109 protein-coding genes and 6 pseudogenes (1 of these 115 running past the window's edge) are annotated in these 115,343 nt (G+C 41.0%); 65 read left to right on the top strand and 50 right to left on the bottom strand.

The window, feature by feature from the left end; genetic code table 11:
- The 10 genes and pseudogenes from lysC to SANK73390_RS12415 form a co-directional block, all read left to right on the top strand.
- Nucleotides 1-1,165: the 3' portion of a lysine-sensitive aspartokinase 3 gene (lysC, locus tag SANK73390_RS12460; protein WP_462766318.1), read on the top strand. Its footprint begins 182 nt before the window's first position; the window shows 1,165 of its 1,347 coding nt (coding positions 183-1,347); its start codon lies beyond the left edge, outside the window; it ends in the stop codon at nucleotides 1,163-1,165.
- 182 nt (nucleotides 1,166-1,347) lie between these two features.
- A pseudogene (locus SANK73390_RS12455) lies at nucleotides 1,348-2,671 on the top strand (sodium-dependent transporter).
- A gap of 475 nt (nucleotides 2,672-3,146) precedes the next feature.
- The gene (locus tag SANK73390_RS12450; protein ID WP_462766317.1) at nucleotides 3,147-4,517 is read left to right on the top strand and encodes a DASH family cryptochrome; all 1,371 of its coding nucleotides are present in this window, start codon (nucleotides 3,147-3,149) and stop codon (nucleotides 4,515-4,517) included.
- A complete protein-coding gene (locus SANK73390_RS12445) occupies nucleotides 4,514-4,663 on the top strand; it encodes a DUF2256 domain-containing protein (protein ID WP_462766316.1) in 150 nt (49 codons plus the stop codon). Before SANK73390_RS12450 ends, SANK73390_RS12445 begins: the two co-directional genes overlap by 4 nt.
- Nucleotides 4,660-6,231, top strand: coding sequence for a cryptochrome/photolyase family protein (locus tag SANK73390_RS12440; RefSeq protein WP_462766315.1), 1,572 nt, complete (start codon nucleotides 4,660-4,662; stop codon nucleotides 6,229-6,231). The genes SANK73390_RS12445 and SANK73390_RS12440 overlap by 4 nt, the downstream gene beginning before the upstream one ends.
- 168 nt (nucleotides 6,232-6,399) lie before the next feature.
- Nucleotides 6,400-7,215 carry a hypothetical protein gene (locus SANK73390_RS12435; protein ID WP_462766314.1) on the top strand — a complete coding sequence of 272 codons (816 nt, stop codon included), beginning with the start codon at nucleotides 6,400-6,402 and terminating at the stop codon, nucleotides 7,213-7,215.
- A 52-nt stretch (nucleotides 7,216-7,267) separates the two neighbouring features.
- Nucleotides 7,268-7,882 (top strand): LysE family translocator, encoded by a 615-nt coding sequence (locus SANK73390_RS12430; protein ID WP_462766313.1) that lies wholly within the window; start codon nucleotides 7,268-7,270, stop codon nucleotides 7,880-7,882.
- A gap of 23 nt (nucleotides 7,883-7,905) precedes the next feature.
- The gene (locus SANK73390_RS12425; RefSeq protein ID WP_462766329.1) at nucleotides 7,906-8,724 is read left to right on the top strand and encodes a helix-turn-helix transcriptional regulator; all 819 of its coding nucleotides are present in this window, start codon (nucleotides 7,906-7,908) and stop codon (nucleotides 8,722-8,724) included.
- Between the two features lie 96 nt (nucleotides 8,725-8,820).
- Nucleotides 8,821-9,372 carry a YbhB/YbcL family Raf kinase inhibitor-like protein gene (locus SANK73390_RS12420; RefSeq protein ID WP_462766312.1) on the top strand — a complete coding sequence of 184 codons (552 nt, stop codon included), beginning with the start codon at nucleotides 8,821-8,823 and terminating at the stop codon, nucleotides 9,370-9,372.
- Nucleotides 9,373-9,500: 128 nt separating this feature from the next.
- Nucleotides 9,501-10,580: an MBL fold metallo-hydrolase gene (locus SANK73390_RS12415; RefSeq protein WP_462766311.1), complete on the top strand. Its 1,080-nt coding sequence runs from the start codon at nucleotides 9,501-9,503 to the stop codon at nucleotides 10,578-10,580.
- A 170-nt stretch (nucleotides 10,581-10,750) separates the two neighbouring features.
- Here SANK73390_RS12415 and SANK73390_RS12410 read toward each other — a convergent pair whose 3' ends face one another.
- Both SANK73390_RS12410 and SANK73390_RS12405 read right to left on the bottom strand, forming a co-directional pair.
- Nucleotides 10,751-11,800 (bottom strand): helix-turn-helix domain-containing protein, encoded by a 1,050-nt coding sequence (locus SANK73390_RS12410; RefSeq protein WP_462766310.1) that lies wholly within the window; start codon nucleotides 11,798-11,800, stop codon nucleotides 10,751-10,753.
- The gene (locus SANK73390_RS12405) at nucleotides 11,800-12,708 is read right to left on the bottom strand and encodes a GGDEF domain-containing protein (RefSeq protein ID WP_462766309.1); all 909 of its coding nucleotides are present in this window, start codon (nucleotides 12,706-12,708) and stop codon (nucleotides 11,800-11,802) included. The genes SANK73390_RS12410 and SANK73390_RS12405 overlap by 1 nt, the downstream gene beginning before the upstream one ends.
- Before the next feature lie 323 nt (nucleotides 12,709-13,031).
- On the opposite strand from SANK73390_RS12405, the gene SANK73390_RS12400 reads away from it, so the two are divergent.
- From SANK73390_RS12400 to rmf, 3 genes are all read left to right on the top strand, one after another.
- On the top strand, nucleotides 13,032-15,812 hold the full coding sequence (locus SANK73390_RS12400) for a TonB-dependent receptor (protein WP_462766308.1): 2,781 nt from the start codon (nucleotides 13,032-13,034) through the stop codon (nucleotides 15,810-15,812).
- A gap of 38 nt (nucleotides 15,813-15,850) precedes the next feature.
- On the top strand, nucleotides 15,851-17,140 hold the full coding sequence (locus SANK73390_RS12395; RefSeq protein ID WP_462766307.1) for a metallophosphoesterase: 1,290 nt from the start codon (nucleotides 15,851-15,853) through the stop codon (nucleotides 17,138-17,140).
- A gap of 658 nt (nucleotides 17,141-17,798) precedes the next feature.
- Nucleotides 17,799-17,969, top strand: coding sequence for a ribosome modulation factor (gene rmf / locus SANK73390_RS12390; RefSeq protein ID WP_152086001.1), 171 nt, complete (start codon nucleotides 17,799-17,801; stop codon nucleotides 17,967-17,969).
- A 64-nt stretch (nucleotides 17,970-18,033) separates the two neighbouring features.
- Here the strand turns inward: rmf and fabA are convergent, their stop codons facing one another.
- Nucleotides 18,034-18,549, bottom strand: coding sequence for a 3-hydroxyacyl-[acyl-carrier-protein] dehydratase FabA (fabA, locus tag SANK73390_RS12385; protein WP_261593816.1), 516 nt, complete (start codon nucleotides 18,547-18,549; stop codon nucleotides 18,034-18,036).
- A gap of 195 nt (nucleotides 18,550-18,744) precedes the next feature.
- Between fabA and SANK73390_RS12380 the strand changes: the two genes are divergently transcribed.
- The 4 genes from SANK73390_RS12380 to SANK73390_RS12365 all read left to right on the top strand — a co-directional run bounded on the left by SANK73390_RS12380 (nucleotide 18,745) and on the right by SANK73390_RS12365 (nucleotide 21,988).
- On the top strand, nucleotides 18,745-19,602 hold the full coding sequence (locus SANK73390_RS12380) for a 6-carboxytetrahydropterin synthase (protein WP_462766306.1): 858 nt from the start codon (nucleotides 18,745-18,747) through the stop codon (nucleotides 19,600-19,602).
- Complete coding sequence (locus SANK73390_RS12375) at nucleotides 19,595-20,419, top strand: M23 family metallopeptidase (protein WP_462766305.1); 825 nt, start codon at nucleotides 19,595-19,597, stop codon at nucleotides 20,417-20,419. Before SANK73390_RS12380 ends, SANK73390_RS12375 begins: the two co-directional genes overlap by 8 nt.
- Nucleotides 20,416-20,847 carry an acyl-CoA thioesterase gene (locus tag SANK73390_RS12370; RefSeq protein ID WP_462766304.1) on the top strand — a complete coding sequence of 144 codons (432 nt, stop codon included), beginning with the start codon at nucleotides 20,416-20,418 and terminating at the stop codon, nucleotides 20,845-20,847. The genes SANK73390_RS12375 and SANK73390_RS12370 overlap by 4 nt, the downstream gene beginning before the upstream one ends.
- A 229-nt stretch (nucleotides 20,848-21,076) precedes the next feature.
- Nucleotides 21,077-21,988, top strand: a complete 912-nt coding sequence (locus SANK73390_RS12365) for an endonuclease/exonuclease/phosphatase family protein (RefSeq protein WP_462766303.1) — start codon at nucleotides 21,077-21,079, stop codon at nucleotides 21,986-21,988.
- Here the strand turns inward: SANK73390_RS12365 and SANK73390_RS12360 are convergent.
- Both SANK73390_RS12360 and SANK73390_RS12355 read right to left on the bottom strand, forming a co-directional pair.
- A complete protein-coding gene (locus SANK73390_RS12360; protein ID WP_261593827.1) occupies nucleotides 21,962-22,372 on the bottom strand; it encodes a response regulator in 411 nt (136 codons plus the stop codon). The two genes, SANK73390_RS12365 and SANK73390_RS12360, sit on opposite strands and share 27 nt — an antisense overlap.
- Before the next feature lie 8 nt (nucleotides 22,373-22,380).
- A complete protein-coding gene (locus SANK73390_RS12355; RefSeq protein WP_462766302.1) occupies nucleotides 22,381-23,304 on the bottom strand; it encodes a glycosyltransferase family 2 protein in 924 nt (307 codons plus the stop codon).
- 214 nt (nucleotides 23,305-23,518) lie between these two features.
- On the opposite strand from SANK73390_RS12355, the gene SANK73390_RS12350 reads away from it, so the two are divergent.
- From SANK73390_RS12350 to SANK73390_RS12315, 8 genes are all read left to right on the top strand, one after another.
- On the top strand, nucleotides 23,519-24,670 hold the full coding sequence (locus SANK73390_RS12350; RefSeq protein WP_462766301.1) for a glycosyltransferase: 1,152 nt from the start codon (nucleotides 23,519-23,521) through the stop codon (nucleotides 24,668-24,670).
- Between the two features lie 7 nt (nucleotides 24,671-24,677).
- A complete protein-coding gene (locus SANK73390_RS12345) occupies nucleotides 24,678-26,096 on the top strand; it encodes a lipopolysaccharide biosynthesis protein (protein ID WP_462766300.1) in 1,419 nt (472 codons plus the stop codon).
- Nucleotides 26,089-27,480 (top strand): O-antigen ligase family protein, encoded by a 1,392-nt coding sequence (locus tag SANK73390_RS12340; protein WP_462766299.1) that lies wholly within the window; start codon nucleotides 26,089-26,091, stop codon nucleotides 27,478-27,480. Before SANK73390_RS12345 ends, SANK73390_RS12340 begins: the two co-directional genes overlap by 8 nt.
- Entirely contained in the window at nucleotides 27,443-28,150 is a 708-nt protein-coding gene (locus SANK73390_RS12335) for an acyltransferase (RefSeq protein WP_261593835.1), read from the top strand. Before SANK73390_RS12340 ends, SANK73390_RS12335 begins: the two co-directional genes overlap by 38 nt.
- A 3-nt stretch (nucleotides 28,151-28,153) precedes the next feature.
- Entirely contained in the window at nucleotides 28,154-29,293 is a 1,140-nt protein-coding gene (locus SANK73390_RS12330; protein WP_462766298.1) for a glycosyltransferase, read from the top strand.
- 137 nt (nucleotides 29,294-29,430) lie between these two features.
- Nucleotides 29,431-30,930 carry a GumC family protein gene (locus tag SANK73390_RS12325; RefSeq protein WP_462766297.1) on the top strand — a complete coding sequence of 500 codons (1,500 nt, stop codon included), beginning with the start codon at nucleotides 29,431-29,433 and terminating at the stop codon, nucleotides 30,928-30,930.
- Entirely contained in the window at nucleotides 30,927-32,003 is a 1,077-nt protein-coding gene (locus SANK73390_RS12320) for a glycosyltransferase (RefSeq protein ID WP_462766296.1), read from the top strand. Before SANK73390_RS12325 ends, SANK73390_RS12320 begins: the two co-directional genes overlap by 4 nt.
- A 12-nt stretch (nucleotides 32,004-32,015) precedes the next feature.
- The gene (locus SANK73390_RS12315) at nucleotides 32,016-33,809 is read left to right on the top strand and encodes a sugar transferase (RefSeq protein ID WP_462766295.1); all 1,794 of its coding nucleotides are present in this window, start codon (nucleotides 32,016-32,018) and stop codon (nucleotides 33,807-33,809) included.
- On the opposite strand, the gene SANK73390_RS12310 is transcribed toward SANK73390_RS12315, so the two are convergent.
- A complete protein-coding gene (locus SANK73390_RS12310) occupies nucleotides 33,765-33,974 on the bottom strand; it encodes a hypothetical protein (RefSeq protein WP_462766294.1) in 210 nt (69 codons plus the stop codon). The genes SANK73390_RS12315 and SANK73390_RS12310 overlap by 45 nt on opposite strands.
- A gap of 112 nt (nucleotides 33,975-34,086) precedes the next feature.
- On the opposite strand from SANK73390_RS12310, the gene SANK73390_RS12305 reads away from it, so the two are divergent.
- Genes SANK73390_RS12305 through SANK73390_RS12280 form a run of 6 tightly spaced genes read left to right on the top strand, consistent with a single transcriptional unit; the run spans nucleotide 34,087 to nucleotide 40,999 of the window.
- On the top strand, nucleotides 34,087-34,404 hold the full coding sequence (locus SANK73390_RS12305) for an STAS domain-containing protein (protein WP_261593841.1): 318 nt from the start codon (nucleotides 34,087-34,089) through the stop codon (nucleotides 34,402-34,404).
- A gap of 14 nt (nucleotides 34,405-34,418) precedes the next feature.
- Nucleotides 34,419-35,291: an OmpA family protein gene (locus SANK73390_RS12300; protein WP_462766293.1), complete on the top strand. Its 873-nt coding sequence runs from the start codon at nucleotides 34,419-34,421 to the stop codon at nucleotides 35,289-35,291.
- Nucleotides 35,292-35,295: 4 nt separating this feature from the next.
- Nucleotides 35,296-37,377 (top strand): polysaccharide biosynthesis/export family protein, encoded by a 2,082-nt coding sequence (locus SANK73390_RS12295; protein ID WP_462766292.1) that lies wholly within the window; start codon nucleotides 35,296-35,298, stop codon nucleotides 37,375-37,377.
- Complete coding sequence (locus SANK73390_RS12290) at nucleotides 37,374-38,072, top strand: AAA family ATPase (protein WP_462766291.1); 699 nt, start codon at nucleotides 37,374-37,376, stop codon at nucleotides 38,070-38,072. The genes SANK73390_RS12295 and SANK73390_RS12290 overlap by 4 nt, the downstream gene beginning before the upstream one ends.
- 9 nt (nucleotides 38,073-38,081) lie before the next feature.
- Nucleotides 38,082-39,539 carry a SpoIIE family protein phosphatase gene (locus SANK73390_RS12285; RefSeq protein ID WP_462766290.1) on the top strand — a complete coding sequence of 486 codons (1,458 nt, stop codon included), beginning with the start codon at nucleotides 38,082-38,084 and terminating at the stop codon, nucleotides 39,537-39,539.
- 29 nt (nucleotides 39,540-39,568) lie between these two features.
- On the top strand, nucleotides 39,569-40,999 hold the full coding sequence (locus SANK73390_RS12280) for a sigma-54-dependent transcriptional regulator (protein ID WP_462766289.1): 1,431 nt from the start codon (nucleotides 39,569-39,571) through the stop codon (nucleotides 40,997-40,999).
- On the opposite strand, the gene SANK73390_RS12275 is transcribed toward SANK73390_RS12280, so the two are convergent.
- Nucleotides 40,996-42,012 (bottom strand): glycosyltransferase family 4 protein, encoded by a 1,017-nt coding sequence (locus SANK73390_RS12275; protein ID WP_462766288.1) that lies wholly within the window; start codon nucleotides 42,010-42,012, stop codon nucleotides 40,996-40,998. The genes SANK73390_RS12280 and SANK73390_RS12275 overlap by 4 nt on opposite strands.
- 22 nt (nucleotides 42,013-42,034) lie before the next feature.
- On the opposite strand from SANK73390_RS12275, the gene SANK73390_RS12270 reads away from it, so the two are divergent.
- On the top strand, nucleotides 42,035-42,370 hold the full coding sequence (locus SANK73390_RS12270) for an Hpt domain-containing protein (RefSeq protein WP_261593848.1): 336 nt from the start codon (nucleotides 42,035-42,037) through the stop codon (nucleotides 42,368-42,370).
- 5 nt (nucleotides 42,371-42,375) lie between these two features.
- Here SANK73390_RS12270 and SANK73390_RS12265 read toward each other — a convergent pair whose 3' ends face one another.
- The gene (locus SANK73390_RS12265; RefSeq protein WP_462766287.1) at nucleotides 42,376-43,236 is read right to left on the bottom strand and encodes a gluconeogenesis factor YvcK family protein; all 861 of its coding nucleotides are present in this window, start codon (nucleotides 43,234-43,236) and stop codon (nucleotides 42,376-42,378) included.
- Nucleotides 43,237-43,383: 147 nt separating this feature from the next.
- On the opposite strand from SANK73390_RS12265, the gene SANK73390_RS12260 reads away from it, so the two are divergent.
- Complete coding sequence (locus SANK73390_RS12260; protein WP_462766286.1) at nucleotides 43,384-45,417, top strand: ATP-binding protein; 2,034 nt, start codon at nucleotides 43,384-43,386, stop codon at nucleotides 45,415-45,417.
- On the opposite strand, the gene SANK73390_RS12255 is transcribed toward SANK73390_RS12260, so the two are convergent.
- The 22 genes from SANK73390_RS12255 to SANK73390_RS12150 all read right to left on the bottom strand — a co-directional run bounded on the left by SANK73390_RS12255 (nucleotide 45,400) and on the right by SANK73390_RS12150 (nucleotide 61,862).
- A complete protein-coding gene (locus tag SANK73390_RS12255; protein WP_462766285.1) occupies nucleotides 45,400-46,566 on the bottom strand; it encodes a nucleotide sugar dehydrogenase in 1,167 nt (388 codons plus the stop codon). The genes SANK73390_RS12260 and SANK73390_RS12255 overlap by 18 nt on opposite strands.
- A gap of 165 nt (nucleotides 46,567-46,731) precedes the next feature.
- Entirely contained in the window at nucleotides 46,732-48,054 is a 1,323-nt protein-coding gene (locus tag SANK73390_RS12250) for a Na+/H+ antiporter family protein (protein WP_462766284.1), read from the bottom strand.
- A complete protein-coding gene (locus tag SANK73390_RS12245; protein WP_462766283.1) occupies nucleotides 48,051-49,994 on the bottom strand; it encodes a transglutaminase TgpA family protein in 1,944 nt (647 codons plus the stop codon). The genes SANK73390_RS12250 and SANK73390_RS12245 overlap by 4 nt, the downstream gene beginning before the upstream one ends.
- The gene (locus SANK73390_RS12240) at nucleotides 49,984-50,514 is read right to left on the bottom strand and encodes a DUF58 domain-containing protein (protein ID WP_462766282.1); all 531 of its coding nucleotides are present in this window, start codon (nucleotides 50,512-50,514) and stop codon (nucleotides 49,984-49,986) included. Before SANK73390_RS12240 ends, SANK73390_RS12245 begins: the two co-directional genes overlap by 11 nt.
- Nucleotides 50,515-50,905: 391 nt before the next feature.
- Nucleotides 50,906-51,811 (bottom strand): AAA family ATPase, encoded by a 906-nt coding sequence (locus SANK73390_RS12235; RefSeq protein WP_462766281.1) that lies wholly within the window; start codon nucleotides 51,809-51,811, stop codon nucleotides 50,906-50,908.
- Complete coding sequence (locus SANK73390_RS12230) at nucleotides 51,808-52,191, bottom strand: response regulator (protein ID WP_261593858.1); 384 nt, start codon at nucleotides 52,189-52,191, stop codon at nucleotides 51,808-51,810. Before SANK73390_RS12230 ends, SANK73390_RS12235 begins: the two co-directional genes overlap by 4 nt.
- Before the next feature lie 640 nt (nucleotides 52,192-52,831).
- A complete protein-coding gene (locus tag SANK73390_RS12225; RefSeq protein ID WP_462766280.1) occupies nucleotides 52,832-53,971 on the bottom strand; it encodes a phage head morphogenesis protein in 1,140 nt (379 codons plus the stop codon).
- Nucleotides 53,971-54,501, bottom strand: coding sequence for a hypothetical protein (locus SANK73390_RS12220; RefSeq protein WP_462766279.1), 531 nt, complete (start codon nucleotides 54,499-54,501; stop codon nucleotides 53,971-53,973). The genes SANK73390_RS12225 and SANK73390_RS12220 overlap by 1 nt, the downstream gene beginning before the upstream one ends.
- Nucleotides 54,502-54,513: 12 nt before the next feature.
- Complete coding sequence (locus SANK73390_RS12215) at nucleotides 54,514-55,128, bottom strand: DUF3164 family protein (RefSeq protein WP_462766278.1); 615 nt, start codon at nucleotides 55,126-55,128, stop codon at nucleotides 54,514-54,516.
- Nucleotides 55,121-56,608, bottom strand: a complete 1,488-nt coding sequence (locus SANK73390_RS12210) for a phage portal protein family protein (RefSeq protein WP_462766277.1) — start codon at nucleotides 56,606-56,608, stop codon at nucleotides 55,121-55,123. The genes SANK73390_RS12215 and SANK73390_RS12210 overlap by 8 nt, the downstream gene beginning before the upstream one ends.
- Nucleotides 56,601-58,343 (bottom strand): hypothetical protein, encoded by a 1,743-nt coding sequence (locus tag SANK73390_RS12205; protein ID WP_462766276.1) that lies wholly within the window; start codon nucleotides 58,341-58,343, stop codon nucleotides 56,601-56,603. The genes SANK73390_RS12210 and SANK73390_RS12205 overlap by 8 nt, the downstream gene beginning before the upstream one ends.
- Nucleotides 58,343-58,846: a DUF1804 family protein gene (locus tag SANK73390_RS12200; RefSeq protein WP_462766275.1), complete on the bottom strand. Its 504-nt coding sequence runs from the start codon at nucleotides 58,844-58,846 to the stop codon at nucleotides 58,343-58,345. The genes SANK73390_RS12205 and SANK73390_RS12200 overlap by 1 nt, the downstream gene beginning before the upstream one ends.
- Nucleotides 58,847-58,848: 2 nt before the next feature.
- Nucleotides 58,849-59,100, bottom strand: coding sequence for a hypothetical protein (locus SANK73390_RS12195; RefSeq protein WP_462766274.1), 252 nt, complete (start codon nucleotides 59,098-59,100; stop codon nucleotides 58,849-58,851).
- Nucleotides 59,097-59,510, bottom strand: a complete 414-nt coding sequence (locus SANK73390_RS12190; RefSeq protein WP_462766273.1) for a glycoside hydrolase family protein — start codon at nucleotides 59,508-59,510, stop codon at nucleotides 59,097-59,099. The genes SANK73390_RS12195 and SANK73390_RS12190 overlap by 4 nt, the downstream gene beginning before the upstream one ends.
- A 164-nt stretch (nucleotides 59,511-59,674) precedes the next feature.
- Nucleotides 59,675-59,941 carry a hypothetical protein gene (locus SANK73390_RS12185; protein WP_462766272.1) on the bottom strand — a complete coding sequence of 89 codons (267 nt, stop codon included), beginning with the start codon at nucleotides 59,939-59,941 and terminating at the stop codon, nucleotides 59,675-59,677.
- Entirely contained in the window at nucleotides 59,938-60,165 is a 228-nt protein-coding gene (locus SANK73390_RS12180) for a hypothetical protein (RefSeq protein WP_462766271.1), read from the bottom strand. The genes SANK73390_RS12185 and SANK73390_RS12180 overlap by 4 nt, the downstream gene beginning before the upstream one ends.
- The gene (locus tag SANK73390_RS12175; RefSeq protein WP_462766270.1) at nucleotides 60,166-60,321 is read right to left on the bottom strand and encodes a hypothetical protein; all 156 of its coding nucleotides are present in this window, start codon (nucleotides 60,319-60,321) and stop codon (nucleotides 60,166-60,168) included.
- Nucleotides 60,318-60,512 (bottom strand): hypothetical protein, encoded by a 195-nt coding sequence (locus SANK73390_RS12170; RefSeq protein ID WP_462766269.1) that lies wholly within the window; start codon nucleotides 60,510-60,512, stop codon nucleotides 60,318-60,320. The genes SANK73390_RS12175 and SANK73390_RS12170 overlap by 4 nt, the downstream gene beginning before the upstream one ends.
- Entirely contained in the window at nucleotides 60,509-60,949 is a 441-nt protein-coding gene (locus SANK73390_RS12165; protein WP_462766268.1) for a Mor transcription activator family protein, read from the bottom strand. The genes SANK73390_RS12170 and SANK73390_RS12165 overlap by 4 nt, the downstream gene beginning before the upstream one ends.
- Nucleotides 60,939-61,124 carry a hypothetical protein gene (locus tag SANK73390_RS12160; protein ID WP_462766267.1) on the bottom strand — a complete coding sequence of 62 codons (186 nt, stop codon included), beginning with the start codon at nucleotides 61,122-61,124 and terminating at the stop codon, nucleotides 60,939-60,941. Before SANK73390_RS12160 ends, SANK73390_RS12165 begins: the two co-directional genes overlap by 11 nt.
- On the bottom strand, nucleotides 61,102-61,512 hold the full coding sequence (locus tag SANK73390_RS12155) for a phage protein GemA/Gp16 family protein (protein ID WP_462766266.1): 411 nt from the start codon (nucleotides 61,510-61,512) through the stop codon (nucleotides 61,102-61,104). The genes SANK73390_RS12160 and SANK73390_RS12155 overlap by 23 nt, the downstream gene beginning before the upstream one ends.
- The gene (locus SANK73390_RS12150; protein ID WP_462766265.1) at nucleotides 61,512-61,862 is read right to left on the bottom strand and encodes a hypothetical protein; all 351 of its coding nucleotides are present in this window, start codon (nucleotides 61,860-61,862) and stop codon (nucleotides 61,512-61,514) included. Before SANK73390_RS12150 ends, SANK73390_RS12155 begins: the two co-directional genes overlap by 1 nt.
- Before the next feature lie 61 nt (nucleotides 61,863-61,923).
- On the opposite strand from SANK73390_RS12150, the gene SANK73390_RS12145 reads away from it, so the two are divergent.
- Entirely contained in the window at nucleotides 61,924-62,418 is a 495-nt protein-coding gene (locus tag SANK73390_RS12145; protein ID WP_462766264.1) for a hypothetical protein, read from the top strand.
- A 14-nt stretch (nucleotides 62,419-62,432) separates the two neighbouring features.
- Here the strand turns inward: SANK73390_RS12145 and SANK73390_RS12140 are convergent, their stop codons facing one another.
- Genes SANK73390_RS12140 through SANK73390_RS12125 form a run of 4 tightly spaced genes read right to left on the bottom strand, consistent with a single transcriptional unit; the run spans nucleotide 62,433 to nucleotide 66,697 of the window.
- On the bottom strand, nucleotides 62,433-63,674 hold the full coding sequence (locus SANK73390_RS12140) for an AAA family ATPase (protein ID WP_462766263.1): 1,242 nt from the start codon (nucleotides 63,672-63,674) through the stop codon (nucleotides 62,433-62,435).
- Entirely contained in the window at nucleotides 63,675-65,312 is a 1,638-nt protein-coding gene (locus tag SANK73390_RS12135) for a Mu transposase C-terminal domain-containing protein (RefSeq protein ID WP_462766262.1), read from the bottom strand. It lies immediately after the preceding gene.
- Nucleotides 65,312-66,217: a hypothetical protein gene (locus tag SANK73390_RS12130; protein WP_462766261.1), complete on the bottom strand. Its 906-nt coding sequence runs from the start codon at nucleotides 66,215-66,217 to the stop codon at nucleotides 65,312-65,314. Before SANK73390_RS12130 ends, SANK73390_RS12135 begins: the two co-directional genes overlap by 1 nt.
- A 57-nt stretch (nucleotides 66,218-66,274) precedes the next feature.
- Nucleotides 66,275-66,697: a hypothetical protein gene (locus SANK73390_RS12125; RefSeq protein WP_462766260.1), complete on the bottom strand. Its 423-nt coding sequence runs from the start codon at nucleotides 66,695-66,697 to the stop codon at nucleotides 66,275-66,277.
- A 48-nt stretch (nucleotides 66,698-66,745) separates the two neighbouring features.
- Here SANK73390_RS12125 and SANK73390_RS12120 point away from each other — a divergent pair, with 48 nt between their 5' ends.
- From SANK73390_RS12120 to SANK73390_RS12105, 4 genes are read left to right on the top strand one after another with little or no spacing between them, the layout of a single operon-like run.
- Nucleotides 66,746-67,204 carry a hypothetical protein gene (locus SANK73390_RS12120; protein ID WP_462766259.1) on the top strand — a complete coding sequence of 153 codons (459 nt, stop codon included), beginning with the start codon at nucleotides 66,746-66,748 and terminating at the stop codon, nucleotides 67,202-67,204.
- Nucleotides 67,191-67,685 (top strand): helix-turn-helix domain-containing protein, encoded by a 495-nt coding sequence (locus tag SANK73390_RS12115; RefSeq protein WP_462766258.1) that lies wholly within the window; start codon nucleotides 67,191-67,193, stop codon nucleotides 67,683-67,685. The genes SANK73390_RS12120 and SANK73390_RS12115 overlap by 14 nt, the downstream gene beginning before the upstream one ends.
- Before the next feature lie 10 nt (nucleotides 67,686-67,695).
- The gene (locus tag SANK73390_RS12110; protein WP_462766257.1) at nucleotides 67,696-68,229 is read left to right on the top strand and encodes a hypothetical protein; all 534 of its coding nucleotides are present in this window, start codon (nucleotides 67,696-67,698) and stop codon (nucleotides 68,227-68,229) included.
- A 48-nt stretch (nucleotides 68,230-68,277) separates the two neighbouring features.
- The gene (locus tag SANK73390_RS12105) at nucleotides 68,278-70,974 is read left to right on the top strand and encodes a sensor histidine kinase (RefSeq protein ID WP_462766256.1); all 2,697 of its coding nucleotides are present in this window, start codon (nucleotides 68,278-68,280) and stop codon (nucleotides 70,972-70,974) included.
- A 12-nt stretch (nucleotides 70,975-70,986) separates the two neighbouring features.
- Here SANK73390_RS12105 and SANK73390_RS12100 read toward each other — a convergent pair whose 3' ends face one another.
- The 3 genes from SANK73390_RS12100 to SANK73390_RS12090 are packed head-to-tail and all read right to left on the bottom strand — an operon-like array spanning nucleotide 70,987 to nucleotide 72,502.
- Nucleotides 70,987-71,415, bottom strand: a complete 429-nt coding sequence (locus SANK73390_RS12100; protein WP_462766255.1) for a hypothetical protein — start codon at nucleotides 71,413-71,415, stop codon at nucleotides 70,987-70,989.
- Nucleotides 71,416-71,438: 23 nt separating this feature from the next.
- Nucleotides 71,439-71,849: an N-acetyltransferase gene (locus SANK73390_RS12095; RefSeq protein WP_462766254.1), complete on the bottom strand. Its 411-nt coding sequence runs from the start codon at nucleotides 71,847-71,849 to the stop codon at nucleotides 71,439-71,441.
- Nucleotides 71,849-72,502, bottom strand: coding sequence for a hypothetical protein (locus tag SANK73390_RS12090; protein WP_462766253.1), 654 nt, complete (start codon nucleotides 72,500-72,502; stop codon nucleotides 71,849-71,851). The genes SANK73390_RS12095 and SANK73390_RS12090 overlap by 1 nt, the downstream gene beginning before the upstream one ends.
- Nucleotides 72,503-72,674: 172 nt before the next feature.
- Between SANK73390_RS12090 and SANK73390_RS12085 the strand changes: the two genes are divergently transcribed.
- Together SANK73390_RS12085 and SANK73390_RS12080 are read left to right on the top strand one after the other, a co-directional pair.
- On the top strand, nucleotides 72,675-73,070 hold the full coding sequence (locus SANK73390_RS12085) for a hypothetical protein (protein ID WP_462766252.1): 396 nt from the start codon (nucleotides 72,675-72,677) through the stop codon (nucleotides 73,068-73,070).
- Nucleotides 73,071-73,441: 371 nt separating this feature from the next.
- Nucleotides 73,442-73,807: a DUF3775 domain-containing protein gene (locus SANK73390_RS12080; RefSeq protein WP_462766251.1), complete on the top strand. Its 366-nt coding sequence runs from the start codon at nucleotides 73,442-73,444 to the stop codon at nucleotides 73,805-73,807.
- Between the two features lie 88 nt (nucleotides 73,808-73,895).
- Here the strand turns inward: SANK73390_RS12080 and SANK73390_RS12075 are convergent, their stop codons facing one another.
- Genes SANK73390_RS12075 through SANK73390_RS12065 form a run of 3 tightly spaced genes read right to left on the bottom strand, consistent with a single transcriptional unit; the run spans nucleotide 73,896 to nucleotide 75,078 of the window.
- Nucleotides 73,896-74,333, bottom strand: a complete 438-nt coding sequence (locus SANK73390_RS12075; RefSeq protein ID WP_462766250.1) for a hypothetical protein — start codon at nucleotides 74,331-74,333, stop codon at nucleotides 73,896-73,898.
- Nucleotides 74,326-74,754 carry a hypothetical protein gene (locus SANK73390_RS12070; protein ID WP_462766249.1) on the bottom strand — a complete coding sequence of 143 codons (429 nt, stop codon included), beginning with the start codon at nucleotides 74,752-74,754 and terminating at the stop codon, nucleotides 74,326-74,328. The genes SANK73390_RS12075 and SANK73390_RS12070 overlap by 8 nt, the downstream gene beginning before the upstream one ends.
- Before the next feature lie 15 nt (nucleotides 74,755-74,769).
- Nucleotides 74,770-75,078, bottom strand: coding sequence for a hypothetical protein (locus SANK73390_RS12065; protein ID WP_462766248.1), 309 nt, complete (start codon nucleotides 75,076-75,078; stop codon nucleotides 74,770-74,772).
- Between the two features lie 149 nt (nucleotides 75,079-75,227).
- Between SANK73390_RS12065 and SANK73390_RS12060 the strand changes: the two genes are divergently transcribed.
- From SANK73390_RS12060 to SANK73390_RS11970, 19 genes are all read left to right on the top strand, one after another.
- Nucleotides 75,228-76,385 carry a hypothetical protein gene (locus SANK73390_RS12060; protein ID WP_462766247.1) on the top strand — a complete coding sequence of 386 codons (1,158 nt, stop codon included), beginning with the start codon at nucleotides 75,228-75,230 and terminating at the stop codon, nucleotides 76,383-76,385.
- A 5-nt stretch (nucleotides 76,386-76,390) separates the two neighbouring features.
- Nucleotides 76,391-76,774 (top strand): hypothetical protein, encoded by a 384-nt coding sequence (locus tag SANK73390_RS12055; protein WP_462766246.1) that lies wholly within the window; start codon nucleotides 76,391-76,393, stop codon nucleotides 76,772-76,774.
- A gap of 10 nt (nucleotides 76,775-76,784) precedes the next feature.
- Nucleotides 76,785-77,711, top strand: coding sequence for a capsid protein (locus SANK73390_RS12050; protein ID WP_462766245.1), 927 nt, complete (start codon nucleotides 76,785-76,787; stop codon nucleotides 77,709-77,711).
- 35 nt (nucleotides 77,712-77,746) lie between these two features.
- A complete protein-coding gene (locus SANK73390_RS12045) occupies nucleotides 77,747-78,208 on the top strand; it encodes a phage protein Gp36 family protein (RefSeq protein WP_462766244.1) in 462 nt (153 codons plus the stop codon).
- Entirely contained in the window at nucleotides 78,208-78,654 is a 447-nt protein-coding gene (locus SANK73390_RS12040) for a phage virion morphogenesis protein (protein ID WP_462766243.1), read from the top strand. The genes SANK73390_RS12045 and SANK73390_RS12040 overlap by 1 nt, the downstream gene beginning before the upstream one ends.
- A gap of 13 nt (nucleotides 78,655-78,667) precedes the next feature.
- Nucleotides 78,668-79,105 carry a phage tail terminator protein gene (locus tag SANK73390_RS12035; protein WP_462766242.1) on the top strand — a complete coding sequence of 146 codons (438 nt, stop codon included), beginning with the start codon at nucleotides 78,668-78,670 and terminating at the stop codon, nucleotides 79,103-79,105.
- Complete coding sequence (locus SANK73390_RS12030; RefSeq protein WP_462766241.1) at nucleotides 79,102-79,260, top strand: hypothetical protein; 159 nt, start codon at nucleotides 79,102-79,104, stop codon at nucleotides 79,258-79,260. Before SANK73390_RS12035 ends, SANK73390_RS12030 begins: the two co-directional genes overlap by 4 nt.
- The gene (locus tag SANK73390_RS12025; RefSeq protein WP_462766240.1) at nucleotides 79,253-80,152 is read left to right on the top strand and encodes a hypothetical protein; all 900 of its coding nucleotides are present in this window, start codon (nucleotides 79,253-79,255) and stop codon (nucleotides 80,150-80,152) included. Before SANK73390_RS12030 ends, SANK73390_RS12025 begins: the two co-directional genes overlap by 8 nt.
- A gap of 27 nt (nucleotides 80,153-80,179) precedes the next feature.
- Nucleotides 80,180-80,347, top strand: coding sequence for a hypothetical protein (locus SANK73390_RS12020; RefSeq protein ID WP_462766239.1), 168 nt, complete (start codon nucleotides 80,180-80,182; stop codon nucleotides 80,345-80,347).
- 9 nt (nucleotides 80,348-80,356) lie between these two features.
- On the top strand, nucleotides 80,357-80,680 hold the full coding sequence (locus SANK73390_RS12015) for a hypothetical protein (RefSeq protein WP_462766238.1): 324 nt from the start codon (nucleotides 80,357-80,359) through the stop codon (nucleotides 80,678-80,680).
- Nucleotides 80,641-81,042, top strand: a complete 402-nt coding sequence (locus SANK73390_RS12010) for a hypothetical protein (protein ID WP_462766237.1) — start codon at nucleotides 80,641-80,643, stop codon at nucleotides 81,040-81,042. The genes SANK73390_RS12015 and SANK73390_RS12010 overlap by 40 nt, the downstream gene beginning before the upstream one ends.
- Entirely contained in the window at nucleotides 81,002-84,091 is a 3,090-nt protein-coding gene (locus tag SANK73390_RS12005) for a tape measure protein (RefSeq protein ID WP_462766236.1), read from the top strand. The genes SANK73390_RS12010 and SANK73390_RS12005 overlap by 41 nt, the downstream gene beginning before the upstream one ends.
- A 96-nt stretch (nucleotides 84,092-84,187) precedes the next feature.
- A complete protein-coding gene (locus tag SANK73390_RS12000) occupies nucleotides 84,188-84,793 on the top strand; it encodes a hypothetical protein (protein ID WP_462766235.1) in 606 nt (201 codons plus the stop codon).
- On the top strand, nucleotides 84,794-85,381 hold the full coding sequence (locus tag SANK73390_RS11995) for a hypothetical protein (protein WP_462766234.1): 588 nt from the start codon (nucleotides 84,794-84,796) through the stop codon (nucleotides 85,379-85,381).
- Nucleotides 85,365-85,763, top strand: a complete 399-nt coding sequence (locus SANK73390_RS11990; protein WP_462766233.1) for a DUF6950 family protein — start codon at nucleotides 85,365-85,367, stop codon at nucleotides 85,761-85,763. Before SANK73390_RS11995 ends, SANK73390_RS11990 begins: the two co-directional genes overlap by 17 nt.
- Nucleotides 85,756-89,766, top strand: coding sequence for a phage tail tip protein J-related protein (locus tag SANK73390_RS11985; protein WP_462766232.1), 4,011 nt, complete (start codon nucleotides 85,756-85,758; stop codon nucleotides 89,764-89,766). Before SANK73390_RS11990 ends, SANK73390_RS11985 begins: the two co-directional genes overlap by 8 nt.
- Before the next feature lie 2 nt (nucleotides 89,767-89,768).
- Entirely contained in the window at nucleotides 89,769-91,151 is a 1,383-nt protein-coding gene (locus tag SANK73390_RS11980) for a hypothetical protein (protein ID WP_462766231.1), read from the top strand.
- An 8-nt stretch (nucleotides 91,152-91,159) separates the two neighbouring features.
- The gene (locus SANK73390_RS11975; RefSeq protein ID WP_462766230.1) at nucleotides 91,160-93,772 is read left to right on the top strand and encodes a hypothetical protein; all 2,613 of its coding nucleotides are present in this window, start codon (nucleotides 91,160-91,162) and stop codon (nucleotides 93,770-93,772) included.
- Between the two features lie 9 nt (nucleotides 93,773-93,781).
- The gene (locus tag SANK73390_RS11970; RefSeq protein WP_462766229.1) at nucleotides 93,782-94,486 is read left to right on the top strand and encodes a DUF4376 domain-containing protein; all 705 of its coding nucleotides are present in this window, start codon (nucleotides 93,782-93,784) and stop codon (nucleotides 94,484-94,486) included.
- A gap of 128 nt (nucleotides 94,487-94,614) precedes the next feature.
- On the opposite strand, the pseudogene SANK73390_RS11965 reads toward SANK73390_RS11970, so the two are convergent.
- Nucleotides 94,615-96,363: pseudogene (locus SANK73390_RS11965) on the bottom strand (PepSY domain-containing protein); the annotation flags it as partial.
- Between the two features lie 323 nt (nucleotides 96,364-96,686).
- The gene (locus tag SANK73390_RS11960) at nucleotides 96,687-98,363 is read right to left on the bottom strand and encodes a S8 family serine peptidase (RefSeq protein WP_462766228.1); all 1,677 of its coding nucleotides are present in this window, start codon (nucleotides 98,361-98,363) and stop codon (nucleotides 96,687-96,689) included.
- 383 nt (nucleotides 98,364-98,746) lie between these two features.
- Here SANK73390_RS11960 and SANK73390_RS11955 point away from each other — a divergent pair, with 383 nt between their 5' ends.
- The 5 genes and pseudogenes from SANK73390_RS11955 to SANK73390_RS11935 all read left to right on the top strand — a co-directional run bounded on the left by SANK73390_RS11955 (nucleotide 98,747) and on the right by SANK73390_RS11935 (nucleotide 108,334).
- The gene (locus SANK73390_RS11955; RefSeq protein WP_462766227.1) at nucleotides 98,747-102,379 is read left to right on the top strand and encodes a PKD domain-containing protein; all 3,633 of its coding nucleotides are present in this window, start codon (nucleotides 98,747-98,749) and stop codon (nucleotides 102,377-102,379) included.
- Nucleotides 102,380-102,451: 72 nt separating this feature from the next.
- Entirely contained in the window at nucleotides 102,452-104,842 is a 2,391-nt protein-coding gene (locus SANK73390_RS11950) for a M9 family metallopeptidase (RefSeq protein WP_462766226.1), read from the top strand.
- A 427-nt stretch (nucleotides 104,843-105,269) separates the two neighbouring features.
- Nucleotides 105,270-106,278, top strand: a pseudogene (locus SANK73390_RS11945) (ISAs1 family transposase).
- A 706-nt stretch (nucleotides 106,279-106,984) separates the two neighbouring features.
- Complete coding sequence (ltrA, locus tag SANK73390_RS11940) at nucleotides 106,985-107,905, top strand: group II intron reverse transcriptase/maturase (protein WP_462766225.1); 921 nt, start codon at nucleotides 106,985-106,987, stop codon at nucleotides 107,903-107,905.
- Between the two features lie 6 nt (nucleotides 107,906-107,911).
- Complete coding sequence (locus tag SANK73390_RS11935; protein ID WP_462766224.1) at nucleotides 107,912-108,334, top strand: group II intron maturase-specific domain-containing protein; 423 nt, start codon at nucleotides 107,912-107,914, stop codon at nucleotides 108,332-108,334.
- Between the two features lie 73 nt (nucleotides 108,335-108,407).
- On the opposite strand, the gene SANK73390_RS11930 is transcribed toward SANK73390_RS11935, so the two are convergent.
- On the bottom strand, nucleotides 108,408-108,611 hold the full coding sequence (locus SANK73390_RS11930) for a hypothetical protein (protein ID WP_462766223.1): 204 nt from the start codon (nucleotides 108,609-108,611) through the stop codon (nucleotides 108,408-108,410).
- Nucleotides 108,608-109,072, bottom strand: a complete 465-nt coding sequence (locus SANK73390_RS11925) for a hypothetical protein (RefSeq protein WP_462766222.1) — start codon at nucleotides 109,070-109,072, stop codon at nucleotides 108,608-108,610. Before SANK73390_RS11925 ends, SANK73390_RS11930 begins: the two co-directional genes overlap by 4 nt.
- A 647-nt stretch (nucleotides 109,073-109,719) precedes the next feature.
- Here SANK73390_RS11925 and SANK73390_RS11920 point away from each other — a divergent pair.
- A pseudogene (locus SANK73390_RS11920) lies at nucleotides 109,720-110,064 on the top strand (transposase); the annotation flags it as partial.
- A gap of 495 nt (nucleotides 110,065-110,559) precedes the next feature.
- Here the strand turns inward: SANK73390_RS11920 and SANK73390_RS11915 are convergent.
- From SANK73390_RS11915 to SANK73390_RS11890, 6 genes and pseudogenes are all read right to left on the bottom strand, one after another.
- A complete protein-coding gene (locus SANK73390_RS11915) occupies nucleotides 110,560-111,294 on the bottom strand; it encodes a DUF2971 domain-containing protein (RefSeq protein WP_462766221.1) in 735 nt (244 codons plus the stop codon).
- A gap of 92 nt (nucleotides 111,295-111,386) precedes the next feature.
- Nucleotides 111,387-111,698: a hypothetical protein gene (locus tag SANK73390_RS11910; protein ID WP_462766220.1), complete on the bottom strand. Its 312-nt coding sequence runs from the start codon at nucleotides 111,696-111,698 to the stop codon at nucleotides 111,387-111,389.
- Between the two features lie 123 nt (nucleotides 111,699-111,821).
- Nucleotides 111,822-112,901, bottom strand: coding sequence for a serine hydrolase domain-containing protein (locus SANK73390_RS11905; RefSeq protein WP_462766219.1), 1,080 nt, complete (start codon nucleotides 112,899-112,901; stop codon nucleotides 111,822-111,824).
- Nucleotides 112,902-113,274: 373 nt separating this feature from the next.
- Nucleotides 113,275-113,451: pseudogene (locus SANK73390_RS11900) on the bottom strand (transposase); the annotation flags it as partial.
- A 281-nt stretch (nucleotides 113,452-113,732) separates the two neighbouring features.
- Nucleotides 113,733-114,168: pseudogene (locus SANK73390_RS11895) on the bottom strand (transposase); the annotation flags it as partial.
- A 264-nt stretch (nucleotides 114,169-114,432) separates the two neighbouring features.
- A complete protein-coding gene (locus tag SANK73390_RS11890; RefSeq protein WP_462766218.1) occupies nucleotides 114,433-114,891 on the bottom strand; it encodes a nuclear transport factor 2 family protein in 459 nt (152 codons plus the stop codon).
- Nucleotides 114,892-115,343: the final 452 nt, after the last annotated feature.

The following is a 115,343-nucleotide window of genomic DNA, read 5'->3' as shown; positions in this document are numbered from 1 at the left end:
AAGACTTGCACTAGTTGAAGCCGTTGTTGCCATTCAAGATGCCATTTTACAGCAACTAACTTTAGATACTGATTTAGCAAAGGGCTTTGAACAAACCCTAGATGAATTTAAATCGTTGGCTTTATTACCTGCTTTAAGCACTCAGCAATGCGATGAGATGTTGAGCTTTGGTGAGCGGCTTTCGTCTTTTTTGTTTACTCAAGTACTGCGTAATTTAGGGGTTAATGCAGATCGCTTTGATGTTCGTAAAGTGCTCAAAACCGATAATCGTTTTGGCAAAGCCACTCCTGATATTGTTGCCACAGCAGAAGCTGCACAATCACACCTTATCCCATTATTAGAAAGTAAAGTGATTGTTACACAGGGTTTTATTGGTAGTGATCCGTATGGACAAACGACTACGTTAGGCCGTGGTGGTTCAGATTATAGTGCGGCATTATTGGCTGAGGCAATTCAAGCACAATCTATCCATATTTGGACCGATGTTGTGGGTATTTTTAGCACTGACCCTAGGCTTTGCGACAAAGCAACACCTATAGCCCGTTTAAGTTTTGATGAAGCTGCTGAAATGGCGACTTTTGGTGCCAAAGTACTCCATCCAGCCACCATATTACCCGCAAGCCGCAGTGGGATTGCCGTGTTCGTTGGTTCAAGCCGAGACCCTCAAGCGGGTGGCACTTGGATTGAACGTGAAAAGTCGAACCTGCCGGGTATTCGTGCAGTAACACAACGTAAAAACCAAATACTGCTAACATTGAAAAGCCCCGAAATGTTATTAGCCAGTGGTTTTTTAGCGCGCATATTTACTATTCTAAGCGAATATAACATCTCTGTTGATTTGGTCACTACGTCAGAAATTAGTGTGGCTATTACCTTAGACAATGCACAAAACTCATCACGTCCAGAGTTAGATCAAGCCTGTCTTGAACAGTTGAGTAAATTTTGCCATGTAACCGTTGAGAATAATTTAACCTTGGTTGCATTAATCGGTTCAGAAATCCAGCTTAAACAACATCAGATGAATCTCATGCAGGTATTGAGCGATTTTAATATTCGTTTAATTTGCCATGGCGCAAGCAAACATAACTTGTGCTTTTTAGTTGAGCAATCCCATTCCGACCATGTTGTGCAATCAATCCACGCTAAATTATTAGAATCTGCATAATAGGTATATCAACGAAAAAGGGCACTTTAAATAGTGCCAAATCTTGATTTGTATTGATATCGTTGAATTCTAATAAGTAAATTGATTAGTCTACGAAACAGAGCGTGGACCTATTTCATTCGCATTTTTTAACAACTTAAGTATAATCGGCCGACCAAAACAATAACTAAATTTGCGTAAATATGGCTCAATTACGAGATGGTTTTCAAAGCCGAATTGGCTTTGTACTCGCCGCGGCAGGTGCTGCAGTTGGATTAGGAAATATTTGGGGGGTTTCCCACACAAGCGGCGAATCACGGTGGTGGTGCGTTTTTACTTGTTTACTTTATTGTTATATTTTTGTTAGCACTGCCTGCACTTTATACTGAACTTTATCTTGGCCACCAAGCACAATCAAACCCGGTTACAGCGCTTCGTCAAGCATGGCAGGAAAAAGCCCCTAAAATAGGTGCTGGTGCAGGGTATATGGGGCTGTGTGGTGCCATCGTCATGTTAAGCTTTTACTCAATTGTGGCAGGTTGGATGTTGGCATTCTCGATTGAGCCACTTGCACATGTATTTGGGTTTGAAAACTTGAGTCAATTTTTAAAAGGAGACTCAACGCTCAGAAACTTTATTTTTACGCCATTAATGTTGCTGCTTACTGCGAGTATTATTCTCAAAGGCGTTAAATCAGGTATTGAGGCATGGTCGCGGCGACTAATGCCTGTTTTGTTATTATTACTTATTGCTTTAATCGTCTATATTGCTACCTTGGAAGGCGCTGCTAAAGGCTTTAGTGCTTACCTTATTCCAGACTTTTCTAAAATTACCGACCCAGATTTAATTATTGCTGCAATGGGTCAGGCATTTTTCTCATTATCGTTAGGTGTGGGTTGCATGATGATCTACGGCTCATATTTGAAGCCAAACGAAAACCTACCAAAGTTAACATTAAGCGTTGCAGCTCTAGATACGGGGGTTGCATTTTTAGCAGGCTTATTAATTATACCCGCAGTATTTGTTGCTCAACATAATGGTGTACAAGTGTTTCAAGACGGTAAATTGATAGGTGAGGGTCGCCTTATTTTTGCTGTATTACCTGAGCTTTTTTCAAGTATGGGAGCAATTGGTTTATGGGTTGGTATGACCTTTTTTGTCTTGATGGCAATAGCGTCACTTACCTCAACCATTTCATCAACTGAAATCCCAGTCTCATTCCTTGTGGAAAACCATGGTCTTGATAGGCGCAGTGCAACGTGGTGGGTAACTGGCGTGATTATGGCCGTAGCAAGTTTAATTATTCTGAATTTTGAATGGCTATTTGGTTTGGTTATAAGCGTATTTACGCAATACCAACTACCGTTAATGGGTTTATTTTACTTTATTACAGTAGGCTGGATGTGGAAACGTGGTAATCAGCTACGTTTAGAATGTAAAGGCTTTCATTACTGGTTTGCACAATATGTTCGATTTGTGTGCCCAGTGTTGATGACAGCTGTGTTTTTAAATGTAGCAATAAAGTAGCATAGTATATATTTGGAAAAGGCGTTTAAAACGCCTTTTTTGTTTCAAGCATACGATATATTGTTACCAACGATTGATGTAGTTAAGCTTAGTTGTTTTTTTGAGCACCTTCTTTTTTTTTTCATGCCAGCCACCTTCAAGACTGTAACCTTTGTTTATACTTAACTGATGAACTAAGTGGTGCTCTTTTGAAGTCATTGTTAGCGTGCGCTGTAATACATAACAACAACGCAGCTAGGTAAAAACATGTTAAGTAATGCATACTATTTCCTGATAAAAATACTTCATAAAATCACCTCAGGGTAAAAAGACGTGAAAAGAAAGGAAATCAAATGACAAAAAGTGATTAATTATTTAGATTGCAAGTAAGCGTTTGTAATATAGTTCAAGCAGTGAATAGTCGATGATTTATAAGGTGAACTAATTTTTTAGCTGTTACGTAATGACGAGGTAATGTTTTTTAGGATTTGATCAAATGTCTCGCGCACTTTATTGGTTTACTCACGACTTACGCCTAGCAGATAACGAAGGGGTTACTTCATTGTTATCATCCAATAATTCAGTGGCATTTATTTATGTTATTGACCCTAATTGGTTTAGGCCAATCAATTATAATCAGGCATCAATGGGCGTGCACCGATGGCTTTTTTTACGGCAGTCAATCGAGGACCTGCATAATCAACTAATTGCAAAAGGTCAAAGCCTGCAAGTTGTGGTGGGTAACTCGGCAAATCAAATCTCAAAATTAGTTCGTGATCACACTGTCACGGCGCTTTACACTGCGCAACAGTTTGGTCTTTATGAGAGGCATTCATTAGAGAGAGTTAAAGCAATTTGCCCAAGCTTACAAGTGTATTCTTGTTGCACCAATACGTTGTTTACAAAGGATCAGGTTGATGAGCACTCAATACCAATGCAATCTTTTTCAGCATTTAGAAAACATGTAGAAAGTAACGATTACAGCGTTAAAAAAGACCAAACACAAGAGAGTTCTCTTTGGGAAGCAAAACGCGTTTTATTACCTTTACAGGCGAAGAATCAGTTCAATAAAGTGCTCGATGACATAGAGCAAACAATGTTCATGCCTCATGCCATTAATACTTTAAATAAATGGACAAATGAATTTGTTGGCGGAGAACAACATGCCTGTGAACATTTAAGCTATTATTTTTGCTCATCCGCGCCGTTGACTTATAAAGAAACTAGAAACCAGTTAGAAGGAAAATGTTCATCCACAGGGTTTAGTCCATATCTTGCAATAGGTAACCTCTCGCCAAAGCAAGTGTGGCATGCATTACGGCGCTATGAAAAACAAAACTTAGAGAATGAATCAACTTACTGGATAGGCTTTGAACTATTGTGGCGAGAGTATTTTCAATGGTTATTGGATGAGAATCAAAAAACATTTTTTATGTTCAATGGGTTTGCAAACAAAAAGCCACTTACAAGTTTCTATGCGCAACGATTTACACAATGGTGCAACGGCAGAACAAATTACCCGCTGGTAAATGCATGTATGAATCAGCTCAATGCAACTGGGTATATGTCAAACAGAGGCAGGCAAATTGTAGCCAGTTGTCTAGTTAATGAACTGAGCGTTGATTGGAGATATGGTGCGGCTTATTTTCAAAAACAATTAATTGATTATGATGTTGCATCAAATTGGGGGAATTGGCAGTACATTGCTGGTGTTGGTGTGGACCCTCGGGGTGGACGGCATTTTAATATTGAGAAACAAACTCAACTGTATGATGAAAAAAACGCCTTTATAAATAAGTGGCAAGGTACACTTGAAGTCGAACACACCTATGATTTAACTGATGCAGCAGATTGGCCAGTTAAATGAGTAAATTGAATTTACCAGAGAAGACTTGTCCAGTCTGCTTGCGTCCTTTTAGCTGGCGTAAAAAATGGCAAAAGGATTGGCATAATGTCAAATACTGTTCAAAACGATGCGCAAGTAACAGACGCACGTTAAGGAATAAACTATGAACAACACCTATCGATGCCTCAGACTTATTTTAGGTGATCAGCTCAACGCTCATCACAGTTGGTATAAACACAAACATGATGATGTACTTTATGTAATTGCTGAGTTACATCAAGAAACCTCGTATACAGCGCATCACATTCAAAAAATATGCGCTTTTTTTAGTGCAATGGAACACTTTGCTCAGGCTTTAACAAAGGCCGGGCACAACGTAACGTATTTATCTTTAGACGATACACGCGCTTTAAAAACATTACCAGAATTATTAACCTCATTGATTTCAAAGTATAAAATCAATATTTTTGAATATCAGCTACCTGATGAATATAGACTAAGGTCGCAGTTGTCATCGTTTACGAACTCTCTGTCAATTGAGGTTAACTACTTTGAAACTGAACATTTTTACTTAGATGAGGCACAGCTCAGGGAGAGTTTCAAACAGGGTAAAAGTCATAAAATGGAAGCCTTTTATCGTAGGATGCGAAAAAAATTTAATATCTTGATGGATGGTGAAAAGCCATTAGGTGGTGACTGGAACTATGATAAACAAAACAGGAATAAGCTCAAGTCAGCAGACTTTGCCAAAGTGCCAGAACCATTACTATTTGAACATGATGTTGATGATATAATCGCACGTTTACAGCGTAATGATGTTAAAACGATTGGCCGAATTAATGACAATTTAAATTGGCCAGTAACTCGTATACAAGCCAAAACACTGTTAGATTTTTTCTGTCAGTATTGTTTAGCAGGCTTTGGGCAGTTTCAAGATGCGATGACATGCAAACTCGATAATGCATTGCAATCTAGCCAATGGAGTTTGTTTCACAGTCGTTTGTCGTTTGCACTTAATAGTAAAATGCTTAGCCCAGAGTTTGTTATTAATACTGTAGTGGCATATTACCATAAGCATCAGCAGCAAATTACGCTACCTCAGATAGAGGGGTTTGTAAGACAGATTTTAGGTTGGCGAGAGTTTGTTAGAGGGATTTATTGGGCTAATATGCCGCAATATGCTCAGCTTAATCACTTAAAAGCAGAGTATGCTTTACCTAGTTGGTTTTGGAATGGTTCAACCAATATGAACTGTTTAAAACATGCCATACAGCAATCTCTAGATTATGCATATGCACACCATATTCAAAGGCTGATGATCACGGGCAACTTTTGTTTACTTGCAGGTATTGACCCTGATGAAGTAGATGATTGGTATTTAGGAGTTTATATCGATGCAATAGAGTGGGTAGAAATGCCCAATACTAGAGGTATGAGTCAATTTGCTGATGGTGGGATAGTTGGCTCAAAAGCTTATGCTGCAAGCGGCAATTATGTGAAAAAAATGAGTGACTACTGTAGTGGTTGCCAATATGACGTAACGCAAGCTACAGGCAAAAATGCATGCCCGTTAAACTCCTTATATTGGAGTTTTATGAATAAACATGAAGAAGCCTTTGCTACAAACCCGCGTAACTCAATGGTTTATGCAAATTGGCGCAGAAAAAGCGAAACGCAACGGAAGGAAATTATTGAACAAGCTGAGCAATATATCATAGATATTGAATTACTCTAGCAACAAACTTTTTAAATAACACCAGTGTACTCTTTTTAAGACAATAGCTGAGAGGGCAGCAACTTGAAATGCACTAAATGCAGAGGGGGTCAATTAATCCTCAATTTTTCGGCAATCAAGTAATTTATTTCACTATCAGTTATAACTAAAAGTCTAGGGAAGGTGAGTTTGAGCAAGTATATTATTATTTCGTTGATTGCGTTTATGTGTGCAGTAATAGACGCAATAGGTGGTATGCTGGGTTATTGGTCAGTATCGAATAGTCAGTCTCGCTATTATATTTTTGGTTTTGAGCTGTTAACTTTATGCTTGTTGGTAGTCAACAGTTTTCTCATTGCGCACTATTTACGGACCAGTGAAACACAATTTAGATTAGCAGTTTTGTGCTTTATTGCTTTGATTTTTTGTGTGTTAGGCGATATCGTAAACTTTAATTTTGGTGGCGAGTATTACGGCAAAGGAGATGTTATAAAGCATGATTACTTAATTGACTCTATATGGTTTTTTGGCCCAGGGTATTTACTTATTGTTGTGGCTTTAATGCAAATCTTATTGCAATTTTACCAACCAAAAGTATTATTAGTATGTGTAATCGGTTCACTGCTGTTAGCAACGTTAAGTTACACTAATATGGTTATTTTAGGCAGTGGTGTATACATTATTAGTATGGCTTTCTTTTATAGCTTAGTCATCTCGTTGCCTGCACTGTGTGGGGTTTTATTACTATTAGCTTATGGCTTTAATAAAGCGCCAATATGTATATGGGTTATTTCTTTAGGTTTAGTTTTGGCGAGTATTGCAGATGCAATCATTGGCCAGTTTTGGCTATTTGGAAATAACGGCAAGGGAATATTCCCATTAGCGCGGGAGATAAATTGGATTGTTTATATCGCTTCGCAAAGTATTATTGTTCATATTCCTCGCATCTTGCCTGTTGATGAAAGATCAGCAAATATCAATCATCAAAAACTATGTAAAGGCTAATCTGCAGTTTAAATTACTAATGATAACAAGTTAATAAGGGAAGGCTTATTGCATGGAATATATACTTGCTGTTGTTCTTTTTGCTGTATCTGCATCAGTTACGCCAGGGCCCAATAACGTACTTATTATGACCTCAGGTGTTAATTTTGGTGTTAAAAAGAGTATTCCCCTTCTTTGTGGTATCTGCATTGGTTTTGCCATCATGTTGCTGGTAGTGAGCTTTGGCTTTATGCAAGTATTTACACTTTACCCAAACCTTCATCTAATCATAAAAATAATCGGTGTTAGTTATTTGTTATATTTGGCTTGGGTGATCAGTCGATCATCACTGCCCATTTCAGCTGACATAAAACCACTGCCTTTGTCGTTTTTCAATGGCGCACTGTATCAATGGGTAAATGCAAAAGCATGGGTAGTTGCTTCGGGTGCGGTGGCTGCATTTACGACGGTAGGAGCAAGTAATATAGAGCAAAATATAGTGATTGCAGCGATATTTTTATTGGTATCTTTTCCTTGTGTTGGACTATGGCTGTTTTTTGGTTCATTGCTTAAACGCGCTTTGTCGAACAATAAATACCGAAGCGCGTTTAACAATACAATGGCGTTGTTATTGGTGTTGTCAGTTATCCCGGTCATATTAGAGATTAAGCAACAACTGTTATATTAATACTGAGATCGGAGATTATCGTGATGCAAACATTGCAAACATTGCAAGCGTCGCTTGAGCAAATAAAGAGTGCCGGCAGGCCTCAACCGTTTAGTGTTTATCATTCATATTTTGAACAAAAGTTGTTAGACGTTCCAATTACCAAGCCATTACTGATCGTTATTTTGCAAGGTAGCAAGGCCTTGGGTCACACTCAACAGATGTATTGCCAACAACAATTTATTTTTCTTGCTAACAGCTTGAATATAGATATGCGAAATATACCTGATAATGACGCGTATCAAGCGTTATTAATAGAGTTCGAACCATCTGATTTTGATGTTTTTACAGGGTATCAGAGCGTAACCAAAGAGGTTTCACACTTTAGTGGTCAGGTGTGTGCTCGTTTCGAGTCTTGCTTGACTCAGTTTATACAAAGCTCGTTATGGGCATCAAATGACATATTTACAATGAGAAAGCGTGAGATTTTATGGTTTTTAAAGGAGCTGGGTTTTAATGATGTGTTATCAATAAAGCCACATACTTCTTTGGGCCATAAAGTGCATGAGCTACTTCAGCAAAGTCCACAGCTACATATGAGTGTCTCACAGCTGTGTCGTACTTTGGCGATGAGTGAATCCTCATTGCGCAGAAAACTTAAGTTTGAAGGCACGAGTATTCAAATAATAAAAGACCGAACCAGAATGGCACAAGGTCTTCATCTTCTACAGACTAAACAATATACGATAGGGCATGTTGCATCACTTTGTGGCTTTGATTCGCAGTCTAAATTTACCGAAAAATTTAAAAAGCACTTTGGATTGACACCATCAGCGCTATTGCGAACCAAAATGAAAGATTAGGGCTAATAGTTGGTTGATTATGGGTAACGTTAGTAATGAATGGTCGTTATGCTTTAAATCAACAAATAATTAGCCAATAAATAAAAAGGAAATTCCATGAAAAACAGAATTAATGCCGCTCTATTATTAACCCTTGCACTTACAATGAGTGTTCATGCATTTGAGTTGTCTAGCCATGACATTAAAGATGGCAAGTTTATGAGCAAGCAGCAGGAGTTTAAGGGATTCGGCTGCGATGGTGATAATCTTTCACCACATTTACGATGGCAGGATGCACCTAAACAAACAAAGAGCTTTGCCATTACAGCTTATGACCCTGATGCTCCAACAGGCAGTGGTTGGTGGCACTGGCAGGTTGTTGATATTCCAAGTACAGTAGAGTCATTAGGTTCAGGTGTCGGCACTGCAAAAAATACAGGCTTGCCAGAGGGGGCGAAACAAATTAAAAATGACTATGGGAATGCCAGTTTTGGGGGAGCCTGTCCACCAAAAGGTCATGGTGTACATCGCTATCAGTTTACAATTCATGCATTAGGTGTCGCTAAACTGCCTTTACCTGATGCACCGTCTTCAGCGCTCGTAGGGTATATGATTAATGCGAACAGCTTGGCGTCAAAAACAATTGAAGCACTGTATAAAAAGGATTAATGCCAGCGGGTTACATATGGGCAGTTTGACTGCCCAGCTTGTTTTAATAGCACTGGCTAAGCCAATTTAACAAAGCAACGCTATGCGGACATATGTGAGAAAGTTAAATTTTATCAGGTTTAGAAAAAATGAAATATCAGATTCTTTTGGCAAGTATCTTTTTAAGTGCTTGTACAACTCCCAATCATGTTAAAACAGTAACATCTGCAGATCAGGTAACGGTATATAATAGCAATCCAGATTATCAGCATCGGTTTGATAACTTTTATAAAATGCCTAAGCAGTATCCCGTAAGTTGTATAGAAGATTGCTATCCAAAAACACCACTTATTGAGTGTGAACAGGATATGGAGCGGTGCCAATACATTGGTAATAATCCTGTTTTAGAGCGTAAATCTGGATATCGGTTGCAATGGTTAGGACATGCGACATTTTCAATTCAAACACCAAGTGGTGAAACAATTTTGATAGACCCAGTAAAGCATCAATTTGATTGGCCAATAGACTTGGGGTTCAAATTAACCAGCGGCTTTTACCGAAATGAAGTGCCGTGGCCAAGTGACCTAGAGTCGGGGGTTGATGGCGTGGTTTACTCTCATATTCATTACGATCATTTTAGTACGCAAACAATAAAGTCGCTTGGTAATAAAGTGCATTTTTTCACTCCGCTTGGCTTTGCTGAATATTTCCCTGATGATGGCTATCACATTACACAAATGCCTTGGTTCTCATCAGCGAAGATAAATGGATCAACACTGCACTTTGTGCCAGCGCATCATTTTAGTAGCCGGATCATTGTGCCATATATAACAGAAGATAATGACGCCAGTTTGTGGGGTGGGTGGGTAATTGAATCAAATAACAAACGCTTGTTTTATGCCGGAGATACGGGGTACTCAGAGCATATTGCTGAAATAGCAAAAAGATTTGACGGTTTTGATGTCTGTTTAATGCCAATAGCTTCGTACTTTCATAAAACAGCGGGACGGTGGTATCGAAAAGTACATATGACACCTGAAGACGCTCTTTATGCTGCGCAAGAACTCAATTGTAAAGTGATGATCCCATGGGGATATGGTAATGCGTCTTGGAAAATGGGGGATAAAAGTAGCCATGCTCCGTTGTTTAGATTATTAGGTCAGTACCCGCAAATTCACAGTAAGACCCCGCTGATAATCTTAAATGAAGGCGAGCATATTGAGTTATAAACAGATTATGGCCTGAGTTTCATTGCTATGAAAAATACAAGCTGGGTCGTTTGTTTAAAGTCATTAACATTCAGAGCTTGCCTAAGTATTTGTTAGAACATGCGATGCATCTGAAGCAAATAAAAACAAAGCCATGGCGAATAAAGTGTGCTGCCAATAACTGCAGCGGTTTAATAATGAGTGATTGATTTGCTGATACAGGCTCTAAGCTCACTGGGGGTTTTACCTGTCCAACGCTTAAATGCACGACGAAAATTAGTGATATCGTTAAATGCCAGTGCGGTGGCCACTTGTTCGTTTGAATAACCCCGTTCAGTAATATATATCAATGATTGCTGTTTTTGTAATTCATCTTTGAGTGTTTTCAATGTCGTATTGTGTTGTTTAAGCTTACGTTTTAAAGTTGCGCTACTGATGTTTAACTGCTGAGCGATTTGCTCGCTGGTGGCTTTGGGCATTTGCGTAATGAGTTGGCTTATGTGTTGTTTAAACCCTATCATTGGCTGCGAAAGTATCGGCTGTTTAAGATAAAACCGGGTCATTGCAGGTAATGAATCCGCATGCTTTTGCCGTAACATTATAGATTCCAGCGATATCATAAATGCGGGTTGTGAAAAGCTATAGTCGCTGCTCAAATGGCTGTGAAACTGTTCTATGTAGGCAGGTTGTTCCATAGGAAATCTTATATGTAGTTTGTGCTGTTTTGCAGCGGTTTTTGGTTGAGTATTAAAACGCCACTTGAGTAAGCATTCGATCAACCCAGCAAGCAATTCATAAAAAAAGCATCGTACTTCTAAAACTGGCTCCGCAATAGCAAAGTTGATCACAAAATGCACCTGATTTGGGCTGCGATAGCTGGTAGCAAACATGTAAGGAAATAGCTCAAACTGACGTAGTTGGCTCACTCTAAACATTTGCTGCAAATGAGCTGCATGCAATAGCGCTTGCAGAGCGTTGCTTGGCATGCTGTGAAATAATCTCTCACTTAACAAGAAACTGATACCTTCTGCGCTTAGTAGTTTGGTCGTATTGAATATAACCGTGTGAAGTTGTGCAAAACTTATTTTTTTATAATGACTGTTTAAGTCTGTGTAAAATAGTTTTGAGCCTTTTAATATTTTATCAGGTGCGATACCGCGTTGCGATGCCATTTCAACAATCGGTAAAATAAGTGAATGAGCAGTAAAAACCGAGTCATTTATTTCAAAAAAATGACTCATCAGAGTGTCGACTTTTGTTCATTTAGTTGGCTGTTTAGGCGCGATAATAAACTATCTTGTTGTTCATTTATTTGCGCTTGAACACATAGCCAATGCACATTACTACAACCTGTAATTGTATGGTCTTTAGAATAAGGTGTGTGTTGTGAGACCATACTTGATACCTGCGCGATAACTTGGTTGGCCGAGGGCAAATTAGTGTTAGGCATTAATATAATAAATCGATCACTTGCGTATCGACAGGCCAAATCAACATCACGTAAGTTTAATAAAATAATCTGTCCTATATCTGCCAGTAAACTGTTTGCTTTGGTCGTGCCATATTTGGCATTAAATTTTGAAAAGTTTTTAATATCTATTAATGCAAGAGAAAACGGGATGTTGTGGTGCTTTAGGGTAAGTAACTCTTTGTCTATTTGTTGCTTCATATAGTCAGCGCGATACAGCCCGCTAATAAAATCTGTTAGACCATGATCTCGATAAAAACGCTCTTTTTTGTTCAGCATAAAGTTGATAATTTGCTGCTCTTGATACCAAAAGTACATCGCAATACTCATTAAAACCATACCAATTAATGCAGGAAAAGCCTCTAATCCATCGAGCCATGAAGGGGCATGATCAAAGTTATAAAATTCATCAAGAAAATCGAGCAACATCGATATATGCATTGCTGTTAAACCACTAAATAAAAGCTGTGTGACCTTACCTTTAGGCCTAGAAAGCAGCGTTGCCACTAACCATAGTAATGTCATAAATGCGATGCCTCCTTCGCCTAAACAATCGAGCCATTTTATTTGGTCGATTGGCTTAAGGGGGGCCAATGTTGCAACAGCAAAAGTGGTTAATAAGATACACAGCAATAAAATTCCCCATAGCTGGGTATGTAATTTTAAAAAGTTTGATTGCATATAATTAATGGCTTCATAGCTAGGTAGAGGCAACAGTATTACTTAAAAGCTGTTTTAGACGACAGGGTTAGAATAGCTCATGCAACAGTGTATAAATATGACAATCATGTCGACTTTATGCACTAATGCACCAAATAAATAAAATAACCGCTTTATAAAGGGGGTTAAAATGGCTCAAAACAGCGCTCTTTTAGTTTTTATTGGTGTAATTTAGGTTAATTGCTAATGTAGTGACATATTTTATACATATCTATTCTCTACTGTGCGGTGCCAACAAAGCGAATGATAGTTCGCGCTTATCACCTTGTAATTAGAGAGTAACAATGAACCCGTCAAATTTTTCAAAATCCAAAATAGCACTGAGCCTTGCCTGTGCATTATTCGCCTCATCAAGTTTAGCTAATACTATTGAAGGCACAGTAGCAAGCCAAGCGCATGATGTTTATTTTCAAGGTGCAAAAATTACCGTTAAAGAATTACGTAGAAGTACCGTAAGTGCAAGAGATGGGTCGTTTAAATTATCTAATTTGCCATCAGGCACTTATACATTAGTGGTTGACTATATTGGTGCACAAGCAATAGAGCAAAAAGTGGTTGTAACGAATGCTGGGATCGTCAAGGCAGATATCGTGTTGCAATCGCAAGATGATTTATTGCTTGAAGATGTTATTGTTATTGGCCATCGAGCCGGTCAAGCTGGCGCACTTAATCGTCAAAAAAATGCCTTAGGAATAAAGTCGATTGTAAGCAGCGACTCTATTGGTCAATTACCGGATCAAAATGCTGCGGAAGCACTACAACGTTTACCTGGCATGTTTATTCAGCGTGACCAAGGCGAAGGGCGTTTTGTTGGTATTCGAGGCATCGACCCAAACCTCAATAATGTCACCATTAACGGCGCTAATGTTCCTTCACCAGAAGAAGGCGTTCGAAGTGTTGCAATGGATGTGATTCCTAGCGAACTGATCCAAAGCTTAGAAGTAAGCAAAACTGTAACACCAGATATGGACGCTTCTGCAATTGGTGGCAGTATTGAGGTGAAAAGTCTCAGTGCGTTTGACCGAGATGGGCGCAGTTATAGTGCAAATATACAGGCAACCTATAACGAACAAGTAGAAAAAAATAGTCCCAAATTGTCGGCAAGTTTTAGTGATATTTTTGAACTAACTCAAGATTACGACTTAGGGATTGCCTCAGCGATTTCTTGGTCTGAGCGAAAGTTTGGTTCTCATAACATGGAAACCGATGGTGGTTGGCAGAGTATGACCTTAGAAGACACCAGTGGCGAAGAAGTAACTATGCTCTCTGCTGAGGAAGTTGAGCAGCGTTACTATACAATCACTCGTGAACGACTCGGTGGTGCCATCAATTTTGATTTACGCGACGATAACGCTAACAGTTATTACCTGCGTGCACTTTATAGCGAGTTTTCTGATGATGAATTTCGCCTCAGAAATGAATATAAGTTTGATAAAGGAGACTTAGCTGCAGGTATCTATTCGTCAAACTCTGCGGTATTTTCCTCTGCAGCAATGGATAGGGATACCAAAGATAGGTTTGAGGAGCAGCAGGTTTTGTCTATTGTGGCAGGATCTGAGCAGCAATTTAAAGACTGGCTAATTGAATATAGTCTTGGCTACTCGAAGTCTGAAGAAAAAGAACCTAATCGTCTCGATACAAGTTTCGAGGCGGATGATTTATGGCTTGGTTATGCAAGCTTAGGTGAAGAACCCATACTCAGTGCTAGTGATAATGCATATGAATTGAATAACTTTGCGCTAGATGAAGTGGTTTACGAAAATAACTTTAGCGATGATGAATCGAAAAGCTTTAGACTAGACATCAGCAAAGACTTAGTGATTGCTAATTACAATGGTCAACTTAAGTTTGGCGCAAAATATAATAAGCGCGAAAAGTATAACGATGTTAATGCATTGGTTTTCGATGGGGGATTTGACGATATAACCGCTGTGCAATTTGCAGCAGTAGAGCCTGATTATAGTTTGGGTAAGTTTGGTCCAGGACTTAGTCAAAACGCGTTGAAAAGCTATGTATTACAAAATCGCAGTGGATTTGATTTAAACCAGCTAGAAAGTGATATTGAAAGCCAAGGGCGGAGTTATCGCTCTGAGGAACAAATCAGCTCAGCTTATGCCATGTTAACACTGGATATTGGACAGTGGCAGGTAATTACTGGTGTGCGCTTCGAAGCAACTGAATTTAATACTCAAGGTAATAAAGTTGAGTTAATAAAAAATGAAGTGACTGATTCACTGCATACAAAAATAAACACTTGGCAAGACAACAAAGATTACAATCATTTGTTGCCTAACCTTACTTTGCGATATGACTACCGCGACAATTTAGTTACTCGCTTTGCTTATACCAATACTATTGCGCGGCCAAAATTCTCTGATTCAGCAGCTTTTGCACTGATTGAGACTGAAACTACATTAGATGACGGTGTGGTAAAGGTTGAACGTAAAGCGGAAGTTGGTAATCCACAGTTAAACCCGTATGAATCAGATAACCTTGACTTTTCAATTGAGTATTACCCATCAGGCATTGGTATTATCTCAGCAGGCTTATTTTACAAAGATATTGCTAATTTTATCGCGATAGAGCAAGTGCAGGCTAAAAATCAGTGGGCTGGGTATAAGGAAGTGATTCAAGCACGCAATGGTGGTTCGGCAAGCTTAAGCGGGGTAGAACTTGCGTATAGTAAAAACTTTACCAATGGGATTATGTTTAGTGCCAATAGTACATTCATTGATGCTGATGATAAGCTTCAAAATCAATCAGATATGGTTGGAAATGTGATGTTGGGCTATGAAAATAACGCATTCAGTACCCGTTTGAGCGTAAGTTATAAAAGCAAAAACTTTCAGTTTGTAGACAATGATCGTCGTGTTTATCAAGATGCCCACATGCAGCTAGATATTAGTGCTAAGTACCATATTACAGAGCAGTATCAATTGTATTTTAATGCAATAAATCTAACCGATGAAGCGTACTACTTGTTTCATGGTACACGTGATTACAACTATCAATATGAAACTTATGGCCGCTCTTTTGAGTTTGGTGTGAGTTTTAATTCGCTGTAGAATGATGGAGACAGCCAGTGCAAGCTGGCTGCATTTTTATGAAAAAATGTATATTAATAGCAACACTTACTTTTGTTTTATACTCAGCTGCCAGCTATTCACAAGAGCAAAGCAACGATACTTCAACAATCAGTTTTTTGGCGTTTGGTGATGGCGGCTATAGCCCTGATTACCCAAAACAAAAACATATCGAAAATCCAAAAAACAAACGCGAATTTATTGCAGCTGAGAAGCAAGATTGGCTAGATGACAATCGACCATTAGCTGAGTTTAACCATGCGCCAATTTTTGTTTACCCAAATACAAATATTGCGACTGAGCAAAGCGGTGCTAAAGCGGTCGGACAGGCGATGGCTACTTTATGCAAAACCGCTGATTGTGAATTTGCTATTCAGCTCGGTGATAACATATACCCAGATGGTGCTGATGCAAATGATGGCAAAGACGATGAACAACGCATGGGCGACCTCATTTTAACACCACTTAAACCGCTGTTTGAAGAAAACAATTCGCTGGTGGTTTACTCGGCGCTTGGCAATCACGATTGGAAAACATCAAGAAAAGGGGTGGCACTACAAACGGCATGGATGTCAAAGCAAGCTAATTTTCACATGGATAAAAAAGGGTATTATAGCTTTAAACAAGGGGAGCCCGGCAATGATGTGGAGTTTTTTGTCATTGACACCAATATGTTACTTGCTGGTCAGCATTATTATGAAATTCCATTGCGAGAAGATGGTTCTGAGCAGGGGCTTGCAAGTGCTTTGGCCAGTGGACAAGCAGAGGTGGAAGATATCGAACGCCATGAAACCCCTATCAATGGTGAAGATCATAAGCAACTTGCATGGCTTGCCAATGGATTAAAGCACTCTTCTGCGAAGTGGAAAATAGTATATGGGCATCACGTTTTATGGTCTATTGGCGGTACAAAGTATGATGAAGCTCATGTGTTACGTCGACTTATATTACCTGAATTGTGCCAGTATGCAGATGCGTATATTGCAGGTCATGAACATGACTTAGAATTATTGACCGATGATTGTTCAAGAGTAATGCCGTCAAATCATTCAATGCCTAAGCTACCTCTTATTATTAGCGGTGCAGCTTCAAAGATGCGAGGAACACATACGCCTTTTGCAAAATACCAACAGATGCAATATCCAGAGTATGATCTGGTTTGGTCGAAAAGCTTTACTTGGGGCTTTGCACATATTCAGTTAAATAATTTAAACGATGCAATGACTGTCAATTTTTATAGTACACCTAACGATGGTAAAGGAAAGCTTGTTCAAGAGCGCAGTTTTACTTTTTCTCACCGCAGTAATTAACGATTTCAGTTTTTGTTGTTTAAAGCAAAATAAAAATCAATGTGAAATACAAATAACCAATCAGAGTCAGCGATGGTATGGGGACAAATGTTAGAATTTAAAGTCCCCTTTATACCTGCTAATTTGTTTGATGTTGAATTGAAAAGAAAAGTTTTTATGTCAAAATTATGAATGTTTTTTTAATTATAAAAAGGTGTTTTTTATCTGTTTTTTTAATTTTGTTGTTTTTATTATCCATTTATTTTGTTTTGATTGGAATTTAAATTCAAAGGTCAAGCTTGTTTACAAATTGCCGTGTAAATATTATTGCATGCGTTAGACGAATGTGATTTATTGAAGCTGAAGGTTTGGCCAACCCTATTCTGTACTGATCTTAACGTGAGTGAGTCATTTTATTTATTGAAGTGACGCCCTTTGTTTTTATCAGTTATTCTCAATAATTCAATTATGCGTGGTGTGCGCTGGATACACACCAGTTAAAAAACAATTTCTACGTTATCAAAGAGGTGAACTTTAACTCGTCAAATGGGTCACAAATAAAATGTGGTACAGCTTGATAACGACGATTTTATTAACTAATTATTAAATGTTGATGACGGTTGCAGTCACACCGAGTGCAGTCACAACATCGTTGAAAGAGAAGGTGAGGATTTTACCTATGAAGAGACAGAAAAGAGATCGCTTAGAAAGAGCACATTCACAAGGATTTAAAGCAGGATTAGCAGGTAGATCAAAAGAGTTGTGTCCATACCAACAAGTTGAACCAAGGTCTGAATGGTTAGGTGGATGGCGAGAAGCTATCGAAAATCGAAATACCTTCAAAACGTAATAATGTAAACTGATTAAATACAATAAAGCCCCACCAAGGGGCTTTGTTGTTTGGGCGTGTTTAATTAAAATGCACTGGTATCTTGAAATAAACCCACTTTAAGGTCTTTAGCTTCATAAATTACACGTCCATCAACTTCAACGGTGCCATCAGCCATACCCATAAAAAGTCTACGCTTAATGACGCGCTTCATTTCGATACGATAAGTAACTTTTTTGGCGGTAGGTAGAATTTGGCCTGTAAATTTAACTTCACCCACACCTAAAGCTCGTCCAAGGCCGGGGCCACCAGACCAGCCTAAGAAAAAACCAACAAGTTGCCACATTGCGTCTAAACCAAGGCAGCCTGGCATAACTGGATCACCTTTAAAGTGGCAATCAAAGAACCAAAGGCTTGGATCAATATCAAGCTCAGCAACGATCAGTCCTTTACCATGTTGACCGCCGTCATCATTTATTTCAACGATGCGGTCCATCATTAACATGTTGTCGCTTGGAAGGCGACAGTTGCCTTCGCCAAACATTTCACCACGACCACATATGATTAATTCTTCTTTTGTATAGCTATTTTTTGGTTCCATAGTCCACAATCTTTGCTGAAAATTTCCGAGCTACTTTAGCGTACAGATGTACGCTAAACAACTCTGAACAGTTAAAAAATCTAGTTATGTAAGAATAATTCTCATTAAAATTGAATTCTCCTACGCTTATGGGGCGATCTTTGTCTTAAAAAACTTTATAATAGCCCCAGTATTAAACTAATTTATCGGAAGTTTATGATCCTTTTTGTAGATGCACTGACAGTCATTGATTTTTCTTACCTATGTAATAAGCGTGGCGCAATAGGTGAGAGCTGGATAGTCGATTTAACCCTACATGGCCAACTTAATGATGAGTCTATGGTTTTAGACTTTGCATTAGTAAAAAAACAAATTAAGCGCATCATAGACGATACCATAGACCATAAACTTGCTGTGGCAAAAGGGCTTGATGGAAAAGTAACGGTTGCTGACGACAGGGTCGATTTAGATTGTAAATTCGGTGCTGGCCACCACTTAGCAATGAATGCGCCTGAGCAAGCTGTGTGTTTGCTTGAAGGCGAAGAAGTTAACGAGCAAAGCGTTATCTCATTTTTAAAATCGGTGATCATGCCTAAGATGCCAAGTAACGTAAAAGATATTGGTATAGAACTTCGCGCTGAGCAAAGTGAGAGCTTTTATTATCACTATAGCCATGGATTAAAAAAGCATGATGGTAATTGCCAGCGTATCATTCATGGCCATCGCTCGCAGTTAGGTGTGTTTGTTGATGGTATGAAACATCCAAGGCTACAAAAAGAATGGGCGACTAAGTGGCAAGATATATATCTTGGTACTGAAGAAGATGTTATTGATGCCAGCAACCTTAAATATGTAACTGCTAGTACAAACGATGTGTGCTTTGCTTACGAAGCCACTCAGGGCTACTTTGAGCTTGCAATGAGCAAAGCGCGTTGTGATATATTGCCATGTGACACAACAGTAGAGTGCATTGCAGAGTACTTAGCAAAACAAATTAAAGATACTATGCCAAATAATACTATAACCGTAAAAGCATACGAAGGTGTTGGTAAAGGAGCGATTGCTTATGCTTAGAAAAGGACTGTTGTTGATAGCGTTATTATCAGCGTTACAAACTCAGGCTTTACAGTTAAAAGGTAATCTAACCCAAGGTGGTATGGTTATAGGTAAGATTGATAACGCAAAAACCGTCAGCTTTAACGGTAAACCTTTGAAGCTTACTCCTGCAGGTGAGTTTGTATTTGGTTTTGGAAGAGATGCAGATTCAACACATACCTTAACTTGGGTAGATGCAGACGAAGTTAAGCATGAGCATGATATGTTAATCACAGTACGAGAATTTAAAATAGATCGTATTACGGGAGTTGAAAAAAAGTATGTATCACCTCCTAAATCAGTGCTTGAAAGAATTCGTTCTGAAGCAAAAGCGGTACGACAAGCACGCACTACAGACTCGAACTTTGAATATTTTAAAGAGCCTGTGCTTCGACCAGCACCTGGGCGTATTTCTGGGGTCTATGGCAGTCAACGGTTTTTTAACGGAAAGGCGCGTAATCCACATTACGGTTTAGACATTGCCAATAAGACAGGCACACCCGTTTTGGCTCCTTTGCCAGGCGTTGTTACGTTTGCTAATCCAGATTTATATTATAGTGGCGGTACAGTGATTGTTGATCATGGTTATGGAATTAGCTCCACCTATATTCATTTGAACAAACTTCATGTCAAAGTGGGTCATAAACTAGAAACAGGTGACCACTTTGCTGACATTGGTGCAACGGGCAGGGTAACTGGCCCTCATTTGGATTGGCGTTTTAATTGGTTCAATGAACGACTAGATCCACAATTATTAATGCAAGACACATTGGCGAGTAAAAGTAGTAACAAATGACAGAGATAGATAAAGAAAAAATTATTGCAAAACGTATTGAAGACTCAATCACTTCAGTTACGAAAACGGTATTCCCTGGTCGTACTAACCACCATAATACATTGTTTGGTGGCGATGCTTTGGCTTGGATGGATGAGGTTGCTTTTATTGCTGCCACGCGTTTTTGTAGAAAACCATTAGTAACGATTTCATCTGATCGCGTTGATTTCAAAGAAGCGATTCCAGCGGGCACATTTGCAGAGCTTGTTTCTAAAATTGTGCATGTTGGTAACACAAGTTTAAAGGTTGAAGTCGACATATATCTAGAGCGTATGCATAAAGATGATAAGCACCTTGCAATATCAGGCAGCTTTACTTTTGTAGCCGTTGATGACAATCACAGGCCAACCCCTGTAATATGCGACAAGATGCTTAACGGATTTAAATAACGCAATTATTAATAAGCCACGCAGTGTGGCTTATTAATAATTAACATAGGAACACATCATACAATTTGTGTTAAAAGTAAAAATCAGCAACTGCTGATAAAACTAAGGTATCGTCTTACAAAAATAACGTGGAGAGTATGCATATTTTAAAGTGCATACATAAATAAAAACTATACTTTGGCTCAAATATTGATAGTACGACACAATACTAAGAGTTTTGGTAATTTAAATGCGATATTTACTAATCGGGATTTATATAATTCTTATGATATCGGCTTTTTTTGTATCTAGTTTTGGATACATTGGTGACATAGTCGATAGTTTGCGCACTCAATGGTTAATGCTGGGTGTATTTACTTGCATTTTAGGTCTGCTTTATAGTCGACTTTTATTTTTGTCACTGTTTGCTATTTCATGTTGCTTACTCGTATTTCACCTTCGTGTTGTTGTGCAGGAGCAGTCAGAGAAAAATTATCATAATCAATTAACCATTAAGCAAATAAATCTGCGGTACTATAACCAGTCTGTTATTGACGAGCTTGCTAAACTTAATGAACAAACATGGGATCTACTTATCCTGCAAGAGTTTAACGATAATAACACTGCGCTCTTCGACAAGCTTAAACCTGAATATTACAAATTTGGCTCTGATGAGCATATTGGTTTTCCAATGGGGCTAGGGCTTATTTCGCGCTACCCGTTGATAAGTAAAAAAGTCGTTTACACACACATGCAAAAAGTTGGCTATTTAGAAGTTGATATATTGGTTGGTAATAGCATTATCACTGTGTTTGCCGTGCACCCCCCGTCTCCAAGGAGCAAGAAAGATTGGCTCAATCGAAACGAGTTGCTTTTAGCCGTGTATGAGGCTGTGAAAAAACTGGAGGGACATTGGCTGATTAGTGGTGACTTCAATATCGTTCCTTGGTCCAAACACTTTCCTTTTACTAATATGCCCTTATGCTCACACTCTTTGGTTAATAATCGCAGTTGGCAATACTTAAACTGGTTACCAAGCATTGTTGCGGGTTTACCTATTGATAATTGCGTTGTGAGTGAACATCAAAATATTACCAATGTCAGCGTTGAGTTATTTAAAGGGAGCGACCATAAATTACTTAGTTTCCAACTGCGCTTTTAGATGAGCAATCTCGCTTTTGAGTTTGCCGTTTTCTAGCAATAATTTGACGATAGAGGTAAGCTCAAAGTTATCCCATGGTTTAGAAACAATAATATCAGCTATTCCTTTTTCTACTGCGCCCTGACATTCATCTAAATCTGTATAGCCGCTGACAAGCATGCGACCAGAATCAGGGTAGTGGGCTGCAAATGCTTGTAGCAATTCAAAGCCATCCATATTGGGCATTTTAATATCAGATAAAATCAAGTCATAGTGGTTATCAGCAAAACTTTCCACGGCTTTGAGCGGATCATTTACCAGCGTTAATGCATACTCTTTAGCAAATAAACGGTTGAACGCTCGAAGAACAGGGCTTTCATCATCAACTATTAAAACTTTTTGCATATATAATCCTAAAACCGAATGAGTTGCTTTACATCATGCAATAAATGCTTGGCATTTCTTATGTGTGGATTCATGCCAAAAGCACACATTGTGTTTAATAGAGCATAAATTTTTTTACCTTGCTCACGTTGATACTCACCATAGCACTCATGAATTCTAGCCTGAGTTTTAACTTTAGTACTAAATCGTACTTTATTGTTGCTATATATTCGTGCAACGATATTTTCTATTGCCTCAAGCCTACTTAACCTATTAGCTGTGATAGAGTTTGGGCGCATTAAATAACCCATGGCATTTTGGTAAGTGTAGGCGATGTCTCCTATTGAAGCGAGATTTAGCCAGCAATCCCAATCACTTGCGCTCTTTAACATAGGATTAAATTTATTTACACTTATAATTGCTGAGCGTTTAACCATAACTGAAGATGTACCAATTACATTGGCATAGAGTAACAAATCTAGCGGTTCGCTAAGTGCGATGTACTCGTTAGTACTATTAAGCTTAGGTTGGTAAAATTCTGGCCAATATGAAAAGCAATCAATAATAGGTTGGTATTGTTCATTTACATGAATATAGTTTGTGAATGTGAGCACACATGCTGTACTTGATTTCATATATTGCAGTTGTATATTTAGTTTATCTTCACTCCAATAGTCATCAGCATCCAAAAAAGCAATATAGTGTGCAGATGCTACTTCTATTGCATAATTTCTGGCTGCAACCACACCAGAGCGATGCTGCTTTATTATCACTAAATTTGGTAGCGTTTTTTGAGCCAATGTCAGCCACTCTACACTCCCATCCGTTGAACCATCATCGACGACAATTATTTCAATACGTAAGCCTGTTTGCTTCAAAATACTTGAAAACGCAATTGGTAAATATTGTTTACAGTTATAGTTTGGAATAATAACGCTTACATCATATTTCATTATATGCTCTCCTAATTAATCTAATAAAGAGCAACGCAATAACAACGCCAATATTAAAATGCCAGAATTAAAGGAATTGGGAGTATGGATTAATAAAACGCATTGCAAAATGCAAATAACGAATGCCAAATTGCCACTTATGACGAAAAATAGGGTGTTTAGGGGCGGTACGATACTTGCCACCATAACAGCACTACACATTGGAGTGCTAATTATGAAACATATTGCTATTTTAGTGCCTAGCTTTCCCATTGCATCAGAAACCTTTGTCATCACTGAGATTAATGCACTGGTATCAGCAGGTCACAAAGTGACTGTGCTTGCATTTACTACGCATCGATTTACTTCTAACTTGTCTGCAAATGTAGAAGTTTTCAATATACCTAAACCGACAATAAGCGACTTTAGTATTGCGTCGCTAATGAGTTCGCAATTTTTTAAAGCTGTAAAAACATCATTTAAATTCAAATCGATTTCTACTATTTCCCTATTGGGATATGGTTCATCACTAGCTAAGTTATTGAACAAACTCAATATTGAACACTTACATTGTCATTTTATGCATGGGCCTTTAGCATACGGGATCATAGCCGCACAGCTTGCTGGTATTACGGTATCTTCTATTGGACATGGACATGACGTTTACGTTAATGGTGCAGACATTGAGCACAAACTTAATGAATGCAACTTCGTTGTTGCGGTATGCAAAGATATGAAATCGCAATTTGAGGGTATGTCTCATACTCAAACTAAACTTTTGCACTGTGGCGTGAATTTAAACTTATTTTGCCACAGAGTTCATGCTATCAACTCAGACGTAAAACTTATCTTTATTGGCCGCTTAGTAGAAAAGAAGGGGTTACAATTTCTGTTCCCCGCTATCAAGCGCTTGCAAAAACACTATTACATTTCGCTCGATATAGTAGGAGACGGTCCGATGTATAAAGCGTTAGAGGACCTAAGCTACGAGCTAGGAATAAATCGACAGATTAAGTTCATAGGTAGAAAGTCACCACAATGGATAGCACAAAATTGTAAGCATTATACCGCTCTCGTAGCGCCGTTTTGTGTGGCTAGTAATGGTGATAAAGATACAGGCCCACTGGTACTAAAAGAGGCGATGGCATGCGGCATTCCCGTTTTATCAACTAGATTGATGGGCGTAAAAGAAATTGTAGTGAACAAAGTAGGCATGTTATGTGAGCCGGGCGATGAAGACGAGCTAGTTACGATGCTACGCGCGTTTTGTGAACTAAACCCTTATGTACGTTATGCTATGGGGCTCAATGCTTATAAGTTAGTTTCGCGATATTTTAATGCCAAGTTACAGGCGAAAAAGTTATCTAACTGGGTACAAATGCTATAGGTGCAGTATGAGCGGATTAAAGCAAATCGCGTATTACGGTATGTCGGTGTTAGTGCTCAAAGGGCTCGGTTTTTTAATGATGCCGGTCATGACACGTTTGTTGACACAATCGCAGTACGGATATTTAAACTTTTTAGTCACTGTATGCGCGGCTTGTTCACTGATACTTAGCCTTGGTTTACCTGAACTGTTATTCAGAAGTAAAAGCGCCAGCAGCATAAAACAACAGTCATTGCTAAGAGATTGTTTACTTATCTCGCTATTAAGCTCGCTTGCATTGGCTGTAGTTGCTTTATTTTTGATGGATGACATCATGTTATTGCTGCCCGCTCAGGTGAAAGCAATCGATTTATATTTACTGGTCATCAATCTAATGTGCTCGGCTATGTTAGCTGTACCATACAGTTATTGGCGGATTCAAGGTAAAGCAAAGCAGTACTGTATTGTAACAACCTCTCATGGCCTTATTCAATGCGCTTTAACGTTGGCGTTTTTATATCAAGGTCTCTCTGTGACCGGAGTTATGTTATCTGGCGCGCTAGCATCGGCACTTGTTTTATTTGTTGCATTGCTAAAAACACGCGCTGCGCTTTTTGTGAGTTTTTCATCCTATCCACGACAAATATCAAGGTCAGACATTTACTTCTTAGTCTCTATTATATTCTCTGCAGTTTGCTTATATGCCTGTAACGGCGCTGAGAATTGGTTCATTGTTGCAAACACTAATACACAAACTTTAGCAATTTATTTTGTAGCCGCACAGTTTGCTCTAATGACCTCGTTTGCATTCGAACCGGTGAGAATGTGGTGGTTTGCTAAACGCTTTCAAAAACTTGCTAACAATAAAGCATTGTACGCTTATGAAACACTAAGATGTCTGCACATAGGTATATTGATTAGCATGATAATGCTTATTTTTTGCGAGCAATTAATTGTTTTGTTGTTACCAAGTGTTTATGCGCAAAGTGCACAGTGGGTCACATTTTTGATATTGGTTGTGGTGTTACGCCATCATGCTGACTTACTCAATATAGGTTGTTATATGAAGCGCTGCGCGCAATCAGTTTTAATTATTAATGCGGTGTCAGCGATAGTAATGTTAGGGATGATGTATTGGCTTGTCCCTATTTATTCAGTTAAGGGGGCTGTTTTCTGTTTACTGCTTGTACAAGGCATACGTGCTGTGGCTTTTTACCAAACGAGCCAAGCGCTGGAATATGTCCCATACAAACTCAGTAATATGCTTGTTGCTTGGCTATTTATCATCGTGCTTGTTGGGCTCGGCTTTTTAAACAGCGAGTTTATAATAATCAAGAGGCTTGGTGTTTTGGCATTGTATGTTGGCTTTTTAACTCGATGTTATTCGAAAGAGTGTATAAACATTGTCGAGCGCGCTCGTTATGTTTTGGAGCATCGATATGCGTGAACTTGTTTATCAAAATAGGTTTATCATCGCAAGTTTATTAATCACACTGGCTGTGCTTGGTGCATACCAAGGTGTTGGACCCGTTGGCGCATTTGCGCTAGTGATACTTCCTTTTGCCGCATTTACAGCCATTCGAGTCAGTATTGCTTTTATTATTCTGTTTATTTTGTTTAGTTATTTTCGTCTACACGAAGCTTTTCCTGTGCTAATGCCATTTAAAATTCCAAAACTTTTGGCCCTTGCATCATTATTGGGTATTGTCTGGCATTTATTTATTTCTAAGCAATTACAACCGCACTGGAACTCCTGCCACGTGTTATTTATTGTGTTATTTGTGTGGCTAACTGTTTGTGTGTTTATGGCAAGTAACCGCGCTGTAGCAATAGAATATTTCAGTGGCGTACTCAGTAAAGTCTTCATCATGGTGTTTGCAATTAGTTGGTGGGTTAAAAGCGCAAAACACTTTAGTTGGGTACGTATTGGGATCATGTTATCAGGTGTGTCAATTGCACTCGTTGCCATTAGTAATAAAATGAATGGAATTGGTCTCGTCGAGGGGACCAGAGTGACCATATCTCGCGATTTGCGCTCACAATTAGGCGACCCCAATGACCTATCTCTTGTTTTAATGTTCCCCGTGTCGTTTTTAGCAGCTGAAATTTTTGACAAAAATAATGACAAATGGCGAAGAATAGCCGCAGGAGTAGGTTTAACTCTTCTGATAAGTGGAGTTATTGCTACGCAAAGCCGTGGAGGGTTATTAGGTATTGCAGCTGTTTTGAGCTTTTTCATTTATCAAAAAGTTAAGAACCCAGTGCTTGTTGGCGCTATAGGGTTTGTTGGCATGCTCTTAATGGTGTTGTTTGCGGGTATTTCAGATAGGCAAAGTGGAGGCGCGGCTGAAGAAGGCGTCGATGCGTCTGCTATGGGTCGGATATATGCGTGGCAAGCTGCTATTAATATGGCTGTAGCGAATCCTTTAACAGGGGTGGGAATTAACAATTTTTTTGTTAATTATTATTTTTATAGTCCTCATTGGGATGGCAAGAATCATGCAGTACATAGTACGTGGTTTCAGGTTTTAGGAGAAACAGGGTTTGTTGGCTTGTTGGTCTTTGCCATGTTGATCGTTGGTATTTTTAAAAGCCTTGAACGAACAGCACTGCTAAATGCAGTGAGTAGCAATACAAATCTTAATGTTAATACCTATGCGCTCAAAGCAGGAATGATAGGGTTTATGGTGTCTGGCACCTTTTTAACGCAAGCATTTACTTGGCCTTTATATATTATTTTGTCTTTGACCATAGCTTTAGAAAAGCTTGCTCAAGACAATGCAGGGGAAAATTATGTACATAGCAATGAAGAAGTGGCTAAAAGCCAGTGATAGTACTCTAGCCGCAAGTTTGTTTAAATTTGCAAAGCGAATTCGCAATCCGCAATGCATTGTAATACCCCTTGTTCATCAAAGTATTTACGTGTTGCACCGAACAGTTGCTACAGTAGTGTCACAATTGCTCAGAATATTTTATTACACCCCGGTGTTTAAAAGCCAAGTCCAAGGCAGTAAAAATAACTTGTGTTTGTATAGTGGTATGCCACAAATATTGGGGAGCTTAAAGGTAACCTTAGGGGATAATGTTCGCTTGTCAGGTATTAGTACATTTTGTGGACGCAGCTGTACACATAACACAGCGCAATTGATCATTGGTAATAATGTTGATGTGGGTTGGCAAAATGCTTTTTCTGTAGGAACTAAAATTGTACTTGAAGATGATGTGAGATTAGCTGGACGAATTTTTCTTGCCGGATTTGCAGGGCACCCGATAGACAATAAAGCACGTGCACTAGGTTTACCTGATGAAGACCATCAGGCTGCAGATATTGTGATTAAACAAGGGGCGTGGCTTGGTACTGGCGTGACAGTTTTGGCAGGAGTAACAATTGGTGAAGGAGCAATCATAGGCGCTGGTAGTGTGGTGTGCAAAGACGTACCCGATTACTGTATTGCTGCGGGTAACCCAGCCAAAGTTGTTAAACAAATCAATAAGGAGTAGAACATGCGATTTATTGTATTTGGTGAAGACTGGGGGGCACACCCAAGTAGCACGCAGCATTTATTCAAATGTATTTCTAAACACAGCAAAGTACATTGGATAAATTCAGTTGGAATGCGCAAGCCAAGCGCCAATAAGAATGACTTTATTAGGCTTTTGCGTAAAGCGCTTGCATTGTTTGGCAAGTCACTCAGTACTTGTGAAGTTAACGAAAAGCATCACTTAGATAAGGTAAGTAATTTATTTATACTGCCATGGCATAATAATTCATTTGCGCAAGCTATTAATCGTATTTTGTTTGCGTTGCAAGTTCGCTGTTTTGATAATGAACAGCCCGTTACTTATTGGATAAGTGTTCCTACGGCAATTTCTCTTATTCAGCCCAAAGCACAAGATAGAGTGGTCTATTATTGCGGTGATGATTTTAATGCGCTGGCAGGGGTAGATCATAAAATGGTCGAACCTTTAGAGCGCCAGTTGATTGACAGAGCTGATTTAATTTATGTTGTGAGTGAACATTTAATGCATAAAATGCCAGTGCATAAAACATATCTGCTTACGCATGGCGTTGATCATAGGCTTTTTAGCGAACGTAAAGTAGCAAGTAATTATTTGAAGTCACACAAAGCAACCATCGGGTTTTATGGTTCTATTAATGAATGGTTAGATATTCAATTACTGAGTGAACTTGCAATACAACGACCTCAGTATGAGTTAGTTTTAATTGGCTCGGTTACGCACTACTCAAAAGAAGTCGAAGCGCTTTTAGCATTAAAAAATGTAACACATATAAATGCTGTTGCGCACAGTACCTTACCTGAATTTTCACAGCACTGGCAGGTATCATTGATGCCATTTTTAGATAATGCTCAAATTAGAGCATGTAACCCTTTAAAGTTAAAGGAATATCTTGCGGCGGGTACGCCCGTTGTTGCAACTAACTTTCCAGCCGCTCAGCAGTTTAACCAAGTAATATTGGTAGCGGATGACATAGCTGGTTTTATCTATCGAGTGGATATGGCGATAGCAATTGGTGAACAACCCCTACTAAGTTGGGAGCAATATCAGGCACAATTAGTGTTTGCTCATAGTTGGCAAGCTAAAGCACAGCAAGTTATTAAATCACTTCTTTTCAATTCTTAAGCTTTTTTAATTGTGGGCCAAGCTATTGGCCCACAATCTGCAACTTCTTACCTATAACGCTTAAATATGAGCGCTTTTCTCAAAATGCAAATGAAGACGAGAGTTTCAATTGCAAAATGCAAAGCTAAGGTTGAAACATGCTAGTTAAAGAACAAATTAGACGATTAGCTTATTTGTCGCTGTATGCGTTATACAGTCGCTTCAAGCTGTTTATTGTGCCTGTGTGTATTGTACCCGTTGTCGTGTTTCTATTATCCGCAACCGCGCAAAAACAATACATGACTCATGCAACCATTTTAATTGAAGAGTCATCATTGCTAAATCCATTTCTTGATGACTTGTCGTTTTCATTTGAGTTATCGAATCGTATCGATGCACTAAGAACACTTGTTATTAGCCGTAAGGTACTCATTTCGGTCGCAAAAGAGACAAAATTAATCAGTGACAGTGCAAGTCATGAAGACATTGAAGCAATCCACCAGCAGCTGGCTGGAGCATTATCTTTATCTCTAGTAGGAGATGAATTAGTGCGCATCCACCTAAAATGGCATGAACCTGGAAAAATGAAAGTAATTTTAGAAAAGGTAGTCGAAAAGTTCATTGAAAGGTTGCTTGCTCCAACTAAAGCCTCGTTAGATACTTCTGAGCAGTTCTTTTTTAAGCAACTTGATACGCTTAGACAAGAGCTTGAATTTTCAGAAAATGAGCTGGCAAAATTTAAAGTTAAATACAGCGACACATTACCTGAGGTACTTAATAGTAATCGTCAAACCTTAGATAGAATTTTAAGCGACAAGCAAAATAAATTCATTGAGCTATCTGGTGCGAAGGCAAAATTAAAGAATCTCACCAATAAAATGGCCCAAGCCAACCCTGTGCTAGGCAATTTGGAGCAGCGGATAATCGCTGTAAGCTCTGAATTGAGCTTGCTAAAAACGCGTTATACAGACAAGCACAGTAAGGTAATAGCTAAATCACGCAAATTAGAGACTCTGCTGAACCGCCAGAAAGTGTTATTAAGTAAAGGCGAGGAGCTACAACAGGTTGATATGCAGCAGCTTTGGCAAATGGCGAACACCATGCCAACGTCTAAAAATGGTGATAGCAGTGTATTAGTATCTCAAATAGTTGCACTAGAAGATGCCAAAAACAATGTAGAGCAGCTGCAACAGGAATTTACTTTACTAGATAGCCAAGTAAAAGAGCTTGGTCAGCGGTTACTTGTGACCAGCGATATTGAAAAACAGCTTAGCAAGTTACAACGGGATTATGATGTTAAGCAGTCATTATATAAAGAGATGCTAGGTCGTTATGAAATGGCCAAAGTAACAGGCAAGCTCGTTAAATACGAAGGGCCTGATAAGGTTAAAACCATTGAGCGTGCTTACAGCCCTACCCAAGCAATTAACGCATCTTTAGTCGTATCGTTAATATTAGGCATCGTACTGGGGCTCTTTTCGGGTGTTGCTAGTGTCTTTATTGCTACCTTGTGCGATAGCCACCTAAAAGATATATCAACCATTGAAAAACTCTCATCTGAGCCAGTGTTAGCAGTGCTCCCAATCATCAACAAATCTCATGCTCAGGTTTTAAGTCATTTATCTGAGCATGTGCAAAACAGAGGTAACAAGCTATGAAAGTACTTCATATTGTTCAACATTTAAATATTGGTGGCCTTGAAAAAATGGCTGTATCTTTATTGGAGCAAAGCCGTTTTTGTAATGAAACTAGAATTGCGGCACTCGAAGGTGACAAGGATACGTGTTTGAGCAACTGGCCACAGCTTAAAAGCTTAAACGATAAATTGGATTTTCTTGAAAAACGTGAACGTTTTGACTATCAAGCAGTTAATAAATTAGTAGATTTAATCGATACCCACAATATTCGCGTTGTGCATAGCCATCACATTGGGCCCATGCTCTATGCGTGCCTTGCATGTATCAAGCGCCCTGACGTACAGCATGTCTCTACTGTGCATGATGCATGGTATCTATCTGGGATTAAATCACGCTTCATCACCAGGGTTTTAAATACGCTATCTCCGGTACATTGGATTGCTGATGCAGATGTTGTCGCTCATGATTTCTATGCTCAAACATCAATTAGACCACAAGAGACTATTTTAAATGGTATCGACTGTAAAAAGTTTGCGCCAATAAATAGGGATTATGCTCGATACCAGTTAGGGCTGCCAAAAAGCGCCAAAGTAGTAGGTTGCGCAGCAAGGCTAGAGCTTGGTAAAGGCCATGAAGATTTAATTGATGCATTAAAAACACTACCAAATAATCATCATATTGTATTTGCAGGTCAAGGCAGTTTAGATGCATCACTCAAGGCAAAAGTTAATAGCCTTAAGTTGGAAAGTCGTGTGCACTTTTTAGGGTGTGTACATAATATGGAAGTGTTTTATTCAGCAATTGATGTGTTTTGTTTATTTTCGCAAAGGGAAGGAATGCCTTTAACAATTTTAGAAGCAATGGCTTGCGGTACGCCAATTGTTGCCAGTGATGTGGGAGGTATTAAAGAAGTATTAACCCAAAAACAGGGGGTGCTGCTGTCGCGTTTGCAAAAACAGCAAATACCAAATGCGATACAAAAGGCGCTAATGATAGAGGCGGGTCAAGCAATACGAGCCCATGCACTGTCTATAGCGCAAATTAAAGATATGAGCCGTAAGTATGATCAACTTTATTGTGGTATTACCGCTTAAGGAGTAATTACAATGACAACGTTAAGTTTTGTATTCATATTGCTAATAATTGTGGCGGTTTATCATCATATAGGGTATCTGCTGATATTAAAAATCGTGACAAAGTTTAAAAAGCCAACAACGAAATGTACTGCGATACAAACCAAACTACCTAGTATAGGCGTTATGATGTGTGCATATAATGAACAAAGCCACATTGAAGAGAAGCTCAATAACCTAGGCTCTTTGCTATATCCGAGTGAACTGTACACCATACACGTCTATTTGGACGGTTGTACAGATAAGACCTATGATCTTGCTTTGCAAACTCAAAAGCGACTAGAAGAAAAAGGAGTGGTTTGTGTATTACATAACGCAAATGAAAACAAAGGTAAGGTACATGCAATCAATGCGCTTATCGAAATAGGGCAAAATAACTATGACATTTTGGTGTTTACGGATGTCAGTGCGCTGTTAAGTATTGATGCGTTGAACAAGTTTGCAAACCAATTTCAAAACAAAGACGTAGCTGTTGCCACTGGGTGCTACACGCCCGATGAGTGTGCGCCAATGCAACAACAGTCATATTGGAAATATCAAAATACATTAAAAACGCTTGAATCGCATTTTGGGGCTGTAATAGGCGTGCCAGGCGCATTATTTGCAATTCGTGCAAGCAACGTTAAACCAATCCCTAAACATACAATCAACGACGATTTTATCCTTACGATGCAAGCTTGCCATTCTGGCGGTCATGTAGTGTTAGATGCAGACGTAACGATATACGAGCGCGAATGCGATGAAATAGCTCAAGATATTAAGCGTCGTGAGCGTATTGGCGCAGGTAATTGGCAGCAATTTATCATCTTAGCTTCATTACTTAATCCAAAGTTAGGTTGGACGGCTTTTAATTTCTTCTCACATAAAGCGCTACGTGCAGTAATGCCAATCATTATTTTTTTGTTATACGCTATACCTACGATAGCGCTTGTAATAAATCAAAGTGTATGGGCGGCATGTGTTTGTAGCGTCCTATTAAGTATTCATACAATTGGCCAAGTAAAATCTAAAAATGTCCTTATTAAGCTATTTGCTAAAGCACATTATGCGCTTATTTGCTATTGGGTTGCATTGCGCGGCGTTGTTAAATACCAATTTGGTGCCTATAAAAAGCCTTGGACAAGAGTGAATGAGCGTAAAGGTAAAGATAATAGCGTGAGTTTAATAAAGCGAGCGTTCGATGTGGTTGGGTCTTTATGTGGTTTATTGCTACTGCTACCGATTATGCTTTTGACCGCGTTGGCTATAAAAATTGATTCAAAGGGCCCAGTTCTATTTAAGCAGCAAAGAGTAGGTAAAAGTACTGATAAATTTGTATCATTGTTTTACGTTTATAAATTTCGCTCTATGGTAGTTGATGCTGAAGCAAAAAGCGGCGCAGTTTGGGCGAGTAAAAATGACCCTAGGATAACAAAAGTAGGTCGCTTTTTACGTAAGACACGTATTGATGAACTACCGCAGTTGTGGAACGTACTCGTGGGAGAAATGTCACTGATAGGCCCTCGTCCAGAGCGACCTGTATTTTACGCGAAACTAGAGAAATCTATCCCATATTTTGGCTGGCGGACATATGGGCTTAAACCGGGTATATCAGGCCTTGCGCAGGTAATGAATGGATATGATGAAAGTATTGAGGATGCAAGGAGTAAGATTGGTTGGGATTATGCCTATGCGCTGAGCATGTCAAATCGAAAAAACTGGTTTGCAATGGAGTGGATGATTTTATTGCGCACTATTTCGGTTGTATTCACAGGTAAAGGACAATAGGCGCACATTCACACCGAGTGCATTCACACCGAGTGCATTCACACCGAGTGCATTCACACCGAGTGCATTCACACCGAGTGCATTCACACCGAGTGCATTCACACCGAGTGCATTCACACCGAGTGCATTGCATAATGCAAAAGCAAAGAATAGGTTATTTTGCATTATGCATATGGGTAAATAAAAGCCCTTAATTTTCATAGCCTTGAGTGAAATAAAAACATGGCACTGTAGTTGTAACCTCTATAGTAACTTAATTGACTATGAGGTTAATCCCATGATCACTTCAATCCCAAAAGATAAAACACGTCGTATTTTAGCATTACCAAAAGACTTTTCAGGCTACACCGTTGATAGTTTTAGAACAGACTTTGAACAACTCGCCATCAGTGAGCAAGACTATATTATTTTGGACTTCTCTGATACTCAATTTATTGACTCTTCCGGCATTGGTGCCATGGTCTTTCTGTATAAGCGTATAGAACAAAAAGGTCAACAACTAGCACTTTTAAAAGTTAACGGCCAACCTCACAAGTTGATGAATCTACTACGGGTAGATAAAACCATTCCTTTTATCGAAAAACTAGACGTGTAGTCAGGAGGCCAACTATGAAGTACATCACATACAGCTTTATTGCGATTAGTTCATTATTAGGTGGGTGTGCTTCTTGGCCTGAGGAAGGTCAAGGAGGGTGGGCTGAAGTATATGGACAGCACCAACCAAAGCTTGAACAAGGCAACCTAGTATTTAACGATAACATTAATGTAATCACCAATGAGTTTGAACATTTGGCATTAAAACTCGAATTACTCCAAACGCAGGGGATCAAACAATGTATGCCCGCGCAATTGTTGAAAGCGCAAGTATACGAAAATCGTATTCGCCGTTTGATAAGTGCAAAAATGTGGGAAGATGCTGAACACGATTTAATCATTCACTATCATGGCTTAAATCAACTTTCGCATCATTTTGACACACTAAAAAACGTTACCGATTGTGCACCAGTGGTAGTACAAGATGACCCGCAAAAACTCGATGAAAACTACGTCGATAAAATTGCAAAGTTACTAAATAGCGATAATCAATTTGCTTTTGATGAATATCAAGTAACACCGAAGTATATGGGCCGCCTTGCCCAAGCGTCGGATTTAATTAAACACATAGATGGATTAACGATTCTTCTGATTGGTCACACCGATAAGATGGGCGATAAAATAAATAATTTTGAATTGGCTTTGCAACGAGCTGACACAGTTAAACATTGGCTTAATGTTTACGGTGTACCGAGTCATATTATTACAACGCTCACCCAAGGGAGCATGCAACCATACAGTGATGAAATCACTTCAGCATCGAGTCGTCACTCTGACCGGCGGGTAGAAGCTATTGTTATGGGGACTGATGAGCTGCCAAAGGATCAGTCTAGTAAAGTAATGGCACTTAGGAATTGGACCAAAGTGCTTAGCAAATCACAGGAGTAAAGCTATGCGTTATTTACTATTTATCGCCACCCTGTGTTTAAGCTTTTTAGCAAACTCACAAGCAAATGATCAAACTGAATTAGTACAAGTTGGCAACAAATTATTTGTGTATTTACCGGGGGAGTCTGAGTTTTCAGATCTTTTTACCGTACAAGGTGATGGCAATATTGTTTTACCAGAAATAGGTAAGGTAAACGTTGCTAATAAGCCATTAAAACAAGTTGAAAGTGAACTTAAAATTCAATTATCACGCGTATTTCGTGCAGTAGAGGACTTTTATGTAGAAATTAGAGAGCATGACATACTGATTAACGTACTTGGTTACGTTAATCAACCCGAGCAAGTGACAATTCCAATGTTTGGAAACATTCAAATGGTGATCGCAAAAGCGGGCGGTTTAAAACCAGGGGCACAGTTAGACAAATTGCAAATTAGACGAGAAGGTGAATTTATTGAATTTAACTACAAAGCGTATTTAGATTCAGGAAACCTGTCATTGCTGCCTAAATTAGAAAGTGGTGATACGGTATTTGTGCCTGTATCTCCTTTGCTAGGCAATGTGCAAATTGACTTTGATGCACAAACCCTAAGTGCCAGCGGTGATGCAAGTGCTGGCAGTGCGGTTACTCTACTTGGAGAGTTACACAACCCAGGCAGTTTTGCATTTAAAGACAATATGAGTGTGCTGGACGCATTAATGCGTGCTGAAGGGGTGACACGTTATGCCGATGTGACCAAAATACGCATTATAGTGAATGAAACACCTGAGATATTTGATCTAAAAGCATATCTAGATAAACCGAGTAAAGTGGCCATGCCTGAATTGTTGCCCGGCTCAACTATCTATGTGCCTATTATGGTGGATGATGTGAATACAACTTCACGCACCGTCTATATTATGGGTGAAGTGCAAAAACCTGGTGCATATGAAGCAGCCGACAACACCAACTTTTTAGATATTCTTGCCAATGCGGGCGGACCAACACGGTTTGCTGAAACAAGACAGATTAAAATTCTTGAGCCCAATGGCAAAAATACGTTGTTTGACTTGCAAGGTTATAGCGAAGGGTTAATCACTATGACAGTACCAGATTTAAACCCAGGCGATGTTATTTTTGTACCGGAAAAAACGGATATAAACGAAAAAAGCTGGCTTAAAGTACCACCGAAAAGAGCAATAAAAATAATTGGTGCCATTCAATCTCCTGGTCGTTACGAATGGAGTAAAGAAATGGACTTAACCGATTTACTCGCCCATGCCGGTGGGCCTACAAAAGGCGCTAATATTAACGATATTAAGATTGTTAGAAAAGGTGAGGTAACCAAACGCTTTGATCTTGAAAAATTCACAGTAAGTGCGCAAAGCGAACAATTACCCTCGTTAGTTGCAGGCGACACTATTATTGTTGAAGAGCTTCCAGTTGACCCATCGGATAATAAATCTCAGTGGATCCGCCAAGAATCTAGCAAGTCGATTTACATCATGGGTCAAGTGGGCGCACCTGGGCGCTATGCATTTAACAATCGGATGCACTTCATGGATATTTTGTCTGCTGCTGATGGGCCTAATGCTAACGCAGATATCAGAAACATTAGAGTGACTCACAGAAATGGTAAACATGCCAAAGTAAGTAAACTTGACCTTGCATTGTACTTTGAAACAGGCGATGAAACTTTGTTTCCTGATGTGCTTGCCGGAGACACTATTTTTATCCCTGAAAAAAATAAAAACTGGTTACGTCAACCAAAAGAGCAAGTTGTTAGGATCATGGGCGCAATTCAAAAGCCCGGTCGCTATAATTTTGACGATACCATGACGTTACTTGATTTGCTTGCCGAAGCGGGTGGCCCAACAAGTAATGCTCTGATAGATAAAATTGTGGTAATCAACCACGGCTGTTGTAAAGAGCAAGCACGCGTATTCGACTTTGAAGCTTTTATAAAATCGCCAAACTCAGCCAAAATACCCGTGCTACGAGTTGGCGATACCTTGTATGTACCAGAGAAAGGGCAAGATCTAATGAGTCAGTTCAAAGATAACTTTGTTGACTTCATTACAATTATTGCTTTAGTGGTGGGATTATGAAAATTATACCGCATCAATTTCAAGAGCTTGAATCTGTATGTAACGAAATTACGAATCAAGAGTCACGCTGTGTGACCTTTATGTCACTCACTGGTAATGGGGGGGCAAGCAGCTTGTGCAAAAGCGTGGCATGTGGACTAAGTTCACAAAAAAACAGGGTTTTGTTAATCGACTTAAATCCACTCAACCCTGTTGGGTTACCCAATGACTCGCATGCAAAATTTTGGCAATTTGACGATATTTCGTGTCAACTTTGTACTATTGAATCGGCTGATCATGACTTGTTAACGATTAGCCATTTATCTGAACTAGAGTCAGCAAAGAATAAACGTGTCATACAGTATGCCATAGAGCGTTTGCTACAAGAATACGATTATATTTTGATTGATATGTCGCCAGCTTTGAAGCTCAATAAAGGGAATATTCCCTTATATGCACTTAGTAGCTGTAGTCAAATGACCATTATTGTTGCAGCTTTAGGGCACAATGATGAAGAATCATTTTGTACAGCTCTTAAATACCTAAAAGAAAGTGGTCATCAAAATATTAAAGTGGTTGTATCGCAATATCATTTTGAGCCATTGGGCGAGAAAGTGCTAACGCAACTAAACAAAATAAACGCACGTTGGCCGCGGTTGTCGAATTGGCTTAGTATTAAATTACAACAGCAGCGCTGGCTTTTTCATAACCACTAGGGAAATACCATGGATGTTAAATTTCATAACCGTTTTAGCCTCATGCGTCCAGCAATCACTGAAATTAGACATGCTTTAAAGCATGTATTAGATTCATTGAACGTGAGTGTTGATGATATAGATGCCAGTGCGCTTGTGATCACCGAGTACCTGACGAATTTACTTCGCCATGCCAGCGCAGAAGACAGAACGATTACCTTACTTATTGGTGAAAAAGACAACCACTATACGGTTGCCCTTATTGATGATTTAGAGCCATATAATTTATTTGAGTTAAATCATTCATCATGGACCATAGAAAGTGAAAGCTTAGCTGAGGGTGGCATGGGGGTCGCGCTCATTCGCCATTACTTTCCAAAGGCGAGCTACAAAACGCTGGCGGACAAAAATCATTTTTCATTTAACTTAAATAAGATAAAACGTAAAACAACGTTACTCTATGTTGACGATGATATTACTCAGCTATCACTTGTTGAAGCATATGTTCAAGATGAGTATACGTTTATTGCTTGTCAAAACTGTCATGATGCATGGCAACTCATTACGCAATCTAAAGTTGATATTTTATTATTAGATTACAAGTTAAAAGGTGATACCAGTGAGACTTTGTTGGCTCAATTAGCACACTCCGACCTCAAAACGACACTGGCCATTTTAATGCTGACTGGGGACTCTGATACTCGTACTGTGAAAAAACTAAACCGTTTTGGCATCGATGATTATATCACTAAACCCGTAATGAAAGAGCAGCTGTTACTCAACCTAGATAGAGTACAAAACAAGCTAAAACCACATTTATTTCATCACCGTAGTGACTGTAAACAAACACATTATGATTTGGGGCAGATGAGAAGTGCGCATTTGTTTGGCACCATCACGACTAATCTAGGTGGAGATTTTTTTATCCCATTGGATAATGATAATAAAGGGTTTATTTTAGGCGACATAATGGGGCATGGTTTATCTGCAAATCAAAAGAGTTATGAAATACAGGGGTTTATAAGTGGTTTTACGAGCAGCTATAGTCAAGTCGATACGCTTGTTGATGCCATGAATTTGGCGCTTAGCAAAGAAAAAATATGCAAAGGTAGTTTATTAACGATGCTGGTTGTTTATTTTGACGACGAGTATATCTATTTTTACAATGCAGGACATCCACCTCCGATTGCAGTAATGAAAAATGGTTGTATGAACCCTTTGTTGCATACAGATCCTTTGATGGGATTATCAACTGATCATTCATATCGGAAATACCAATATCCACTGAAAGATATAGCACAGCTTATATTTTACACTGATGGTTGGGTTGATAATTTAGGCTCTACACTAAATGAAGAAAAACAAATAATGAGTTATCTTCCTGATAACTCATTGAAAGGAGAGGCTTATGCGACCAAGCTTTGGCTAAATTCTCAAGGAAGTGTATCAAAAGAGTTTGACGATGCATCATTAATTGTTATTAATTAGTACTATAAATAAAAAACAGGAATTATCGTATGCCACCGAAGGTATTAATTGTTGAAGATACAGAGTCGCTCGCTTTATTGTATCAATCATATCTCATACCCACAGGTATACAAACGCAAATCGCTTACTCAGGGCAAGAAGCACTTAAAACAATTGATAGCTTTTCCCCTGACTTAATCGTGCTTGATGTCATGTTACCAGATATGAATGGGTTAGAAATATTATCTGAACTTTCTGGGGATACCAAGCCTCAAGTGATTGTACTGACGGGGCATGCTACAAAAGAGATGGCGATTGATGCGATTCGTTTAGGTGCGAGTGACTTCTTAGAAAAACCTGTTGAAGCGGATCGGTTTAGGATCACCATTAATAACGCCTTGAAATTAAAAAGCTTAGCTCAAGAAGTAGAGAAGTATCATCAAACTTATGAAAATGGGCGCTATTACGACCTGATAGGGTCATCTAGAACCATGCAGTCGGTATATCAAATTATAAATTCAGCAGCAGCGTCTAAAGCTACTGTGTTCATAACAGGAGAAAGTGGCACGGGGAAAGAGCTCTGTGCTCGGGCTGTTCATTTAGCATCACCTAGAGCTAAATTGCCATTTGTGGCGCTCAATTGTGCTGCAATCCCGAAAGATTTGATTGAGAGTGAAATTTTTGGTCATTTAAAAGGCGCATTTACCGGCGCAATAGCTAATAGAGAAGGTGCTGCAGGGCAGGCCGATGGCGGTACGCTGTTTTTAGATGAGCTGTGTGAGATGGATATTAATCTACAAAGCAAGCTTTTACGTTTTATCCAAACGGGCTGCTATCAGCAAGTTGGTAGTGAAAAAGAAGTAAAAGTGGATGTTCGCTTTGTGTGTGCAACCAACCGAGACCCTTTGGTTGAAGTACAAGCAGGCAGGTTTAGAGAAGACTTATATTATCGTTTACACGTCATTCCAATTGCACTGCCAGCTTTAAGGGATCGAGGCAACGATATTATTGAAATTGCGGATGCTTTGTTTAAAAAAATAGCTAAAGAAGAAAGCCATGACTTCACCGGTATGTCTGAAGCTGTTAAAAGAGCATTTTTAGCTTACGCATGGCCGGGCAATGTCAGGCAGCTTGAAAACACTGTTAGAAATACGTTGGTACTCAATAAGCAAAGTTGGATAGAGCTTGAAATGGTCCCATCTCTACCTCAAGGTAGCGCAGGCGAAGCGATTGTTTATAAACAACCCCAAAACATAGACATGACTTTGCCTACACAGATAGGTAACACAATGAGTGCTGAGCAGCCTAGGGTATTAAAAAAGACTCAGGATATTGAGCCTTTGTGGCTCATTGAAAAACGCTACATTGAACAAGCTATTGATTTATGTGATAACAACATACCCAAAGCAGCGGCTTTACTTGACGTTAGCCCATCGACAATTTATCGGAAAATTAAGTCTTGGGAAGAAATTGGTGTTTAGTGGCTAACGCAACTGCGATATGTTTTATCAAGCAATAGCCATTGTTTATCTCCTGAAAATTCCGACTGAATTAGTTTTTGGGCATTGCTGGTCAATGTTTGATAGTTTGGTTTTTGTATAAGCCCATTAAGAATTTCAGTTACTTTAGTTATCGAATAACTCTCAAGTAAATAACCAGTATGGTGATTGATCACAACGTTGGAAATTGCTCCAACATCGGTGCTGATCACTAATACTTTATTTGCCATAGCTTCAAGAATAGCCATGGGCAGTCCTTCTTGACGTGAGGTAACAATTAATATGTCTAACTTTGACCAGATATGCTCACTATCTACCATGCCATGAGAAACAAGCTGTTCAGGGCAACTTAGCGTTGTTTGCATTGGTCCTTCACCAAAAATATGCCAATTAAATCTGGGGTCATCTGCAAAATGAGAAACCAACTTTACAAAACGATCTGGTCCTTTTTCATATGATAATCTACCAACGAAGCCAACGTTTAAACAAGCAGAGTGAGTAGCTGTAACTTTAGCGTTTATTTTTGGAATGACAAAATTGTCTAATATGATTGCTTGGTCTATTTGCGATGCTATAGATTTTGAGACCGCAAAGTTTCTAGATAAGAAGCTCAGTGTTTTATCTATCTTGTTATACCATTTAACTCGACCTGTGCCAGTTTCTCCAGCATGGTAGGTGCTCACGCATTTTATATTTAAAATACGACAGCATAACCTTGCAATGATCCCAGCCTTATAGCCGTGAGTGTGCACAGCAGTGCATTTTGAAAGCGTAGCTAATTCACTTAGCGTACTGAAAAAACTGCCCGATAAATGCTGATATTTTATTTGATGACAATCAAGCTTCTCGTAAAAATAGTGATTATTATGATCTTTGTAGAAAAGCACACTACACTGAACATGATTTAGTCTTAATAGCTTAGCCAGCTCAATAATATGAGACTCAATGCCGCCAAAGCCGGCAGAGTCTACAAAAATAATAACTTGATAATCCATTGTGATCTCCAAAGGCATAACCATGATAGATAAAAACGTATTCTCACAATTGTGCGATGATGTGGGCGAGCAACTCGCACTTCAGCTTTTAGGTGTTTATGTGAGTGAATCGCGTAAACAAATTGCCGATCTTAATAATACGGATTGTGCTAATACTATCCGTCATATTGCGCATAGCTTAAAAAGCAGTAGCCGTAGTTACGGTGCACTTTTGTTAGCACAAACTTGTGAACTTATTGAAATGACATCCACACACACAGACGTCACTTTCAAAGATTTAGAACCCCTTATTGATAAAGCAACGTCATTAAGTGAAGATGCTTTTTTAGAAGCGAATAAGCTCATAACAAACAAGTAGTAAAATTAAGGCGAATTACCAAATAATAATTGTGCAAAGACCTCATGTAGCTGCTCTATATTGTGTAGTTGCTGTTGGCACATTTCATCGCACTGCTGGAGTTGATATATCTGGTTTATGGCTTGAGGAGACAAACTCATGTCGCAAAATTTATAACCAAGCATTGTTTGTAACCAGTCGAGTACCGAATCTTGCTGTAACTGCGAGATAACACTATTTTCATGGGTAATATTCTCAACAAAAATTTTACATGCTGCTGTTTTTTTAAGTGCAGTAGCAATGTTTTCAACAAGCAGTGGGGGCATAACACTTGAAATAGTACTGCCAGGCCCGATAAGCACCACGTCGGCATGTTCAATCGCACTAATTGTTTTGCTATGCGCAAGTACAGGTTTGGTTAATCCAATATATTCTGGAAGTTCGTCTAATGCATCTATTTCGCATTCACCAATAATCGTTGTGCCATTTCTCATCGTCGCAATCAAGTCAACAGGTTCATCAGACATCGGTAGCACTGTTTCTGAATTACCGAGCATTATATTAAATTGCGAAACGGCTTCTGTTGTACTATCTGTTAATTGTAATAACCCTAATAACACCAAATTACCTAAACTATGACCATCAAGTTCGCCACCACTAAACCTATGTTCAAATACACTCTGAAGCAGCGAGTTATTGTCATTGAGTTCTAAACAGCATCGTCTAATATCACCTAGTGCAACACATTGTTCAGATTGGCGTATGCGCCCCGTACTACCACCATTGTCTGTTGTAGCAATAATGGCGGTAAGTTCGCTAGTAAGCGGTTTTATGGCTTTTAATACTTGTGCTAGCCCATGGCCACCACCTAAACAGACTATTTTCATTCTAAGATACTCATTAGTAATATATTGCTGTTAAATAGCATGGTTTATTCCACAAAATGAGGAAATATAACTTATTGAAAATACTAAAAATAGAAGCCATGCATGATGGAATAATATTAAAATACGCACTATTATTTGCATTGTGCAATGCAATTTTGGAGAAAAACTCAAATGCCTCAAAGCGAGTTATTTACGATTGAACAGCTAGATATAGCATTAGGGTGTATTTGCCAAGCAAATGATAGCAATGATTTATTTGTTACTTTTTCAAAGCTAGTATCCTCACTTTTTGAGTATGATGAATGCATTTTATTGGTACGTGATGGTGCAGAGGCATATATTTCTCATAGTCAAAGCCATGTTGTATTTGCACATACGCATTGGCCAATGAGCCAAGTATTTACTCAGGCAACTATCTTGGGAGGTAGTTATATACCGCATCCTGAAAACGAATTGGCATTTTCAGTACAATCTCAAGAACTGATAGCTAAACTTTTAAATACTTTAGCCATCAGTTTAGATGGCACTTCTGGGCATGAGATATTTCTTTTTACAAATATCAAAACTGATATTAACGTTGAGCATTTAATTACGGATACAAGTTTACGACTTGTGCTAAAGCAACTTTGCGCCAAGTTTATCTCGATTAAGAAATTTGTGCACCAAAGTGTGCATTTTCGTGATTTGTTACGCCAAACAGCACAGCAATCTGATTTGTTTGCTGACTTTGCTTCTGAGTGGTTTTGGCGTACAGATAGAGGTTTAACTTTTACCCAAGTGAGTACATTCAACGAAGATAATGCGTTTTATAAAGACCACTTTATGGGCAAGCAGTTACCCTCTATTTGTGATGATAATGAAAGTGGTCAACAAAAAAAATGGCAGCGATTTTTGCACATTGTAAACTTACACAACGATTTTTATGAATTCGAATTTGAAGTTAAAGCGCAACAATCGACATGGATATCGCTCAGCGGTAAGCCCCAATATGATGAAAATAATCAATATATTGGCTATCTAGGCATTGCGAAAGACATAACATTTGCTAAACAGCGAGAGCTTGCATACAAAAATGCAAAAGACAAAGCCGAAAGTGCTAATTTGGCTAAGTCTCAATTTTTAGCTGTCATGTCGCATGAAATCCGTACGCCAATGAATGCTATCTTAGGGATGGTGGAGTTACTGGCAGATACCCAACTAGAAAAACAACAAAGGGAGTGGCTGTCATATGCTCAAAGTAGTGCGACTTTGTTACAAGGCCTTATCTCTGATGTGCTAGATTTCTCAAAAATTGAATCCGGGGTTTTGGAGCTTGACCTATCAAGAATTGATCTGACACAGCTTCTTCAGTCTATAACGGCACAGTTTAGAATACGCCAATCTGATTTATTGAAATTTACAGTGAGTATAGATAAGCAGGTACCAGAGTATATTTACACAGATGCAACTCGACTTGGCCAAATATTATTTAACCTAATTGGTAATGCATTTAAGTATACGAGCTATGGAAAGGTTACCTTTAAAGCTTGGACAAAAGGGAACTCTCTGTTATTAAGCATCAAAGATACGGGTGTGGGAATAGACAAAGAAAGTTTGCAACATATCTTTGAGCCATTTACTCAAGTTGGGGATAGTGTTAAACGAAAGCAACAAGGCGTTGGCCTAGGCTTGAGTATTACTAAGAAGATTGTTGAAGCCATGAAGGGGGAAATATCGTGTATAAGTAAGCTTGGAGAAGGCACCACGTTTACAGTGGTTTTACCGTATGAAAATGCAAAAGCGCATTTGCAGCAGACTTCGCAAGTTTGCCATGTCAAACAGTTAGATGTGCTTGTTGCGGAGGATAACCCCGCGAATCAAGTGTTGATTAAAGCGCTATTAGAAAAATTAGGTCATAAGGTGACAATAGCGGAGACGGGATCAGATGCTCTAAATAAAGCAAAAAATTGCACCTATGACTTAGTTTTAATGGATATGATGATGCCAGTAATGGACGGCCTGACGGCAACGCAATATATGAGAAAAGAAATGGCACTTAACGTGCCAATATTTGCTTTAACTGCAAATGCAGGGCAAGAAGATAAAGATAAATGTTTAGCTGTCGGCATGAATAAAGTACTGACTAAACCAATTCGATTTAATATACTTGAGCAAGCAATATCTTCAATCTTTATTGAATAAGTCTCTGGTGTATACTTTGCTTTTAACATCTTCGAGCTCATTAACTAACCGGTTGGCGATGATTAAGTCACATTCTTTAAAGCATTTAAGCGAGTGACATAAAGAAAACTCATCACTAAATGGTTGCTTTAACCTTGGTTCATACACAACTATTTGTGCGCCTGTGTTAGCTAAATTTGAAATAATGTCCAAAATTGCTGACTCCCTAAAATTATCAGAGTCAGATTTCATGATTAAACGATATACGCCAATTTTTCTTGCCCCTTTATTCAAAATGGTATCAGCGATATAGCGCTTTCTTGTGTCATTCGCTGCAACTACTGCACTGATCATATTACTTGGAACCCCCTTAAAGTTTGCAAGAAGTTGCTTTGTATCTTTGGGTAAACAATAGCCACCATAACCAAAAGACGGGTTGTTGTAATGGCTCCCAATGCGAGGGTCTAGACTAACCCCCTCTATTATTTGCTGCGCATTAAGCGACTTAATTTCACAATATGTATCAAGTTCATTAAAAAATGCGACTCTCATTGCTAAATAGGAGTTTGAAAAAAGCTTGATAGCTTCAGCTTCTTTACTGTCTGTAAGTAATATATCTACAGTATTGTTGCGTGCGCCTTGCATCATTAAATCAGCAAATTGCTTTGCTTCGTTAGATTTATCGCCAACAATAATGCGTGATGGATATAAATTGTCATAAAGGGCTTTTCCTTCACGCAAAAATTCTGGAGAGAAAAAGATATTTTGCCAATGATGGTGTTGTCGCATGCGCTCAGTAAAGCCCACAGGTATGGTTGATTTGATAACAATAGTCGCTAATGGACAAACTTGTCTTGCTTGGTTTATCACCTTCTCGACACTTGATGTATCAAAGTAATTTGTTTGTGGGTCGTAATCTGTGGGGGTTGCAATAATAATATAATCGGCATTTTGATATGCAAGAAAAGGGTCACAGGTAGCAAATAGTGGGTTTGTTACTGATTCTAGAAACTCACTAATTTGTTTATCGACAATCGGAGCTATTTTTTGATTAATTTGATTAACGCGTTCAACATTTGTGTCAAGTGTGCTGACTTTGTTATGTTGCGCCAACAGCAGAGCATTCGCCAGCCCAACATACCCTAATCCAACAACAGTAATTCGTGCCATAGTTAGTTTACTCAATTTAATACTTGTAACTTAAACGGAGCAAAAATCGTGCGACATTTATAGTTTTAATAAGTTAATATAAAACAGTGTGTTAAAAATATATTGAGAAAGAGTAGGTTGAAAAGCAACGCGCTGCTGCAAAGCGCGTTGCAAAATGCAAATCATTTAAAGTACCATGGCTGCGACCCAACCAAATATTAGTAATGGAATATTGAAGTGGATAAAAGTAGGTACAACTGAGTCCCAGATATGGTCATGTTGGCCATCTGCATTTAGGCCGGATGTAGGACCTAAAGTTGAATCAGACGCTGGGGAACCTGCATCTCCAAGTGCACCCGCTGTACCAACAAGTGCTGCAGTTGCCATCATCGAAAACCCGACCTCCATGCACAATGGGACGAATAACGTTGCAATGATAGGCACTGTTGAAAACGAGCTACCAATGCCCATCGTTATAAGCAGGCCAACAAGTAAAATCATTGCCGCTGCCAGCGGTTTGTTATCACCTATGAAATCTGCACATGCAGTCACTAAACTTGCCACATCACCAGTTGCCTTCATCACTGAGGCAAACCCCTGAGCTGAAATCATAATAAAGCCAATCATTGCCATCATAGCAACACCACGACTAAAAACGTCAGAGCTTTGCTCCCATTTTACGATGCCAAATACACTGAACATCATAACACCCACCAGTCCACCTAAAATCATTGAGCCACTAATATTTTGTGCGACAAGAGAACTAATTACTGCAATTGTGCCTATGACAATTACTTTTTTAGGATTGTCTATTTTTTTGTTAGTTGATGTGTCGCTTTGTTCATTATGCTTATATCCTCGGCCTTTCTTGTAGCTAAAAAACACCGCGATTACTAAACCAACCAACATACCTATAGCAGGAATAATCATCGCAATAGGTACTTGAGTATTAACCATCTCAAGACCGTTATCGGTGAGGTTTTTATGTAATATTGAGTATAAATAAATACCACCGAAGCCGTAAGGTAAAACCATATAAGAGGTTGCTAACCCAAAGGTGAGAATACATGCTATAGCTCGCCTATCTAACTTAAGTTTATTTAAAATGCCTAACAAGGGTGGAATAAGAATAGGAATAAAGGCGATATGTACAGGGATCAGGTTTTGTGATGAGATAGCACAGCCTAAAATAATGGCCATAATAGTAAAGCTCAGCATACGTGTATGTGATTCATCAGAATTTTCAACCACGCTTAATAGTTTCTGCGCCAAGATATGTGTTAAGCCAGATTTAGAAATAGCGACAGCAAAGCCACCTAACATGGCATAGCTAAGCGCTATTTCAGCACCACCTGATAAACCACTATTAAATGCGTTCATGGTCTCGTTTATACCAAGACCAGCACTGAGCCCCGCGACCATGGCACTGACGGTCATAGCAACGATCACGTTTACTCGAACTAATGAGAGGCCTAGCATTAATAACACGCCTATAATTACTGCATTCATATTTTTCTCTTTGATTTTGTTTTTATTGAATTTATCAATTTTTTGGCATGCTCATTTTGAGCTTTGCCAAAGGTTTTTCCTTGATAACGGTTGGCAGAAAAATCCGCATAAAACTGTGCTAATGCAGTCGTGTCTTGTGCAAATTGTTGCTGTAATATCGTTATCGCTTTTTTAGGCGGGGTATGGCTTAAGTCATCATGCGATAGTCTAATTAATTGTCGATATAACCTAATGACAAGCGGCTCTTTTATTACCTTTTTATATTGTGCGTAGAAGAATAGCGCGCAAAACATGATACAAAGTAAAATAATAACGATAATGCCTGACAGTTGCTTAGCGTTATCACCAAATAGCGACTTTAATAATGAACTTTGCTTTTGCTGATCAAAATTAAGCACCCAGCGTGTCCATTGATAATCAATCTGTTCTAGTTGTAATCTTAACCAGTTAATTGCAGGAAAACCTGACCAAGCAGCTAAGCTAATGCCCAAGTTTGACTGAAATTCATTTGCTAAAGGTTGGTATTGTGACAAAGAGCCTAATAAGCGTTGCGGTGATACCCAAGCGGTTGGATCGATATGCTTCCAGCCTTCATTAGGCACAAAATACTCAACCCATGCATGGGCATCATATTGATATACACTATAATAGCCTTGCTCTTGATTGTATTCAGCGCCTAAATAACCTGATACTAACCGGGCAGGGATCCCCGCACTTCTCATCATCATTGCAACCGTTGATGCATAATGTCCGCAAAAACCGCTTTTATACTCAAATAAGAATTGATCTATCATGTGCTCTGAGGTTGCAACCTGCGGTGTTAATGTATAACTAAAGCCTTGATCTTGAAAATATCGCCGCATAAGGCTAATAAATTGCGCGGTGGTATTACTTGATTGTCCCCATTGTTTCGCAAGATTTTGGGCTTTTGGGTTGACGTTTTTAGGTAGTGCAGTATTTATTCGATATTGCCAGCCAGAAATATTGGTTATGATGTCATCATTTGCAGGCTCAACAATATATTCAAAAGTTGAAGAAAGCTTATTTGTTCTATAAAGCGTGCCATATGGATTACTTTGGACATCCGTCGTGGGACTAGTTGCCAAATCAAGTGCATATAACCAAGGTGTGTTACTGGGTTCAGCAATTACTGTGTAAGGTTCTGATTGTATATTTTTTTGTAAATCAGCAGCGGCTTTTTGGAAGTTTGCGATTGTCCATTGTTTCCCGTCAAATTTGTTATGAATTATGGCTCGCCAATAAAGAGGTGCTTGGGATTGCTTTAAACGTTCACTTGCAAACACAGCTCGAAAAGCTAGCTCATCTGATTGAGATAGCTGTGCAATACTGAAGGGACTGACATTTTCAGATAGCCCGGTTTTTGCTAATTGCGGACCTGGTAGTTGCCAAAATGCGGGCAGTTTTGGTAAAAATAGCAACAGAAAGATGCTAAGCACGCAGCTCAGTATCATTTTTGAAAATACAAAGCGACTTACTGCTTTAAAAGAACCAACCTTTTGTAGTTGCAGCATAAGACTTAAGTTTAAGCCTAGCATAATCATAACCAGCAGAGCGATATACAGACTTTGTGAGAATAAGAATATGCAAGGTAAAGTAAAAAAATTAAGCACCAATATTTGGCGCCATTGTGAGGTTGTTTTTGCTTGCAGTACTTTCAATTGGCATGCCAATAAAAGCAAGGCAACAAATATACTCACCGTACTATGTAACCCGATAGAGACAACGGTGATAGCCATTCCTATTATGGCAATACCGTTTAAAATCGAATTGCGTACGCCTGTTTGTTTTTTTACTATGAGTAAACCGTGCCATAAAGCAAGTAAAACCATTAATGTATTAAAAGGTGTACCGAACTTAGTAATTGGCAATAATGTCAGCAATAAATAACATAGCGTAATTAGTAAAGCGTTAATACTCACTGAGCGCCTCTAAGCATTTTATTTTATGTAATTGACCAAGCGCAGTATTAAACTGCTGTGTACCAAGTTTTAATGCATATGCTTGCTCATTTTCTTCAGCTTGTAAAACTAAGTAACATAACTTTGAAAGTCGTTCTTCTATTGTGCCTTGGAGTTGATCAAAATCAAAGCCTAAGCAATGAGCACTATCATCGCCCTCATAGTCTTTTACTAGCAACTGCTCAGTTTTAGCGTAGTGCCGCCAAGAAACGCGATGCATACTCATGCCTAATTGATAAGGTATTAACTGCTTAAACTCGTCATTAGACTGAGCTGTTGTACTGTTCAAATCACTTTGTGTAGTGCTTGCAAACAATTGATGCTGTTGTGAGTCAGAAGTGGGGTTTGGGTAGCTAAAAATGTACTTATCACTATATAAATAACTCCACACAGTGACCAAACCAAATGGAAAGTGGCTCACAAACTTGAACGCACCGAGTTGATGTTTTCCTCTTGTATAAGACAAAGGGGTTGCAATCATTTGCCGTTGTTCAATATGTGCAACATGTATATGCGATAATAAGTATTGATGCTCAATATGAAAATCAAAGAGCTGATTTTTATTGAATACTTCAAAAGTAACAAAGGGGGGGTTTGACAGTGCGCAGAAGTAATTGAGGCTAATTTTACCTGTGTGCCACTTAAATTTAAGTATCCGTAAAGCAGTGCAACAATTAGCAGCATTGCCATTAAATATGAAACGCCAAGAAGTAGGTTGTTTTGGTAATTAATACCAAGTAAAAAATTTAAAAGGCTAACCGCGATAAAGCCAACCCCCATCGTTGATGGCAAAACATATATTGTATTATGTTTTAATAATATCGTGTTTGCGCTATGTTTCTTACGCACAAATCGTGAAAAAAACCCAAAGATCAAAGTGGTATTGCAACCTCTGATAAAATGTCCGATATGGTAATATCTTGTGAATGGCAGGGTATATTTAAACGGTGGGCCGCAATACTTGTAAAAACAGCTTGTACGTCATCTTGTGTCGCGTAATTTCGTCCATCCATCAAAGCCCATGCTTTTGCTGCATTACCCAAAGCAATACTTGCTCTTGGTGATAACGGATCGCTAAACTTGCCAGACTCTCGTGTGTAGCGCACTAAAGCAAGAATATAATTAACTACGGCAGGGGAGAGTTTGACCTCTGCTGCTTGTTTTTGTAATAAAATTAAATCCTCTTTATTAACAACTTGCTTAACAGCAACCGACATATGTTGCTTTATACCAAGAATGAGCTTTCTTTCAGCTTCTTCACTTGGGTAACCTAAACTAATGCGCATAAAGAATCGGTCGAGCTGAGACTCGGGCAGGGGGTGTGTACCCGCTTGATGTAAAGGGTTTTGAGTGGCAATAACAAAAAATGGTTCGGGCAATTCATGACTAACACCATCAACAGTAACTTGTCTTTCTTCCATCGCTTCGAGCAACGCACTTTGTGTTTTTGGGCTGGCTCGATTAATCTCATCCGCGAGCAACACCTGGCTAAAAATAGGCCCTTTATGAAAACTAAACTTATGTTCGATATTATTAAAAATGGCAGAGCCAATAACGTCTGCTGGGAGTAAATCGCTCGTAAACTGCACACGTTGGTAGCTTAGACCGAGCACATCAGCAAGGCCATGAGATAATGTGGTTTTACCCATGCCAGGTAAGTCTTCAATAAGCAGATGGCCTCGACAAATCAAGCTACAAACCGCAAGCTTAATTTGTTGTTCTTTACCAAAAATAATGTGAGACAGTTGTGCTGTAATATTTGATATTGATTCGATCATGCTATTAGTTCTATACGCTTTAAGACGGTATCGACTTTTTTAGCATTAAATGGTTTTGCAATAAATCCTTTAGCGCCAAGTTCCCAAGTATTCTGAACGTTTTCTAAACTATTATGGCCTGAGCACATAATGACATGTGTGTGTGGGTAATGATCATTTATAAACTCTAAAATTTGTGTGCCATCGGTGCCGGGTAATTCAATATCAAGAAAGATAACATTTGGAGGGGTTTTGTTAAGTAGAGTTTTGGCAGATTCAAAGTCTTCAGACTCAAAAATCTCCTCAAAACCTAACTCTATTAATATGTTACTGAGGTATTCTCGGATATCTTGGGAGTCATCGATAATTAATATCGGTTCCAGGGGTTTTACAAATTCCATATAACGATACTTCATATTTTTTGTATAGAAGCATACTAAGTGATCCCAACATCAAGCTCAATAGTAATTGATGAGCAATGACGATATTTAAATCAATGAACTGATATCTCATGACCTAATATAATTATCAATGATCAGCTTTAATATTTTATTGAATGTATTAGCTAATGCAAAAACTGTTTCAATGCAGTCAAATGTCCGATACCGTCTAGTATTGGACATTGTGTGCATTTATAAATGATATCGCCTATGAAACATCATAAATAACATTTAACAGCCCATAATTTACGTTATGTTAAATTATATGATTTTGTCAGCACGTATGTTGGTTGCTCGCCTAAATTTATACTGTAATGGTGTTTTAGTGTAAGGGGTTGTTCATTTCTAGATTTGAGAGTGATTGAAATTTTAAGGTTTGATAGCTCTGAAGCCCCTATTAACTAAGGACTTCGAATATCCTAGCTTTAAAATTCATCAAAATCAAATTACGTTTGCTTTTAGACAAAAACCTATCAAACCATATCATTTCACGCTCATTTCTGATCGTAATACGTTTAGAATTAGATCACTATTCGCCATTTTTAATCGGGTTTAAATCAGTTTTAAACCGTGTTTAAAGCCACTTTAAAGTCTGTTTTAACTAATGAGTTTGAACCGCTACGATTCTGTTGAAGTCATCGGTTACTTGAATGGTCAGCGTTACGTTTTCGATGGCTAGCTTTATAACGCTTCTATTATATGTAGCGCTTCCTGCTGACTGGACTATTTGCATTAACTCTGACGCTTGCTCAAGACCCAATGCAGTGATCGCGCTTCTGATTGCTGACTCATCAACAACAACTAATGTGCTCGCTATTTGGTGGTCTTTACTGATCACAGAACTCAATACATTTGAATGCAAGTGGCCGATTGCTAGCATGCGACCATCATCTAACCGTTTAGACAATGCAACCTTGGCGGCTGCATTAGCTACCTGTTTTTTGAAGTAGCTTTCGCCTTCATTTATAGCATCATTGAATATGTCGATTGCTTTATCTCTAAATTCAGGTGCTAGCTGAGCTACGCTTTTACCTGCGGTGATGTCGGTACCCAACCACGCTTTACCCGGATTGTAATCCCAACCTATATCTATGCCTGGCAGTTTGCTTAATTCTTCTCCTGTAGCTGCATCTATTTGGGTAAAGTACTCCATATCATTTTTGAGAGTTTCTTCAGGCGTGATCGTCAGTCCCATACGTTCAATATCTTGCTTACTAACGCTCATTACTTTGCAGCGACAATTCCAGCCATTCGGTGGATAATGGGTATCCCAGAAATTATGTTCAATCGGTAATAAAACATAGTTCCACTTGTTATGTTGCGGACGAACGCGCGAATCACCAGCCGTCAGATATAATAAATACGGCCTTCTGTGCTTTATACGAGTTTGTTGCTCCCAACGTCCGGCTGCTCGCGCAGTGTTTTTGTTATTCTGGTAGATTGTACGCGTTCGCCAGCCTCGCTTTCCGTTGTATGACCACCCATGTCTCTTAACGATGTCATCAAACTCCTTTCTAAAGTCTGTAATCGTTTTTCCTTCAGATAGCGCCCGTTCGATTGAGTTCTTGAAGTCATTAACTAGTGCCGTTGTATTAGCGCCCGCAACAGTAAACGCACGTGCATTAACGTGACCTTGTAAGTCTTGATATGTGTTTGTAGGTACGCCTACTTTGCCTCTAAAGTAGGCTATGGCTTCTTTGAACTTGAGACCTATGCCATATAATGGCTCTGAGAACGCCATTACTGCCCTAACCTATTATTCATTTGGTCTTTTTTCTTTGAACCATCCGATGATCCGTAAAAAAAGTAAATGATAGTGGCGACTATGGTACCCAGCAAAAAGCCCTGAACATTGTCAGCAAATCGAATGCCTGAATCAGGCAGCTCTATAAAAGTGACGGATGTAATATAGAGTGCAGCAAAACCAGACCAAAACCACGCAAAGTAATAGATAAATCGTTTTGAAAACAAGTCTTCTTGGGTTAATGCTACTTTTTGCATGCTCCGAGCCGATTTACGGTCTTCAAATGCGAGTTTATCTAGCTCAAGAGCTTTGTCTAGTATGGCTAGATGCAGTTTTTGTCGTAGTTCGTCGCTATTTTCAAGCTTTGCAAATACCTCCCCAGGCTCAGGAGTACCTACGATATTCGACGCAATATTGACAACTTCTTTGGCTACCGCCGCACCATTATCGCCGCCAATCCAATTGCCAATTTTTTCATCTAGGCCTGTGAGTTTTGCTACGCCCAAAGCAATAGTAAAAGGATCCATGATTCTGCCACCTCACAACTTAGCAATATCAAGTGAAACGGCGTTGTCGTTGCCGTGATCATCTTGTTTGTAAAAACGAATGAAACGACAACTGTCTATAGCTGTTACAGATTCAGCGAGAATATCCATAGCGCGCTGCCACTTGCCCGTGTCATCAGAGATTTCAAGCCTGCGTAAGCTTAATATACGCTGTGGGTTGATAGTTCCTTGCTTATCAGTAGAAAACACCTTATTTACGATGGCTCGAATGTTCTGATTACCGCCTTCTGTCCATTCGTCTAAGCATTGGTCGATTAGTTCTTTGGCAAGCTGTAGCTCTGGCCCTAGCTCAATTCTTTCTTGAGACTGTATTTTTACAGCCAGTTTGTTATCGAAAGAACGTAGCGTGACATTGCCTTTTTTACCACCTAGGTTAACGCCGTATTCTTGAGCCAGTAATTCCATAAACTCGTCTGCTTGCTCCATTTGCAACCTTTTAAACGCTAAAAGCTCCGCTTGTTGTTTCTCAGCCAATGCAACAGCGCTCTTTACAAATTCATCTTTTATTAGGTCGGTTTGTTTTATGTTTGCAATGGCTACTAGATTGCCTTTGCCATCTTTCATAAAGCCTTCAGGTACATCAGTCATGGCGTATCTCCGTCGAATTTGCTTCATCCATCCCCTTTAAAAACTCAAGCTCAAGTGCTTGTGAAAGCACGTTTTTAAGCTCTGTGTCGTTTAGATCAGGAAAAGCATTTAGAATGGTTTGTTTCAGTTCGGGTAATGAGTTCGCGTTTTGTGCAAACGCATAAATTTGTTCAACTTGTTTGCTGGTTACAATGTCGAACTCATCAAATGTGGTCACATCCATGTGTGCGTTGTCCTCGCCTGCAAAATCCTGTTTTGCAGCACTGGCTATACCCTTGCCATCGTCCTTTACTTCCAGTAATTCTTCGTCTTTTTGTGGTCGAGGTACGCCTAAGGTGCGGTAAACATAATCAACACCCACATCAACTAATTTGGCCGTTTCTTTTATCGTGTTTACAGACTCTAAGTTGATTTCTTTACGATCACGAAATACGTATTTCGGAGCTGCGCCCCCGTCAAAGTTGACCTGGTGAATAGTCTCTAAAATTTGATTGCGGTAACTAGCTACCAACGCCCTATCAGCTCTTTGGTTTTCACCAGCGCGTTTAGCATGAGTTTCAGAAGCGGCCCGCGCTCCGCCATTGTTTTGCTCAGTTGCGAGAGTTTGCGATGTAATAGCTTTACTCATTTCAGAGTTGCAAAGTTGAATGAGTTGGAGCTGTACAGGTTCGCCTGAAATTTTGCTTTCTAGTATTTCAATGCTGGTATCATCAGGAATTGTTGCGATCCCGTCTGTTATCAGCTTTGCCAACCCTTCCATCAGCTTGTCTACTTCATTGTCTTGAGTGCCTACCGGGTATTTACCGATAGGAAATGGCACCCCAAACCTTTCGCACAGTTGCACAAAAAACTTGAATCCCCCGTGTTTAAAGGTCCACGGCCAAAAACAACTGCTCAATAACGCAATACCATATGGGTTTTTGCTCGATGGCATATGGCGCACACAGGTCCAGCGGTGCTCATGAGTTGGCTCGCCTTGGGGATTTTCTTTTGTTTTTACTAGCAGCTCGTGATCAGCATTGAAAGCAAATCGACTCGCTGGCCATGTTTGTATGCTTGAAGGGAGCCAGCCATTTTCTGACTTAACAAACTTGCCTAGATGCGTGACAGAAAAACCATACAAAATAGCGCTATAGTTGTGCCAGTCTGCGTCCATCCACTCAGTATTAATGCATGGGCGCTTAGCAAAAAATGCTTTTGCTTGCTCGTAGCTTTTTAAGCTTGCAGCATCGTCTGCACCAGGAATTAACTCGGCATTAAATGCGAACATACCAGCGCGTAAACTACGTAGCTCACCAATTACGTGCGCATCACGCGCAATTTCGTCATATATTAATGCCGACTTACCAGCCCTGCGCAAAATAGGGTCTGGGTTTGGTAGCTCCCGCATTAAACTCCATAAAGCGGGGTCACTTTGCGACATATTAAATAGTTGTTGAAGCTTGCTATAGCTTTTAGACGATAGCCTTGGTTTAGCCATGATAGCCCTCGATGTTTTTAACGACTTTTGTACTGCGGATACGCGGCAATCCACCTGCCCCAGTGCTTGCGATCATCCATAAAATGTCTAATGAGCAACTTAAGTCGTAGTGGTGGCCGCTTTGCTTTTCAGGCCAGTTTTCTAGCTCATCCAAAAGCAATGTACAGCGTGATTTAAACGCTATTTGAGCGGGAGAATTAGTAACGTATGGCTCAAGTGCGCCAATGCGCTCTTCCTGCGATATACTCGATGTGACGCCTCTAAGCGGCAGTGCAACGCCCTTCTCTAGGCCCCGCTTTATGTAGTCTTGGCGCATATACTCAAACGCCGAATTGTTTTCAAACCCCCAAACTAGGCAGTTATATTCGCGTTGTAGGTTTATTAAATCTGTCAGTAGCTTACTGGTACCGCGAACACGCCGACTCTCATATTCAACATGAAGCTTTTGCAGCTCACGACAGAAAAAGCCCACCAATAATGCGCTAGGGTCCGCCGTACTGGTTTTGCCCATACTTGGGTCACATGCGCCATACGGTATCCATAGCTTGAGTCGGTCAACCCAAAACTCAAACTGAAAAAATATCTGCTCTTCGTCTGACTTGGCGATCCCTTGCATTTCGCGGTTAAACTCGCGTTTATTTGCAGCCCACATCGCCATTAAATCATAAAGGGAACGTACACATGGCCAAGACGTTTTGGCTCCTTTGCTCATTGCCCGTTTGTTTTTGATCCAAAACTTAAATGAGGGTTTGTCTTCTTTGGCTACCGCTTTACCCTTAGTAGCTGCATTTTTCTCAAACTCTTTGTCTTTGTGTAACATGAGTTCACGGCATTCATCCCAAAGGTCCATTCGCTCAGGAAACTGGCCAATTGCTTTAAAGCGGTGAACAATATGACCTGGTGCTGATTCGGCTCTAGAAATTGGGTCGTCATTGTTTAGAACGGTGTTAACACCGAGGTATTTTACTGTGCCATCTGGTGGCCCTAGGTACTGCACTGCGGCTTCTAAAAATGCCCAACGATTATCACGTTCGGTTGCGGAGCGGGCTTCTTTATCTGTGATAATATCATCACCCAATAACAGTTTAGGGCGCGCAGCACCATGGAATGCGCCCCGTACTGATTGCTCAGCACCACGACTTTCAAATCTCACGCCCTGTGCCGTCATAAATTCGCCTATTTTCCATAGGGCGCTGGCTTGGCATAATTCAGGAAAGTCTAGTTTAAGGTTGTTGTTATTGAGCAGCTCGGTTTTTACCACTTCGAGTGTTTTAGCGGGCATTTTTGCTTCAGCGCCAAAGAGGATCACAAAATCAATGAACAATGATGGCTTTGGTAATCCAGTTTCTTTACGTATTTTTTCATCTTGAAGCAATGCCAAGGCAGCCACATAGACAGGTGCAATTTTTACTGCAAGTGTTGATTTACCTTCACCACGGGGGGCAACAAACCAGTTCTTCCAGCCATTGCTGAGTGTGAGCGCTTCAGGAAACCATTTCATGAAATAATCTTGAAATTCAGACGGTACCTGACCATCATCTAGCCACATATGGTGCGGAAAGTACGTGTACACAAAATACTTAAAGTCACCACTGAGTACGCGCTTTCTACGAGCCTTTATGGCTTTAGGACTCGGGTCGATATTACGTTGTTTAGCCTCAATATCACGCCGCAAACTAGCCGTAATTTTGTCTATTTCATCTAAAAACTCTTTGCCTGAAATATCCTTTGCCATTACTCGTCAAACTCCGAATTAATGACAGGGCCAAATGCGGTCAATATTTCCGCCAATGCGGGGGTAAAATCAGAAAAGTGGCTATTACAGAATGTTGCAAGTTTTTGGCACACCTCAACAGCTACCGCGCGCTTAGCAATTGCACCGTTACCACCTCCCACTTTCATTACCTTGCTCATCATATCAGTGAGAGAACTCAGTATTTTTGTTCGCTGATCAATGGTTAATGAGTCTTGCTCAGCTTTGAGTAAGTCAAACGTCGCAGCGATTTGGATCGTGAACTCTTCAAGAAAGTCGGTAGCAAATTCGCCTATGGGGCTTTCTGATTTTCTTGATGCAGCGCGCGCTAAATCCCAATTGTCCCCCGCTTTTCGGCTATCACTTTTCCAACGCCTAGCAGTGGCTTCAGGCACGCCATGTGTTACCGCTGCAACGGTTAGCGACAGTAAATCATTAACATAACTATCGCGGACTTTGTTACGTTTTTCTTCTGAGTGCGCCATAACTAACCACCCATTTTTGCGCGCAGAACTTCAGAAACTAAATAAACAGCAAAACCAGCTGAGCCACCGTAGCCAGCTATTTTCAGCCGAATATTTGTGACCTTAGTTTCTACTTCAGCTATGCGCTTTTCAGTTTTTTCAACACGAGCGGTGAGGTCGATTTTTATATCTGTCACTTCTTTCAATATGGCGCTTTGCGTTGCTTCTATTTGGCCAATTGAGTGAAACAGTTTGTTTTCTTGCTCCGGGGTCATAGTTGCCACTCCCCCGTTCTGATCTGAACAGCTAGTTGCTGCGCTCGGTCACCTACTTGCTCTGCCCAGCGTGAATCTAACATTTCAGTTGATGCGGTTTCCCAGTCACCAGCTTCTAGTGCTGCGATGGTTTTTTTAAAGTTGAGTAGCCCAGAAATGCCCAGGTTAAACGCCATGTTAATGATTGCGCCTTTTCGGGGAGGGTTGCATTTTGAAAGGTCAATTCTCAGCTCAACCAGCCGAGTAAAGTGGTTAATATCGTTGTTTAGAAGGTAGTCTATCTCATCATCAGACAAGCCGCGTGTTTCGAGGTTTCTGCCAACACCGGCAGAGATATAACCACCAGGGCAAACATAAGCAATGTGCTTTTTGCCTTCGTGGTTTATCAATTGCTGTTTAAGCTTTTCCATACCATTGCCCATAAGTGGTTAATTGCATGGTTAGTTTGGCAGTTTGGGTAGCGGAAATTAGCTGTAAAACGTTTTACACAGTGCGTGTTTGGTGGGCTTATTTAGACTAAATTAAAAAACGACCTACTGCAATCATGGTCGTTTCAAGTGCGTTTAAACATGGTTTAAAGCGAGTCTAAAAACGGTGAGTTATCTACCTCTCCTATTGCGGATGCCATAACGCTAAACGCTGTTAATGCACCGTCAAAACTAGATGAGGTTGCAATGTACCCACAATTATCGCATATGATACTAAATTGATAATGTTTTACTGTGTATAGACAATCGGGGTTGTTAGTCCCGCAGTCTGGACAATTTACCTTCTTAAGTTTCGATGGTTTTACGCCTAACGCGTCTAGTTTCGCTTTAATGCTTGGTGTTTGTGCACTCATAAATCTTCTAACCCTAACTCTAAGCGAGGCAAGTTTGCGTAGATCTGGTCGGCATCAGTCACGACACCTCGCAGCTCACAATGATTTACGACGTTACCAGATACAGCTTGGTATTTTTCAGCAACTAGTCGAGCTAAATCATGCTCATCAATTTCAGCTACACCATATAACTCATTGGTATCAATTCGTGCATCTTTCCAAAGTAGTACGACAAATGTATCCATTTAATATCCCTCCATGCTAATTTCTGACTCTTCTTCGCAATGTTGACATTGAACATTCCCAGTACTTAATTCTTCTAAAAAAACCTCAGTACCCTCTTCACAATGAGGGCATCTTGCAACAACATTGAAGCTTGTAATTATGGCTTGTTCGCTCATCTCAACTCTCCTAACTCTTTTTTCGCTTGGGCCAGTTCGTCGTCTAGGCCCATCAGTGGTAGATTTAACTGCAATCTACCTTGAATGTATTTTTGTGAAATGTTCAGTGCTAGCTTGTAGTGAAACTTGCTTGGTTTATCACTCCACGCTAGCTGCTGAGCGGTTAAATAAACAATATTGTTACCATTCATAGGGGTAACTCAATTTGCTTGTGTTTATCCCCTTTTTGGTCGAGCCACAGTTCTATTGCCTGTTGGTCTAAACCCGTTTCGTTCAATATCCCTGTAATACGTTGCCGAGTTAAACCAAAGCGCTCTACTAGCTCGTTGATGTGTTCACCATTGTTGTATGCCTCTACAATTTGTTGGTTTCGTAGCTGTGCCAGCACCTTTCCGGGTGTTGGAATTTGATAATTCTTAGCCCCGTGGTTTTTGGCTATTTGCAGCGACAATTCGCTACCAAATATGCGACAAAACTCATGTTTGTGTGATGGCTCTACGGGTATATAAAACGTCTTGTTTTTATGCTGTTTTAATAGCGACAGCGCCTTTTCAACACCCAGTATTTCAACAAACTGGCGTACACCGTGGGGCAACAACTTAATGTCGATGTATTGTTCAGTCGTCATCGAGAAGCCCGTCCAAACTGTATGCTTTATCAATTGCTCGTTTGTCTAGCTCGTCTTCAAGCTGCCAGCGCTTACGGCAACGCTTAACATCTTTTGCACTGGGTGGGCGTGAGCCCACGTTTTCGGTGTATGGTTGATTGACCGCAAACTTATTAAACTCGTTGGTTGTGTCCATCTGTTTGCCCTCTTGCTAACCAGTTCTTGAGTATCTCGATCAATGTTTGCCAGTGGCTTTTTGCTTTGTATAGCGACTGGCCGTTGGTGTACTTAGCGCAAAACGTGTCACAGGCTTGCTTGCTATCAACATCAACAAGCCCCTTTTTTGCTAGCAGCCCCCACAGGCGGTAAATGTGGCGTAGCGCTTCAGGTAGCGCGGCTTCTCTTTTTGGCTTGGTAGCGTTCATACCGCGATAGCGCTTTAACAACTGTTTTTGCTCATTGAGTGTTAGTTTTTTACAGGTAGAAACCCGATAGCGACTTACTTGCAATACGTTTTGACGGTGTGCGTCATCGCTAATATGCGCGTAGCGCTGAGCTGCTTTGATTTGTTGAATGAGGTTCATTAGGCCACCTCTTCTATAACAAAATCAGGTAGTAAGCTGAACTTTTTGATTTTTACATCCCACTCTTTCCAGTCAGACTCGTACAGTGCTGCTATGTCGCTATAGCGCTTGGTAAATTCACTGGTAAAACTTACCGATGAATTAACCTTTTCAAACCGCTTGCACTCATATAGCTTAGCGCCTAGCAGTATTGCGAATGCCGCTTTAGTGTTACCGTTAACGCTGTCGAGGATTGTGCCGTTGGGGTCGTACTTACCCAGTGTGCTCAACATTCTGGCGTTGTTAATGTTGTTGTTAATAACGAACTTGGCACTAAAAAAGCCCTCGTTAATTTCTATTGAATATGGCATGTTATTTATTCCTGTTGATTAGCCTTGTTGCAGCAAGGCTTTAACTTACTTAAGGTTTAAAATGGACTTCAAAGAAATGGCTACCTATTGCGGCGAAATAAAAGCAGCCCTTGTAAGTGCTTTATCTGCTTCGCAAACCAAAAAGCTACGACAAATAGTTTCACGAATGTCTTCACATCAATATATTGAGGCGACAACCGTGTACAGGCCGCAGTCGCTGGCTCTTTTAGAAGCACTTCTAGCAGCGGCTCCTGCTGGAATAAGCAACGACGAAACTGCTCTTGCTGATGTTCTAACCTTTGTGCCTTCGCTTGACGACGACGCTGAGCAAGTTCGATTTTATGTGGTTGTATGCCAACTGAACCAAGCTGAGCAGTTTTACAACGAGCTGGCTGAAGCATCTCAGGTGGTCGATCACATGGTTCGTGATGTTGATCGCGTTCTTGCTGCATCATTTGTGTGGCAAAATCTACAGAATTCTGATTATTACTATTGGCCGTTTGAGGGAGAACCCCCTCAAGAGCCTGAGCTTCTATTAACGTCTGGTGTTCATTAGTCATGATGAGATCCTCAAATAGTTGGTTTGTTTAAAATCGCTGAGAAGATTGAATTGACCATTAATCGGTCGACCTTCTTATTCGGGTTTTTGCGTATGTGAGTAAGCAAATGTGGCAATAGGTTTTCGACCAACATACGTGCGTTACCCTCAACGCGTTTGTGTAGCCATTGCCACCATTTTTCGTTGTCTTCAGCCACTTGAATGGTGTTTTGGGTAAGCTCAAAAAATAGGGTTTTTATGTCAGTAACAGGTAATTCACCAACGGGGCTTGGCCAAAAGCACACACGGCTTGAAATAAGCTCGTAACGCTCTTCGCTTTGTAGTTTGTCAATCAGCTTAATGTTGCCAACAAGCACAACACCTACGCGCGCTTGGTCTGAAATGGTCCGTAGTGGGTCAAGCGCGTTAGGGCGGCACTTGTCGGCCTCATCTAAAATAATCAAACGCTCAGAATCTTTTAGCGCATTGATGATTTTTTGTATGCGCTTGTAGTTAGAGGCTTTAGGAATACCCAATTGAATCGCTAGGCTTTCAAGAACCTGTGTTGATGCGGTTTCTTCACTGCCGTATATAAGCAATGCATCGTCGTGATCATCACAATAGCGCTCAATGCCTTTGGTTTTACCCAGCCCCGCTTGACCAGCAAATACGGCTATACGGCGGCGGTCACGGGCTTGCTCACACGCCATTTTAATTAAGTTAGGTACGCTGGTTTGTACAAATGGCACCTCACCGTAACGTATACGTATTGGCTTGCTTTCAGCGGTTTGTACAGGCTCAGCCTCTTGAGCATCTAACTCGGCCGCAGGTTCTAAAATGGCCCAAATTTCGTGTAAATATTTAGCAGGGTTTGCAGCATACTTACCGTTTAACAATTGGCTGATCATGCCAGGGCTTTTACGCAAACGACTAGATAACGTGCTGCTTGTAACCCCTTGGCCGCTTAGTTCTTTGGCTTGCATACGCTTTTTAATGCGCGCTAGTACGAGTTTGTCGTCTTCAGAGTAGGTGTTGCTGATAGCTGACTCATCACCAAAGTTTTCAGCGTCAAAGTCGCCAAAAAAATGCTGCCAAAGTTTGTCTAACACCTTTTTAGGGTTTATTGGGCTTTGGCCGTTTAAAACAGTGTTCACTTGGTCTAATGGCCAGCCTAAGCAATATTCTGTAGGGCTGATGTTAAACAGCTCAATCTCGGCGTTTAAAATGGCCACCTGCTTTTGCTGTAGCTCGCTGTAGTGCGGTGTAAATTTCATTTATTCGTCCTCCAATACAAATACTGGCTCGGGCTTGTGTTCGTCCAAATCCACAGAAAAATCGTTAATGTCTAGGTCGTAGGTTTGCGGTTGTTTTTGGGTCAGTGCGTTGGTGTCGGCGGCGAATACTTCAACTGCTTCAACATCAACAATTCGCGTAAGCGAGTCTTCACGCTCAACTTTGCGGATGGCTTTGAACAAGCGCTTTTTACGGTTGTGCTTGCGCTCTAACCTACGTTGTTCGATACGTGAATCAGGCACGGCCTGCACTTTCGATTTGAGGTATGCAATCATCAAAAACTCACCTGTTAGCTCGTACAGGTGTATTTGGTCGTCTGACTTCATGCTGTAACCGGCAATAAGTTTTTGGCCGTTAAACTGGAATAGGTAATCTGCTTTGTAGGTGCGTTTATCGTGCACAACTTGGCCACGACGTACGTTAACTTCAGTTTTAGTTAGGTAGTCAAAATCAACGCTGGCAGGCTTGCTTTGCTCAAAGTTTTCGTCCCACACTTGGTTGCGTGTTTTACCCTTTTCCTCTGGGTGCTCGCTGTTGTGGTATTCGTTTAGCCACGCTTCAAATACGGCGATCCACTCTTGCAAAGTAGGTAGTTTTTGTTTGCCTTGCTTAACTTCCTTCAGGTACTTAAGCAAAAAACGGTTATCGTGATCTTTACCGCAGTACGTAGGAAACTGTTTACCTACGTTCTCTTCCATATCTAGAAAAAACCGCTCTATCCATTTAGCTCGGGCATTGCCTGGTATCGCAAAAATGGGTTCAATATCCAACTGAGCATATACGCCGCAGTTTTCATCACACATCATGTGGTTTTTGTAGCCCGAACCATTATCGACGTAAATCATGTGTGGTTCGTGGTTTAACTCTTTTATTGAGTCAGTGAGAGCGCGTAGTGTTGCTTGTGAGTTTTCAGCAATGCTTAAATCCCATGCGACTATTTTGCGGCTACGCACATCTTGAAACGCTGTGAGTTCATAGCGGAATGACTCGCCACTTTCACTGTGTTCTAAATGAACATCAATCGTGTGGCCATCGCCGTTATAGATAAACCCAGCGGGTATATTCGACGTTGTGCGTAACTTAAAGTCTTTGTGCTTGTCGTTGTAAATTTTGTTACCGATGCGGTACGGGCTTTTTGGGCCTAAGTCGTGTGGCATTTTGTTAATAAAGCGCCTAACTTCTGCCGCTGTGGTTTTGTAGCCCTCTTTGTTGAGCGTTCGTGAAACCAGCGCAAAGCTAGGTGAATTTGGGCAATGGTAAAATTCTAGAGCCTTTGCAGCCCATAGAGGTGTGGCGGCTACCCTGCCCTTGTTGTTTGGCAGCAACCCCTCAGTGCCATTTTCTTTGTAAGCATTGAGCCAGTTAAACGCTGTTGCTCGTGTGGGCACTTTGCCAAGTGCGGTTATCGCGTTATGCATCGCAGGCGAAACAGTGCCATTGTTAAACGACTCAATTAGCGCTAAGCGTGCGTTATCTGTGCTTAAGTTACTCGCAATTAAGTGTTTAACTACGGTTAACCTGTTTTGCGCTACCTTTCGTGCTTTATCAGTGGCTTCTGCCCAAGTTGATTTACACTCGGTAGACGGTAAGTTATTAAACTTAATAACGGCTGGGTGCATTAGTTATCCCCCTTGTTTAAATCGAGTTTAAAGCTCTCTAAAAGGCGCTCGCGCTCTGTGTCTACGTATTGCCACTCGGCATCGTCAAACTGTGGTAGGTTGTCGATACCCTGCACGTGATCGCCAAATTCCATATGTATTTGGCCGAGCATGGTGCCAATTTGGGTGTAGATGCTGGCGTAGGCGTGATGTACAACCTGTGCTGCACTTATGCGGTCTGTTAAATCGAGCGAGCGTAGTTCGCACAGTTGGCGAATCCCCATTTGCGCTTGTTGAAGTGCTTCGTTTAAAAGCTCGGTATGTACAATCGCGTCTTTGCGTATCTCGCTAATAAAAATCGGCATATCAAAGCGGGTTGTTGGCGCTTTGCGCATGCGCTCGTTTTCAAGCTCGTTGATTGTGTGAGCGAGCGTGTCTTCTAGCTCGGTTTTTTTATCGATCAGCTCTGCGACTTGTTCGCGAATATTTGTACTAGCGGTTTCAGCCAGCACTTCGTAGTCTTCATCGTCCAACTCTTTAAGTGTTTCGATAGGGACTTTGGTTAGTTCGGTAAGTTGCTTTTGGGACATATTCAAAAGCGACACCGTGTCGCTTTTGCTCTTTGGTAACTTCATGAGCATTTTTGATACAGCCATAGCACGTTGCGCTGTTCGCTTGTGAATGCCCCTTTCTATTAGCAATTCATTAAAGTGGCCGTGGCCGACCTGAGCTTTAACATTTATGAGAATAAGCCCCATTTCCGCCGCATCACTAAATTGGCGATTGGCTAAATGGGTAACTCTATCCATGCAACCATCGATAGATTCAGGCATAACAACATGTAATGTGCCTGCGTATTTGTCGATTTGATGCATAATCTCATCAGCCGACTCACCACCAACCATGGCAACTAGCTCTTTACTCATAGCAAACCCCAAATTTTAAGCAGATCTTGGTCTTTGATTGTCATGGTTTTTCCTTAATTAATACTTGGGGGTGAGTTCGTCTAAGAGGGTTTGCTTTTGTATTTTGAGCCGCTCAATCTCAACATCAAACTCAGCGGACTGTTGTAGTTTTTGTGCACGTTGATCAACGGCTCTATACATTAACGGCTCAAGTAAAATGTTTGCTGGCTCGATGCTCTTAAGCGCCCATATAAGAGCAGGTAAATAATGGATTGGCATATAATTAGGTTGGCTCGGTGCTAACCATTTATTCAGCTTCGTATCATCTACTTCACATTCCACAACTTTTAACGCCTCATTCATGCGAGTCGCTAGCCCGTGTCTAGAAAATCCGCTTCTACGAGAGCAGGCATTAACACAATGAGTAAACTGATGGTAAACGTCACAATCAGGTGGTAAATCAGAGCACAATATGTCAGTCATTAGTTCTGTAAGCTTCATAGTAAAAATCTCCGAAAATTAACCTAGATTTAACTTAGGCCTAGAGCCATGCTTGGCTTAGGTACGGGTTTTCCTGCTTTGATGGCGCTTATGACTTCTGACTTGCGAGAGGTACGATCTTTTGGACCTCGTTTATTCTTTTTGACGTATAAGTCTCCAAAAACGGCTTCTATGGATCTGTCTAACGAAAGGCATATAGCTTTAGCAACTCTTTCTGATTTGGATAAGCCTTTAGCTACGTTTGTAACGTGTGAAGCTGATACTTCTGTCGCCTCCGCTATATCTGCGAGCTTCACGTCTACTTTTGTTAGTTCTGTCTTAATCTCTTCGAATGTCATTTTTTGTCTAGTCATGGTAAATTTAACCTTATGCTTAATTTGTTTTGGTAAATTACGTTACCGATATTTCATGAAAGAGATTAGTGGTAAATATAATTACCGTCAAGCGGTAACTAAATTTATTTTATTTAACTTAAAAGGTGTTGACGGTCACGATGCTTACCGATAGTATTTTACAGACAGACATTGAAAACGTGATTAGTCGCTTACGGGATAAATTTAAAGTAAGTAGTAATAGAGCGCTTTCTGAGCAGCTAGGCCTTTCACAAAGTGGAATTGCAATGGCTAAGAAAAAGGGTTCGTTACCGTATGCGGCGATTGTTAGTGCATGTATTCAGAGGCAAGTTTCGCTAGATGATGTATTTGGAATTGAAGCTGAACGAAACTCTGTCGATGGCTCTCAGAAAAAATTAGATGAATCTAAATGTGACAGTAAAGATACTGATTATTCTGTTGCGGATGCTGTAGCGGCAAATTCGCTAGTAGAAAAGATTCTAGATGACTTAATGTTTACTAAAAATTTACCAGCTGACAAAGAGCTTTTTATACGAGCCAAGTTAAGACCTGTTTTATTTAACAAAGTGTTCGAGTACCAGTTTAATGAGGTTATGGTTAAAACTGTTGCAGAAGGAGCTCTGGTTATGCTGTAAGGAAATTTAAATGAAACCTTTATCAAAATTGATATTAATTTTAGCTAGCGCAACTTTTAGCGCAAACTCTCTTGAAACCTTACCAGACAGAGCTGTGGTTGAACGTATGAATGCTGATTTGTTATTACCTAACGGTAGCATTCTAAACGTAGACGTTTCGTTTGACTGTGGAAGCGATTATCACAACACCGCCCTGATGGTTATGAGCGACTCTGGAGCAAGACTGCTAGCAGCTGCGTTTACACATTTATATGGAGAGAAATACGGGCAGCAAGTTATTGATGCATGGAATACTAAAAAAAATGCAGACGACCCACGAAAACCTACCTACCTTTTCGCTATTGCACCACGTGAAAAAGAATACACTTGGAAAAATAAAACCGCACAAAAGGTTCACAATAAATTAACTCATGGTACACTTGGCTACCATCAAAGTGAACGTCAACTTGTAAATGATAAGAATGATTTAGAAGAAGCGTTGGATATTCCTATTCTTGCTGCTGGATGTGGTACAAAGATTCATAATCCGCAAGCTGTACAATAACACTAGGAGCGCGGCTTTTTTAGCCGCATATTAGACGGAAACTACACCATGCGTGCTTTAACATTTTTGCTTGCAGTCCTATTTCAATGCATTTTTTTTAGTGCTTATGCTTTAGAATTACAACACCTTAACACTGTCACTCAAGACTCTAAAAACTTCATGTACTTTTCGTCACATGATGGTGTATATAGGTATGATGGAGAGCATTCGTTAAACGTGAGTGAGTTTAGCGAGCTACCAAGAGGAATGGTTAAGGATGTCCAAGTCGCAGAAGATATGAATATTTTAATAGCACTGTATCAGAATGGAGATTTGTGGACTCTCAATCTAACTGATCTATCAGTTAAAAAAATTTCAAATACAAATGCATACAAGCTAACCACGTTTAAAAACAAAGTTTATGCGATGGATGAAAGCGAGCTGACAGAATTTGATTTGAATACCTTTAAAGCTAAAGCTATTTTCTCTGGTAAAAAAAAGATCTTTGATATAGATGCAGGTTTTGGGAATGTATATCTAATAGCTAACGATGGACTATACGTAATTGGTGACTTGGGAATAAGGCAACTAGAAGCCGCTGAAATTAACAAAGGCGAAGTTGAAGCTACCCCTCATGGAGTCGTTTATACAAAAAATAGTAAATTACACTATCATTCACTAGCACAGGCTGTTTCAATAACAAATCCTACAATTGAAGACCCAGAAAATCTAACCTTCCAGATGCCCTACTTGTTATATTACACATCGCAAGGTCAGGTTCATGAAGTCAAATTGTCTACATTGGAAGTTAGTCGTAAAAATATTGCGAGTGCCCCACGCTCATACATCAATCTATATTCAGACAAAAATGACGTATTGTGGGGGCTAACAATGAATCAATTCATGCTTGTTGATGGTCAAAATAAAATAACAGACGTCAATCTTGACTCTCAATACAACTCAATTGAATATATTGATGGCAAGATTTGGCTTGGTACAAGTAAAGGGATGTTCACGCATACCAACCAAGGGCTTGTAAAATTAGATTGGTTAGACAACGCTTTACCAAAGCAGGCGTTTGATGTTACAGCTATCAAAGTCTTTGCAGGTTATGTTGTTATAGGTACTAGCTTAGGTGCATTTAAAGTTGATACTTCAAAAAAGCAGGCCTCTCTATTAAGTTCTGACTACATTATCAATGTATCAATCGTTGATGGCCGCTTAACATTAGCGACGAATAATAGCGGTATTATTCAATATAACAGCAGTTACGATGTAATTAGCTTAAATCATTTAAATAGTATTTTACCCTCTAATGAGGTTTTGAATGTTGATAAGTTTAACGGTGTAACTTATGTGAGCACATCTAATGGCTTAATGAGCTTTGATGAAATGGGAAATGGACAACTAGAATTTGATAAAGATGTACTAGTAACAGATGTTGAACAATTAGGCAGTGAAATTTATCTAGCTACGTATGGTAAGGGTTTATTCAGAAAGGTAGAAGGGGGTTGGCAACCAATTCCATCACCCAGCTTCATAATTGAGCTTAACGTTATACACAGTAAAATGTTTCTTCAAACAAATAACGGAATACACCGTTTAGATAAAGGCGCTGAATATACTGCCTCCATTCAAGGGACTCTAGATCATTCATTCAGTACAAATAGCATTCGCTACGTTGGCAATAAAATTTTGGCGGTAAGTGACCGCGGGTTACTGACTATTTATGATGATAAAGATGACGAACCAACACCAGTAAAAATAGTGTTTACTCAGTCAAAGATTGGAACGCTAACAGGCGCAAAGCTTCATACATTAACTGGCGATTGGTTAAACATTGCAGTTTCAGCATTTGACTATTACTCAGAGAAGAAAGGTACGTACCAATACAGGTTAGATCAAGGTGATTGGATCATGCTGAATTCTCCTATGCTCCAATTAAATGGCCTGCAAGAAACATATCATAAAGTCGAGTTCCGATACCTCAAAGGCAACAGAGTTAGCGGAATTACGAGTTTTGAATTTAAAGTTCCTGTTGCTTGGTATGCTTCAAGTTTCGTGTTGTTTGCATTGTTGGGAGTAATAGCGTTACTTGTAACTTTCTTTTTTAGTGCACTATATTTCTGGGTTCAGAGCTTTCATAAGGTTTATAGGAAAAACCAAACACAATTCCAGCAATCAAGAGTTACTCAGGCAGTCGTTAATTTAAATGCGGCCAAATCGCTTTGCGGAGGGGATGAAACGATGTTGTCAGAAGGCTTAGTAAAAATTCAGGACACCTTAGATTGCCTCGAACCGATGGCCCACGGCGGCGCAAGCTTAGGTGAAAACTCATTATCGGCAGGGCTAAACTTGCTACAAATTCAGGCATCTATGCAAGCGGTTATGGATATAAAGTTTAGGTTTACTATAGGTGAAATGAGGTTGGACGCGCAATTAGAACGAGACATTTACTCTGTGCTATACCACTCAGTTAAGAATGCAATTGAGCACTCTAATGCGAATAACGTTACTGCTAGCTTGTTACTACAACGCGATAGTATAGAAGTTAGTATTGAAGATGATGGTAAAGGCATACCGCTGCGCTCGCGTTGTCACTTTGGTACTGGGTTTTACACAATTCGGCAGATAGCTACGGCATATAATACAAAGCTGAAAATCAAGTCTGGCCGCTCGGGTACTTCTATTTTGCTTAACTTTCCAATCGTTGAGCCAAAGCCCTTAAATAAGCAGTCAAGCGGCCAGCAGGTAGTCAGCTTTTAGTGTCTATCGGTTTTAATTTGTAGGTGCAAACGTCGTGTATACGTCATCAGCTTTTCGAACTACCTCGCCTAGCTGATTTACTGTGAGTAACGACTGTTCTCTTTGCACGTAAACTTCACTCCCTTTAACCCTTCCACCATATGAGTTTGTTGCTGTGTAAGTGATAAAGTGACACCAGTAACCATAGTCAAATTTAGGCGAAATATTATCTGTAAAATCCATGTTGCTGGCATAACACTTATAGCTATCTACACTAAGCACCTTAAGTGACTCTGGATCTTTAAGAGATGATGGGATATATGCATAAGCTGACTTGGTTACTGCCTCTTTCTCTATTACATTTGGATATTTTAACTGAGCAGTAGCACTATATATACTTTCTGTTGATTGACAGCCATTCAGTAGCGCGGCTGTTGTGATCATAAAAATTACACGTTTCATTTGTAGATTCCTTCTGTTGAGTATCAATGTAAATAAGTTCTCAGGTTGGATACTGCAACACTCCATACCTTATTAGCGATTTCTTCAAATCCATTAGCCTTACAAAATGCAATGGCATTCTGCCCCGCCATTTCAACTGCAATATGTTCAATACCAAACTTAGGCGCAACTGACACAAAGAACCTGAGTAAATCGGTGCCGTGGCCACGGCGCGTTTTATCAAAATAGATCCTTGCTATCACTAGACTATTTGCATTGTAAACTTTGTAGTAGTCGGGCTTGTAACGAAGGTAAAGCTCCAATTTGCTGCGCCTAACATCAACAGTTTTACCAAAGCTTGTAACATCGGCTGGGTCTGTTTTATAGTTAAAACGCGCTTTTAAATAGGTGTTTAACTCAGCGTTAAATGCTGATATTTCGGGGTATTCATCCATTAAGTAACTCCCTGTTCTTCATCTTTCTTGCATAGCTCTCTATATGCGGCTTTTAACGCCACATATTCAGTGCTACTGTCTGTCAGAATGTCATTGATGTGGTTAACTTGCGCTCTAATGGATAGAAAGCCAGGGCTTTGATCATCTGCTAGGTCATGAAGTTCTTCTGATAATAACTTCTTTGCGTCCCAAACCGCGCGTTGATAGTCAATTTTGTCTACGGTATCAATAATTACTTTCAACAGCTCAGGGTTAGTGATCTTGTCTTGGTTGGCTAATGTGATCATGGCTGTGCGAAACGCCAACGTTACATAATGCACGTATATTCTTGACGAGGGTTCGTTGTAACCGACTTGCATTTGCAGCGTAGCCTCATGTAGTAGCGCCGCGTGATTTGGATAGCGCAAAACATTGTAACGCCACCGCACCAATTCGTGTTTATCAAATTTGCCCTTACGGTAGTAATGAACAAACACCGCAAAACCTACGACCAATAAAATCAGTGGCAGCGTGAACTTTGCAATTTGAGCATTATGCTCCATTTGTTTTTGTATCACTTCGCTATCTTCACTATCCGATGGCTCATAGGGGAAATTTGCTGAGGCTGTAAAAGTCATGCAGGTGAGAACTAAAATGATGAACCGCTTAAGCATGTAAAATCCTTGTTAAATAAAACCATGGAATTGTAATTTAATTGACAGTGCGTAGCAACGATGATGAGGATGATAGGTTTCAACTATTTTTAGAAATATACACTTTATTATTGTTTTTATTTCTCTACTTAATACTATTTGATTTGAAATTATACAAAACAAGGAAATTTATATGAGTAGACATGATAGTCGTTCAGATACGGCTGGTGCTTTTGCGTTTATTGTTCTTGCTATAGCAGCATGGGCTATATGGCAGTTTAAACAGTTAACTAATTTGCCATGGGAACTTAGTATCGAAGTGTTAGGGTACATTGTATTGTGCACAGTGTCTTACGGGGCGGTGCGTCTAGCCAGTATTTCAGTGACTATCTGGCCACTTTTGGTGTTTGGGATTTATTGCTCGTTATTCCCCGCGTTTGACTATTGGGGTGGTGTGTCTGATGAGTTGATACTTAGCCATGTAATAGAAAAGCCATGGTACACACTATGGTATGTAAAAGCCCTTATCTCAGTTGCTATTGTAGCGGGGGGGTACACTCTAGACAGTAAACGTCAAGAGTGGTTTTAGTTTGGTTGGGCGGTTAGTATTTAACCGCCCTTAAACCTACATTCAGTAACACCAACCACCCTTCTTACCCCCGTTTTTAAAATAACGCCTCAAACACGCTCTACGCGCTTTAAACTCATTTGCAGTAGTCTGGTTCATCTAAAAACCGTTTAAACAAATTTAAACGCCGTTTAAACACGGTTTAAACATGGTTGTGTGTGATTGTGTTGGGTGGGTTTGTGATTGGATGGTAAAAAGCGCGGCAGGAGTTACTTTGGTTGCTGTTATCCTTTTAGGGGAATCATGTCTATTATTAGTTTTCCCCTTGTGCCGTAAAATGATGTTCCTACTACGGTACCAGTTAAAGACACTATAAATAAAAGGACACCTTTATGCCAAATATAACCATAGAAACAGTTCAGGATATAATTAACAAAGCCCAATTAGCTTACTCTCAACCAAGAGAGTCTAGAATAACAAGTGGGACGGACATTTCTTTGGAGGAGCTATCTTCAATTTCAAAGGAAGAACAAGCACTAAAAGAAGCTGTAACAGCTCTTACAAAAGACGAGTTAGCTGAATTAGGTGCCATTATGAAATTGGGCAGAGGTGAAGGTGGAGAAACAGCTGAAGATTTTGACGATTTAGTGGCGGAGGTTCCTAAGGATATAAGAGAATATGCTAACTATATTTCTGATAAAGCTCCCTTAGCAAAATACCTTAAAGATGGATTAAGTAAATTGGGTATTGCAAATTAAAAAGCTACTCCAATCAATTTTTTGATACAGGCTAGTTTAAGCCTGTATCTTTTAAGTTAGGCGCTGACAGTTTGTGTTTTCCAGCTCTTTAATCCCATGAATCGCCGCCTGAATTGCTAAAACTTGATGAACTTGAGTTGCTTGATCCCGAATCGTAATGTGACCAACTTGGGCTACTGCTACTAGATGTATGCGAAACAGTAGACTCAACAGTGCGTGATGTATTGTCTGGTTTAGCTAAATCAACCCCAACACAATGGTTTGGCATGTGGTCTAACCCCTCATGAACAACGCTTTGTGTAACGTTGCCTGTGGTATCAATGAGTGCGTGGTGTAAATCTGTTTCGGTCACATGCTCCCCCGCTGCGTCAAAAACATCATCAACAATTAAATGCCAGGTTAACCACTCATTAGTTGCTGTGTGATAAACCTGCGTGCGACCCCCATGCACCCGTCGAAAACTAAACTCAGCTAGTTGGTATTGCTTTTTCGGCTTCTTTTTAAAGAGTTTGAATAGGTTAAACATTTTTTCTGCCCTTCTTTTTAGGTAACTGAATTGAAAATACGGGGATGTCGTCTTTGCGTGGCTGTACGTCTTTAAGCACTGTTTTCATTAATTGGTATGTTTCAGGTGCGCTATTTCCTTTTGACCAGTCGTATCCGACCTCACCCAAAAACGTTGCTTCAATGTCATCCCAGTGTTCAGCAATCGCTTCCCAATACGCGCTAACATTTGCCATGTTTGGTATGCGTTCGCGCAGTTCAGGCACTGCGTTTAGAAGTCGCAAGCAGCGGTTAAAATCGCCTGGGTCACTAGGATGGGTGGTATTTTCAGTCGGTATACTAAGTAGTTTAAACGCCATGCATTGCGCACTCAGGCCTAATTGTTTAGCGGCGAGCAGATGTAAAACAGCGCTGTGTTGGTCGAGTATTCGTTTTTGGTTCATGATATTGGCCTTTGGTTAGATTAACGGTGATTCTGAAGGTCGTTCTAGATAGTGTTGCATTTGCTCTACATTCCAATCGGGGCTCATATGTTTTGTGAACTTATCGATGGCGTTTTGGTCAAGATTCGTAAAATAAAATTCAGCTCGTAATTGTGCCGCGTCTGCGGGGCCGCTGAACGTTGCACCAATATCTACTTCAGTACCGCAAGCGCAATAGAGAATGATAGAAATTTTAGGTGGGTTGCTTTCTTGTTCATCATCCGTGCACTTTCTAATGAGCACCTGAAAACCATTTGATTCGTAAACTTTCGCAAATTTATACATAAGTTAGACCTTAAATAGTTGATCGTTTTGTTTTCGGTGTTTAGTCTAAATAAATGGCGTAACTTGTTTATATGTAAAACGTTTTACAGCTAACTTCTCTCCTACCATTCGCTAATCTGTGCTCATGATATTTAACGAGAGTGAGCACGATGACCACCAAAGCAAACAAGGCAAACACGTCTTTTGATTGGTTTGAAATTTTCAAGGCCGGCACACATACCGACTCGGCAGGTAAAGAGAACGAATTTACCAAAACGGACCTGGCAAGCGTTGTTGAAAACTTTAGGCCGAAGGCTTCCCCGCTTGTTGTTGGCCACCCAAAAACTGACGATCCCGCATGGGGCTGGGCCTCTGAACTCAAAATAGAAGGCGATAGCTTATTTGCCCGTGCTGAAGACGTTGATTGTGACTTTGCGCAAGCGGTGGAGAACAAACGCTACCCTAACCGTTCTGTACGACTCACCAAAACTGAAAGCGGTTATGAATTGGCACACATAGGCTTTTTAGGCGCTAAGCCGCCAGCGGTTGAGGGCATGGCGTGGCAGTTCAGCAAAGATGAAGATGGTACAGAGGCCGTGGTGTTTGAGTTTGCAGCCAGTGACCGCATCGAGCGCATGAGTATTGATACAACCCGCAGCCTAGTTCGCCTTGTGAGTAATCTAAAGCGCTTTATAACCGACCGATTCGGTAAAGAAGAAGCCGACCAAGTATTTAGTGATTGGGAAGCGGAAAACCTTCAAGAGCAAGCAACCCTTTCTGAACATGAGCGCCAGCAGGCGCAAGATGCGGACTTTGCCGCAGCCCCACCCCAACAAGAGGACACGCAAGTGAGTGACAAACCGAAACCAACCGAAGCCGAAGCGGCATTGCAAGCCAAACTGGACGCGTCGAACAAACGCAATGCGCAGCTTGAATACAACGCGCGTAAACGTGATGCGCAGACATTTATTGATACTGAAGTTAACGGTGGTAAAGCCCCGCGCTTAACCGTAACTGATGGTATTGCTGACTTTATGGCATCGCTAGACAGTGGTACTGAGCAAACATTTGAATTTTCAGCAGCAGACGGCAACGACAAGCGCGAAGTTAGCCAAAGTGAATATTTCAAATCGTTGTTAAAGTCGTTGCCGGAGCAATCGGGCTTAACCAAGGACTTTAGCAAGAGCGAGCAAGACGAACAAAACGGCGAGCTGAGTGCAACGCAGTTGGCTGCTAAGGCCCAAGACTTTCAAAAATCACAAGCTGATAAAGGGATAACTATCAGTATTTCTGAGGCAATGAGTGCCGTTATCCCTAAAGCGGAGTAAGAGCGATGGCAAACCCGGGATTAATAAAGAACTTTACAACACCGAGTGCGGTAGGCCAGTACCGAATTGTTTCATTCACCGGTTTAAAAGACCGTGAAGCACGGCAAGCAAGCAGTGCTGCTGAGTCTGTAGCTGGTTTGTCTGAACATGGCTCTACTGACCAAGGTCGAGTGGATGTTGTCATGTCAGGCATGAGCTATGTGGAATACGGCGGAGATTTAGCCGCTGGCGCACCATTTATTTCTGATGCAGATGGCAAAGCTATTGCCTTTGACCCAGCTAACCATGCAGAAGATGAACAAGTATGGATAGTTGGCCAAACGGTAGAAGCTGGCGATGCGGGTACCGTTGGTGTAGCCATTATTCGCCCAATGTTAATAGTTAAATAAGGAGTGAGTTATGTCTAATGGCATGCCATTTACACCGAGTGTTGAGCAAACAGCCGTCGCAATTGCCTATCGTAACACCGCGTTAATTGCTGATTTAGTGTGTCCTCGTTCGACAGTTGGTAAGAGAGAATTTAAATACAACGTGTACAAAAAAGAAGAGCGCTTTACAGTGCCAGACACGTTAATTGGCCGTAAATCTGAACCCGGACAGGTCGAGTTTACGGTTGACCAAGAAACCGATAGTTGTAGCGATTATGGTTTATCGGATGTCATTCCAAATGACGACGTTGATAACGCTCCTGAAAACTACAATCCTCGTAATCATGCTGTCGAGGCAATGACGGACTTAATTTTATTGAGTCGTGAAGTTCGCGTTGCGCAGATGTACGCTAAACCAAGCAACTATGCAAATACACAAAGCCTTGCTGCTGCTAATTATAAGAAGCTAAACAACCCTGATTTAGACATTTTGCCATTTATGCTCGAAATGCTGGATACGCCTCTGATGAGACCAAATACAGCGACGATGAGTCACCAAGTTGCGCGGGCCATTCGGACCAACAAAAAAATGATTAAAGCTTATAACGGCTCTATGGGTGAAGAGGGATTGGTACCTTGGGCGTTTGTAAAAGAAGCATTAGAACTTGACAACATCATGGTAGGTGCGAGCCGCGTTAACACGGCTAAAAAAGGGAAAGCACCGACTTTTGAGCGTGCATGGCAAGACATGTTGTCTTTTACCTATGTTGATCCATTGGCCAGTTTTCAAAATGACCGCATGACATTCTGTTTAACCGCACAGTATGGCCAGCGCGTTTCTGGTAATCGAGATGTTGCGGCGGGACTGCGTGGCGGTGTTGAAATAATGGTCGGTGAGACGGTCAAAGAAATAGCCTTAGCTAAAGATGCCGGTATTTTGCTAACCGAAGTTATTTAGATTTAGGCGGGCAACCGCCTTTACACGAGGTGAATATGTACGTAAACACAGAACACACAGTCAATAGCATAGGCTTAAATCTATTAGCACAGTTTGCTTCTGGGCGATTTGGCTACGACAGTGCAATACAGGAAAGCGACATTGAAACGGCACTATTTTCAGCCCCAGACGGTGACATACAGGAACGTATTTTAGAGTGGTTTGATGCAGCAAAGGCGAACACGCACAATTTGATTGCTGGGTTCGTAGGTAAATATACCCTGTCTGTTGATGAGGTAAAAAATAGTGTGATCCCATCAATCGCAACTGACTTGATGCGCTACGAACTGTGTAACAACGACAGCGACGAAAGTTACATTAAGCGCCGTGACTTTGCGATACGCCAGCTTGAGAAAATTGAAAAAGGTACGTTACAAGTTAAAGCGCCCTCACCTAGCTATAGCCCAGGCATGAAAACCGCTAAACCGATTTCTAACTTTAATTGGGATGCGTACTGATGGGTACCGTATTCGTTGAGGTGTCGGGTGATGCTCTGCGTAGCTTAGCAAACCTCTCTGATGTGAGTGCTAAGCCTGAAGAAGTGCTCGACGACATTGGTGCGTTTCTCGATTTAGACGTAACCGAGCGCTTTCGCCAAGAGCAAGCGCCTGATGGCTCCAAATGGGAGCAATCGGAGTCTGCAAGAACGGGGGTTGGGCGAGAGCCAGAAAAGCCCGGATTAACGTTGACCAACACACGTGATTTAGCAGGCTCTGTAACACATGACGCTGAGGGTGATGTGTTAGAGCACGGTATGGCTGAAGTGAAATACGCAGCAATTCATCATTTTGGGGGCGAAACGGGGCGTAATAAATCGGTCAAGCTCCCTGCTCGCCCAATCATTGGTATTGAATCATCGCAGACGAATGTCATTTTAGGCATGGTCAGCGATTGGTTGATTTAAACGGGTTTAAACAGTGTTTAACTTCGATTTAAACAAGATTGAAAGCCTATTAAAACGGGCTAATTGTGCACACGTTGGCGTAGCTGCTGATTTAAATGAGTTACGCGAAAAGCCGGCGCAATCCCCTACGTTGATTGTGTTGCCGCTCGATGAAGATAACGAAGCAAGCGAAAGCGTAACAGGCGCAGACACATATCGCGTTACTGAGATATTTGCCGTTGTGATTGTGGTACCCACCAACAGCGGTAACAAGTTGGCCATCGACCATTTAAACAAGCTGAGAACGCGCATTAAAACCGAGCTGGCAGGATTGGCGTTTAGCAATTTCGAGCCTATTAAACTGCACCGAGGCCGCATTATAGAAATGAACCGAAAAACCAAAAATCTTATTTATCAATGCCAGTTTTCGATAACTGGCTATGTCACCGTCAATGTGAGGACCATGCCATGACAAAGCAAGCAACTGAAAAGAGTGCGACTAACCAGGCACTCACACCAAGCCAAGCAGCGCTGAATGCACTTGCACAAGCGCGCAAGCAAGGCAAAGTGTCGGGAGCGTATGAGCTGACGAACAACGAACTAAAGCAAGGGGTAACTGATGAATAGCTGGCGTTATAAAGACAAGCTGTTACTGATTGATGCACTCGGTACGACGTTGACGGGCCAACATGCCGTTTATGCGTCCGATGTTGAGTTTAATATTGAATCTGAAACGGACAAAGACGAGCTAGAAACCGCGCACAGTGGCGCGAGCCTAGAAGTGGTATTTGGCAAGCACGTGACCCTGAATTTTAAAACGCCGCTGTCAATGTGTGGCACACCCGGGCAAGCGCCGGCTATCGCCCCACTTTTATTAGCTTGTGGTTTTGTGCAAGTTACAGCGGCATCGAGTGTGACATTTGCGCTGGGCGAGGCAACCAAAGCAAAAGCATTGATGCGTTTTGGCGAGAACACCCATGAGATAAGTGAAATGCTGGGCAATGTATCACTGAGCCTAGAAAAAGGTATTCCTAAGCTCAATTGGCAATTTAAGGGACTGTTTAGTACGCCGATTAATTCCGCTGCGCCCCCGTCTGTTGATTGGAACCGCTGGCAACGCCCCGAGGTGCTGGGTGTTGAATGCAACTCAGTATTTAAGCTCAATAATGTTGCGCGCATCTTACATAAGTTGAATGTGGATGTTGGTAATAATGTGATCTTCGACCGCGCAATCAACCACGAGGCCATTATGCTCACAGGTCATGAAGCTAAAGCGCAAATGACACTGAGCGCAGACAAACTCGCCAACTATAACCCGTTTAATGAGGTTGGTAACGTGCAACAGTTTGAATTTAGCCATGGTACCACTGCGGGTAAAAAATTCACACTGACTGGCCGCTTTCAGTTGCCGGTACCTAAATACGCCAGTTTAGAGAGTGAACTGACCGGCTACGAGCTGGACGGCAAGCTGGTGCCAAGCGGTGCTGGGTACGATGAATTGACGTTAGTATTTGAGTGATCTGTTATGAAATTTCAAGCTGTGAATATGATGAACAAACATACAGGCGAGATTGAGTTCTATACCGTATTAGCGAAACAACGTGGTAAAACTCCTGCCTTTTGCTTTGATAGCAACGGCATTTTGAAGTTCAACACGCTGAAAGAAGCCAAAGCTGAAGCAAAGCAGCTAACTGAAGACTACAACAGACAATAAGGTAACACGATGAAACTGAAGTTATTAAACAAGCTACAGGGCGTGATTGTAAACGCCCCTATCGACTTTGAGTTTGGCGGTATTGAATTCAAATTTGACGCAAAAATTAAACTGATGAGCGATGCGGAGTTGGCCCCGTTGATTGATGGGACCAAGAAAGATCCAGATATTGTGCGTGCGCTGCTTATTGGCTGGGACAACTTTATTGATGAAGGTGAGCCAGTTGAATTTAGTGCCAGCGCATTAGAAGAAATGCTCAGTTATGCGGCAATTACTGGGCGGCTATCCATTGAGTGTATCAACGCGCAGTACCGCATTCACGAAAAAAACTGATTGACGTTGCCAAGTGGTATGTGGGCGATTTGGCAACAACCAACCAAGCATTAGATAACGATGAAGCCCACTTTGGTGCTCCAGTAAAAAAACACACTGCTGACGATACGCTTTATGTGCTACCTAATAACTGGCCCGCTGTAACCGCGCTTACCACTGCCGGCACGCAGTGGCAACTGTGTAAAGACGGCATTGAGCTGGCGCTTGATTATGCCAGGGCTGATGTTGCTTGGCGCTATGCAGATATTACGCTGAGCCCAACCGATTTTAACAAGCTGCAACAGCTAGAACGATTGATAATAGGATTAATAAGGCGGCCCGATGAAAAACCAACTGAACTTAGCGTTACGCTTAAAATATGATGGTCGGGCCGTAACGACTGGCGCGGCAAAAAATGTTCAAGATTTAAACCAGCTCCCTAATGCCGTAAACAAACAAGTGACGGCTAACCAGCGTTTAGGCACAAGCCAAGCACAATTGATGCGCCAGCATTCAACGATGGGCGGCCAGCTAGGCACGCTTAATTCAAACGTGAGCCAAATAACCGCAGCAAATCAACGATTAGGGGTTAGCCAGGGGCAATTGCTACGCCAGCAAGCGACAATGGGGAGCCAATTGGGGATTTTGAGCCACGGCTATTCACAACTGGCTATCAGCATTGCGTCAGTGTTGAGTGTTGGCACGGCGGCCATGTTTGTAAAAGATACCGGCAATGCGCAATTGCTCGATACGCGTTTGAAAGGTTTGACGAGTACAGCCAAAGAATACAACGCGGTGCAAAGTTATCTATTTTCGACTGCGGATAGGCTCAATACGCAATACACCACTTTAGCAGATAGCTATTCCAAAATACTGAACCTACAAAATGTGGGCGTTGTAACGCAAAGCGAAGGTATTGCCATTTTAGAAGGGATGGCGAACGCCGCAGCAAGAACCGGCGCAAGCAATGTGCAACTTGAACAAAGCCTGTTCGGGATGACGCAAGGGATGACTGCGGGGGTGCTGCGAGCTGAAGAACTGAACCAAGTGACCGAGCCAATGCCTGGGCTTTTACAAAAGCTCGACAAAGCAGCAGGCAAAGCGGCCGGTGGTTTTAGAAAGATGGTGAACGATGGCCAAGTTACAAGCCAGATGTTCAAAAACTATCTCGTTAAGGCACTTGAAGACTACGCAGGAGCCGCTGAGGCCACTGAAGGTAAAATTAACGCGTCGTTTGCTGAAATGGGTAACGAGTATCAACGGCTTATTCGCCATTATGAGCAGCCTGTAAATTTTGCTGTCACGGGCGTTGTGAGCCAAATCACACAAGCGATGCAAGCGCTACGGGAAAATCAGGGACTTGTTGATGGACTGACGACCTCAGCGACCCTACTTGCTGTTGTAATTGGCGCTCGATTAGCCGGCAGTGTGTACAACTCAGCCAAAGCATTTACGGCCAAAACGCTAGCGACACAGCAATCGTTACAAGCCCAAGTGCAATTAGCGGCTCAAGCCAAGCGCAATGCGGCCGTTGAAGTGCAATATGCAATACAGCAGCAACAAGCAGCGCAGCGTCAATTAGCGATGGCACGCAATACCGCCATTCGTACAAATGCTATCCATAACTTAGCGGCTGCGAACCAACGCGCCCTAGCTGCGCAAACTGCACATACAGCCGCCACCAATGCATACAGTGCTGCGGCAACGCGAGCGAGCATTTCAAGCCGAGCGTTGTCTGGTGCCATGGGGTTGTTAGGTGGGCCAGTAGGTCTTGCGATGACAGCGGGCTTAGCCATTGCCTATTTTGCCACACAGGGAGACAGTGGCGCGCGTTCAGCCAGTGAATTAAAAAATAAGGTGGATGAGCTGGCTGGCGGATTTGAAACACTGACAGAAAAAGCCCGTGCTGCGCGATTAGTTGAGGTGAATCGCACGTTTGAATCAACCAGCAAGCAAATTCAAAAAGCCAAAAAAGAGATAAACCAGCTTAAAAACGAAGTGCAAAATGGCATATTAATTTCAAACAATAGCATTTTTGGCGTTGGCCAAATGGCACGCGTGAAACTGTCAAAGAACCAAATTAAAAAGTCGAACGAGGAAATTGCACTACAAGAAGCCAAAGTTGAGCAGCTAGTTGCAGAGCAAAACCGTTTACTGACGTTACAAAAGCAATTAAAAGGCGAGATAGCCAAACCCGCACCAACACAAACACCAGAAACCAATACGCAGACTGGTGCATTACCCGATAATATTCAACGCCTACAACTCTCATTACTCAATGAAGAAGCGCGTTTAAAAGCCAGTTATGAGAAACGCCGGCAAATGGTAACAAGTGCACGAGATAACGATGCAGCTAACAAAGCGAAGTATGATGCACTACTCACTCAGCTAGACGCAAAATATACCGAGGATGTTAAAGCGCTGACTAAAAAACGTGAGGCTGAAAAAAACCGCATTCAAAACCAAGCAGAAGAGAAACGCCGAAACGATTTACGCGCAGCGCTCGAAAACCGCATTGCTCAAATAAAGGGTCATTCGAGTCGTGAGGCCCTTGCCGCATATGAAAATGAGCTAGCAGTTGAACAAGCCAAACAGAAAGCGCGTATCGATGCGGCACGTCGTCAATCCATTGGTATCGCAGCGAATGACGAAAAAGGCGAAATGCAGCATAACGCTGATAACCAAATTCGCGACATTGCACGTCAGCAGGAACTGCTGGCTGCTGAAGGCTTTCAATCTGAAGTAGAGAAACGCGAGTGGGATCATCAAGAGCGTTTGATGCAGCTAAAGACCAAAAACACCGGTGCGCTTCAGCAGCACTTAGTGCAATTTGCTAACTGGGAGAAGAAAAACGCCGCAGAAAAGTCAGATGCCGTGTTGGGGCTGGGTGCTGCTGGTTTAAAAGCAATGGGTCAGCAAAGCAAGACCGCATTTAAGATGTATAAAGCGTTTGCAATATCTCAAGCACTCATCAAAACCTACGAGTCGGCAACTGGCGCGTTTGCTGCGCTATCCCCTATTCCAGTTGTTGGTCCAGCTCTTGGGGCAGCGGCCGCTGCTGCTGCGGTTGCAATGGGTATGGCACAAGTTAGGCAAATTAAAGCCCAGCAACCCGCAGGTATTGCGCATGGTGGTTTAGATTATGTGCCGAATGAGAGTACCTATTTGTTACAGCGAGGTGAGCGAGTGTTATCACCTAAGCAAAATATTGAAGTCAGTGCGATGGCTCGCCATTACAATGCACGCGAACGAGCAGCCAACCAAGGTAATGTAAGTGTTGCTATCACTAATCAAATTACGGTTGCCGCTTCAAACAGTGATGTACAAGGTCAAGAGATGGCGCAAAATATTGCTACCAAAATTGAAGCAGTTGTGGTTGCCAATATCACCAGTAATGGTACGATAATTCGCGCTATTCGTGGGGCTGCGTAGTCAGCCCCTCCCCCTATGTAAAACGTTTTACAGCTAAATTCTCCCTCACAAATTTTTATACTCGCTCACAAGTAAAGCAAAGAGCGATGAAAAATAATGGAGCATTTGCCTCTCCCTAAACCGCCGAAATCTTGTGTATTTAGATTGGTCCCAAATAGCCAGTTGCACGTTAATAAATCTAATAACGCTACCGAAGTATTCGACAACGAGGGCGCTTATTGGGAATTTGAAATTGAGCTTAACAATGTGCCTGAAGCAGATGCGCTTGAACTAGACGGCTTTTTGGCCTCTTTGCGTGGTAGTGTTGGCCGGTTCTTGATGCATGACTATCGACGCGAACAAACACATTTAAACACGCCTGCGTATGTGAGTGGTTGGAACCAGGACGGTGCGACTTTAGCTGTGACAAATTTACCACCTGGTTATGTGTACGCCAGAGCCGGTGAAAAAATTCAAATTGGTTCTGGTGCGGCGGCTGAGCTAAAAATACTCACTGAAAATGTAGTCCCCGCAACAGTTGGTTCTACCATGCTTCGTTTTGAATCCCCTATGCGCCGTATCCCTGAGCACAATGCCCCTGTGTACTTTGAAAAGCCGGCAGGTGTCTTTAGGTTAATTGATAATAAACAGGGCCTTGCTGACGCACAATTTAAAAATGGCGTGGTCACAAGTTGGCGCATTCGCGGACGGGAGGCGTTCTAAATGGAAGCCGTTAAATCCTCATTAATCGCACAGCTTGAGAACGGCAGAGCGCGCTTTTTTGTTAGCCTGAAATTTAAATCTGGGACATTACGTGTTCACACGGGTGTCGGTGAACGTCGATTTTTAAATCAAACGTGGTTCGGCTTGGGGGCGCTTGGCCAAGTGAGCGAAATTCCCGCGAACGATAATAACTCTGTGAGCAATATTCAACTCACATTTACCACCCCTAACCCCGATATATTGGGCGAAATTGCCGCCAATGACCCTGTAGGGGTTGATGTTGATATTTGGCTGGTTGCTGTTGATGCGCATTATCGCGCACAAGAGTACCAGCTAATTGAAAGTGGCCAAGTGGCGGCGAGTAACAGCGAACGTGGTGCACTATCTAAGATAGAACTCAGTGTTACGGGGGAATCACAGCGTTGGCAGCAAGCTCGGTTGCATCAACGCTGGAATGATGCAACACAAAAAGCCCTGTTCCCCGGGGATGAATTTTTCAACGAACAAGCGTCAACAAACGCGACACATTTGCCCGATACCCAGCCAGGTCGCCGAATTGGTGGAGGTCGCTATGTTCAACGCCACTGATCTACATAATTACTTAGCAAGCTGTGAAACAAAAGAATTTGAATTTGGTACATTTGACTGCTGCTTATTTGTTGCTGATTGGATACGAGCGTACCACGGGTTTGACCCTGCGCCAGAGCGCGGCTCGTACAAGTCGTTTAAACAGGGTTTAAACATCATTAAACGCGACTTTAAACATGCGTTTGAATCACGTTTAAACGCAAAACCCATTGATAAAAATTACGCATGTCGTGGCGATATTGCGTTGTGCATGCACAATGACGAATTAGTTGGTGGCATCATCGGCCTTGGCTGTGTTTACTGCGTGTCTGACACCGGTGTGACTACTCTACCCTTGGATGCAGTCAGTTACGTTTACTCATTGGAGGACGTCCATGAGTAAAGTCGTTGATTTTGTCGTTGAAGACGTTGTTGGTGGTGTATTAGATTTTACAGTTGGCGCGTTGTTTGGTGGCTTGGTTGATACACCAGATCAGCCCGAGCCTGATGTTGCTACATTGGCAAAGGGTTTACAAAAAGGCATAGACCAACCAAGAAGAATTACTTTTGGCCGTGACCGTGTGGGTGGTGTGATAGCGCACCAGGCAACCAAAACACGAGGCGAAAAAGAGTACATTCAATTGATAGTACTCATCAATGGTGCACCAATTGATGCACTCGAAAACATCTACATTGCAAACAAACCACTAAACAGTTACCCACGAGAGTCTTATAACTATGCCGTAGCTGATGGCCGTCATACGTCAGCTATCTCTATGGCCGTACAAAATATGGCGGGTTGGACAAGCAAGCATATTGGTTATGACCAAGCCCATATATTTATCGAGTTTGAAAATAATCGTGATGTGTTTCCCGACGGCGTTAATGACTGTGAGTTTTTAATACGTGGCGCACGGGTATGGGACCCGCGCGACACTAGCCAAAACCCAGATGATAGAAATACGTGGAAATGGTCACAAAACGCTGTGCTGTGTACGTTGCACTACGTGCGCTTTTATGGTGCTAACCAGGTGCCGGTTAGTCACCTGCCTATGAATTGGTGGATTGCTGCGGCTAATGTATGTGATGAGCTAGCAGAGTATACGGATAGCCAAGGTGTGACACACAAAGAGCCCCGTTACACTGTCAACGGGACATTTGCATTTACATCTAAGCCCTTGGAAGTTTTGCAGCAGTTAGAACGTAGCTTTGCTGGCAAGGTCTTTCGTCAAATGGGGCAATGGTATGTACGGGTTGGTGCTTGGTATGGAACGCCCACTTACACGGTCACGATGGCCGATATTATGGGGGACGTAAAAATAAAGTGGCATGCGGACTTGAGAGAGCGTGCCAATACTGTGCGTGCACAATTTGTTGACCCCAAACAAAACTATGAACGAACTGATGCACCGCCAGTCATTGCGCAATCTTACTTAGAGCAAGACGCACAACCCTTAGAGCAAACGTTATCTTTACCATTTGTACGCAGTAGCGCAACGGCTCAGCGCCTAGCGGCTATTTCACTAGAGCAAAGTCGCTTGGGCATGATTGAATTGCCACTACGCCATGTTGGTTTACGCGCTGCTGTTGGTCGTACAATTTTGGTTAATATACCTGAGTATCACATCTCGAATAAAATTTATCGTGTTATTGACCGTCGCTTTAGGCTTGATAGAGGCGTAACCATACGTTGTATAGAGGATGGCTCGGGCATTTGGGCGGATGGTTTAGTGCCAGGTGTAGCTGACTTAACGCCTAATACGGATTACGTTCCAGGACAACTTGACCCTGTTGATAATCTTGCGATTAATGTGCGATCAGATGGTTATTATGAATTAACGTGGAGCCATGACGCGCCTGATGCTGTTGAGAGTTATGTTGTAGACCTGTTTGTATTAAAGGATGACAATTCAAAGCAGCTCATAGATAAACAGCGACTTAACTACACTGCTGCACTTATCAGAAGTCTACAAGTCGGTAGGTTTATTGCGCAAGTCAAGGCTGTTAATGTGCTGGGTAAATCAAGTGCATCTAACGCCATCGACTTTAAAATTGATAAACCGCTCCTACCTCAAATCATTGAAGATATAAGTGATGTGAGTGTTACGTTATCCGCCATCTTATACGACAACACATTGGGTACCACAATTGAATGGGTTTGGCTCGGTGCTGATGACGTGCCAGTTGACAGCCCTACCGTTACATCAAATGTTTACACCAAAAATGGACTAACGCCCAATACACGTTATTCGTACAAATGCCGTGCAGTAAACAACGTGGGCGAAAGTGACTGGGTAACACGCAGCATTACAACGCAAAGCGCGGTGAATCATATTTCACTGTCTACCCTATCATTTGAACTAACCCAGTCGCCGACTTGGACGGGCACAGGCATTGGCTGGACTCCTGCGAATCTAACTCACACAGCTAAAGCGGTGCTGTATGACAAAGTAAGCAAAGCCGTGCTTGCATACCAAGCGTTTACTGTAACGTTAGATGACACCGTAGACGCACAGATATTCATTGAACAAACCAACGACAGACTTAATAAGACTGAATTGCCGTTTGAGCTGCAAGTAGATGAAAACGGCACCAGTTCAGTGACGGTTACGGCGTATTACGATGGCGAGTCAGCCCGTCAGACGTTCAGTGCAATTGGCGTAGGCCCGCGTGACTTAGAAGACATAACAGAGCGGTTGAGTGAAATGGACGAACTCGCTGAGTCAGTTCTAGAACAAGCATTGAATGCTGAGCTTGTTTTTGATGCTGATCTGCACAGCACGTTGAGCTTGGAAAAGAAAACGGATGACACCATTGCAACAATAGATGAGGTAGTTACTGTTCAAGCTACTGAAAACGAAGCAATGAGCGCGAAGATTACGCAGCTCACGTCAACAGTCAGTGACAATCACGCGGAAATTACCACCTACTACATCACCAAAGCAGATGCAGACAGCGCAGTGTCGCAAGCTAAAACCGAACTACAAGCGCAAGTTGACAACAATCTGGCGTATTTGAATCAAACGTTTTATACAGCAGTTGATACACAAAGCGCTATAAGTGCACAAGCGAGTACATTGCGTTCAGAATTTAACGGCAATCATGCATATATCACTCAGAACTACTACACAAAAAGCGACACAGAAAGTGCGATAACAGCGAAAGTATCGACTCTAGAAAGCAAGGTGAATGATAACTTTGCAGCGCTTAGCGAAGTCTATTTCACAAAAACCGACAGCGATAGCGCTTTGGCTAATTTTGTGCGTAATGTGAGCGTGAGTACACCATCAGGCACAGCCAGTGTTATCAACCTAATGACTGCTCATTCAAATAAACTGGGGCAATTAGACGCCCGCGCCGAAATCGGCGTTGATGTAAATGGCCATGTGACAGGCATGACTATTACACCCGGGCGAATGCGTGTAAAAGCCGGCGTTTTTGAATTGTTGGATAACAGTAATAACAGCGCAGTGTATTTTGATAGCAGCGCGGGAAAATACTCGTTTAATGGGCATATTAATGCGAGTAGCGGGTCGTTTACGGGGCACATAAACGCAACGAGTGGGTCATTCTCAGGTAATGTGTATGCTAATAGCGGCTCATTTACGGGTCATATCAACGCAACAAGTGGATCGTTTTCGGGCAGTATCTATGCAACAAGTGGGACTATAAATTCCGCAACGCTACGTTCTTGCACTTGGGATGCTGGCAGTGGCAGCACAATAACAGCAAGTTCGGGCATGCTTGCACTTAGACAAAATGGTGTAATAAATTCTAGGTTGCTCGCTTCAGGTGAAAGTTTTCACCGCAACATGTTTGTGTATAACAATGGGTTAACTGGCTCGACGGGCATCAACGTTAAATACCACGAGACCGGCATACAAGTTGATGCTGGCTTCTGGGCGTTGTACGCCCATTCAGGTGAAATCGGCCCCCATACCTCTGCGCATGAAACCCTGTTACCCAAAGAGCTAACTCCAGAACCGGGAGATATTCTCTGCGATGATGAGCTAATGCACATTGCTAACATCTCCAACGCCATTTGCACTGCAAAACTTTCAAATGCGCCCATGGATATTACAGTGCGCGGTGTATATACCCGCCGCCGTACGTTGACCGATTCCCAACCAGCAGGCTTAGTCGGTTTGGACGAGTGGGAACAACTCGCCTACTTGTATGATGTCGCGAGCATAAACGCAGGCGGTGAAGGCGCAATGAATGTCTGCGGCGAAGGCGGCAACCTACAAACGGGTGACCTGATCTGCTCAAGCTCTATGCCTGGCAAAGGCATGCGCCAACCCTCTCAATCTGAAGAGCGTTACACCATCGCACAAGTGCGCCACAACGTCACATTCGATTCACCAGACCAGGTAAAGCTGGTTGCTGTCATTTATAAAAGGGGCTAGCGATGACCTACTCTATCGGCACCATTACGATACAAAAAAACAGCCCAATAATTATGGGCAATAACACGCTGTTTGAACGAGTGGCTAAAGCACAAGCGGGCGACTTACTGTGTTTTATTGCTAATGGCCACGACGTATTTTTACAGGTTGTTGAAGTGATCGGTGACTCACTATTGCGTGTTGGTATGCTTGATGGCCAGCAGTTTTCTCCAAACTACGATGCAAACAACATCAATTATGGTTTAGTCCAAAACTTTACGTCAACGACGACTGCCCGTTTAGCAAAAAGTTTAGCCGACCTACAAACAAAATGGCATCAACGTGAGAGTGAAATAACGGGCTGGTTTTCTAGCACCGATGACACTTACCCGATTACTACGTTTCTGGGCGAGCAAAACGCGATACCCACACCAACAAAAATTGCTGAGCTTGCCCAAGTTGCGATGAGTGCCAGCACTGATTTAGCCCAAATGTCGGCTGCAATAGCTGAGAACCAAGTCACGTTGGCGACAGTTAATCCGAGACTCAGTGAATTTGAATCACAATATCAGTTTGTGATCAGCGCAAACAACAATGTGATCACTAAACACAGTGACATGGTTGCAAAGCATGACGAAGTGATACAAGCAAAGGCATTTGTCGCAAGTACAGCAAACGTAATCGAAGAAAGTTTAACTGTAGTTCGGCAATGCAAAGTTGATGTAGGCCAAAGCACTCAAGAATCCAAGTTATTCAAAGATCAATCAAATGCCGCTGCGTCTATAGCTGTTTTGGCCAGTGAGGCGGCTGAACAATCACAAACGCAAAGTTCGGCGTTTTTGAGTGAAATTCTCACGCTCAAATCAGAATTTGAAGCCAAATCATCAAATGCATTAAGCAGCATTAATAATGCGACAAGCACAGCTCAAAATGTGGCTACTGATGCAGCTGTACATAGCAATCAAGTTAAAGCTGAAATAGTCAATTTGTCTACCACGACACAAGTTTTAATTGATGACCGAGTATCTGCATTGAATCAATCAATGATGCATTTTAACGCTCAAATGCAGTCACTCGAAAACGTGACAAAGCAGCACAAAAACCGTTCTATAACAGCACAAAACAATGCTCTCATTTCTGCTGACAAAGTGTTAGGTGCAGAACTCAGAGTATTAAACGCCTCTGTTGAAATATCGAGTGCTGCACAAGCCGTAGTTGAACATAAATACGAAATTGACGAGGTTGCTACCCGCGTTAATTTATCGGAGCTGCATACTCGTGCTCACTGCGCAATCGCAGTGCTGGCAACTGAACAACTCACATCATTACATACAAAATTAAACACCGCATTTAGCGCCGTTATAGACGGCACGCTAACTACGCAACAAATCAACGATCTATTTTGAGGTAATCCATGGCAGATCCAAATACTCTACAAGATGCAGTTTCGGCACTTAATCAAGTCGCTAATGGCCAAGAGCAATTGCTAACAAAGTTCCAGAGTAAACAAGCTAAAATTGAAGCAAACAACCAAGCCATGCAAGACTGGCAAACTAAGACTGGAACAGTTCAATTTAAAGATAATGCGGGCAATACGCATAACATCCCTACCCTACAATCATTGGTAGAAGATGCACAAAGCGTAAACCCGCACCCTGATGTTATGACTAAAGCCCAGTTTGATGCGCTACGTCAAATGCGCAAGCAGCAATATGCAGGTTCGGGGTTTGTTGAGTGGGGGAAGCATAACAATTCAGGCGCTCATTACAACACAATTAATGAGGGGCTGTGGACAGTGACAAACGTTCCTAACAGCTTAGTTTGTGGCGATCAATTTATACGTTCTGGTATCTCAAATTCAGACCAATCTGTTGTAATAATTGATGGTGCTCAACTTCGCTTAGACTGTGTTCGCTCAACTAATAACAACGCTATATTTGTATTTCCTCCTGCCCCTGATGGCACTAAAACCTACGACTCAGCCACAGGCACAGTGACTCAACACAGCAATGCAGAAGTCGCGTTTGCGTCTGAGACCGAGACAAACAAAGTCATTACCTCACGTAAAGACCTGGTGTTTTTAGAGTCATGGCATGAAAAAATTGCCGATAAAGATGTGGTTTACCCACTGGGTAATGTGCAATACGGCGCTAACAGCTATCAAGGTATTACACTGCTCAACAACCTTGTAGAACAAGGTTACTCAGCGTTTGGTGAATGGGACCAAAACACCAAAGGTTACGGCGTGAAGTGGTCATCACTAACAGATGCTCAAAAAGCGGTGTTTTTAAGCGAACCAGAGCACAATATCTACTACGATCCAAAAGCCAAAGCGTATATTCAGGTGCGTTATAGGGTTAGAGTTGTTGAGGGGGTGGGTGATGATTGGCGAGCTTGTGACGGAGCGAATAAAGATTACAACTTATTTTTAATCGATAGCACGTCTGGAAACCACGTTATTGCGCGAGGATCTAAATCAAATAATTTTTCTGATTATCAAAATGGCTCAAATATTAATTTATCATTCAGAAACTATGACCCTCAATATGGGTTGAGCGCTGTGGGAACTGGCGAAACTTATTGGGGCGATAGAGGCATAACTATAGGCAAGTGCTTTGCAGTTCCTATCGCGCTTGTGCAGCGACTTAACCAAGGAGCATATCATCCAGTTCATAACCCTATGGGGTGTGATAGATGGATAAAGCAAGACGTAATCGCGGGAGAATGGTATACACATAATGACTTTATCAACTCATCTCAAAGCAAGGCATTTTTCGAGGCTATTCAATCTGGTGAATCAGGAAAGCAGCGTGCAGGTTCTATCGGTTCAGGGCTTACTGGTCGCCCTGACCAATATAAATACCACGACGCCATCTACGCAGGCCAAGTAGAAGACTTACGCCTAAATGCCAATAAACTAGATGTAAACCAACTTCGTGAAGACACTATGCGCAAAGCCGTGGCGGGGACATTGCGTGGTAAGCAAAAGCTGATGATGACTAAATTTGATTCTGAAGTTTACCAAACCAGTAACGACAATTTAGGTTACGTGTATATTGACATCAACGGTTGGGAACGTCCTAGCAGTATTTATGAAAAGCTTCACGGCTGGAATATCACTAAAAACAAGGCGGTAAGTTTATATAAGAGCCCTACAGCTCCCCATGTGTTTAATGTGACTCATAACGATGGGTCACAAATCAGTGTCCAAGATAAAATTATGATTTCATATTATCGGACCGACTTTAATGCACAATTTGACTCGCTCCCTTGGGTGGATATTATCGGCAAACCCGAAAACATCGCCGCAACTTTCCCTGATGGTGTGGTTGGGCAGTGGCTACCAAAATTACCAACTGGAGAAATAGAGCGGTTTACGGCGAATCGAAAGGCAGCTGGCGGGCAGTTTGGCGTATTCACGTTAGATAACGGAGCATCATGGGGAATTACGTTATCGACATTTCATAGTGTCAGTAACGACTTTACAAATGGTTGTGAAGTTAATCGCGTTCAGTTAATGCACTACGAATCACCTTCAATATGTACCGAAGCGAATGCTTTGGTGAAAGTTATAGGGAATGTGGGTAACTGTTACATTACAAACAGCTCAGAAACACATTTGGGTAACCGTTTACAGTCAAGTTTATCGTCACAAATTGGTATTAATAATACAAATAACGCAGTACATAACCTTGCAACGACTTCATACTCCTTTAATGAATCATCAGAGCCTCGTGATGAATCGTTTGGTGCCATTTACCAAAACTGGCACCATGCGCCTATAAAACTTAATGCAGCAAACAATTCTCCTGCTGTCAAAGTGTTACCTACTCTCACAGTGAAAAAAGGTTTGTATTACCTACAATTCCACGGTGCAGAACTCAAGCATAACGGAACCGATTGGGGCGATGATCAAACCGTTCCTATCGTTGACGGTGAAAATGTTAAAACCGACCTAAACGGCAATACGGTAAAAGTGTTCTGCCATCACACTCAATTCCCAATTGGCATTGCATACAACAACTAAGGCCCAGTTATGAGCGAACAAATAATTGAACAAGTAAATGAACCAGTCGCAGAGCAGCAGCCTGTGGCAACGTATCAAGATGTACACACCAAAATTGCACTGCGTCACCCGCGTGAGCAAATCACACAAGCGCTGCAACAGGCTATCGAACAAGAGCAATTGGCACACGAGCAAGCGCATGCACAATGGCTAGAAGAGTTACCAGATGTCCAAGCTGAAATTGAACAGGCCCAAGCACACAACGCTGCAAACCCTGACGATCAGATTGATGTGCTAGGGTTGCGAGCAGAGCCTATGATTGATATGACAAAACGCCGCGCATGTTATGAAGTCAAAAACGTCGAGGTGGATTTAGAACTCACCACTGAAGCGCAAGACGCACACACTGTTTACGATGATGATGCATTGATTGCTTACTATCATCCTAAAACAGTTGCCCATACTGACGAGCACATCGCTCAAGTAAAACGCGAACGCTTCAAAGCCCAACGTGCAGCAAATGTTGCAGCTATCACCGTTGAAGTTGACGACATGGAGTTCGATGGCGATGAACTAAGCCAGGCTAGAATGGCAAGAGCTGTATTATTAATGTCCGATACTGATAAACAGCTTTGGGTTTTAGCTAATAACGAGATCGTTGAAGTAAATCGAGAACAGTTAAAACAAGCATGCATTTTGTCAGCACAAAAACAGTCTCAGCTTTGGGTTGAATAATGAGTTTAAGAGGCGTTTTAACATAATTTAGCAACTGTCTAAATTCAAGCGCCTTTTTTTCTAATTCCGAACGCCGCATTACATTTAGGTGGCCAACTTTAATAACCACCTAAAAAATACAACGTTTAATTGGCATTACCGCTTAAGCACGGCTCAACGAAGCGCCATACTTTACCATTTCCAGAGTTTAAATCTGGCCGCTTCCCTTTAGTCCACCATTGCGCTCGATAGACTAAATTATTATACGCCGCTTTATCTGGGTGACGATAAACTTGAGCGGGCTGCCAAGCTGCCGCATGGCAGGTATCACTACGTACCATAATAGTTTGCAAGGTATGATCGAGTGTATTTTTGGTATCAATCACACTAAGGCGCACTTGATAGCTACCTGGCTGTTTATAAATGTGGGTGGGGTTTGCAAGCGTTGACGATTCACCGTCACCAAAATCCCAGTAGTAGCTAGCAATGCCAATATCATCGCTTGAACTGTCATTAAAACTTACTTGTAACTGTTCTTTGCTGTATGAAAACCGTGCCGTTGGCCCTGAATCATGATCTTGATCTGGGCAGTATCTGTCACTTTTTACGCCTGAGTCGTAAACACCTACAGACTCCATTGCTAAAACCACATCATTCACACAGTAATTTAGATCTAAGGCTGCTTGATAAAGCCCCTGTCCTGCTGTCTCAAACGTTGCATCATTGGCCCAATACAGCTGATTTGCAAGTGTATAAAGTTGAAACGCTTTTTTAATGTTCCAATTTGTCGACGTTGACAGTACGTAAAATGCTTTATTGAAAATTCCAGAGCTGGTATGCACAGCAGTACCCGTTTTATACTCACTTGTGTGGCCCATTCTAGGGTTGTCCATATACCTGACAGCACCAGGCGCTTTTAAGAGTTTATCACCCACTTGCCAATTAAACTGCCCGTGTAAAAACTGATTCATTGCAGCTGCTGTAATATCAGAATAACTCTCATTAACACCGCCTGACTGACCCATGTAAATCAATTGTGAGTGCTGTTCAGTAAATCCGTGCGCAATTTCATGGGATACAACACTCAGCGTAGCCGAAGGGTAATATTTACTAGCAGTACCATCACCCAACGTAACAAACTCTCCATTCCAAAATGCTGAAGCCCGATTTTGCCCATAATGAACTCGCATTTTAATTTTTTCTTAAGCGCAGGCACATTTACCCACGCATTGAACATGTTGTTTGTCAGTTGTGCAAAGGCGTGAGCATCATTTAATGGTGAAAACCCTCCGTTAACTTCCCGAGCCGTATTCTCTGAACATACAAATTCATGTAAGTGCATTTCACTCGTTGTATTACGCATATCATAGGTTGCAACATTTGGACTATCTAGATAGCAAATACCCTGTTTTTCTACAGCATCAAATCTTGAAAACTCACTCTCTTCTGCATAATAGTAAAGCCCTGTCTTTCCATTTCCCCCTGGCCCACTTGCTTTCACAACTGTTGACATATGAGTTAACCCATCCCATTGACGAAGTATATTTCCGTTGTGAGCGTCAATAATAAAGTATGGCCGCTTAGGCGTTGGTGCATCACTATAAAAAGAAACCAACCAAATTAAATGCGCTTTATCATTTTTGTCTAACCAAATATAAAGCGTTTGCTCTATGTCATGAGCTTTTGCGAGCTTATCCGGTGTGTATTCCAATGCTGTTTGAATGGCTAATTTAGCGCTTACTTTTGGCTGTGTTGAAAAAATATCTTTTTCGATACCCGTTATCACATCACCATATAATCCATAGATATCATTTGCTTTACTACTGACCACAAAGGACTCCCCAAATAATGGAACTCCTTGGTAATACTGTTGTTTACGTAGCTTATTGACACCTGATGGTAACGATACTTCAACCAATGTTTGGGCATCACTTAGTAGCGCTTTCTGTGTTGGAATATTATCTATATGAATAGGTTGGTCTTGCTTTAGTGAAGAGAAAAATAGACCAGAATTAATTCGTTCGGCAGCAAAAACCGATACAGTGCTTAACGACATTAAAGAGACTAAAAAATTATATTTTATCGTATTCTTTTTCATTAGATTATCCTTAAAAATCAAGCCATATATTGTGGCTAGCCGTTATATTAACTGACTTTATACATGGCCGAGTAAAGTTGGTATTAGCTTTATTACTTAATACCACCTAACTTAAAATCATTTTCACAAGTCGGTTGTCACTGCTGCATCACATCGACCATCAAAGTGCCAAACGTGAGTAAATACACTTGGCGTAGCCCCATTACTCCAATGAATTGCAGTGTATTTTTTATCTAAATATTTAACCTTGTCGCCAATCCGGTAATGGGTGTTTGGCAGCCACTGGTCACGGTCATCACATATAGGTGCAATACCATCATCAACGTTCACAGCTTTAATCTTCAATGAACGATGCCCTTCACTATCTGTGACCACTAAACGCACCATATATGTGCCTTCTTTGTCATAAACATGTACAGGGTTCTGTTGCGTACTACTGGTACCATCACCAAATGCCCATTGATAACTAACAATGGCATCATTGTCAGTGGATGTATCTGCGAAAGCCAATTCAAGTAAATCACTACTATAGGTAAAATCAGCAACAGGTAATCCTACAGGTTCTTCACATGCTTTCTGATCAAGATATTGCTTTGCCGCAAGTGCTTGAATTACGCCAAATCCATATTCATTATCACGACCAATCGGCCCTTTATCTATCGCAGTAACTTGAAGCGCTTCACGAATTTGTTGGTTCGTACAGTGTGGGAAATGGCCCCAAACTAATGCAGCAGCACCCGCAACATGAGGTGTCGCCATGGATGTTCCACTCATCGGCCCGTAATCACCATTTTTAGTCGTTGAAATCACCTTAACCCCAGGCGCAGCGACTTCAACTTGATCATTAAAGGTAGAGAAACTCGCTTTTACCCCTTGCTCATCTACCGCAGCCACAGACATCACATCATCGTAAGAGGCTGGATAATGATGGTTCAAAAAACCGCTATTACCTGCTGCCGCGATATGTAAAACCCCCTGTTGGTACGTGGTATTGAATGCCTCTCGCTCTAGGTTAGAAGGTCTGCTTCCGCCAAGACTCATATTAATGACGTTGGCACCTGCGGCTGCGCATTGATAAACCGCTTCAGCAATGCTGGAGCCATATGTCCAACTACCTTGGGCATCAAATACTTTCACAATATGAAGTCCAAGATCTCCTGATCGATTTACACCAACAACGCCAATGTTGTTACCCCCTATTGCTGCTATTGTCCCCGCCACATGCGTACCATGACCATGACCATCTTCAAACCAATTACCCGAGTCAAATTCTCCATAGCCATCGTCACCTGTGATATTTGCGTGTGGTAAGTCTGGATGTCCTAACGTATAGCCTGTATCTATAATACATACTTTGCGATTGGCCCCGCCCACATCGGGTAATTGGTCAGCCTGAATTAAACTTATACCATAGGGCATAGATTCAGATTGAAGGTAACGTTTTGGATCTGCTTCAATAAATTTAACGTTGGGGTTTATTTGTAACGCTTTTATCTCTGATGAAGTTAGATAAGCAACCAGTGCATTTTGTTGCAATAAGTGCTTTATTACAGGAATTCCCATTTTAGAAATAAAGTTATTAATAACTTGCGCTCTTGCCTCTTCCATATTTTTATAAAAATATTGCATTTTTTCCAATTCGTTCAGAACATATTTTGATTCAAGTTTGATAATAAATCGCCCATTTTTATCATCTAGTTCAATGGCTTTTGAAGAAAAAACAGTTGTTGTGCCAAATATAGAGATTATACATACGGCAAAACTTAGAGTGCCTTTTTTTACAAAACTTACTTTTTTCATAGATACCCCACTAATTTATACATGGATGAGAAGGAAATGATGGTATTCATTATTATGTATACAGTGTTAATAATTTAAATCCAATGGTTAACATTGACAGTGCAAGCTATGAAACCATTCACTGAATTACACAGGAAAAATTTATCTTCCTGATTTTTAAATACTTATTAATTTATAGTTAGCATGAGTTTATGCAATTTCGTGATTTACGCCGAAATAGTCCTATTAATCGCTGTATTCTTGCTAGTAAAAAAATTAACTTTTTACTTACTATTGTTGCGATATTAGAAAAGAGCGTTGTGTTTTCTTCTAGGAGATCTACCGAACGCACTTGTAATTGTGATCAATGAATAAGACTTACTTTAAAAAAAGGGTACAACAAGATGAAACTAAAAATTCTGGCTGGTATCTGCACGCTCAGTGCCTGTATGGCACAATGGACGGCGCACGCCAGCACAAAACCTCAAATAGAACAGACTAATAATATTAAGTTAAACTACAGTGAGCAGAATCAAAATAAACTGACACCTGATTGTGGTATTGAAGACAATGGCCAAGATTGGTCTGCTTTACAAAAAAACGCAGCAAAACAACATCGAGATGTAACTCATTCAAGTTTTTTGTTTTCAGCGGCTATGCAAAGTGCTTCATTGTCGCAAGAGTTATTACAAAATAGTGTTGCAGTTCCTGAGCGTTACTATATTCCCGTGGTCTTTCATGTATATGGCGAGCAGTATAACTGTGAGGACGAAACAAAAAAATGCCTAACCGATGACAAAATTCAAGACGCACTGACTAAGCTCAACAATGACTTTCAAGGCTTAGCTATCGACTCGCCTGAGATCTCCCCACAATTTCAAGCTATCAGAGAAAATCTAAATATTGAATTTGTGCTCGCAGGAAAAGATCCTCAAGGTAACCCTACCACGGGGATCGTTCGCCACGCACGTGAGCAAAAAGGATATGGTAATTATGATGATGAAACCCTAGCTAAAATTAATACCGATGCGTGGGATAACTTCAGTTATATGAATGTTTATCTGATGCATGATTTATATGATGACGGCAAACTCACTAAGTCAGGCGTTGCTTGGTATCCTGAGCTGGCGATGACAGAACAAAACACCGCTCGCGTTGTTTACAATGGTCACTATGTTGGTAACAATACCAGTGAAAACTTTCGCTCAGTACTCACTCATGAGTTTGGCCATTGGCTTAATTTGATCCACACCTTTGAAACCAAGCAATGTTCAATCACCAATGAAGCTTTTTGTGCTTCAACGGGTGATAGAAGCTGCGACACCCCTCAGATGTCTATGCCCAGCGATATGCAAAATAATGCACCTAATTGCTTAGGACACTCAACTAACACCGAAAACTTTATGCATTATTCCGATAACTACGCCATGTTCACACAAGAGCAAGTAAAGCGGATGACGGCAGCACTGCATAACCCAGCTCGTAATACACTTTGGTCGAATGATAATTTAATTGCAACGGGCCTTTCACAGTATGTTAGTGATAGCGAACACCCATGGGATGGTGCATCAGGGCTTAATATAGAGCCAAGTGGTAAGTTACTCGCCAGTTATGACATTCCTTTTGCCAACAAAGGTACTGTTGAAACCTTTGAGGTAAACCTACCATACAATGCGCAAAATATTTTGTTCTACCTCAACGGGCACACAGAAGACCCTGATATGTACGTATCAAAAGCTCAGGCACCCACACCCCCTGCCAGTGATTCTGAGCAATGGATAGCCGATCTGGTATCTTTCAATGCTTCAGGTGATCGAGAGCTTGCGGCAGTTGATATACCTGACGTAACAGTTCCTTATTTTGCCTCAGTGCATGCTTTTACGCCTTTTAGTAATTCAAAATTAAAAATACTGCAAGGCGATGATCCCTACCTAAAAGATGGTGAACAGCGCTATTCTTTGTTTAAAGTTGATAACTTATGGGCCAACAAAACGAACAGCTCTTGGAGCACTCGTGCAGGCAAAACCTTTGACTTTCAATTTAGCATACCTGAAGAAGCCACTCGGGTTGTAGTGGTCGTGCCAGGTGGCTATCAAGGTCCAAAAATGGCTGATGGTTCAATTAAAAGGAACGGTGATCTCGATCTCTACGTTGCTAGAAATCGCGCCGTATCAAAAACGGATTTTGACTGCCGCCCTTTCACTTGGAAAGGGATCTCTGAATACTGTGAGTTCCAAGGCGGTGGTGATTTTGACCTATTCATTGAACCATTTGAAACATACAGTAACGCATCAATACACGTTTATTATGAAATTGCCAGCGCACAAAACCAATCTCCTTTTGCCAATATTAATGGTAAAACCCGCTATGAAGCTACAGACCATGCACTTGAGTTTACCAGTACTGGTTCAAACGACCCTGATGGAAAAATTATCTCTTATCTGTGGGACTTTGGTGATGGCACACAAAGTACAGAGCCTCAAGCCACTCATAGCTACTCAAACCCAGGAACCTACAATGTTAGCCTGAGTGTAACAGACAATACTGGCAGCACTTCTAAAGCAAAAGCCAGCGCAGTGATCACCGACTTATCTCCAAATGATGCGCCACTGTGCACTGACTGTGAACGCGTTTATCTAGCTGATGAATTAAACCTCACAGCCAAAGCTAATGGACATAGTTATAGCTATGAGTTTGCCGTTCCTGATACTGCGTCTTTAGTCACATTTGAACTTGTTGAATACTATAGCGGCGACCCAGACATTCATGTTAGCCGTAATCAACCAGTCTCTAAATCTCAATATGACTGTCGACCATGGGAAGCGCCTAATCAAACTGAACTGTGTCAGTTTGAACAAGGCGGCGTATATAATGTCATGATTGACCCGTTTAAAGATTACGAGTCACTGCGCCTTAGAGCATATTATGATATTCATCGCGATGCAGACCACTCAGCACCAAATCGATTACCAATTGCTGATGCCGGTGGCAACCAAACTGTTAGAACAGGCGTTGCAGTGCAACTTGATGCAAGCCGCTCTAGCGATCAGGACGGAACACTCATTGCGTATAAATGGGACTTAAATCACGGCGTAACCTACTCGGGTGAAGTAGTCACGCACCAATTTGAGCGTGCGGGTAGTTATCCAGTAAGCCTTACAGTAACAGACGACAACAACGCTAGCGCCAGTGTTGAGGTTCTCTTTCGCGTGTTACCTATAGGAGATTACGACCAAGATGGTGATGTAGATAGCGATGATATTAATGCTGTAAGCGAAGCAATCGCTGCAAATCAACTCATAGACAGCAGCTTTGATATTAATGGTGACGGTGCTGTTGATAGCGCCGATGTATTAGCGCTTGAAGGCTTATGTAGCTTTACTAGCTGCTCAAGCATACCACCTGCACCGCAACCACCTATTGCTCATGTTGAAGCTTCTGCTTCGCAGCTGCAAGTTGGCCAACAAGTTACCTTCAGTAGCGCTGGATCAGACGACCAGTATGGACAGATCACTGAATATCAATGGGACTTTGGTGATGGTACACAAAGCGACTTTGCCAACCCGAGTCACAGCTACAGTCAGGCTGGCATTTACCAAGTGACTTTAACAGTCACGGATAATGACAACATGACCGCCAGTAAAACGATCACGATTAATGTTGATCACCCTCCATTAACTGACGCCTGTGCTGACTTCGATGGTATCTATACAAGAAAACTGACGCCAGAAGAACCACGCTGCATTAGCAGTAACCGTGGTCACTCTTTTTCTGGAATGGACCGTGGACCAAAAACAGTCGCTATCACGCTAATCAATGCATCTGGTGATGCTAGAGTTTATTTCGGTGATGGTCACTGGCCAAAAACCGATAATAGTGACCATGATGCCGTATCGCTCCCCCAAGGAAACCAGCAATGTCTGTTCTATGAAATCAACGAACAATCTCGTTATTGGGGCTACCTAAAAATATCTGGAAATGCGACCGGTGCCACGATAGTTGTTGACTACGACGTTGCTGGTTGTCGACCTCTTTAATCTCTTATATCGGGCACGACCAAAATAATTAAAAGTGCCCGATATTCACTCTCTCCAACTTAGGAAAACAACATGTACAAAATATTTAAGATGACACCTTTAATGGTCGCTTTAAGCTCAGTTTCTGTATGGGCCCAAAATGATAGAGATACCACGACCACACATCAAACCACTGACGTGACACATATCAATGCTCACTCTGAGTACACGCCTGATGCTATGTACCACAATAAACAAACTGAATACCTTACGCAATCCAAGCTTCACAACCAGAAAATGATGTTCTTGAGCTCTGAAGAAGGTGCTGAGGCGCCTTGTCCAACTGAAGCTTTTAGCCAGCTCAGTGGGTCGGTGTTTTTAAATGCGATTAAAGATTATGGTCGTGAATGTATTAATAACTTATTTAATGACAAACCCGAAACACTAACGCTCGGAGCATATACTAATGCTAATTTTAATACCGTAATAAATGAGTTGAAAACTCAACTCCATAGTTATGATGGGCAAACAAATGCTACATATCTGAGCAACCTATTTTACTGGTTAAAAGCATATGCTTATTACGATCATCGACGTTTTATAAACCCAGTCACGCAGCAAGCGATGACGCAAGCCATTAATACCTTATATGCTAACAGTCACTTTTTTGATAAAACGCCAAACCATGCAAAATTAGTTCGAAGTGCCACAGGTATCATTAAAAATGCCCAAATAGGCCAGTTTTTAGTCCCTATGACACTGGGTTTGTTAGCTCGCTACGATGAATCTTATGAAAAAATTAATGACTGGGGTCGTTCAGCAACCCCCTTGTTTTGGCAAGTATTAAATGACTGCTCAAAAAACCAAACTTGTCGCGCTCAGCAGCATAACAGCGCTTTAATTGAAGCTATTACCGGGTTTATTGATAACAACCTTGATTGGTTGCATAAATCAGCCAACGATTATCACCTGTTTAATCTGGGCTACCAACTCGTTAACTTTTATAGAGGTAAAGACGACACTCACTTTGGTTTAATTGAAAACAAGCTTAGCACCGAAATATCGAAAGTACTCAGCTCCTATGGGCCATTAAAAACGGATAAAGAACGGACCCTGTATTTAGCCGTACTAGAATCAATCAACTACAACCGCCAATGTGATACTTATGCTGTGTGTAATAAGCGAACAGAAATTATCGAGCAAGTATTAAACAATCGTCTGGTATGTCCTGCAGGCAATTTGTTTATCTGGGCTCAGAATATGGACGATGCACAATTAGCGTGGACCTGTAACTCTTTAAAAACACATGATGACCATTTTCACCAATTGCTGCGTACTGACCGCACACCTGTAACACCAGACGACAACGACTCACTCAAAATGGTGATCTTCAACGACAAAAAAGAGTGGGTTACGTATGGTGGTGTGTTGTTTAACGTAAGCACCAGTAATGGCGGCACTTACCGCGAAGGCGACCCAGAAAAAGCGGGCGATCAAGCCACCTTTTATGCCTATGAACATGTATCAGAGCGCCCTACTTTTGATATTTGGAACTTGCGCCATGAATTTGTTCACTACTTAGAGGGACGATATATCTCTAAAGGTGATTTTCATGACAGTGACGGTGCAGGTCGCACTGTATGGTTTGGCGAAGGTATTGCGGAGTATAGCTCTTTGAAAACGTGCAATGACAATGCAATAGATGAAGCAAGAAAAGGGACTTACTCACTCAGCACCATTTTTGCTAATGAGTACGGCGTTGGACAAACTCGCATTTATGATTGGGGCTACCTTGCAACACGGTACATGTATGAGCAGCAAAATGACGCGTTTTTTGACATACTAACGCTGTTTAAAGCAGGTGAGTATCAACGCTACCGCACAGAATTTGTGGATCAATGGATATCGCAAAAGTCATTTGATACGTCATTTGCCAATTGGTTACAACATGTTGACTCAAGTGGATGTAATATTGATACCACGCGACCACCATCGCCTATTGAACCTATTAATATTGATGATATACAAGGTAACGATAACGTTGGAATGAATGCTTGTATCGACCAGCCTGCAACGGTTGCCACACGTAGTGAAGCCGGACAAGCACTTTGCGTATCACCAGATCCTACCCGAAAAATCAAAGAGTATCCGCTGTATGTACCTGATGGCTTGAAAAATGTATCTCTACAAATAACCCTGCGCCATGGCAGTGGTAATGCCGATCTTTACTATGAATATGGCCGTCCAGATAATGGTTGGCAATATACCCATGAATCAAAAGGTTCAGGCAATACCGAAATAATTTCGGTCGATAACATTAAAAAAGGTTGGCATTACATTGCTGTTAATTCTGAGCACGGGTTCCAAGATACCACCTTGCTAGCGCGATACATTCAGCAACCTATTCTCGGTGATAACGAATTGCAAGATAACATTGCGGTACCTGTAAGTGTTGGCAATCACGACCAACAGCTGCAACCATAACCGCTGATGCAAAAAAATATCACCTTCATCACAATAGGTGGCACCGCTAAACTATGATATGCATGTGAAATTTGGTAGTCTGGCAAGCAAACCGACTACCACTGTCGCCCTTGGATAGTCGGTAACCGAGAACCTATAGCTTTGCTTACATAACAGGTGGCGTCTATTACATTATGCTAAGTGGCGCTCCTATATTTAGTGCTGCAACATTAACCGACTCTTATATTCATTGATTTTGAGCCATACGAATGCATAAATTGATCGCCATTAAAAACTTGCACAATATATTTTTAATATCATGTGATATAGGCTACTTACATAAAAATTATTTTTGGCTTAACCCATGTAAACACAGGGCAAGATCATGAACTTTACCTTGACATAAATTTATGATCTTATACTGCTTTTTAAATTAAGCAGCCCAATTATGTCAGCCAATACGTTGTTCGAACACTTTTCTTCCATTGATGACCCACGCCAGCAAGGCAAAGTACAACATCCATTATTCGATATCCTGTTTCTAACAATCAGTGCAGTAATCGCAGGTTGCCAAGGTTGGGAGGAAATTGAAGATTTTGCCCATGACAAACTAACTTGGTTACGTAAGTTTATCGTGTTAGCTAACGGCGTACCGCGGCACGACACGATTGCACGGGTTGTAAGCCGCATCGACATGACCCAGTTTCAAGCCAGTTACTCTCAATGGATGCAAAGCTGTAGTGAGCTAACAGACGGCAGTGTTGCTGCCATTGATGGAAAAAGGCTAAAAGGTTCATTTAAAAAGTCAGATAGAAAAGATGCAATCCACATTGTCAGTGCGTTTGCCTGTAAAAATGGCGTGACGTTAGGTCAATGTAAGGTCGACTCGAAGCCCAATGAAATCACAGCTATCCCTGAGTTACTTCAGTTGCTAGAGCTAAAAGGTTGCATAGTGACCATTGATGCTATGGGTTGCCAAAAGGAGATAGCAAAGAGAATTATAGAAAAAGAAGCGGATTATTTGTTGGCACTAAAAGCCAATCAGAGCAGCTTATTTGAGCAAGTGAAACGGCTCCTACAGCCAGAAATAACAGCCTCTAATGGCCTATTGAGTGAAGTAGATTACCAACGAGGTCGAGAAGAATTCAGAGCGGCTGTTATGCCATGATATGGCCCAACTCCTAGCGAGTCATGGCTGGGCCCATCTACGTAGCGTAGGCGTGATAGTGTCTTACCGTAAACCGAATAATCAAAAGCAAGGAGGATTAACATACCGATATTACATCAGCTCTGCGAACTTGAGTGCACAGAGGCTAGCCGAAACTACACGGGCGCATTGGCACATTGAGAACCGTCTTCATTGGTGTTTAGATGTAGCAATGAATGAAGATGGCTGCCGTATACGCCGAGAAGGCGCAGCAGAAGTGTTTGCTGGTGTAAGGCACATATTGCATTGAATTTATTAAAGAAAGAGACATCCTTTAACAAAGGTGTGCGCGCTAAACAGCTAAAAGCAGCTAGAAACGAGAGCTATCTAGAAAAGGTATTGAATAGCAAGTGATTTTTCATGCTCTTGCCCTGGCCTAGCGCCTCATTCAGAGGCAATAAAATAGCTGGTTAAAATTAGGGAGAGCAAAAACCAACTGTTTTTTGTTCTTTTGAGTGACTTGTGTACGCCCGACATGGGCATTGATTTATGAGGTGAAAGTCCTCTGTAGGAAGATCACCGTTTAAATAACACACTGTTATTAAACGATAGACACTCGCGAATGGCAAGGGCTAAATCGCGAGAGATAGTCTGGAGGAAGCCGCTAGCATTCTTTATAAATGTAAGTGCTAGCTGATGAACAAAAACATCATATGAGGCGTAGGCTGGAGACGAGCTAGCACAAGATAGTGAAGTCATGTGATCTAACGGCCACCGTAAATGATGCAGTTGTGCAGAGCCAGCTAGGGACTGGTTGTTCAACCCTTGGCGCTTTGACTACTGCGACCTATAGCGAGCGAAATAGCAGTAAACAAGCTTTAGTTTAGACGCGCTTTATCGAGTAATCGCTAGAGTGATTTATCAGAAGTCAGCAGACGGCATAGTAACCAAACGCCCATCGTAATGGAGGGGACACGGTGAAGGCCTGAACATCTTAACCAGAGGAAATACTACAATTGAACTTGAATTCACATAGATCACCGTGTTGTGATAGTGATGAACAGCGTTCTGCTGTGAATAATACCTCAAATGAATACAATCAAACAAATCATGTCCTAATGGCAAGGGTACTAAGCAACCATAATATTGGCGCTGCATGGCAACATGTTAAACGCAATAAAGGGGCTGCGGGTATTGATAATATGAGTATTGAAGAATTTAATCTCTTCACTAAGTTACATTGTTCAGGTATTAAACAACAATTACTTAATGGCACTTACCAACCATTGCCAGTCAAACGCGTGATGATACCCAAGCCCGATGGCGGTGAGCGAATGCTTGGGCTCCCTGCTGTTATCGACAGGGTTATCCAGCAAGCCATTTCTCAAATGATCAGTCCTTACTTTGAACCTCAATTTTCACCACATAGTTATGGTTATCGCCCCCATAAAAGAGCCAGTCAAGCAGTCAACCATGTTCAATCTTGTGTTAAACAAGGTTATAAAACAGCGGTTGATATTGACTTGTCTAAGTTCTTTGATGAAGTAGACCATGACATGCTGATGAATCGTATTGGTCGTAAAATCAAAGCACTCATGCGCCTACTCGGTAAATACCTACGAGCGGGGATCGCAGAACGCGAAACAGGTCTGTGGTTTGAGTCAACCAAAGGAGTCCCTCAAGGTGGGCCATTATCCCCTTTGCTTTCCAACATCTTACTCGATGAATTAGATAAGAAGTTAACCTACAAACACCTTAAGTTTGCACGTTACGCTGATGACATAATCATTTTAGTAAAAGCAAAAAGTGAAGGACTAATAATTCAACGGGAAATTACTGCGTTCATCACTAAGCGATTAAAACTCAAAGTGAATGAATCGAAAAGTCGGGTCGGTCCCGTATCAGGCTCAAAATTCCTCGGGTTTACCTTCCGCTAGGGTCAAGTGCAGATCCACGAACAGACGCTAAAGAAATTCAAAGCAAATGTCAGGGAGCTCACTAACCGCAACTGGGGGATCTCAATGACCCTACAAATTCATAAACTCACACAGTATTTACGTGGCTGGGGACACTATTACCTAATAGCCAACGCTTATCAGCTAACGGTGAATTTAGATCATTGGATACGCCGTAGAATAAGAATGTGCTACTGGCGGCAATGGCGTAAACCTCGCACCAAAGTACTCAGTTTAATAAAATTGGGTGCCAGTGAGAGACTAGCCATAGCATGTGGTATCACCAGTAAAGGCCCTTGTAGAGGCTCAAAAACAAAAGGAATTAACATTGCATTAGGCAATGACTACTTAGCGTCACAAGGTTTAGGGTCATTGAGAGATATTTGGATCAATATTCATTACGGGAGATGAACCGACCATTGCGGACCTGCACGATGGGTGGTGTGGGCTGGAGGATAGAGACCTTCGGCTACCCGATTAGATTTCAATCTCCGGACTTGTTGGTTGGCTTATCTTTACCAAAATAAAAGCCAATTATTGTACCTACAATTCCTGAGAAAACAGCTGAGAACTCCTTCATTATCTTTGTACCATCTTGTACTCCGCCAAGAAGTAATAATGCGGAAACTATGAAAACACCAACTACAATTGTAATCGCCAAAACAGCTCTAACAGTTTCAATATTCATGCTTGCTCCTTGATTGTGAATTGAACCTTTCTTATTAAGTCAGCTTCTACATCTGGATCAAAAGAAGAATCATCTTTATTTCTCCACTCAGCTCTACCTTTTTGTTTTTCAAAAACCGTAGTCGTTATCTTTGCCCAAAGGGGCTGACCTTCTGCCAGTATAACTCTAATCGATATAGCGATTTTTTCCTCCCACATAGGGCCGAATCCAAAGATTCCCTTGGTTTCAGAGTCGTAAGCATTACTTTCACAAGTCAACAAGTAGACATCAGATTCATCAATTGTAGGTTCCTCTGAGCAAAGATATATAGTAGATAAGCTACTCCACAAATTATTTTTCAGTAATGGCACATTATTGTGAGGAACTTCAACAAACAACTGTGCATTACGCATAAGTAATATTGAGCAAGAGCTCAAAACCATTAATAAAAATAGCGATATAAAAAGTTTAGTCTTGCTCAAAGTATCCTCCTTGAAATCTAACGCTTGCCTAACCGGCGAAAATTAGCGACGAAGGAGCGCAAGCCTGCTGTTTTGCGTCCTTGGTTTAGGCACTTGTGTACGCCCGACATGGGCATTGACTTATGAGGTGAAAGTCCTCTGTAGGAAGATCACCGTTTAAATAACACACTGTTATTAAACGATAGACACTCGCGAATGGCAAGGGCTAAATCGCGAGAGATAGTCTGGAGGAAGCCGCTAGCATTCTTTATAAATGTAAGTGCGAGCTGATGAACAAAAACATCATATGAGGCGTAGGCTGGATACGAGCTAGCACAAGATAGCGAAGTCATGTGATCTAACGGCCACCGTAAATGATGCAGTTGTGCAGAGAAAGTCGATGCTCCTGTTCTTTATAGGTAAAAAAGGGGGAGATCTGATAAACACGCATCCGCGCTAACGATTGGAGATTACCAGTTAGGGACTGGTTGTTCAACCCTTGCCGCTTTGGCTACTGCGACCTATAGCGAGCGAAATAGCAGTAAACAAGCTTTAGTTTAGACGCACTTTATCGAGTAATCGCTAGAGTGATTTATCAGAAGTCAGCAGACGGCATAGTAACCAAACGCCCATCGTAATGGAGGGGACACAAGTTTGAGTGCCTGTCCACATTAATTTTTATTTATGAAATTGGTGATATCAATCGCTTTTCAAGCGTGCAAAAGTTCGCTTCATACAGTCGGCTTGTTAAATGCAAAGCTGAGTCAGCAGGTAAAACCTATGGCACACAGGGCAACAGAATTGGTAACGCTCATCTAAAATTGGCCTTCAGTGAAGCCGCCGTACTACTGCTACGCCATAATCATAACACCACCAAATACCTTGAGAAATTACAAAAGCGGATGAGCATTGTCAGAGCATTGTCAGAGCTGGCGCATAAGCTTGGTCGATGTGTTTACTATATGCTTAAAAAAGAGACTGTATTCGATGAAACCCGATTCTTAAAGCGTTAGTCACGGTACTGAGTGAGCTGAACGTCTAACTGGATAAAAGGCTGAGCATCAATCAATTGGGTGAGTGAATAGCCATTAAGCTATAACCTGATCATATGCCTAACGACCAAAGCCATTTGGCTTGATTAGACGCTCAGTACGCGTGCATTAATACAATAAGCAAAGTCGCTTACACCTGACTTGATAACTGCGTTACGCACCTGAAACTAACTGGATCACAATGATGAAACCAGCCGCCTTGAATAGTGCCATGATGAGGTTAACCGATGAATGTCTAGTGCCCCTGCGAGACCATAAGGAAATGGAAAAAAGTAGGCAGCGATGAGATCGCAATAAGAGAGCCTCTATATGTGTTTGCCGTAAGCAACTTGCTTAACAGCTACATCGACAGACGAAATAAACGAATTTGTTTATTGATTTAGAGTTGGCCGTCACTGTATAAAAACGGCCAAAAAGAACATTAGTGTCTATTGACAGAGTTAAGGCTCACATGTGTTAGGTTTTCACTTCAACCACAATATCGTCTGGTACTGCATACAATAAAGATCTTTTTATTTTTCCAGTAAAATCAATTTTCTTCTTTATGTCTGACTTTAATGTACAAGCTTCTTTTGCGGTTAGCCTTGGGTCTAACATTAATTGATCAATCACTTCATTGGGATTCAACTTGTACCTAAAAAGAGTGTTGTCATTTTTATTAGATAAGCTTTGGTACACAAGCCTTACTTCTCTTTCATGCGAAAATGCTTTGCGTTTAATCAATAATGATTTGAATAAGCTCTCATTTGCCACACCGTGAGGTTCGTAAATTCTGTCGCCAAAAGACATCAAATCTTGAGTTTTAAGGTACTGTACTTTTCCTATGTAGCATTTATCATCCGCAAGTTCAGACACAGCATGGTTTAAACTAGTAATTAATTTTAGGATTGTAGTTCTAATTCTTACACCCATCTTATCTTGAGAGTAAATCCGCCACATCGCGTCGGAAGCCCTATGCAAGGTCCAGCACTGACCATAGAAATTGTCGTGAAAACCATATTCGACAATATCACCATTAGGGCGTTTTATTTTTGATTTTAAAATCAAGTTTTCAAAAGGATCGTCCCAAGCGGAAGGTTTAACCAATACGTTGGTCTTACTTTCGAAAAGGTCATATAAGTATTCTGAGGGGATAATTCGATAAATTGTTTTATCTAACTCACCTTCTCTTATGTTTAGACAATTTCTCATATTCTTCCTTGAAAACCTAACGCCGCAATTTACGGACGGAGTTCCGCAACATTGCCTTGTTAGCACTTGATTGCAATGATAGCTGATCAGATTTATTCATAAATACGCCGCCAATTATTTAGAAAGTCATCTTTATCTTTAAATGGAGTTATCCACGGCCATTCTGGTTTTGTTTCTTTCTGCCACGTTAAGTGAACTACATATAAAAGGTATTTAGAATCACCTACTAGAAACAAAAAATCATCTCTGCCATCTTTACGAGCTATGGCTTTGACGGATTTTCCATAGAGTTCATGCTCTGCACACATCTCAGAATTTAGTTCCAAAGCCATATTTTCAGCTTGAGACTCATTAAGCAAGTCCCAATCTTCAGGCAATTCTTTTCCAGATATTTCGATATTCATATTTGAGTGCTAACGCCGTTTTAAGCGGCTAATTGCAGTTGGCTAAAATAGGTGAGGCACGAACAAAAAGCCAACTGTAATTTGTCCGACTTGAAAACCCTTGTTAGGCAGCATTAAACAAACTTAATTATAGTGAGTAATAATTGCTCTCATCACCTTCGATTGAAGTTCATAAGTTTCATCACCGCCATTAGTTAAAATAACAACTTCAAGATCGTACTTCGGATAAAAAAATAACTCTGTTTGATAACCATCTTGTGAACCGCCATGAGAATAAAAAGGCTCATCACCCCAACCTATAATCCAACCTAAACCAAAGGTGCCATCATTACCTGCATCACTATGCACTTTTGTCATCGAGATTAACGATTTTTGACTAATAATTTGTCCCTCTTTCAATGCGACAATAAAGTTGTTCAGGTCTTCAATACTACTGACTTGAGCCATTGCCCCTGTGGTATATTGACGAATACCAAAAATAGATTCCGTTTTAGCATAATTAAGGGCGTCATTAGGCTTAATAGTGACGCCTTTCTCGACAATGTAGCTATTTTTCATATTTGCAGGAACAAAGATATTCTCACTCAAATATTTGGAAAAACTATCTCCGCTAACTTTTTCTATAACTTCAGCTAACAATACGTAACAACTATTACAATAAATTGCTTTATCAAAAGCTTGTGCTTTAACTTTAATTGTATTTGAGGAAATAAATTTTATAACATCTTGGTTTATAGATAAATTTGCTAAGTCTAGGTTTGAGTCTGAGAAGAAGTCGTCAGAAATATATACCCTATGAGATAGCAAATGCTTTATCGTAATATCTTTCCAACCTATGGGTAGCTCTGGAATGTATTTGGTTACACGATCGCCTAGTAAAAGTTTATTCTGCTCAACTAACTTCATAATTGCCAGTGCAGTAAAAGGCTTACTAATTGACCCAATTCTAAATCCTGTATGAGAGCTAATCGAATTATTCTTATCTTTGTTAGCAAGCCCTTTACTTAACTGATAAATAATTTCATTATTCTTTTTAACTAAAACACTAACACCTGGCTGGTCTTCTTTTTGCTTTGAAAATATTATATTTAATTTATCTACAAGAGCGCTTTTATTATCCTGAGGGTGAACAGCACCAAATACAGGTGTGATTGCTAAATAGATAAGTGAAATCAGAAAAACTTGAGTTATAATTTTTTTCATTATTTGCTCTATCCTTGACTGAGGGAGAATTTAAACTGCCTAAGTATTTAGTAAGCACGTTGTTTGTGCTGCATAATCGCTTGTTTGACTGAGCCGCTACCTGCTCGGTATGTCAGAGTTGGTGTTATTATTTATAACCTAAGCTACATCAAGCCAATTTCATCGGCATGACTGTCTTATCTAAGCTATCCCTGCGTTGCTCAGCGTTTATTATGTCCCTATTAAACCTAACATTTAACAGTTAAGCAATGATATTTTTCTCACGCACAGCCGCTACTAGCCTGAGCAGGTTAGCGCATTGATTGAATTCAGCAAGCTCTGCTGCTCGTTTGTGCTGTTTTCATTGTCTCTTCACTTTACATATATTGGGTCCTTGCGCCTTTATCAACGCCAACGTTCGCTTGTAACATGCATTGGCTAAAAAACCATAGTGACGAATACGCATAAACCCTTTTGGTAGCACATGTTGTAAATAGCGCCGCAAGAATTCTTGACAGCTCAGTGTCATTACCTTTTCACTGTGTTTATCTGCATAATACTGAAGTGTAAAAAATAAATCCCGGCACCATTACTGGAGATAAACTAGCAAATGCTAATTTTTGCCTAAGCATCTTATTTGTCACCGAACCTTCGAGGGCTTATAACGAGCCTGTAGAATTACTCGTTTTAATTTATTTTTTATTTATGCCTCAACCATAGCCGAGTTCCTATTTTGATTCAATCGTTTAGTAGCTTTCCACTTTGATTTTCATTATGTGCTTTGAGGGGAGGTTATCGGTCTTAACAGCGGACTTTTGTAGCTTTACTGTGGTTAAAATAGCCCTGCTCTTCTTAATGTATCCTGTTTTGTAGCTTTTCTATATTATGTACCAGACAATACAACTGCCATTGCGCGTCCACTTTCGTTTGCCCGCGTAAGGTGAGTTTATTCATCCCTTTATTCACTGTGATATTTCCGAACACGGGTTCGATACATCCAAGTCGTTTGCTGTATGCCCTGCGCCCCATTGGGCTGTCTATTTTGACTTTCATTTTATCTATGTAGCTTCGTTTTTTACGCCGATTCATCATTTTTAAACTGAACTTGCCGCCCTGTTTTTATCGGTGGCTTTCGCATACATTGCGCTTGCATTGGGCATACTCTGCATTCTTTTAAGTAACCACAGAATCGCGTGTATTCTTGATGGTGACTTTTTACATTAATGCCGCTTCGCCACATCTCATTGCCTGCGGGGCAGCGGCAGGTTTGTGTTGCTTCATCATTAGGAATGAATTTATTTTGGCAGGATAAGTCAGGCTTGTAGTTGGCCATAACGATTTACCGTGGGTGAATAATATCTATTAGATCACAGTAACTCGGTGGGTTCAAGGTTAAAAGTCGAGCAAAGAAAGAAGTGTAGGATCAGTTCCTGAAAAGAGTAATTCTACAGCCTCAACGCCCACATTAAGGGGCTTTTTAATAGTTTGATAAAATGTGAAGCGTAGCGAAACCGAGCAAACTGTAAAAGGTCCCGCTTTAATTGCTTGTTAGCTACGGTTTGCTCGAATGTTTTTTCGTATCGTGGTATTGCCACAAAACGTTAATTATTTTCCACTCATTGTTTTCATTTTTATATAAATGCATGTAATCAATCCAATCATCAACGGTTAATTTTATCGATGCAACTCGATTATCAATATCGAGAACGTTGATATCAACTTTAGGGGATGATGAGAATTTATTACCTTCTTTGTTGTAGTTTTCAGCTACCCACACCATAGTGTCAAAATCTGTCTCCATGATAATCTCTGAGCCATCTTTAGATTTCCAGTAGGTTCTTTTAGCTAACTTTTTATCTAGGCCTCTTTTCATTAAATCAGGTTCTACATTGTGTTGTGACTCAATATAATCGAGCACTGCTCTTTTTATATTTTGATTATCAATATCGGTATCTGCTATTACAGCACAAGACAAAAGAACGGATATGGTTAAAACTAGAATGCGATACATTGGACTTCCTTGAGTAAGCTAACTATTTAGTATTTATGCAGCACGTTGTTTGTGCTGCATAATCGCTTGTTGGACTGAGCCGCTACCTGCTCGATGTGTCAGAGTTGGTGTTATTCATGCTATGGGAATTTGCTTTTAATGGCGTAACTTGCCTCGAGCCTATTTTATCGGCTTGCCTATCGCGCTTAAGCTATCCCTGCGTGACTCAGTACTTTTTATCTTATCATTAGAGCTAATTTTCACTGCTTTATCAATGATATTTTCACCGCACACGCACTTTTTTAGCCCGGAGCACGAGACTTCGCTTTTGGTAAGGTTATATCTAAGTTTAATGGTCGGTGCAAAATGTGCTTAAACAAAAACCAAATACTGTTTATCTGTAGCTTTTGGCTTGCCCGAGAAAGCGTGCGAATAGCGTAATGCCAGTCAGTTAAAAATTGACTGGTATTTCC

Source organism: Pseudoalteromonas sp. SANK 73390, assembly GCF_054966645.1.
Note: the sequence above shows the minus strand (reverse complement) of the source record. Positions and strands in the feature narration are given on the sequence as shown.

What these genes read in the sequence shown, in the direction of transcription:
- SANK73390_RS12450 (WP_462766317.1), top strand. Translation starts at nt 3,147, where the DNA reads ATGTCTCGCGCACTTTATTGGTTTACTCACGACTTACGCCTAGCAGAT.
- SANK73390_RS12445 (WP_462766316.1), top strand. Translation starts at nt 4,514, where the DNA reads ATGAGTAAATTGAATTTACCAGAGAAGACTTGTCCAGTCTGCTTGCGT.
- SANK73390_RS12440 (WP_462766315.1), top strand. Translation starts at nt 4,660, where the DNA reads ATGAACAACACCTATCGATGCCTCAGACTTATTTTAGGTGATCAGCTC.
- SANK73390_RS12430 (WP_462766313.1), top strand. Translation starts at nt 7,268, where the DNA reads ATGGAATATATACTTGCTGTTGTTCTTTTTGCTGTATCTGCATCAGTT.
- SANK73390_RS12425 (WP_462766329.1), top strand. Translation starts at nt 7,906, where the DNA reads ATGCAAACATTGCAAACATTGCAAGCGTCGCTTGAGCAAATAAAGAGT.
- SANK73390_RS12420 (WP_462766312.1), top strand. Translation starts at nt 8,821, where the DNA reads ATGAAAAACAGAATTAATGCCGCTCTATTATTAACCCTTGCACTTACA.
- SANK73390_RS12415 (WP_462766311.1), top strand. Translation starts at nt 9,501, where the DNA reads ATGAAATATCAGATTCTTTTGGCAAGTATCTTTTTAAGTGCTTGTACA.
- SANK73390_RS12410 (WP_462766310.1), bottom strand. Translation starts at nt 11,800, where the DNA reads ATGAGTCATTTTTTTGAAATAAATGACTCGGTTTTTACTGCTCATTCA.
- SANK73390_RS12405 (WP_462766309.1), bottom strand. Translation starts at nt 12,708, where the DNA reads ATGCAATCAAACTTTTTAAAATTACATACCCAGCTATGGGGAATTTTA.
- SANK73390_RS12400 (WP_462766308.1), top strand. Translation starts at nt 13,032, where the DNA reads ATGAACCCGTCAAATTTTTCAAAATCCAAAATAGCACTGAGCCTTGCC.
- SANK73390_RS12395 (WP_462766307.1), top strand. Translation starts at nt 15,851, where the DNA reads ATGAAAAAATGTATATTAATAGCAACACTTACTTTTGTTTTATACTCA.
- rmf (WP_152086001.1), top strand. Translation starts at nt 17,799, where the DNA reads ATGAAGAGACAGAAAAGAGATCGCTTAGAAAGAGCACATTCACAAGGA.
- fabA (WP_261593816.1), bottom strand. Translation starts at nt 18,549, where the DNA reads ATGGAACCAAAAAATAGCTATACAAAAGAAGAATTAATCATATGTGGT.
- SANK73390_RS12380 (WP_462766306.1), top strand. Translation starts at nt 18,745, where the DNA reads ATGATCCTTTTTGTAGATGCACTGACAGTCATTGATTTTTCTTACCTA.
- SANK73390_RS12375 (WP_462766305.1), top strand. Translation starts at nt 19,595, where the DNA reads ATGCTTAGAAAAGGACTGTTGTTGATAGCGTTATTATCAGCGTTACAA.
- SANK73390_RS12370 (WP_462766304.1), top strand. Translation starts at nt 20,416, where the DNA reads ATGACAGAGATAGATAAAGAAAAAATTATTGCAAAACGTATTGAAGAC.
- SANK73390_RS12365 (WP_462766303.1), top strand. Translation starts at nt 21,077, where the DNA reads ATGCGATATTTACTAATCGGGATTTATATAATTCTTATGATATCGGCT.
- SANK73390_RS12360 (WP_261593827.1), bottom strand. Translation starts at nt 22,372, where the DNA reads ATGCAAAAAGTTTTAATAGTTGATGATGAAAGCCCTGTTCTTCGAGCG.
- SANK73390_RS12355 (WP_462766302.1), bottom strand. Translation starts at nt 23,304, where the DNA reads ATGAAATATGATGTAAGCGTTATTATTCCAAACTATAACTGTAAACAA.
- SANK73390_RS12350 (WP_462766301.1), top strand. Translation starts at nt 23,519, where the DNA reads ATGAAACATATTGCTATTTTAGTGCCTAGCTTTCCCATTGCATCAGAA.
- SANK73390_RS12345 (WP_462766300.1), top strand. Translation starts at nt 24,678, where the DNA reads ATGAGCGGATTAAAGCAAATCGCGTATTACGGTATGTCGGTGTTAGTG.
- SANK73390_RS12340 (WP_462766299.1), top strand. Translation starts at nt 26,089, where the DNA reads ATGCGTGAACTTGTTTATCAAAATAGGTTTATCATCGCAAGTTTATTA.
- SANK73390_RS12335 (WP_261593835.1), top strand. Translation starts at nt 27,443, where the DNA reads ATGTACATAGCAATGAAGAAGTGGCTAAAAGCCAGTGATAGTACTCTA.
- SANK73390_RS12330 (WP_462766298.1), top strand. Translation starts at nt 28,154, where the DNA reads ATGCGATTTATTGTATTTGGTGAAGACTGGGGGGCACACCCAAGTAGC.
- SANK73390_RS12325 (WP_462766297.1), top strand. Translation starts at nt 29,431, where the DNA reads ATGCTAGTTAAAGAACAAATTAGACGATTAGCTTATTTGTCGCTGTAT.
- SANK73390_RS12320 (WP_462766296.1), top strand. Translation starts at nt 30,927, where the DNA reads ATGAAAGTACTTCATATTGTTCAACATTTAAATATTGGTGGCCTTGAA.
- SANK73390_RS12315 (WP_462766295.1), top strand. Translation starts at nt 32,016, where the DNA reads ATGACAACGTTAAGTTTTGTATTCATATTGCTAATAATTGTGGCGGTT.
- SANK73390_RS12310 (WP_462766294.1), bottom strand. Translation starts at nt 33,974, where the DNA reads ATGCAAAATAACCTATTCTTTGCTTTTGCATTATGCAATGCACTCGGT.
- SANK73390_RS12305 (WP_261593841.1), top strand. Translation starts at nt 34,087, where the DNA reads ATGATCACTTCAATCCCAAAAGATAAAACACGTCGTATTTTAGCATTA.
- SANK73390_RS12300 (WP_462766293.1), top strand. Translation starts at nt 34,419, where the DNA reads ATGAAGTACATCACATACAGCTTTATTGCGATTAGTTCATTATTAGGT.
- SANK73390_RS12295 (WP_462766292.1), top strand. Translation starts at nt 35,296, where the DNA reads ATGCGTTATTTACTATTTATCGCCACCCTGTGTTTAAGCTTTTTAGCA.
- SANK73390_RS12290 (WP_462766291.1), top strand. Translation starts at nt 37,374, where the DNA reads ATGAAAATTATACCGCATCAATTTCAAGAGCTTGAATCTGTATGTAAC.
- SANK73390_RS12285 (WP_462766290.1), top strand. Translation starts at nt 38,082, where the DNA reads ATGGATGTTAAATTTCATAACCGTTTTAGCCTCATGCGTCCAGCAATC.
- SANK73390_RS12280 (WP_462766289.1), top strand. Translation starts at nt 39,569, where the DNA reads ATGCCACCGAAGGTATTAATTGTTGAAGATACAGAGTCGCTCGCTTTA.
- SANK73390_RS12275 (WP_462766288.1), bottom strand. Translation starts at nt 42,012, where the DNA reads ATGGATTATCAAGTTATTATTTTTGTAGACTCTGCCGGCTTTGGCGGC.
- SANK73390_RS12270 (WP_261593848.1), top strand. Translation starts at nt 42,035, where the DNA reads ATGATAGATAAAAACGTATTCTCACAATTGTGCGATGATGTGGGCGAG.
- SANK73390_RS12265 (WP_462766287.1), bottom strand. Translation starts at nt 43,236, where the DNA reads ATGAAAATAGTCTGTTTAGGTGGTGGCCATGGGCTAGCACAAGTATTA.
- SANK73390_RS12260 (WP_462766286.1), top strand. Translation starts at nt 43,384, where the DNA reads ATGCAATTTTGGAGAAAAACTCAAATGCCTCAAAGCGAGTTATTTACG.
- SANK73390_RS12255 (WP_462766285.1), bottom strand. Translation starts at nt 46,566, where the DNA reads ATGGCACGAATTACTGTTGTTGGATTAGGGTATGTTGGGCTGGCGAAT.
- SANK73390_RS12250 (WP_462766284.1), bottom strand. Translation starts at nt 48,054, where the DNA reads ATGAATGCAGTAATTATAGGCGTGTTATTAATGCTAGGCCTCTCATTA.
- SANK73390_RS12240 (WP_462766282.1), bottom strand. Translation starts at nt 50,514, where the DNA reads ATGATTGCAACCCCTTTGTCTTATACAAGAGGAAAACATCAACTCGGT.
- SANK73390_RS12235 (WP_462766281.1), bottom strand. Translation starts at nt 51,811, where the DNA reads ATGATCGAATCAATATCAAATATTACAGCACAACTGTCTCACATTATT.
- SANK73390_RS12230 (WP_261593858.1), bottom strand. Translation starts at nt 52,191, where the DNA reads ATGGAATTTGTAAAACCCCTGGAACCGATATTAATTATCGATGACTCC.
- SANK73390_RS12225 (WP_462766280.1), bottom strand. Translation starts at nt 53,971, where the DNA reads ATGGCGTTCTCAGAGCCATTATATGGCATAGGTCTCAAGTTCAAAGAA.
- SANK73390_RS12220 (WP_462766279.1), bottom strand. Translation starts at nt 54,501, where the DNA reads ATGGATCCTTTTACTATTGCTTTGGGCGTAGCAAAACTCACAGGCCTA.
- SANK73390_RS12215 (WP_462766278.1), bottom strand. Translation starts at nt 55,128, where the DNA reads ATGACTGATGTACCTGAAGGCTTTATGAAAGATGGCAAAGGCAATCTA.
- SANK73390_RS12210 (WP_462766277.1), bottom strand. Translation starts at nt 56,608, where the DNA reads ATGGCTAAACCAAGGCTATCGTCTAAAAGCTATAGCAAGCTTCAACAA.
- SANK73390_RS12205 (WP_462766276.1), bottom strand. Translation starts at nt 58,343, where the DNA reads ATGGCAAAGGATATTTCAGGCAAAGAGTTTTTAGATGAAATAGACAAA.
- SANK73390_RS12200 (WP_462766275.1), bottom strand. Translation starts at nt 58,846, where the DNA reads ATGGCGCACTCAGAAGAAAAACGTAACAAAGTCCGCGATAGTTATGTT.
- SANK73390_RS12195 (WP_462766274.1), bottom strand. Translation starts at nt 59,100, where the DNA reads ATGACCCCGGAGCAAGAAAACAAACTGTTTCACTCAATTGGCCAAATA.
- SANK73390_RS12190 (WP_462766273.1), bottom strand. Translation starts at nt 59,510, where the DNA reads ATGGAAAAGCTTAAACAGCAATTGATAAACCACGAAGGCAAAAAGCAC.
- SANK73390_RS12185 (WP_462766272.1), bottom strand. Translation starts at nt 59,941, where the DNA reads ATGAGTGCACAAACACCAAGCATTAAAGCGAAACTAGACGCGTTAGGC.
- SANK73390_RS12180 (WP_462766271.1), bottom strand. Translation starts at nt 60,165, where the DNA reads ATGGATACATTTGTCGTACTACTTTGGAAAGATGCACGAATTGATACC.
- SANK73390_RS12175 (WP_462766270.1), bottom strand. Translation starts at nt 60,321, where the DNA reads ATGAGCGAACAAGCCATAATTACAAGCTTCAATGTTGTTGCAAGATGC.
- SANK73390_RS12170 (WP_462766269.1), bottom strand. Translation starts at nt 60,512, where the DNA reads ATGAATGGTAACAATATTGTTTATTTAACCGCTCAGCAGCTAGCGTGG.
- SANK73390_RS12165 (WP_462766268.1), bottom strand. Translation starts at nt 60,949, where the DNA reads ATGACGACTGAACAATACATCGACATTAAGTTGTTGCCCCACGGTGTA.
- SANK73390_RS12160 (WP_462766267.1), bottom strand. Translation starts at nt 61,124, where the DNA reads ATGGACACAACCAACGAGTTTAATAAGTTTGCGGTCAATCAACCATAC.
- SANK73390_RS12155 (WP_462766266.1), bottom strand. Translation starts at nt 61,512, where the DNA reads ATGAACCTCATTCAACAAATCAAAGCAGCTCAGCGCTACGCGCATATT.
- SANK73390_RS12150 (WP_462766265.1), bottom strand. Translation starts at nt 61,862, where the DNA reads ATGCCATATTCAATAGAAATTAACGAGGGCTTTTTTAGTGCCAAGTTC.
- SANK73390_RS12145 (WP_462766264.1), top strand. Translation starts at nt 61,924, where the DNA reads ATGGACTTCAAAGAAATGGCTACCTATTGCGGCGAAATAAAAGCAGCC.
- SANK73390_RS12140 (WP_462766263.1), bottom strand. Translation starts at nt 63,674, where the DNA reads ATGAAATTTACACCGCACTACAGCGAGCTACAGCAAAAGCAGGTGGCC.
- SANK73390_RS12135 (WP_462766262.1), bottom strand. Translation starts at nt 65,312, where the DNA reads ATGCACCCAGCCGTTATTAAGTTTAATAACTTACCGTCTACCGAGTGT.
- SANK73390_RS12130 (WP_462766261.1), bottom strand. Translation starts at nt 66,217, where the DNA reads ATGAGTAAAGAGCTAGTTGCCATGGTTGGTGGTGAGTCGGCTGATGAG.
- SANK73390_RS12125 (WP_462766260.1), bottom strand. Translation starts at nt 66,697, where the DNA reads ATGAAGCTTACAGAACTAATGACTGACATATTGTGCTCTGATTTACCA.
- SANK73390_RS12120 (WP_462766259.1), top strand. Translation starts at nt 66,746, where the DNA reads ATGCTTGGCTTAGGTACGGGTTTTCCTGCTTTGATGGCGCTTATGACT.
- SANK73390_RS12115 (WP_462766258.1), top strand. Translation starts at nt 67,191, where the DNA reads ATGCTTACCGATAGTATTTTACAGACAGACATTGAAAACGTGATTAGT.
- SANK73390_RS12110 (WP_462766257.1), top strand. Translation starts at nt 67,696, where the DNA reads ATGAAACCTTTATCAAAATTGATATTAATTTTAGCTAGCGCAACTTTT.
- SANK73390_RS12105 (WP_462766256.1), top strand. Translation starts at nt 68,278, where the DNA reads ATGCGTGCTTTAACATTTTTGCTTGCAGTCCTATTTCAATGCATTTTT.
- SANK73390_RS12100 (WP_462766255.1), bottom strand. Translation starts at nt 71,415, where the DNA reads ATGAAACGTGTAATTTTTATGATCACAACAGCCGCGCTACTGAATGGC.
- SANK73390_RS12095 (WP_462766254.1), bottom strand. Translation starts at nt 71,849, where the DNA reads ATGGATGAATACCCCGAAATATCAGCATTTAACGCTGAGTTAAACACC.
- SANK73390_RS12090 (WP_462766253.1), bottom strand. Translation starts at nt 72,502, where the DNA reads ATGCTTAAGCGGTTCATCATTTTAGTTCTCACCTGCATGACTTTTACA.
- SANK73390_RS12085 (WP_462766252.1), top strand. Translation starts at nt 72,675, where the DNA reads ATGAGTAGACATGATAGTCGTTCAGATACGGCTGGTGCTTTTGCGTTT.
- SANK73390_RS12080 (WP_462766251.1), top strand. Translation starts at nt 73,442, where the DNA reads ATGCCAAATATAACCATAGAAACAGTTCAGGATATAATTAACAAAGCC.
- SANK73390_RS12075 (WP_462766250.1), bottom strand. Translation starts at nt 74,333, where the DNA reads ATGTTTAACCTATTCAAACTCTTTAAAAAGAAGCCGAAAAAGCAATAC.
- SANK73390_RS12070 (WP_462766249.1), bottom strand. Translation starts at nt 74,754, where the DNA reads ATGAACCAAAAACGAATACTCGACCAACACAGCGCTGTTTTACATCTG.
- SANK73390_RS12065 (WP_462766248.1), bottom strand. Translation starts at nt 75,078, where the DNA reads ATGTATAAATTTGCGAAAGTTTACGAATCAAATGGTTTTCAGGTGCTC.
- SANK73390_RS12060 (WP_462766247.1), top strand. Translation starts at nt 75,228, where the DNA reads ATGACCACCAAAGCAAACAAGGCAAACACGTCTTTTGATTGGTTTGAA.
- SANK73390_RS12055 (WP_462766246.1), top strand. Translation starts at nt 76,391, where the DNA reads ATGGCAAACCCGGGATTAATAAAGAACTTTACAACACCGAGTGCGGTA.
- SANK73390_RS12050 (WP_462766245.1), top strand. Translation starts at nt 76,785, where the DNA reads ATGTCTAATGGCATGCCATTTACACCGAGTGTTGAGCAAACAGCCGTC.
- SANK73390_RS12045 (WP_462766244.1), top strand. Translation starts at nt 77,747, where the DNA reads ATGTACGTAAACACAGAACACACAGTCAATAGCATAGGCTTAAATCTA.
- SANK73390_RS12040 (WP_462766243.1), top strand. Translation starts at nt 78,208, where the DNA reads ATGGGTACCGTATTCGTTGAGGTGTCGGGTGATGCTCTGCGTAGCTTA.
- SANK73390_RS12030 (WP_462766241.1), top strand. Translation starts at nt 79,102, where the DNA reads ATGACAAAGCAAGCAACTGAAAAGAGTGCGACTAACCAGGCACTCACA.
- SANK73390_RS12025 (WP_462766240.1), top strand. Translation starts at nt 79,253, where the DNA reads ATGAATAGCTGGCGTTATAAAGACAAGCTGTTACTGATTGATGCACTC.
- SANK73390_RS12020 (WP_462766239.1), top strand. Translation starts at nt 80,180, where the DNA reads ATGATGAACAAACATACAGGCGAGATTGAGTTCTATACCGTATTAGCG.
- SANK73390_RS12015 (WP_462766238.1), top strand. Translation starts at nt 80,357, where the DNA reads ATGAAACTGAAGTTATTAAACAAGCTACAGGGCGTGATTGTAAACGCC.
- SANK73390_RS12005 (WP_462766236.1), top strand. Translation starts at nt 81,002, where the DNA reads ATGAAAAACCAACTGAACTTAGCGTTACGCTTAAAATATGATGGTCGG.
- SANK73390_RS12000 (WP_462766235.1), top strand. Translation starts at nt 84,188, where the DNA reads ATGGAGCATTTGCCTCTCCCTAAACCGCCGAAATCTTGTGTATTTAGA.
- SANK73390_RS11995 (WP_462766234.1), top strand. Translation starts at nt 84,794, where the DNA reads ATGGAAGCCGTTAAATCCTCATTAATCGCACAGCTTGAGAACGGCAGA.
- SANK73390_RS11990 (WP_462766233.1), top strand. Translation starts at nt 85,365, where the DNA reads ATGTTCAACGCCACTGATCTACATAATTACTTAGCAAGCTGTGAAACA.
- SANK73390_RS11985 (WP_462766232.1), top strand. Translation starts at nt 85,756, where the DNA reads ATGAGTAAAGTCGTTGATTTTGTCGTTGAAGACGTTGTTGGTGGTGTA.
- SANK73390_RS11980 (WP_462766231.1), top strand. Translation starts at nt 89,769, where the DNA reads ATGACCTACTCTATCGGCACCATTACGATACAAAAAAACAGCCCAATA.
- SANK73390_RS11975 (WP_462766230.1), top strand. Translation starts at nt 91,160, where the DNA reads ATGGCAGATCCAAATACTCTACAAGATGCAGTTTCGGCACTTAATCAA.
- SANK73390_RS11970 (WP_462766229.1), top strand. Translation starts at nt 93,782, where the DNA reads ATGAGCGAACAAATAATTGAACAAGTAAATGAACCAGTCGCAGAGCAG.
- SANK73390_RS11960 (WP_462766228.1), bottom strand. Translation starts at nt 98,363, where the DNA reads ATGAAAAAAGTAAGTTTTGTAAAAAAAGGCACTCTAAGTTTTGCCGTA.
- SANK73390_RS11955 (WP_462766227.1), top strand. Translation starts at nt 98,747, where the DNA reads ATGAAACTAAAAATTCTGGCTGGTATCTGCACGCTCAGTGCCTGTATG.
- SANK73390_RS11950 (WP_462766226.1), top strand. Translation starts at nt 102,452, where the DNA reads ATGTACAAAATATTTAAGATGACACCTTTAATGGTCGCTTTAAGCTCA.
- SANK73390_RS11930 (WP_462766223.1), bottom strand. Translation starts at nt 108,611, where the DNA reads ATGAATATTGAAACTGTTAGAGCTGTTTTGGCGATTACAATTGTAGTT.
- SANK73390_RS11915 (WP_462766221.1), bottom strand. Translation starts at nt 111,294, where the DNA reads ATGAGAAATTGTCTAAACATAAGAGAAGGTGAGTTAGATAAAACAATT.
- SANK73390_RS11910 (WP_462766220.1), bottom strand. Translation starts at nt 111,698, where the DNA reads ATGAATATCGAAATATCTGGAAAAGAATTGCCTGAAGATTGGGACTTG.
- SANK73390_RS11905 (WP_462766219.1), bottom strand. Translation starts at nt 112,901, where the DNA reads ATGAAAAAAATTATAACTCAAGTTTTTCTGATTTCACTTATCTATTTA.
- SANK73390_RS11890 (WP_462766218.1), bottom strand. Translation starts at nt 114,891, where the DNA reads ATGTATCGCATTCTAGTTTTAACCATATCCGTTCTTTTGTCTTGTGCT.